General features: G+C 62.1%; 111 protein-coding genes and 1 pseudogene (2 of these 112 running past the window's edge). 80 read left to right on the top strand and 32 right to left on the bottom strand.

What is annotated here, in order from left to right:
- From KEM63_RS13600 to KEM63_RS13515, 18 genes are all read left to right on the top strand, one after another.
- Positions 1–44, top strand: the final stretch of a protein-coding gene (locus KEM63_RS13600) for a GNAT family N-acetyltransferase (protein ID WP_223652528.1). The gene continues 397 nt to the left of window position 1, outside the view; only the last 44 of its 441 coding nucleotides appear in the window; its start codon lies beyond the left edge, outside the window; it ends in the stop codon at positions 42–44.
- 129 nt (positions 45–173) lie between these two features.
- Complete coding sequence (locus tag KEM63_RS13595) at positions 174–554, top strand: phosphopantetheine adenylyltransferase (protein WP_223652526.1); 381 nt, start codon at positions 174–176, stop codon at positions 552–554.
- A 124-nt stretch (positions 555–678) separates the two neighbouring features.
- Positions 679–1,299: a GNAT family N-acetyltransferase gene (locus KEM63_RS13590; protein ID WP_223652524.1), complete on the top strand. Its 621-nt coding sequence runs from the start codon at positions 679–681 to the stop codon at positions 1,297–1,299.
- A gap of 49 nt (positions 1,300–1,348) precedes the next feature.
- Positions 1,349–2,041, top strand: coding sequence for an aspartate/glutamate racemase family protein (locus tag KEM63_RS13585; RefSeq protein WP_223652522.1), 693 nt, complete (start codon positions 1,349–1,351; stop codon positions 2,039–2,041).
- A gap of 149 nt (positions 2,042–2,190) precedes the next feature.
- Positions 2,191–3,015, top strand: a complete 825-nt coding sequence (locus KEM63_RS13580; protein WP_223652520.1) for an ion transporter — start codon at positions 2,191–2,193, stop codon at positions 3,013–3,015.
- Positions 3,016–3,088: 73 nt separating this feature from the next.
- Positions 3,089–3,700, top strand: a complete 612-nt coding sequence (locus KEM63_RS13575) for an FMN-binding negative transcriptional regulator (RefSeq protein ID WP_223652518.1) — start codon at positions 3,089–3,091, stop codon at positions 3,698–3,700.
- Positions 3,701–3,757: 57 nt separating this feature from the next.
- Positions 3,758–4,453, top strand: coding sequence for a hypothetical protein (locus KEM63_RS13570; RefSeq protein ID WP_223652516.1), 696 nt, complete (start codon positions 3,758–3,760; stop codon positions 4,451–4,453).
- A 133-nt stretch (positions 4,454–4,586) separates the two neighbouring features.
- Positions 4,587–4,973, top strand: coding sequence for a hypothetical protein (locus tag KEM63_RS13565; RefSeq protein WP_223652514.1), 387 nt, complete (start codon positions 4,587–4,589; stop codon positions 4,971–4,973).
- A gap of 107 nt (positions 4,974–5,080) precedes the next feature.
- Positions 5,081–5,860 carry a pseudouridine synthase gene (locus KEM63_RS13560; protein ID WP_223652512.1) on the top strand — a complete coding sequence of 260 codons (780 nt, stop codon included), beginning with the start codon at positions 5,081–5,083 and terminating at the stop codon, positions 5,858–5,860.
- Positions 5,861–5,928: 68 nt separating this feature from the next.
- Positions 5,929–6,834, top strand: coding sequence for a DNA ligase (locus KEM63_RS13555; RefSeq protein WP_223652510.1), 906 nt, complete (start codon positions 5,929–5,931; stop codon positions 6,832–6,834).
- The gene (locus KEM63_RS13550) at positions 6,806–7,126 is read left to right on the top strand and encodes a heavy metal-binding domain-containing protein (RefSeq protein WP_223652508.1); all 321 of its coding nucleotides are present in this window, start codon (positions 6,806–6,808) and stop codon (positions 7,124–7,126) included. Before KEM63_RS13555 ends, KEM63_RS13550 begins: the two co-directional genes overlap by 29 nt.
- Positions 7,127–7,131: 5 nt before the next feature.
- On the top strand, positions 7,132–7,569 hold the full coding sequence (locus tag KEM63_RS13545) for a hypothetical protein (protein ID WP_223652506.1): 438 nt from the start codon (positions 7,132–7,134) through the stop codon (positions 7,567–7,569).
- Positions 7,566–8,129: a GNAT family N-acetyltransferase gene (locus tag KEM63_RS13540; RefSeq protein ID WP_223652504.1), complete on the top strand. Its 564-nt coding sequence runs from the start codon at positions 7,566–7,568 to the stop codon at positions 8,127–8,129. Before KEM63_RS13545 ends, KEM63_RS13540 begins: the two co-directional genes overlap by 4 nt.
- Positions 8,113–8,322 (top strand): cysteine-rich CWC family protein, encoded by a 210-nt coding sequence (locus KEM63_RS13535; protein WP_223652502.1) that lies wholly within the window; start codon positions 8,113–8,115, stop codon positions 8,320–8,322. The genes KEM63_RS13540 and KEM63_RS13535 overlap by 17 nt, the downstream gene beginning before the upstream one ends.
- A 108-nt stretch (positions 8,323–8,430) precedes the next feature.
- Positions 8,431–9,051 carry a pyridoxamine 5'-phosphate oxidase family protein gene (locus KEM63_RS13530; protein WP_223652500.1) on the top strand — a complete coding sequence of 207 codons (621 nt, stop codon included), beginning with the start codon at positions 8,431–8,433 and terminating at the stop codon, positions 9,049–9,051.
- Positions 9,052–9,315: 264 nt separating this feature from the next.
- Entirely contained in the window at positions 9,316–9,753 is a 438-nt protein-coding gene (locus tag KEM63_RS13525) for a GFA family protein (protein ID WP_223652498.1), read from the top strand.
- 118 nt (positions 9,754–9,871) lie between these two features.
- The gene (locus KEM63_RS13520) at positions 9,872–10,003 is read left to right on the top strand and encodes an entericidin A/B family lipoprotein (protein WP_223652496.1); all 132 of its coding nucleotides are present in this window, start codon (positions 9,872–9,874) and stop codon (positions 10,001–10,003) included.
- Positions 10,004–10,142: 139 nt separating this feature from the next.
- Positions 10,143–10,463 (top strand): YqfO family protein, encoded by a 321-nt coding sequence (locus KEM63_RS13515; protein WP_223652493.1) that lies wholly within the window; start codon positions 10,143–10,145, stop codon positions 10,461–10,463.
- 33 nt (positions 10,464–10,496) lie between these two features.
- On the opposite strand, the gene KEM63_RS13510 is transcribed toward KEM63_RS13515, so the two are convergent.
- The 3 genes from KEM63_RS13510 to KEM63_RS13500 form a co-directional block, all read right to left on the bottom strand.
- Complete coding sequence (locus KEM63_RS13510) at positions 10,497–11,504, bottom strand: cytochrome-c peroxidase (RefSeq protein ID WP_279346723.1); 1,008 nt, start codon at positions 11,502–11,504, stop codon at positions 10,497–10,499.
- A gap of 99 nt (positions 11,505–11,603) precedes the next feature.
- Positions 11,604–12,089, bottom strand: coding sequence for a L,D-transpeptidase family protein (locus tag KEM63_RS13505; RefSeq protein WP_223652492.1), 486 nt, complete (start codon positions 12,087–12,089; stop codon positions 11,604–11,606).
- On the bottom strand, positions 12,086–12,643 hold the full coding sequence (locus tag KEM63_RS13500; protein WP_223652490.1) for an NUDIX hydrolase: 558 nt from the start codon (positions 12,641–12,643) through the stop codon (positions 12,086–12,088). Before KEM63_RS13500 ends, KEM63_RS13505 begins: the two co-directional genes overlap by 4 nt.
- 187 nt (positions 12,644–12,830) lie before the next feature.
- On the opposite strand from KEM63_RS13500, the gene KEM63_RS13495 reads away from it, so the two are divergent.
- From KEM63_RS13495 to KEM63_RS13475, 5 genes are read left to right on the top strand one after another with little or no spacing between them, the layout of a single operon-like run.
- Positions 12,831–13,433 carry an NUDIX hydrolase gene (locus tag KEM63_RS13495; RefSeq protein ID WP_223652487.1) on the top strand — a complete coding sequence of 201 codons (603 nt, stop codon included), beginning with the start codon at positions 12,831–12,833 and terminating at the stop codon, positions 13,431–13,433.
- A 2-nt stretch (positions 13,434–13,435) separates the two neighbouring features.
- Positions 13,436–13,960, top strand: coding sequence for a gamma carbonic anhydrase family protein (locus KEM63_RS13490; RefSeq protein ID WP_223652485.1), 525 nt, complete (start codon positions 13,436–13,438; stop codon positions 13,958–13,960).
- Positions 13,961–14,167, top strand: a complete 207-nt coding sequence (locus KEM63_RS13485; protein ID WP_223652483.1) for a DUF1289 domain-containing protein — start codon at positions 13,961–13,963, stop codon at positions 14,165–14,167.
- A gap of 4 nt (positions 14,168–14,171) precedes the next feature.
- Positions 14,172–15,353, top strand: a complete 1,182-nt coding sequence (gene purT, locus KEM63_RS13480) for a formate-dependent phosphoribosylglycinamide formyltransferase (protein WP_223652481.1) — start codon at positions 14,172–14,174, stop codon at positions 15,351–15,353.
- A gap of 53 nt (positions 15,354–15,406) precedes the next feature.
- Positions 15,407–16,078, top strand: a complete 672-nt coding sequence (locus KEM63_RS13475; RefSeq protein WP_223652480.1) for an SGNH/GDSL hydrolase family protein — start codon at positions 15,407–15,409, stop codon at positions 16,076–16,078.
- On the opposite strand, the gene KEM63_RS13470 is transcribed toward KEM63_RS13475, so the two are convergent.
- Entirely contained in the window at positions 16,066–17,358 is a 1,293-nt protein-coding gene (locus tag KEM63_RS13470; RefSeq protein WP_223652478.1) for an HlyC/CorC family transporter, read from the bottom strand. The genes KEM63_RS13475 and KEM63_RS13470 overlap by 13 nt on opposite strands.
- Before the next feature lie 34 nt (positions 17,359–17,392).
- The gene (locus KEM63_RS13465) at positions 17,393–18,193 is read right to left on the bottom strand and encodes a cytochrome C assembly family protein (RefSeq protein ID WP_223652476.1); all 801 of its coding nucleotides are present in this window, start codon (positions 18,191–18,193) and stop codon (positions 17,393–17,395) included.
- A gap of 153 nt (positions 18,194–18,346) precedes the next feature.
- Here KEM63_RS13465 and ffh point away from each other — a divergent pair, with 153 nt between their 5' ends.
- From ffh to KEM63_RS13410, 11 genes are all read left to right on the top strand, one after another.
- The gene (gene ffh, locus KEM63_RS13460) at positions 18,347–19,747 is read left to right on the top strand and encodes a signal recognition particle protein (RefSeq protein WP_223652472.1); all 1,401 of its coding nucleotides are present in this window, start codon (positions 18,347–18,349) and stop codon (positions 19,745–19,747) included.
- 159 nt (positions 19,748–19,906) lie between these two features.
- Positions 19,907–20,155: a 30S ribosomal protein S16 gene (gene rpsP / locus KEM63_RS13455; protein WP_223652471.1), complete on the top strand. Its 249-nt coding sequence runs from the start codon at positions 19,907–19,909 to the stop codon at positions 20,153–20,155.
- A 1-nt stretch (position 20,156) separates the two neighbouring features.
- Positions 20,157–20,699, top strand: coding sequence for a ribosome maturation factor RimM (gene rimM / locus KEM63_RS13450; RefSeq protein ID WP_223652470.1), 543 nt, complete (start codon positions 20,157–20,159; stop codon positions 20,697–20,699).
- A gap of 3 nt (positions 20,700–20,702) precedes the next feature.
- The gene (trmD, locus tag KEM63_RS13445; protein ID WP_223652468.1) at positions 20,703–21,452 is read left to right on the top strand and encodes a tRNA (guanosine(37)-N1)-methyltransferase TrmD; all 750 of its coding nucleotides are present in this window, start codon (positions 20,703–20,705) and stop codon (positions 21,450–21,452) included.
- Positions 21,453–21,484: 32 nt separating this feature from the next.
- The gene (rplS, locus tag KEM63_RS13440) at positions 21,485–21,832 is read left to right on the top strand and encodes a 50S ribosomal protein L19 (protein ID WP_223652466.1); all 348 of its coding nucleotides are present in this window, start codon (positions 21,485–21,487) and stop codon (positions 21,830–21,832) included.
- A gap of 271 nt (positions 21,833–22,103) precedes the next feature.
- Complete coding sequence (gene xerD / locus KEM63_RS13435) at positions 22,104–23,000, top strand: site-specific tyrosine recombinase XerD (protein WP_423747865.1); 897 nt, start codon at positions 22,104–22,106, stop codon at positions 22,998–23,000.
- A 45-nt stretch (positions 23,001–23,045) separates the two neighbouring features.
- Positions 23,046–23,774 carry a bifunctional protein-disulfide isomerase/oxidoreductase DsbC gene (dsbC, locus tag KEM63_RS13430; RefSeq protein WP_423747864.1) on the top strand — a complete coding sequence of 243 codons (729 nt, stop codon included), beginning with the start codon at positions 23,046–23,048 and terminating at the stop codon, positions 23,772–23,774.
- Between the two features lie 87 nt (positions 23,775–23,861).
- Positions 23,862–25,166 carry a homoserine dehydrogenase gene (locus KEM63_RS13425; protein WP_223652459.1) on the top strand — a complete coding sequence of 435 codons (1,305 nt, stop codon included), beginning with the start codon at positions 23,862–23,864 and terminating at the stop codon, positions 25,164–25,166.
- 97 nt (positions 25,167–25,263) lie between these two features.
- Positions 25,264–26,673, top strand: coding sequence for a threonine synthase (gene thrC, locus KEM63_RS13420; protein WP_223652457.1), 1,410 nt, complete (start codon positions 25,264–25,266; stop codon positions 26,671–26,673).
- A 149-nt stretch (positions 26,674–26,822) separates the two neighbouring features.
- Positions 26,823–27,407 (top strand): exopolysaccharide biosynthesis protein, encoded by a 585-nt coding sequence (locus KEM63_RS13415; RefSeq protein WP_223652456.1) that lies wholly within the window; start codon positions 26,823–26,825, stop codon positions 27,405–27,407.
- Positions 27,408–27,443: 36 nt separating this feature from the next.
- Positions 27,444–27,878, top strand: a complete 435-nt coding sequence (locus tag KEM63_RS13410) for a CopD family protein (RefSeq protein WP_223652454.1) — start codon at positions 27,444–27,446, stop codon at positions 27,876–27,878.
- 32 nt (positions 27,879–27,910) lie between these two features.
- On the opposite strand, the gene KEM63_RS13405 is transcribed toward KEM63_RS13410, so the two are convergent.
- Positions 27,911–28,390, bottom strand: a complete 480-nt coding sequence (locus KEM63_RS13405; RefSeq protein WP_223652452.1) for a DUF2231 domain-containing protein — start codon at positions 28,388–28,390, stop codon at positions 27,911–27,913.
- Positions 28,391–28,477: 87 nt separating this feature from the next.
- On the opposite strand from KEM63_RS13405, the gene coxB reads away from it, so the two are divergent.
- The 4 genes from coxB to KEM63_RS13385 are packed head-to-tail and all read left to right on the top strand — an operon-like array spanning position 28,478 to position 32,823.
- Positions 28,478–29,140 (top strand): cytochrome c oxidase subunit II, encoded by a 663-nt coding sequence (coxB, locus tag KEM63_RS13400; RefSeq protein WP_223652451.1) that lies wholly within the window; start codon positions 28,478–28,480, stop codon positions 29,138–29,140.
- Positions 29,133–31,646, top strand: a complete 2,514-nt coding sequence (gene ctaD, locus KEM63_RS13395; protein WP_223652449.1) for a cytochrome c oxidase subunit I — start codon at positions 29,133–29,135, stop codon at positions 31,644–31,646. Before coxB ends, ctaD begins: the two co-directional genes overlap by 8 nt.
- Positions 31,643–32,017: a hypothetical protein gene (locus KEM63_RS13390; protein ID WP_223652447.1), complete on the top strand. Its 375-nt coding sequence runs from the start codon at positions 31,643–31,645 to the stop codon at positions 32,015–32,017. Before ctaD ends, KEM63_RS13390 begins: the two co-directional genes overlap by 4 nt.
- Positions 32,008–32,823 (top strand): cytochrome c oxidase assembly protein, encoded by an 816-nt coding sequence (locus tag KEM63_RS13385; RefSeq protein WP_223652445.1) that lies wholly within the window; start codon positions 32,008–32,010, stop codon positions 32,821–32,823. Before KEM63_RS13390 ends, KEM63_RS13385 begins: the two co-directional genes overlap by 10 nt.
- Positions 32,824–32,836: 13 nt before the next feature.
- Here the strand turns inward: KEM63_RS13385 and KEM63_RS13380 are convergent, their stop codons facing one another.
- Positions 32,837–33,913: an endonuclease/exonuclease/phosphatase family protein gene (locus KEM63_RS13380; RefSeq protein ID WP_223652443.1), complete on the bottom strand. Its 1,077-nt coding sequence runs from the start codon at positions 33,911–33,913 to the stop codon at positions 32,837–32,839.
- Positions 33,914–34,151: 238 nt separating this feature from the next.
- Between KEM63_RS13380 and KEM63_RS13375 the strand changes: the two genes are divergently transcribed.
- From KEM63_RS13375 to KEM63_RS13360, 4 genes are all read left to right on the top strand, one after another.
- Positions 34,152–35,699, top strand: a complete 1,548-nt coding sequence (locus KEM63_RS13375; RefSeq protein WP_223652441.1) for a glucan biosynthesis protein G — start codon at positions 34,152–34,154, stop codon at positions 35,697–35,699.
- Between the two features lie 8 nt (positions 35,700–35,707).
- Positions 35,708–35,956 (top strand): hypothetical protein, encoded by a 249-nt coding sequence (locus tag KEM63_RS13370; protein WP_223652439.1) that lies wholly within the window; start codon positions 35,708–35,710, stop codon positions 35,954–35,956.
- Complete coding sequence (mdoH, locus tag KEM63_RS13365) at positions 35,956–38,064, top strand: glucans biosynthesis glucosyltransferase MdoH (RefSeq protein ID WP_223652437.1); 2,109 nt, start codon at positions 35,956–35,958, stop codon at positions 38,062–38,064. Before KEM63_RS13370 ends, mdoH begins: the two co-directional genes overlap by 1 nt.
- Positions 38,065–38,157: 93 nt before the next feature.
- Complete coding sequence (locus KEM63_RS13360) at positions 38,158–39,618, top strand: NAD-dependent succinate-semialdehyde dehydrogenase (protein ID WP_223652435.1); 1,461 nt, start codon at positions 38,158–38,160, stop codon at positions 39,616–39,618.
- 357 nt (positions 39,619–39,975) lie between these two features.
- Here the strand turns inward: KEM63_RS13360 and KEM63_RS13355 are convergent, their stop codons facing one another.
- Positions 39,976–41,172, bottom strand: coding sequence for a CaiB/BaiF CoA transferase family protein (locus tag KEM63_RS13355; protein ID WP_223652433.1), 1,197 nt, complete (start codon positions 41,170–41,172; stop codon positions 39,976–39,978).
- A gap of 124 nt (positions 41,173–41,296) precedes the next feature.
- Between KEM63_RS13355 and fdhD the strand changes: the two genes are divergently transcribed.
- A complete protein-coding gene (gene fdhD, locus KEM63_RS13350) occupies positions 41,297–42,133 on the top strand; it encodes a formate dehydrogenase accessory sulfurtransferase FdhD (RefSeq protein WP_223652431.1) in 837 nt (278 codons plus the stop codon).
- Positions 42,134–42,145: 12 nt separating this feature from the next.
- Here the strand turns inward: fdhD and KEM63_RS13345 are convergent, their stop codons facing one another.
- Together KEM63_RS13345 and KEM63_RS13340 are read right to left on the bottom strand one after the other, a co-directional pair.
- Positions 42,146–42,982: a DUF4142 domain-containing protein gene (locus tag KEM63_RS13345; RefSeq protein ID WP_223652429.1), complete on the bottom strand. Its 837-nt coding sequence runs from the start codon at positions 42,980–42,982 to the stop codon at positions 42,146–42,148.
- A 25-nt stretch (positions 42,983–43,007) separates the two neighbouring features.
- Positions 43,008–43,385 (bottom strand): Rho termination factor N-terminal domain-containing protein, encoded by a 378-nt coding sequence (locus tag KEM63_RS13340; protein ID WP_223652426.1) that lies wholly within the window; start codon positions 43,383–43,385, stop codon positions 43,008–43,010.
- 160 nt (positions 43,386–43,545) lie between these two features.
- Here KEM63_RS13340 and KEM63_RS13335 point away from each other — a divergent pair, with 160 nt between their 5' ends.
- On the top strand, positions 43,546–43,767 hold the full coding sequence (locus tag KEM63_RS13335) for a PLD nuclease N-terminal domain-containing protein (RefSeq protein WP_223652424.1): 222 nt from the start codon (positions 43,546–43,548) through the stop codon (positions 43,765–43,767).
- A gap of 44 nt (positions 43,768–43,811) precedes the next feature.
- Here the strand turns inward: KEM63_RS13335 and KEM63_RS13330 are convergent, their stop codons facing one another.
- From KEM63_RS13330 to KEM63_RS13315, 4 genes are all read right to left on the bottom strand, one after another.
- Complete coding sequence (locus KEM63_RS13330; RefSeq protein WP_223652421.1) at positions 43,812–44,093, bottom strand: hypothetical protein; 282 nt, start codon at positions 44,091–44,093, stop codon at positions 43,812–43,814.
- 344 nt (positions 44,094–44,437) lie between these two features.
- Entirely contained in the window at positions 44,438–44,701 is a 264-nt protein-coding gene (locus tag KEM63_RS13325) for a hypothetical protein (RefSeq protein ID WP_223652418.1), read from the bottom strand.
- A 42-nt stretch (positions 44,702–44,743) separates the two neighbouring features.
- Positions 44,744–45,907, bottom strand: a complete 1,164-nt coding sequence (locus KEM63_RS13320; RefSeq protein ID WP_223652416.1) for an alcohol dehydrogenase catalytic domain-containing protein — start codon at positions 45,905–45,907, stop codon at positions 44,744–44,746.
- Positions 45,908–45,978: 71 nt separating this feature from the next.
- On the bottom strand, positions 45,979–46,212 hold the full coding sequence (locus KEM63_RS13315) for a hypothetical protein (RefSeq protein WP_223652414.1): 234 nt from the start codon (positions 46,210–46,212) through the stop codon (positions 45,979–45,981).
- 161 nt (positions 46,213–46,373) lie between these two features.
- Here KEM63_RS13315 and KEM63_RS13310 point away from each other — a divergent pair, with 161 nt between their 5' ends.
- From KEM63_RS13310 to glgB, 7 genes and pseudogenes are all read left to right on the top strand, one after another.
- Positions 46,374–46,862, top strand: coding sequence for an MgtC/SapB family protein (locus KEM63_RS13310; protein ID WP_223652412.1), 489 nt, complete (start codon positions 46,374–46,376; stop codon positions 46,860–46,862).
- 71 nt (positions 46,863–46,933) lie between these two features.
- Entirely contained in the window at positions 46,934–47,860 is a 927-nt protein-coding gene (gene ku / locus KEM63_RS13305; protein ID WP_223652410.1) for a non-homologous end joining protein Ku, read from the top strand.
- Between the two features lie 30 nt (positions 47,861–47,890).
- A pseudogene (ligD, locus tag KEM63_RS13300) lies at positions 47,891–48,856 on the top strand (non-homologous end-joining DNA ligase); the annotation flags it as partial.
- 101 nt (positions 48,857–48,957) lie between these two features.
- Positions 48,958–49,812 carry an SDR family oxidoreductase gene (locus KEM63_RS13295; RefSeq protein ID WP_223652408.1) on the top strand — a complete coding sequence of 285 codons (855 nt, stop codon included), beginning with the start codon at positions 48,958–48,960 and terminating at the stop codon, positions 49,810–49,812.
- Between the two features lie 66 nt (positions 49,813–49,878).
- A complete protein-coding gene (locus KEM63_RS13290; RefSeq protein ID WP_223652407.1) occupies positions 49,879–51,885 on the top strand; it encodes an alpha-1,4-glucan--maltose-1-phosphate maltosyltransferase in 2,007 nt (668 codons plus the stop codon).
- A gap of 30 nt (positions 51,886–51,915) precedes the next feature.
- Positions 51,916–55,239: a maltose alpha-D-glucosyltransferase gene (treS, locus tag KEM63_RS13285; protein WP_223652406.1), complete on the top strand. Its 3,324-nt coding sequence runs from the start codon at positions 51,916–51,918 to the stop codon at positions 55,237–55,239.
- Positions 55,236–57,455, top strand: coding sequence for a 1,4-alpha-glucan branching protein GlgB (glgB, locus tag KEM63_RS13280; RefSeq protein ID WP_223652404.1), 2,220 nt, complete (start codon positions 55,236–55,238; stop codon positions 57,453–57,455). The genes treS and glgB overlap by 4 nt, the downstream gene beginning before the upstream one ends.
- Here the strand turns inward: glgB and KEM63_RS13275 are convergent.
- The 12 genes from KEM63_RS13275 to glgA all read right to left on the bottom strand — a co-directional run bounded on the left by KEM63_RS13275 (position 57,414) and on the right by glgA (position 74,378).
- Positions 57,414–58,436 (bottom strand): lysylphosphatidylglycerol synthase domain-containing protein, encoded by a 1,023-nt coding sequence (locus KEM63_RS13275; protein ID WP_223652402.1) that lies wholly within the window; start codon positions 58,434–58,436, stop codon positions 57,414–57,416. The genes glgB and KEM63_RS13275 overlap by 42 nt on opposite strands.
- Positions 58,436–59,668, bottom strand: a complete 1,233-nt coding sequence (gene clsB / locus KEM63_RS13270; RefSeq protein WP_223652400.1) for a cardiolipin synthase ClsB — start codon at positions 59,666–59,668, stop codon at positions 58,436–58,438. Before clsB ends, KEM63_RS13275 begins: the two co-directional genes overlap by 1 nt.
- Positions 59,665–60,444 carry an endonuclease/exonuclease/phosphatase family protein gene (locus tag KEM63_RS13265; protein ID WP_223655887.1) on the bottom strand — a complete coding sequence of 260 codons (780 nt, stop codon included), beginning with the start codon at positions 60,442–60,444 and terminating at the stop codon, positions 59,665–59,667. The genes clsB and KEM63_RS13265 overlap by 4 nt, the downstream gene beginning before the upstream one ends.
- Before the next feature lie 13 nt (positions 60,445–60,457).
- Positions 60,458–61,384: a DUF72 domain-containing protein gene (locus KEM63_RS13260; protein WP_223652397.1), complete on the bottom strand. Its 927-nt coding sequence runs from the start codon at positions 61,382–61,384 to the stop codon at positions 60,458–60,460.
- A gap of 7 nt (positions 61,385–61,391) precedes the next feature.
- A complete protein-coding gene (locus KEM63_RS13255; protein WP_223652395.1) occupies positions 61,392–62,666 on the bottom strand; it encodes a zinc-dependent alcohol dehydrogenase in 1,275 nt (424 codons plus the stop codon).
- Positions 62,667–62,834: 168 nt separating this feature from the next.
- A complete protein-coding gene (locus KEM63_RS13250; protein ID WP_223652393.1) occupies positions 62,835–63,593 on the bottom strand; it encodes a PIG-L deacetylase family protein in 759 nt (252 codons plus the stop codon).
- A 123-nt stretch (positions 63,594–63,716) separates the two neighbouring features.
- Positions 63,717–65,879 (bottom strand): glycogen debranching protein GlgX, encoded by a 2,163-nt coding sequence (gene glgX / locus KEM63_RS13245; RefSeq protein ID WP_223652392.1) that lies wholly within the window; start codon positions 65,877–65,879, stop codon positions 63,717–63,719.
- A 39-nt stretch (positions 65,880–65,918) separates the two neighbouring features.
- Complete coding sequence (locus tag KEM63_RS13240) at positions 65,919–66,197, bottom strand: DUF2934 domain-containing protein (RefSeq protein WP_223652390.1); 279 nt, start codon at positions 66,195–66,197, stop codon at positions 65,919–65,921.
- Positions 66,194–69,001: a malto-oligosyltrehalose synthase gene (locus KEM63_RS13235; RefSeq protein WP_223652388.1), complete on the bottom strand. Its 2,808-nt coding sequence runs from the start codon at positions 68,999–69,001 to the stop codon at positions 66,194–66,196. Before KEM63_RS13235 ends, KEM63_RS13240 begins: the two co-directional genes overlap by 4 nt.
- Positions 68,998–71,073 carry a 4-alpha-glucanotransferase gene (gene malQ / locus KEM63_RS13230; RefSeq protein WP_223652386.1) on the bottom strand — a complete coding sequence of 692 codons (2,076 nt, stop codon included), beginning with the start codon at positions 71,071–71,073 and terminating at the stop codon, positions 68,998–69,000. The genes KEM63_RS13235 and malQ overlap by 4 nt, the downstream gene beginning before the upstream one ends.
- On the bottom strand, positions 71,070–72,830 hold the full coding sequence (gene treZ / locus KEM63_RS13225; RefSeq protein ID WP_223652384.1) for a malto-oligosyltrehalose trehalohydrolase: 1,761 nt from the start codon (positions 72,828–72,830) through the stop codon (positions 71,070–71,072). Before treZ ends, malQ begins: the two co-directional genes overlap by 4 nt.
- Complete coding sequence (gene glgA, locus KEM63_RS13220) at positions 72,831–74,378, bottom strand: glycogen synthase GlgA (protein WP_223652382.1); 1,548 nt, start codon at positions 74,376–74,378, stop codon at positions 72,831–72,833. It lies immediately after the preceding gene.
- 282 nt (positions 74,379–74,660) lie between these two features.
- Between glgA and KEM63_RS13215 the strand changes: the two genes are divergently transcribed.
- Positions 74,661–75,143: a CinA family protein gene (locus tag KEM63_RS13215; protein WP_223652380.1), complete on the top strand. Its 483-nt coding sequence runs from the start codon at positions 74,661–74,663 to the stop codon at positions 75,141–75,143.
- Here KEM63_RS13215 and KEM63_RS13210 read toward each other — a convergent pair.
- Complete coding sequence (locus KEM63_RS13210; protein WP_223655886.1) at positions 75,140–76,255, bottom strand: mechanosensitive ion channel family protein; 1,116 nt, start codon at positions 76,253–76,255, stop codon at positions 75,140–75,142. The genes KEM63_RS13215 and KEM63_RS13210 overlap by 4 nt on opposite strands.
- 170 nt (positions 76,256–76,425) lie before the next feature.
- Here KEM63_RS13210 and KEM63_RS13205 point away from each other — a divergent pair, with 170 nt between their 5' ends.
- The 4 genes from KEM63_RS13205 (at position 76,426) to KEM63_RS13190 (ending at position 83,829) form a co-directional block, all read left to right on the top strand.
- On the top strand, positions 76,426–76,965 hold the full coding sequence (locus tag KEM63_RS13205; protein ID WP_223652373.1) for a YaeQ family protein: 540 nt from the start codon (positions 76,426–76,428) through the stop codon (positions 76,963–76,965).
- Complete coding sequence (gene recJ, locus KEM63_RS13200) at positions 76,965–78,683, top strand: single-stranded-DNA-specific exonuclease RecJ (protein ID WP_223652371.1); 1,719 nt, start codon at positions 76,965–76,967, stop codon at positions 78,681–78,683. Before KEM63_RS13205 ends, recJ begins: the two co-directional genes overlap by 1 nt.
- A gap of 99 nt (positions 78,684–78,782) precedes the next feature.
- Complete coding sequence (locus KEM63_RS13195; protein WP_223652369.1) at positions 78,783–81,479, top strand: cation-translocating P-type ATPase; 2,697 nt, start codon at positions 78,783–78,785, stop codon at positions 81,477–81,479.
- A gap of 121 nt (positions 81,480–81,600) precedes the next feature.
- The gene (locus tag KEM63_RS13190) at positions 81,601–83,829 is read left to right on the top strand and encodes a putative bifunctional diguanylate cyclase/phosphodiesterase (protein ID WP_223652368.1); all 2,229 of its coding nucleotides are present in this window, start codon (positions 81,601–81,603) and stop codon (positions 83,827–83,829) included.
- A gap of 27 nt (positions 83,830–83,856) precedes the next feature.
- Here the strand turns inward: KEM63_RS13190 and KEM63_RS13185 are convergent, their stop codons facing one another.
- On the bottom strand, positions 83,857–86,265 hold the full coding sequence (locus KEM63_RS13185) for a phosphoketolase family protein (protein ID WP_223652366.1): 2,409 nt from the start codon (positions 86,263–86,265) through the stop codon (positions 83,857–83,859).
- A gap of 144 nt (positions 86,266–86,409) precedes the next feature.
- Between KEM63_RS13185 and KEM63_RS13180 the strand changes: the two genes are divergently transcribed.
- The 7 genes from KEM63_RS13180 (at position 86,410) to KEM63_RS13150 (ending at position 93,233) form a co-directional block, all read left to right on the top strand.
- Positions 86,410–86,817 carry a hypothetical protein gene (locus KEM63_RS13180; RefSeq protein ID WP_223652364.1) on the top strand — a complete coding sequence of 136 codons (408 nt, stop codon included), beginning with the start codon at positions 86,410–86,412 and terminating at the stop codon, positions 86,815–86,817.
- A 92-nt stretch (positions 86,818–86,909) separates the two neighbouring features.
- Positions 86,910–88,005 (top strand): peptide chain release factor 2 gene (gene prfB / locus KEM63_RS13175; RefSeq protein WP_223652362.1). Its coding sequence is split into 2 segments (ribosomal slippage): positions 86,910–86,981 and positions 86,983–88,005, totalling 1,095 coding nucleotides; the frame shifts between segments, so codons are not numbered across the junction.
- Between the two features lie 82 nt (positions 88,006–88,087).
- Positions 88,088–89,590 (top strand): lysine--tRNA ligase, encoded by a 1,503-nt coding sequence (gene lysS, locus KEM63_RS13170; RefSeq protein ID WP_223652360.1) that lies wholly within the window; start codon positions 88,088–88,090, stop codon positions 89,588–89,590.
- A gap of 432 nt (positions 89,591–90,022) precedes the next feature.
- The gene (locus KEM63_RS13165; RefSeq protein ID WP_223652358.1) at positions 90,023–91,306 is read left to right on the top strand and encodes a flavohemoglobin expression-modulating QEGLA motif protein; all 1,284 of its coding nucleotides are present in this window, start codon (positions 90,023–90,025) and stop codon (positions 91,304–91,306) included.
- 11 nt (positions 91,307–91,317) lie between these two features.
- Positions 91,318–91,647 carry a PA3694 family proteiin gene (locus tag KEM63_RS13160; RefSeq protein ID WP_223652356.1) on the top strand — a complete coding sequence of 110 codons (330 nt, stop codon included), beginning with the start codon at positions 91,318–91,320 and terminating at the stop codon, positions 91,645–91,647.
- Positions 91,648–91,649: 2 nt separating this feature from the next.
- Positions 91,650–92,339, top strand: coding sequence for a uracil-DNA glycosylase (ung, locus tag KEM63_RS13155; protein WP_223652354.1), 690 nt, complete (start codon positions 91,650–91,652; stop codon positions 92,337–92,339).
- 78 nt (positions 92,340–92,417) lie between these two features.
- Positions 92,418–93,233: an enoyl-CoA hydratase gene (locus KEM63_RS13150; RefSeq protein WP_223652352.1), complete on the top strand. Its 816-nt coding sequence runs from the start codon at positions 92,418–92,420 to the stop codon at positions 93,231–93,233.
- Positions 93,234–93,273: 40 nt separating this feature from the next.
- On the opposite strand, the gene KEM63_RS13145 is transcribed toward KEM63_RS13150, so the two are convergent.
- Entirely contained in the window at positions 93,274–94,107 is an 834-nt protein-coding gene (locus tag KEM63_RS13145) for an HDOD domain-containing protein (RefSeq protein WP_223652350.1), read from the bottom strand.
- A gap of 18 nt (positions 94,108–94,125) precedes the next feature.
- A complete protein-coding gene (gene ygfZ, locus KEM63_RS13140; RefSeq protein ID WP_223652348.1) occupies positions 94,126–95,142 on the bottom strand; it encodes a CAF17-like 4Fe-4S cluster assembly/insertion protein YgfZ in 1,017 nt (338 codons plus the stop codon).
- Between the two features lie 125 nt (positions 95,143–95,267).
- On the opposite strand from ygfZ, the gene KEM63_RS13135 reads away from it, so the two are divergent.
- Complete coding sequence (locus tag KEM63_RS13135) at positions 95,268–95,522, top strand: FAD assembly factor SdhE (protein ID WP_223652346.1); 255 nt, start codon at positions 95,268–95,270, stop codon at positions 95,520–95,522.
- 7 nt (positions 95,523–95,529) lie between these two features.
- Positions 95,530–95,958: a hypothetical protein gene (locus KEM63_RS13130; protein ID WP_223652343.1), complete on the top strand. Its 429-nt coding sequence runs from the start codon at positions 95,530–95,532 to the stop codon at positions 95,956–95,958.
- Here the strand turns inward: KEM63_RS13130 and nadB are convergent.
- Complete coding sequence (nadB, locus tag KEM63_RS13125; RefSeq protein ID WP_223652342.1) at positions 95,927–97,543, bottom strand: L-aspartate oxidase; 1,617 nt, start codon at positions 97,541–97,543, stop codon at positions 95,927–95,929. The two genes, KEM63_RS13130 and nadB, sit on opposite strands and share 32 nt — an antisense overlap.
- A 261-nt stretch (positions 97,544–97,804) precedes the next feature.
- On the opposite strand from nadB, the gene rpoE reads away from it, so the two are divergent.
- The 13 genes from rpoE (at position 97,805) to acpS (ending at position 108,709) form a co-directional block, all read left to right on the top strand.
- Positions 97,805–98,380 carry an RNA polymerase sigma factor RpoE gene (gene rpoE, locus KEM63_RS13120; protein ID WP_093394585.1) on the top strand — a complete coding sequence of 192 codons (576 nt, stop codon included), beginning with the start codon at positions 97,805–97,807 and terminating at the stop codon, positions 98,378–98,380.
- Positions 98,381–98,438: 58 nt separating this feature from the next.
- Positions 98,439–99,041: a sigma-E factor negative regulatory protein gene (locus tag KEM63_RS13115; protein WP_223652340.1), complete on the top strand. Its 603-nt coding sequence runs from the start codon at positions 98,439–98,441 to the stop codon at positions 99,039–99,041.
- Positions 99,042–99,058: 17 nt separating this feature from the next.
- On the top strand, positions 99,059–100,012 hold the full coding sequence (locus KEM63_RS13110; protein ID WP_223652338.1) for a MucB/RseB C-terminal domain-containing protein: 954 nt from the start codon (positions 99,059–99,061) through the stop codon (positions 100,010–100,012).
- Entirely contained in the window at positions 100,012–100,473 is a 462-nt protein-coding gene (locus KEM63_RS13105) for a SoxR reducing system RseC family protein (RefSeq protein ID WP_223652335.1), read from the top strand. Before KEM63_RS13110 ends, KEM63_RS13105 begins: the two co-directional genes overlap by 1 nt.
- Positions 100,474–100,534: 61 nt before the next feature.
- Entirely contained in the window at positions 100,535–101,980 is a 1,446-nt protein-coding gene (locus KEM63_RS13100) for a DegQ family serine endoprotease (RefSeq protein ID WP_423747807.1), read from the top strand.
- A 213-nt stretch (positions 101,981–102,193) separates the two neighbouring features.
- Complete coding sequence (gene lepA / locus KEM63_RS13095) at positions 102,194–103,993, top strand: translation elongation factor 4 (RefSeq protein WP_223652333.1); 1,800 nt, start codon at positions 102,194–102,196, stop codon at positions 103,991–103,993.
- A gap of 14 nt (positions 103,994–104,007) precedes the next feature.
- Positions 104,008–104,886 (top strand): signal peptidase I, encoded by an 879-nt coding sequence (gene lepB / locus KEM63_RS13090; protein ID WP_223652331.1) that lies wholly within the window; start codon positions 104,008–104,010, stop codon positions 104,884–104,886.
- A gap of 52 nt (positions 104,887–104,938) precedes the next feature.
- Positions 104,939–105,316, top strand: coding sequence for a DUF4845 domain-containing protein (locus KEM63_RS13085; protein ID WP_223652329.1), 378 nt, complete (start codon positions 104,939–104,941; stop codon positions 105,314–105,316).
- On the top strand, positions 105,313–106,002 hold the full coding sequence (gene rnc / locus KEM63_RS13080) for a ribonuclease III (RefSeq protein ID WP_223652327.1): 690 nt from the start codon (positions 105,313–105,315) through the stop codon (positions 106,000–106,002). Before KEM63_RS13085 ends, rnc begins: the two co-directional genes overlap by 4 nt.
- A complete protein-coding gene (gene era / locus KEM63_RS13075; protein ID WP_223652326.1) occupies positions 105,995–106,894 on the top strand; it encodes a GTPase Era in 900 nt (299 codons plus the stop codon). The genes rnc and era overlap by 8 nt, the downstream gene beginning before the upstream one ends.
- Positions 106,894–107,592, top strand: coding sequence for a DNA repair protein RecO (gene recO / locus KEM63_RS13070; protein ID WP_223652324.1), 699 nt, complete (start codon positions 106,894–106,896; stop codon positions 107,590–107,592). Before era ends, recO begins: the two co-directional genes overlap by 1 nt.
- Complete coding sequence (pdxJ, locus tag KEM63_RS13065; RefSeq protein ID WP_223652322.1) at positions 107,589–108,332, top strand: pyridoxine 5'-phosphate synthase; 744 nt, start codon at positions 107,589–107,591, stop codon at positions 108,330–108,332. Before recO ends, pdxJ begins: the two co-directional genes overlap by 4 nt.
- Entirely contained in the window at positions 108,329–108,709 is a 381-nt protein-coding gene (gene acpS / locus KEM63_RS13060) for a holo-ACP synthase (RefSeq protein ID WP_223652321.1), read from the top strand. The genes pdxJ and acpS overlap by 4 nt, the downstream gene beginning before the upstream one ends.
- Here the strand turns inward: acpS and KEM63_RS13055 are convergent.
- Complete coding sequence (locus KEM63_RS13055; RefSeq protein WP_223655884.1) at positions 108,698–111,526, bottom strand: response regulator; 2,829 nt, start codon at positions 111,524–111,526, stop codon at positions 108,698–108,700. The genes acpS and KEM63_RS13055 overlap by 12 nt on opposite strands.
- Before the next feature lie 99 nt (positions 111,527–111,625).
- Here KEM63_RS13055 and cysM point away from each other — a divergent pair, with 99 nt between their 5' ends.
- Positions 111,626–112,528 carry a cysteine synthase CysM gene (gene cysM, locus KEM63_RS13050; RefSeq protein ID WP_223652319.1) on the top strand — a complete coding sequence of 301 codons (903 nt, stop codon included), beginning with the start codon at positions 111,626–111,628 and terminating at the stop codon, positions 112,526–112,528.
- A protein-coding gene (gene rlmD / locus KEM63_RS13045) for a 23S rRNA (uracil(1939)-C(5))-methyltransferase RlmD (RefSeq protein WP_223652317.1) crosses the window boundary here: on the top strand, positions 112,525–113,074 show its beginning. The gene runs 803 nt beyond the window's last position; only the first 550 of its 1,353 coding nucleotides appear in the window; the start codon lies at positions 112,525–112,527; its stop codon lies beyond the right edge, outside the window. The genes cysM and rlmD overlap by 4 nt, the downstream gene beginning before the upstream one ends.

Here is a 113,074-nt window from a genome sequence, read left to right as displayed (position 1 = left end):
ATGATAGTGCTACACATATCCATATGTCTTGGTCAGCGGCCTGATAACGCGAGCCGTGGCGACCCTTCTCTTACCGGCGCCGCAACCTGAATCACCGGCCAAGTCACTAGGGATGCTACCGGTCCGTCCGGCGGGTCAGCCCTTCTGCTTCACTTCGACAAGGACATCCCCTCATGCAGAAAACAATCACCGCGATGTTGTTGCTTGCCAGCTTAATCCATTTGCTACCGGTTTCGGGGGTGATTGGCGCCGAACGGTTGTCCTCGCTGTACGGCGTCGCGATCAACGACCCGAATCTTCAAATCCTGATGCGTCATCGGGCGGTTCTGTTTGGCTTGCTGGGTCTGTTTCTGGCCTATGCCGCGTTCGAGCCCGACTTGCAGCCTGTCGCCATTCTTGCGGGACTGGTCAGCGTGATCTCCTTTCTGCTTATCGCCTGGTCTGTCGGTGGATACAACGAGGCGATACGCAAGGTGTTCATCGCCGATCTCGTGGCATTGGTTGCGCTGTGCATCGCGGCCGGTCTCTTTTGGTTCACGCGTACGCCGCGTTAAGGCAATCTCACTAGAGAGATATCCCAGCAAGCGCGCACGGCTTTGCTTGCACGCTGAAGCGACTCTGCGCATTGCATTGTCAACTACCGCAACGTAGATACCTACCCACCCTCGGACGGCAACCATGGCCTTTATTGAACCCATCACCCTGGCCGCACGCGGCATACAGCTAGTACCGCTTGCGCTCGAACACGAATCCGGTTTGCGCGCCGCCGCTGCGGACGGGGAGCTTTGGAATCTGCGTGTGACATCGGTTCCAGAGCCCGGGCAAACGCGCGGCTATATCGACGCTGCGCTGAAAAGCCGGGCGGAGGGACACCGATTCGCCTTCGCTGTCGTTGATGAGGCGAGTGGAGAGGTGTTTGGCTCGACCAGTTACCACGACATTCTGCCGGAGGTGAAGCGAGTCGAAATCGGCTACACCTGGTACGCCAGACGAGCACAGCGTACGCACATCAATACCACCTGCAAGCTGCTGTTGCTGACGCACGCGTTCGATACGCTGGGCTGTAACGTCGTCGGCTGGCGGACCGACGTTTTCAACTTTGCCAGCCAGCGCGCGATCGAGCGGCTTGGGGCGCGAAAGGACGGCGTGATTCGCGGGAACGGCATGCGCCGCGACGGGACGATCCGGGACACGGTGATGTACAGCGTGCACAAGGGAGAGTGGCCCGAGGTGAGGGCGCATCTTGAATATAGGCTAAGCCGGTCCGGCGACCTCCCAGACGGAAATGTCGGCAGCTAGCAACCGTGGGGCCGCGCTTGGCGCAGGCCGCGGCGAAGGAGAGTAACGAATGAAAACGATCGGACTGATCGGCGGCATGAGCTGGGAATCGACACAGACGTACTACCAGTTGATCAACCAGATGGTTCGCGAGCGGTTGGGCGGCCTGCATTCGGCCAAGCTCGTTCTCTACAGCGTTGATTTCGCCGAGATCGAAGCGTTGCAGCACCGGGGAGACTGGGACGCGACAGCGAGAATCCTGGGGCAGGCCGCGACGTCGCTTCAGGCTGCTGGCGCTGATTTCCTGGTGTTGTGTACCAACACCATGCACAAGGTAGCGGAGCAGATCGAGCGGGCTGCGGGTGTGCCGTTGCTGCACATCGCCGACGCTACAGCCCAGGCGCTGAAAAACGATGGCGTCTCACAGGTAGGCCTGCTCGGTACGCGCTTTACGATGGAACAAGCGTTTTACCGGGAGCGACTCGAGCTCCAGGGGCTGGAGGTGCTCGTGCCGGATGAAGCCGAGCGCGAGACAGTCCACTCGATCATCTACCAGGAGTTGTGTCAGGGCATCATCGACGCCGGCTCGAAGGCGGCTTATCTTGATGTGGTGTCGTCCTTGTCGGCCCGTGGCGCGCAGGCGGTGATACTCGGGTGCACGGAAATCGGGCTGCTGATTGGAGACGAAGACACCACAGTGAAGCTCTATGACACCACCGCGATTCATGCCCGGCGGGCTGTCGAACTCGCCCTGGGCCGCTGAGCTGATCAGATCACAGTCCCTGAACTCGCAAACGGCATCGGACCGCTGCAGTCCGACCTTTCTTCAGGACATGCCACACTTACCCTCGAAAACGGCGACCCCGTCAGTCGAGGGTTGGAGCCGGGGTCCCACAGAAAGCGAGGTCGGGCATGAGCGAGGAAACAAAGCGCGACGATTCAAGCGCAGACGTCACCCACGAGGACGAGCTGACGCGTGAGCGTTACGAGTTGCTCCAGCGGTTGGAAGCATGGCTGGAGACACCGATGGTTGTTCTGGCCTTCGTGTGGCTGGTGTTGCTGGTGCTGGAACTGGTGCAGGGGCAGAGTTCGCTGTTCTCCGTTCTTGGCACCACCGTCTGGGTCATCTTCATTCTCGATTTCGCACTGAAACCGGTCCTGGCGACCGACAGAAGCGCGTACCTCAAGACCAACTGGCTGACGGCCGTCTCGCTGGTCATTCCCGCACTGCGCATGTTCCGCATCTTTCGTGCCGTCCGCGCGCTGCGACTGGCGACGACCGGACGCGGTCTGCGGCTGTTCCGAGTGGTCAGTTCGCTGAATCGGGGCATGAAGGCTCTGGGCGCGAGCCTGAGTCGGCGGGGCTTCGGCTATATCATTGCGCTTACCGTACTGGTCACTTTTGCGGGCGCTGCCGGCATGTACGCGCTGGAAAGTGAGGTGACCGACGGGCTGGATAGTTATGGCGAAGCACTGTGGTGGACTGCCATGATGATGACCACCCTGGGCTCGGAACACTGGCCGCAGACGGTCGAGGGGCGGGTGTTGTGCATATTTCTGGCGTTATATGCCTTCGGTGTATTCGGCTATGTCACGGCAGCACTGGCCACGTTCTTCGTCGGCCGCGATGCCGACAGCGCCGATGCGGAAGTGGCGGGCGCCAGGCAAATGACTGCCTTGCGAGACGAAGTGGCTGCGCTGCGCGAGGAGATTCGTGCGCTTTCACAACAGCGTTGATGTGACGACGATCATTGTGCCGTGTGATGCAGGGCCGTCACCGGGATACCTAACTCGCAGAGGAAGTACGCGAATGTACGTGCCAACCCACTTCAGCCAGGACGACACCGAAACGCTTCTGCGCTACGTCCGCGAGTACAGCTTCGGCCTGTTGGTCATCGCCGATGAGCAGGGTATCGAGGCGAACCACGTGCCGTTTCATCTGGGCGAAGCAGACGGTGCGCTGGGGGTGCTGCAGTGTCACCTCGCGCGGGCCAATCCGGTATGGAAGCGCCTGGTGCAGGGTGCAAAGGTGCTGGCCGTTTTTCAGGGGCCGGATGCGTACGTGACGCCGTCCTGGTACGCCACCAAAGCTGAGCATGGCCGGGTGGTGCCGACCTGGAACTATCTGGCGGTGCATGCCGAGGGGCAGGCCCGGGTGGTCGAGGATCACGACTGGTTAGGCCGGCATCTGCGCGCCTTGACCAACCAGCATGAAGCGCGCCAAGCACAACCGTGGCGCGTCGACGACGCCCCGCGGGACTACACTGACAAGCTGATCCGCGCGATCGTCGGCATCGAGATTCGTATCGACAGGCTCACCGGCAAGCTCAAGGCGAGCCAGAACCAGCCGGAGGCCAACCGTGCCGGCGTGAAAGCCGGACTGGCGCAGGACGGACACAGTGAGATGGCCGACCTGATCTGACTGGGCCTTTTCCTTCACCGAGGGACCGGTTCGTCGTCAATACACGGGGGGGCGCTGATGAAACGATGGAGCTTGCTCGGTTGGCTCGTTGTGCTGGTGACGGCGTGCGCAACACCCGCGCTCGGTCAGGCCAGGACGCTGGAAGAATTGAAAGCCGATATCGCTGCATTTGCGGGCGCCGCACGTGCGACTCTGTTGAGCGGATCCTCGCCGGTGCGAGTCGAAGAGCGGCTTATCGCCGGCTTCCAGCAGGACCCGGTGCGCCGCACGAATGTTGCTGGTGGCGGAGTGGTGTACTGGGGCTGGCAGGAAGGGCAGGCGTTCGTCCAGTCGGTCGCCGTTTACGATGCTCACGATAATTTGAAGTTGCTCGCTGCGGTAGACGATCTGCCGCGCGTGTACGACTCGCGTTCGAACCGTGGGGTGACCAGCCTCGATGAATATCAGGCTCTGCTGGACAGGCAGGCTCGCTGGGGCAGCCATCCGTCCGTCGCGCTGTTCGTTCAGGCGCCGGCCGATCTGCACGCGCATCTGCCACTGCTCAAACGCTGGAGCCAGGCCGCCTTGATGGGCTATTCGGTCGACTGTGCGGACGAGCGCGCGGCGGCGTCCTGCGCTTTCGTAGAGCAAGTGAGCCTGCCGACGCGTGCGTTCGATGTGCGTTGCCTGCAACGGGATGACGCCCAGCGCTGTCATATGGAGGTGCCGGACGTCCCGGCGCTTGACGTGCCGCTCTGCCGGTTTGTGCAATAACCCGCAACGACAGCAGTATCGCGAGGGGAGGCCCATTGCCTCACACCGGCTTTCGCTGTGCCCACGGTGGTTGCGTTGCTGTGCAGCGTTTGCGCTTCAACATGAATGACCACAGCCATCGCGAGGAACTGCAATGCTCAGCTATATCAACACGCTCTCGTCAACCGCCGCCATGTTGTCGCTGCTGACTCTGACGGCCGCGTCCTCGTTCAGCTACGCGCAGTCGCAGGACGAAATGAGTTCGGAGACATCCCTGGAGGTGGTCCAGTTCGCTGGTGCAATGCATGCTACCTCGCTGACCTGCGATGCGTATTCGGAGGAGAAGCTGCTGGAGTACAAGCGTGAGCAGCAAAAAAGGATGGAAGAGCAGGGGATGGACGAAGAGACCTTTGACGAAGCGTTCGCAGCCGGTCGCCGGCAGGCCGCGGAGCGCTGGAAAGGCTTGTCGACGCAGGAACAGGAGCAGGCCTGCAAGGAAATCGCTGAGCAGGCCTCGGACATGACGCCACCGTCCGAGTAGGGCGCGCTCCGTTTTGCAGTAGCCGCGGTGGCTGCAAGCAGGCAAGCTATGGAGCATACCGCGTCTCTGACGTGGTGGTGCTCACCCATTAGCGGAATTTCACTGTCGTGCTGTCCTGTTCGAACACCGCCTTTGAAGGCAATCCCCTGACCGAGATTTTCCGAGATGCGCATCTGCTGGCGGTGCACAAACCCGCCGGATTATTGCTGCATCGCAGTCCGATCGACCGTCACGAGACCGAATTCGCCCTGCAGCATGCCCGGGCGCTGAACGGGGGAGAGCATGTCTACCCGGTGCATCGGCTGGATCGTCCGACATCGGGGCTGCTGTTGTTCGCGCGTGATCCGGACACGGCCAGCTCGCTGGGCAAGGCGTTCATGGCCGGCGAGGTTCGCAAGACATATGTGGCGCTGGTACGCGGCTGGACCGAGGAAGCAGGGCTGATCGACCATCCGTTGCGCGAGCGCGCCATTGACAGGCGCTGCAAGGACGATCCGCAGCCGACCCGCGAAGCGCGCTCGCGCTATGCGAGGCTCGCCACCACCGAGATTCCGGTACAGATCGAAGGCTTTCCATCAAGCCGCTACAGTCTCGTCGAGCTGTGTCCCGACACCGGCCGCAAGCATCAGCTGCGCCGGCACATGCAGCACATCGCGCACCCGATTATTGGCGACACCAATTACGGCCGTACCCGTCACAATCACTATTTTGCCGAACGCTTCGGCTGCAGCCGGCTGATGCTGGCGGCCACCGCCATGCGCTTCGCGCATCCGTTCACCGGCCAGCCGATGACGCTTCATGCCGAGCCGGATGAGACCTTCCGTCAGGTACTGACGATTTTCAATGATGACGTTCAGTCCCTATGGCCTCGGACCGACCAGGTGTAGCGTCCGGGTTGCGTTGCCACATTTCTGCTGTTCTCTTCGCGTTTCATCAACCCCGACAAGGACGTCGAATGCGCCTGCTTCCTGCTCTGTTGCTTGCACTTCTACCTTTCTCGCTTCTCTGGGCCGATTCCGGCCGGCCCCATCAACCCATGCTTGCAAGTCTCTATCAGGGTGAAGCGTCGGTGTCGGAGTACTGGGTCAGCGAAAAGCTCGACGGGGTGCGCGGGCACTGGGATGGCACCAGACTGTGGACGCGCGGTGGCTATGCTATTGCGACACCGGAGTGGTTCACTGAAGCGTGGCCCGGCACGCCTATGGACGGCGAGCTATGGATTGGCCGCGGGCGCTTCGACGAAGTGAGCGGTATCGTGCGCAGTGCCGCTGCGCCCGATGAGGCCTGGCGCAGCGTCCGATTCATGGTGTTCGACCTCCCGGCGCACGGGGGTACGTTTGCTGAGCGTGTGCGAGTGATGAACGGGCTCAGTGGCAAGGCACATGAGAACCTGCGGCCGATTCGTCAGTACAAGGTCAACGACGCCGAGGAACTGGATAGGCGGCTTGCAGCGGTGGTCGCGGCTGGTGGTGAAGGACTGATGCTGCATCATCAGGCGGCACTCTACCGTTCCGGTCGGAGTGATGACCTGCTCAAGTACAAGCAATACGACGATGCCGAGGCGTGGGTCGTCGGATACACGGAAGGTAAGGGCAAGTACGCTGGCAAGGTCGGCGCGCTCATCGTTGAGGACGACGCGGGAAGGCGGTTTCGACTCGGTAGCGGTCTGACCGATGCCGACCGCGATGCGCCACCGGCTATTGGCAGTTGGGTCACCTACCGCTATAACGGTCTGACCTCGACCGGCTTGCCACGCTTTGCCCGATACATGCGCATTCGACACGAAGCGCCAGAGGTGCCAACGTCAGTTTCTACACTCAAGGGAGCACACCATGATCGTCTCGACCACACCCAGCATTGAAGGCCGCAAGATCACTCGCTATTGCGGCATCGTAGCCGGTGAAGCCATTCTCGGCGCGAACCTGTTCAAGGACCTGTTCGCCGGCATTCGCGACATGGTGGGCGGACGCTCGGCCACCTACGAGCGGGAGCTGACCCGGGCGCGCGACATTGCCCTGAAAGAGCTCGAGGAGAAAGCTGCCGAGGCCGGTGCCAACGCGGTGGTGGGCGTGGACATCGACTATGAGGTCCTCGGCGAGCGCAACGGGATGCTGATGGTGTCGGCCAGCGGCACGGCTGTGGTCATCGAATAAACCACATGTCAGGGATGATGATGCGCAAGTCATGGGTGTGGTTGGCCGCATGGGCCGTATTGATGGCTGGCTGTGGCGGCTCTGATGTGCGACGCAGCGACGCCGAGGCGCTTACTCGGGAGGTCGCGGTGCGCTTTGCCGAGGCGTTGGTGGCAGGCGAGTATGAACAGGCCGGCCAACTGCTAAGCAGCGAGGCTCAGCGCGACTACTCTGCCGCGCAGCTGCGCAACGACTACCGGGCAATGGTCGCCTATGGAAGCGGACCGGCGAAGGTTGACGGGGTTTTGCAGTTCATGGCGGATTGGCCCGCGCGTGAGGCACGGGATATTGGCTGGGCCTATGTGTCCATTTCAGGCGACGATTTTGCCGAGGCGATCTCAGTGGTCGTCGCCGAGCACGATGGACAACCTGTGGTCCGCGACATCGAGTGGGGCCGCCCGTGAGCGCTCCTGTAGGCGAAATAAGACTTCGACTGGCGGTCCAGGCCGATGTGCCGGCGATAGATCAATGCGTGCAGGCGGCCTACAGACACTTCGTCGCGCGCATCGGCCAGCCGCCAGGACCGATGCGCGATGACTATTCCATGCTTATCCATCATCGAACGGTCTATGTAGCGTCGGTCGGCATCGCGATCGCCGGGTTGCTTGTCCTGCAGCAGACCCGCGACGACTGTGTCCTCGAGAATGTCGCAGTCGATCCCGCCTGGCAGCGCCGAGGGATTGGCAAACTCCTGCTCGAGCATGCCGAGCGGTGCGCCACTGGCGCCGGATATGACACCATCTGCCTGTATACCAACGAGTTGATGGTGGAGAATCGCTATCTCTACTCGCGCATTGGTTACCGCGAGTTCGACAGGCGAATCGAGCAAGGTTTTTCGCGGGTTTACATGCGCAAGCATCTCGTCTGCGCAGCGCAGTCGACCGGATCGGGTCACCTGAATCGCGTGGGTGAGGGCGAGGCCGATCCTCTCTATGCAGGAGTGAAGGATGAACGCGTCCGATAGGCCCTTGGCGAATCATCGCTGCCCGCGCTGCGGAGCTGACAACGCTTGCCAGCCGGCCCGCAGCGGCAGCTTCGATACGGATTGCTGGTGCCGGCAGGTCTCGATCGACGAGGCGGTGCTGCAGGCGCTTCCGGAGGCGGACCGGGGCATCGCCTGCCTGTGTCGCCGTTGCGCCACGGCAGATAGTGCATGACGGTCGCGTCGGCGCGCATTGCCGCTGCCTGCTGGCGCCCCGGCTATATGTGCAGCGCGTTCCGGCGCGGGCTCTGGCGAGCCCGCAGGATCAGGAGGACATAGCAGCATGGAGCTTGATTCCGCAGCACTGGTGACCAGTGCAGAACAACTCGCAGCCTTGTACGCGGCGCCCAGCGAGCGCGCCCGGCTCAAGCAGATCGATCATATCGATCCGAATTGCCGTGCGTTCATCGAGGCGTCGCCGTTTTTCGCGCTGTCGACCTGCGGCCTATCAGGGGCTGATTGTTCACCGCGTGGCGATGCGGAGGGTTCGATCATCGTCGCGGATGAGCATACCCTGTTGATCGCGGATCGCCGCGGCAACAACCGGCTCGACAGCCTGCGCAACATTCTGGACAACCCCTCGGTGGGCATGCTGTTCCTGATCCCCGGTCTGAACGAGACATTGCGCGTCAATGGCCGTGCGCAGATCAGCCGCGATCCGGGCCTGCTGGCCAGGTTCGGCGTGACCGGCAAGCTGCCTGTCACGGTACTGGCGATCCGGGTTGATGAAGCATATATCCACTGTGGTCGCGCATTGGTGCGCGCCGGCCTCTGGGAATCCCGGACCCAACCGCCCGCCGTGCCGTCGATCGGCACGATGCTCGCGGCCCATACCCAGGGTAAGGTCGATGCGCAGGTGTATGACGAGCAAGTGGCTGCGCATCTGCATCAAACGCTGTACTGACAGAGCGCCACCCAAACCCTTCGCGGTCATGCCCGCTCCTACAGGGCGGTGGTGCGATGGTTTTTGTGTAGAAGCGCACCTGGGCGCGAAAGCGGAGCCCGACCTGTTCGCGGTCATGCCCGCTCCTACATCGGCGAGGAAGGCACTGGTTTGATGTAGGAGCGCACCTGGGCGCGAAAGCGGAGCCCGACTTGTTCGCGGTCATGCCTGCTCCTACAGAGAATAGGTGGGGCTAGGGACGGTTTGGAATCAGGGAGATAAAGCATGAACAGCATCACCGGGCGTTGCCTGTGCGAGGCCATCGTCTACCGTATCGAGGGTGACCTTGGGCCGGTATTCAACTGCCATTGTTCTAAATGCCGCCGTTGGCACGGCGCTGCGTTCCGTACCCGCGCTTCGATCAAACGTTCACAATTCAGCTGGCTCGCAGGCGAACATCTTCTGTCTCGTTACACGTCATCCGATACCGTGACCAAGACCTTCTGTTCGGTCTGCGGCTCGAATCTGGCGAGCTTCTACGCGGACCTTCCGGATATTGTCGGCATCGCACTGGGTGGGCTGGAAAGCGATCCCGGCCTGCGCCCGCTCGCGAATATCTTCGTCGGCTCGAAGGCACCCTGGTATGACATCTGTGACGGGCTGCCGCAGTTCGAGGGCTGGCCGACCTCGGAATCGGCGGTCCGCGCCACAGCAGAGGATTGAGCAGAGAGCCCGTCATCCCCCGGCGCATAACGCCTTCGCGCAATTTGCAGAGGGCATCGCGGAACTGTCAGCGCTTCGCTGCACTCATAAGCAACGAGTCCCCCAACTGGAGTTGATTATGAAGCTTGCGATGAAATCTATGCTGCTCAGCATGTTGTTCATGTTCGGTGTCGCCGGTTGTAACACGATGGACGGCGCAGGTCAGGATATCGAGCAAGGCGGTGAAGCGATCCAGCGCCAGGCGCAGTGATCGAAGCCTGACGAAGAAGCCGCCGAGCCTGACGCCAGGACGGCGGCTTCTTCGTTTCAGCTTCCTGTTCTCTCTTCCCTTCGCTCTCGAACGTCACGTTGTAGCAACCCGTTCTCTTCGGGCTGCCGGAGCCTTTGCAATGTACAAACTCTGTTTCTTCGTCCCCGAGTCGCATCTCGAGTCGGTGAAGCGCGCCGTGTTCGATGCCGGTGCCGGCAGGATGGGCGACTATGATTCCTGTTGCTGGCAGACCCTCGGACAGGGCCAGTTCCGTCCGCTGAAGGGCGCCGATCCGCACATCGGCAAGGTCGGCCAGCTGGAGTACGTCGAAGAGTATCGCGTCGAAACGTTGTGTCATGGGGACGTGGTGCGCGATGTCGTAACGGCGCTGCGCGAGGCACATCCCTATGAGGAGCCGGCCTTCGATGTCTGGGCGCTGACCCAGGAACTGATGATGTGAGCAGAAGGGCGTGCGGGGCACGCCCTTTGTCTGTCAGTTGGCGAAGGGAATCGGTTTTGGCGTATCGCCGGTCGATGGAGGCAGCTGCGGGATCGCGAATTCGGGCTGATCGCCAGTCAGGGTCTTGAGGAAGGCGGTCATGTTGTCGATGTCGCTCCTGGGCAGCTCGCGGCCGAGCTGAAGCCGTGCCATCAGATCCACCGCCTCTTCCAGTTTCCAGTGCGCGCCATCATGAAAGTAGGGGTAGGTCAGCTCCACGTTGCGCAGGGTCGGCACCTTGAAGGAGAAGCGATCGGCATCGTCGCCGGTGACCGCTACGCGTCCTTCCGCCGGGTTGTCGGTCACGTAGGGCCTGACCACACCCATGCGCTGAAACGAGGTGCCACCGACCGCCGCGCCGTTGTGGCAGGCGGTGCATCCTACTTCCTTGAAGGTCTTGTAGCCGGCGAGCTCCTGCTCGCTGAGGGCGTCATCATCCCCCTTCAGCCAGCGATCGAATCGGGAGTTCGGCGTCACCAGCGTTTCCTCGAATGCCGCGATGGCATTGGTCACGTGGCTCAGCGAGATCTCTTCAGTGCCGTAGATCTCCGAGAAATCTGCGCGGTACTGCGGGATGGAGCGCAGCACGTCGATGGCCACGGCATGCGTCAACGCCATTTCCTTTGGGTTGGATATGGGGCCGGCTGCCTGCTCCTCCAGCGTCTTGGCGCGACCGTCCCAGAACTGGGCCACGCTCATGCTCGAATTGAGCACGGTCGGCGAGTTGATCGGGCCTTCCTGCCAGTTGTGACCGATCGAGGTGGGCAGATTGTCGCTCCCGCCGGTGCTGAGGTTATGACAGGAGTTGCAGGAGATGAAACCGGACCGTGATAGCCGCGGATCGAAGAACAGCTTCTTGCCCAGCTCCACTTTCTCCGGCTCGGTGATCTGTGCAGGCTCGATGGGCTGAATCGGTTCGTTGGCGGCTCGGTCTGCCAGAGCCTGAGTCGCAGGCAGAAACAGCCCGGCGGCCAGCGCCAGCCGTATCAGTCTCTTTTTCATCGGTAGTCTCCTTGTCCACGGATCGTTGCGTGGCTCGCCGACCGCGCAATCTGATGGGACCAGTGTGGACCAGGGGAATGAGGGGGATGTTGATTCAGATCAAGGGCGTATCTCGACGGGGGTACCGTCTGGCACGAGCTTCCACAACTCGCGCATGTCGGCATTCTTCAATGCGATACAACCGTCGGTCCAGTCGAGCCCTTCGAAGAACCATTCCGGGTACTCCTCATCGATCGGGGTGCCGTGGATCATGATCATGCCACCGGGGTCGTCGCCGCGCTTCCATGCCCCCGTGAGGTCCTTGAGGTTCGGGTAGTCCAGATGCAGGCTCAGGTTGAAGCGCTCGCTCTCCTGGCGCCAGTCGATGGTATACAGGCCCTCAGGCGTGCGCTGATCGCCGGCCCGCTGTTTGTGGCCGGTCGGCTGCTTGCCGAGCGAAACGCGGTAGCTGCGGATGACCTCGCCCTCGCTGATGACCTCAAGACGCCGCTCGTACTTGTGCACCAGCACCTTGTCGACGAGCGGGCCGGCCGCAGCGGGAAACGCCAGCAGCAGACTCAGCAGCCAGACCGCCAGTCGGCTCATACGGCCTGGCGGGGCGCTCGCGCCGGGAAATTGATGTCGGTCATGCGTACCGGGTAGTCGCGCACCTGGCGATCGATGAAATACTGCTTCAGCGTCTTGCCGATCGTGGGGAAGGCCAACTCGTTCCAGGGCACCTCGTGCTCGTGGAACAGCCGCACCTCCAGGCTCTCTTCCCCCGCGGCAAAGTCCAGATCACTGAGTTCGGCGCGGAAGAACATATAGACCTGGTTGATATGCGGCAGGTTGAACAGCATGTACAGCTGTTGTGCCCGAACCCGTGCGCGCGCTTCTTCCCAGGTTTCCCGCAGGGCAGCCTGCTCGGTGGTTTCGCCGTTTTCCATGAAACCGGCCGGGAGCGTCCAGAAGCCGCGCCGTGGTTCGATGGCGCGGCGACAGAGCAGAACCTGCTGTTCGTGGACGGCCAGACAGCCGGCGACGATCCGCGGGTTCTGGTAATGGATGGTGTCGCAGTGTCCGCATACATAGCGAAGGCGATTGTCGCCGTCGGGGACACGTTCTTCGACGCTTTCGCCGCAATGACTGCAATAATTCATGCTGGTTCGGATCCCTGCGTGGCTGGCGGGTTCACTTTCGCCTTATCTTGCGGCGCAATTGCGGGCTCGGCAAGGGTGGCGGCGCGCTATAGGCTCATGCCTATGAATAGTCATTCATCGCTCGGGCGGTTATGGTCCGGTACCGATGATCGTGCCATGATTGGGAAAAATTTCGAGGGTGTGCTGCATGCTGGACCAGATGCGCACGCGGGTACTGGGACACACGCCGCGCGAGATCGAGGCGGCGGGCTTGCCGGAAGCCGGTGTTCTGATTCCGGTCACCTGCGTGAACGACGAACCGGAGATCATTCTGACGCTGCGCTCGCGGCGCCTGTCTACGCACTCCGGCGAAGTGTCTTTCCCGGGGGGACGGCGTGATCCGGGCGATGTGGATCTGCGCTACACCGCCTTGCGTGAGACCCATGAGGAGATCGGTCTGCCGCCGGAAGCGGTGGAGGTGATCGGTCCCATGGACAGCCTGGTGTCGCGTTTCGGCATCAAGGTAACCCCCTACGTCGGCATTGTGCCTGACATATTCGATCTGCAACCCAATCCCAGTGAAATCGAAGAGGTCTTCCGTGTTCCTGTGCGCTACTTCATCGGCGACCCGCGGGAAATGACCCACCGTATCGATTACCAGGGCCGCAGCTGGTACGTGCCCAGCTATCGCTTCGAAGGCTTCAAGATATGGGGCTTGACCGCGCTGATGCTGACCGAGCTGATGAACGTGGCATTCGACGCGCGCATCCCGCTGCACACCCCCTATGAATCCGATCACGAGAAGGAGTGAACATGAAGTACAGCCTTGGAGATGCGCGGGTTGAAATGGCCGCCGATGCCTGGATCGCCGACAGTGCCGTTGTGGTGGGCAAGGTGCGGCTGGAGGCGGGTGCCAGCGTCTGGTTCGGCGCGGTGATCCGCGGCGACAACGAACTCATCCTGATTGGCGAACACAGCAACGTACAGGATGGCGCGGTCATGCATACCGACCCCGGTTCTCCGTTGACGCTCGGCAAGGGCGTGACGGTCGGCCACAATGCCATGCTGCATGGGTGCACCGTGGGCGACTACAGCCTGATCGGCATCAACGCGGTGGTGCTCAACGGGGCGAAGATCGGCAAGCATTGCATCATCGGCGCGAATGCGCTGATACCCGAAGGCAAGGAAATTCCCGATGGTTCGCTGGTCATGGGCTCGCCCGGCAAGGTGGTGCGCGAACTCAACGACCAGCAGAAGAAGATGATCGAGGCGGGTGCCGCGCACTATGTTCACAATGCCCAGCGCTATCGTCGGGATCTGAAGCCGCAGGACGACTGAATGAGTACCCCAGCGGTGCGGTCGCCTTGCGTGGCCGTGTGCTGCCTGGACGATGATGACGTATGTACCGGCTGCCAGCGCACCGGCGACGAAATCGTCCGCTGGGGGCGCATGACCGATGACGAGCGCCGGCAGGTGCTGGCGCTGTGCGAGCAGCGCGCCCGCCGCCAGGGGCTGTGGATGTCCAACGAATCGAACGGAAACTGAGAACATGACTCCGATTGGCACGCCGTACTCACCTACGGCGACACGCGTGCTTCTGCTCGGCTCCGGCGAGCTGGGCAAAGAACTGGTGATCGAACTGCAACGGCTGGGCTGCGAGGTGATTGCAGTGGACCGCTATGACCACGCGCCGGCCATGCAGGTTGCCCACCGCAGCCACGTGATCAACATGCTCGACGGCCGTCTGCTGCGCGAGGTGATCGAAGCCGAGCAGCCGGATTATGTAGTGCCTGAGATCGAGGCCATCGCTACGGCAACGCTGCTTGAACTGGAACAGGAAGGCTACAACGTGGTGCCGACCGCGAATGCCGCGTGGCTGACCATGAACCGCGAAGGCATTCGTCAACTGGCGGCCGAGCAGCTCGGCCTGCCCACCTCTGCCTACCGGTTTGCCGATACCCTCGAGCAGTACCGTGACGCCGTCAGGGACATCGGCCTGCCTTGCGTGGTGAAACCGGTGATGAGCTCATCAGGCAAGGGACAGAGCCTGATCAGGTCCGACGCGGAGATCGATACAGCCTGGGAATATGCCCAGGCCGGCGGTCGGGCAGGTCAGGGCCGGGTAATCGTGGAAGGTTTTGTCGACTTCGATTACGAGATCACGCTGCTCACCGTGCGCCATGTGGGCGGGACCGACTTCTGCGCGCCGATCGGCCATCGTCAGGAAGGCGGGGACTATCAGGAATCCTGGCAGCCACAGCCCATGTCCGACGCGGCACTGGCCGAAGCCCAGCGGGTGGCGCTGGAGGTGACGGATGCGCTGGGTGGTCGCGGCCTGTTCGGCGTCGAGCTGTTCGTCAAGGGCGACCAGGTCTGGTTCAGTGAGGTGTCTCCCCGCCCGCATGACACCGGCATGGTGACCATGATCTCGCAGGACCTCTCCGAGTTTGCGCTGCATGCCCGAGCGATTCTCGGCTTGCCGATCCCGCAGATCCGGCAGCTGGGGGCATCGGCATCGGCGGTGATACTGGTCACTGGTCAATCCGCACAGGTCACCTTCGGCAACCTGCCCGCGGCGTTGGCCGAGCCTGATACCCAGTTGCGTCTGTTCGGCAAGCCGGACGTCGATGGTCAGCGGCGCATGGGTGTCGCTCTGGCCCGCGACGAGACCGTCGAGGCCGCCCGCGCCCGTGCCATGCGCGTCGCGCAGGCCGTCGAGATTACGCTCTGAGTCGGTGGTGGTATCTGGCGGCGCCTGCATTACCACTGCTGCTGCCTCAGGCAATGTGGGTGCGCCGCACTGCCTTGCGCCTGCCCGATGCAGCCGACCCCTGGCACGGCACAGTCGCCTGCGCGAAAGCGGTCGCGCAGGGAGAGCCCTTCCGTCTGCTGCTGGTCGGTGAGTCGACGGTTGCCGGGGTGGGCGTTGAGCGCCAGGCCGATGCGCTCAGCGGTCAGCTCGCGGTGCAGCTAGCCGTCCGCCTGAGCCGAACGGTCTGCTGGCAGGCATGCGGTCGCAACGGTGCCACGGCCGCCGAAACCCTTGCCGCCTCCCTCGAAATGCCTGACGCGCGGTGGGATGCGGTCGTCATCGTGCTGGGCGTGAATGATACGACGCATCTGACGCCGCGCTGGCGGTGGAGGCGGAGCATCAGGGAACTGGTACGACGTTTTTCCTGCTGCAGCGAGCAGGTGCTGTTGACCGCGGTGCCGCCACTAGGGTCGTTCACAGCGCTGCCGCAACCCCTGCGGGCCTGGCTCGGCCTGCGCGCCGGTCTGCTCGATCGGGATCTTCGCACAATTGCACAGGCGCAGGCTGCGGTGCACGTGCCGTTCGCTGCGGTGTTCGCCCCACACATGCTGGCGCGCGATGGTTATCACCCGTCCGCTGAGGGTTACCGTGCCTGGGCAGCCGGCGTCGCTGACCGTGTCGCCCCGGACGGTCAGGATGTCTGAGCGCGATCGGCGTGTCGTGCTTCGCTGGTCCGCGCCGAGACGCGCACGCTCTTGATCATGTTGTCCTTGGTCTGAAGAATTTCCAGGCGATACATGCCGATGGTCAGGCACACAGGACTTTCCGGAATGCTTTCCAGCTGTTCGGTAATCAAGCCGTTGAGCGTCTTGGGACCGTCTGCAGGCAGCTTCCACTGCAGCTGCTTGTTGATGTCGCGGATCGCGGCGCCGCCCTCGATGACGTAGCTGCCGTCTTCCTGCGGATGGATATCCTGACTCGGCAGCAACATGTCGGTGGTGAACTCGCCGACGATCTCCTCGAGGATGTCTTCCAGCGTCACCAGGCCAATCACGTCACCGTATTCGTCGACGACGATGGCAATGCGTCGCTTCTGTTTCTGGAAGTTGAACAGCTGCGTGTGCAGCGGCGTATTTTCCGGAACGAAATACGGCTCCCTGCATGCGTTGGCCAGCGCTTCCTTGGTCAGGTCCCCACGGCTGAGCAGCCGCGCGATGGAGCGCATGTGCACGATGCCCTTGATGTTGTTGATGTCGCCTTCATAGACCGGCAGCCGGGTGTGATGGGACGCGCGGAGCTGGTTGATGATCACCGGCATGTCGTCTTCCAGATCGATGCCGACCGCCTCGTTGCGCGGGACCATGATGTCGTCGACCGTCATCTTTTCCAGGTCGAGAATTCCCAACAGCATGCTCTGCCGGCTGCGGCTCATTCCGAGGCCGGCCTCGCGGACAACGGTCCGTAGCTCATCGGTGGTCAGTTGATCGGCACCTGTGTCGCTCGGGTTCACCCCGATCATGCGCAGCAGCAGGCTGCTGATGGCGCTGCACAGCCAGACGACGGGATACAGGAGCTTCTGCAGTACGGACAACACGACGCTGGCTGGGAACGCGATCAACTCCGGCCGCAGCGCCGCAAGTGTCTTGGGAGTGATTTCACCGAAGATGAGCACTACCACGGTCAGCACCACCGTGGCGATGGCGATGCCGGCATCGCCCCATACCTGCACGGCGATGACTGTCGCTATCGATGCGGCCAGGATATTCACTATGTTGTTGCCGACCAGAATAGTCCCCAGCAGCCGGTCGGGGCGCTCGAGCAATCTGGATGCGCGTCGCGCGCCCTTGTGTCCTTCCTTGGTGAGGTGTTTCAGCCGGTAGCGGTTCAAGCTCATCATGCTGGTTTCGGAGCTTGAGAAGAACGCCGAGAGAATTATGAGGATGAGCAGGACGATCAACAGAACGCCTGTGCTGGTGTCGTTCAAGGTGTTACCTCAAGGGACCGAAATAGGCGGAGTTTCACAGCGGAAGAACAAACTCGTGGACCAGTTTGCTGCCGAAGTAGGCCAGCATGAGCAGGAGGAAACCTGCCAGTGTCCAGCGGATCGCATTGCTGCCTCGCCAGCCTCTAAGGTAGCGGCCCCATAGCAGAATGCCAAACACCACCCAGGCCAGACAGGAGAGAAGGGTCTTGTGCGCCACGTCCTGGGCAAACATGTTGTCCAGGTAGACGAATCCGGAGATCAGGGCCAGCGTCAGTAGCGCCTCGCCGCAGGTCAGGAACTGGAATAAAAGCCGTTCCATCGTCTGCAGTGGCGGGAAGGTACGAATGAAGCGGGTCGGATGCTTGTGCTTGAGCTGGTAGTTCTGCACCGCGAGCAGCACGGCCTGGAATGCCGCTATGGTCAGGATCCCGTAAGCCAGAATCGACAGCAGGATGTGCGTCAGCAATCCTTCCTGGCCGGCGATGCGAATCGCGCCATGATCGGGCAGCAATGACGAGAGTACGGCGGTAACCGCCCCCAGCGGAAACAGGCCCAGCAGCAGCGATGCGGTGGGCGCGCGCAGGCTGGAAGCCAGGGTCAGCGCAATCACCAGCCAGGCGATCAGCGACGCGGCATTGAAGAACCCGAGCGATAGCCCGGGGCCCCTCGACAGCTCGACGTAAAGGCTGATCGCATGAATCAGAAGGGCGGCCAGTCCCAGGCCGCGCAGGAGATTGCCGTTCACCGCCAGGCGCTTGCCCATGCAGTGCATCTGATAATAAGCCGCGCCCAGGTAAAGGGCCGCTGCCAGCACGCTGGAAATCAGAGCGGTCATACGTCCTTGAGAAAGGTTATCAATAAAGGCGCAGTGTGGCATAAGCCGCGAAGCTGATAAAGCGCTTGCCTGTAATCTGCCGCGTTGCGGCGTTATACTTGCCGGCTTGTTGGCTTCCACCCGTCCGGGTACGCGAAGCAGAGGAGATGACCGATGTTTGAAAATCTTACCGATCGCCTGTCGCACAGCCTGCGCGGCGTCACCGGCCGGGCCAAGCTGACTGACGAGAACATCAAGGACACCCTGCGCGAAGTGCGCATGGCGCTGCTTGAGGCGGATGTTGCGCTGCCGGTGGTCAAGAGCTTCGTTGACCAGGTACGCGAGCGCGCCGTGGGTCAGGAGGTGTCGCGCAGTCTGTCCCCAGGCCAGGCCTTCGTGAAGATCATTCGCGCCGAGCTGGAAGCGGTGATGGGCGAGACTGTCGGGCTCAACCTGGCAGTATCGCCGCCTGCGGTCATCCTGATGGCCGGTCTGCAGGGTGCAGGTAAGACGACGTCCGTTGCCAAGCTGGCCAAGACGTTGCGAGAGCGCCAGAAGAAAAAGGTGATGGTAGTCAGCGCCGACGTCTATCGTCCGGCAGCGATCAAGCAGCTCGAGACCCTGGCCAAGGAAGTCGACGTTTCCTTCTTCCCGTCGGATGCCGGGCAGAAGCCGGTGGCGATTGTCGAAGCGGCGCTGCGTGAGGCGAAGAACCGCTTCATGGACGTGCTCATCGTCGATACCGCAGGCCGCCTGCATATCGACGCCGACATGATGGACGAGATTCGCGCGGTGCATGCCGCGGCGAAGCCGGCCGAAACGCTCTTCGTGGTCGACGCGATGACCGGTCAGGACGCTGCAACGACGGCGCAGGCGTTCAACGAGGCCCTGCCGCTCACCGGCGTGATCCTGACCAAGGTCGATGGCGACGCACGCGGCGGTGCTGCGTTGTCCGTGCGACACATCACTGGCAAGCCGATCAAGTTCCTCGGCATGGGCGAGAAGACCGACGCGCTGGAGGTGTTCCATCCGGATCGTGTTGCTTCGCGCATCCTGGGCATGGGCGATGTGCTCAGCCTGATCGAGCAGGCCGAACAGAAGCTCGACAAGGACAAGGCTGAAAAGCTGGCCAAGAAGCTCAAGAAGGGCAAGGGCTTTGACCTCGAGGACTTCCGTGACCAGCTGCAGCAGATGCGCGGCATGGGCGGTCTTGGTTCGCTGATGGACAAGCTGCCGATGATGGGCAAGATCAGCCCCTCCCAGATGGAAACGGCGCAGACCCAGGCGGAAAAGCAGTTCAAGCAGATGGAGGCCATCATCAACTCGATGACCCCCGGCGAGCGGCGTAACCCTGATATCATCAGCGGCTCGCGCAAGCGCCGGATCGCCGCCGGATCGGGTACCCAGATCCAGGATATCGGCCGTGTCATCAAGCAGCACAAGCAGATGCAGAAGATGATGAAGAAGGTCAGTGGCAAGGGTGGCATGGCCAAGCTGATGCGCGGCATGGGCGGCCTTGGCGGTGGCGGCGGTGGCGGAATGATGCCGCCGGGCGGCGGTATGCCGAAGTTCTGATTCGATGCCGGGGCGGGGCACTCGTCGCCCCGGCCCGGCGCTCTGCCGAAAAAACAGTTTTCATCAGTCGGGATATTCCGTAGAATACGCGACCTTTCGGGCTATAGGCCCGTGATGAATTATTTGAAGCGTGACTCAAACACAGGAAACGATGTTCACATGGTAACCATTCGTCTTGCTCGTGGTGGCTCCAAGAAGCGCCCCTTCTATCACCTGACCGTAGCCAACAGCCGTAACGCCCGTGATGGCCGTTTCGTCGAGCGCGTTGGCTTCTTCAACCCGGTCGCTGCGGGTGGTGAGATGCGCCTGTCGGTAAACCAGGAGCGCGTCAGCTACTGGCTGAGCCAGGGTGCACAGCCGTCTGACCGCGTTGCATCGCTGCTGAAGGAAGCTCAGGCCTCTGCCTGATATGGCCTCCTCGCCGGAACAGTCCGGATCGCCCATGCTGGTCCTGGGCAAGATCGTTTCGGTGCATGGCATTCGTGGGGCGGTGAAGGTGCTGTCGCATACCGACCCGCTGGATAACGTGCTGGACTATCCGCAATGGTCCCTTCGCCGGGGCGCGGAACAGCGTACGGTATCTGTCACCGGTGCTCGCGTGCAGGGTCGCGTCCTGATCGTTCAGCTCAAGGGCGTGGACGACCGCAATCAGGCCGAGGATCTGGTGAATTTCGAGATCTGCGTGGCGCACGACGCTCTGCCCGATCTCGAAGACGGCGAGTTTTACTGGTATCAGCTCGAAGGCCTGCGGGTCGAGACGCTGGAAGGTCAATTGCTGGGTCGCATCGACCATATGCTCGAGACCGGTTCGAACGACGTGATGGTCGTCAAGCCCTGCGAGGGGAGTGTCGACACGCGTGAGCGGTTGTTGCCCTACCTGCCGGATCTGTATGTGAAGCACATCGATCTGCAGGCCGGCCTGATGCAGGTCGATTGGGATCCGGAGTTCTGACCGGTGTGGGCCGGTGTAGTAACGCTGTTTCCGGAGATGTTCTCGGCTCTGACCGAATACGGCGTAACAGGCCGTGCCGTGAGCCGCGAACAGATGACGGTGGTTTTCAGCAACCCGCGTGATCATGCCCATGATCGGCATCGCACGGTGGATGACCGGCCCTTCGGTGGCGGTCCCGGCATGCTGATGAAGGTTGAGCCACTGCTCGAAGCAATCGAAGCGATTCGCGAGCAGGCGCCCGCGCCGCCACGGGTGATTTACCTGTCACCGCAGGGCCGCCCGCTGACGCAGCAGCGTGCTCGGGAGCTGTCGCAGCTGGAAAGCATCGTCCTGCTGTGTGGTCGGTACGAAGGTATCGACGAGCGCATCATCGACATGTGTGTCGATGAGGAAATTTCCATCGGGGACTATGTTCTGTCCGGTGGTGAACTGGGAGCCATGGTGCTCCTTGATTCGGTAGCCCGGCTGATTCCCGGGGTTCTGGGTCACGCCGATTCGGCGGCAGAGGATTCGTTTACGGAAGGGTGGCTGGATTGTCCGCATTACACCCGGCCGGAAGAGTTTGCGGGGCGGCGCGTACCGGAGGTGCTGCTCAGTGGTAATCATGCACTGATCCGGCGCTGGCGTCTCAAGCAGTCCCTTGGCAGAACCTGGCAACGCCGGCCGGAACTGCTGGAGGACCTGACATTGAGCAAAGAACAGCAACAGCTGTTGGCGGAATTCATTCGCGAACAGGCAACCGATAACCATTGAAGCAAGTCCGGCGGCTTGAGCAGGAGTTAGAAATGTCCAACATTATTGCCCAGATTGAAGCGGAACAGATGAGCAAGGAAGTCCCCCAGTTCGCCCCGGGAGACACCGTCATCGTCCAGGTAAAGGTCAAGGAAGGCGAGCGTTCGCGTCTGCAGGCTTTCGAAGGCGTGGTTATCGGTAAGCGTAACCGTGGTCTGAACTCGGCTTTCACCGTTCGCAAGATCTCCAGCGGTGTGGGTGTAGAGCGTACCTTCCAGACCTACTCGCCGCTGATCGACAGCATCAGCGTCAAGCGTCGCGGTGACGTGCGCAAGGCCAAGCTGTACTACCTGCGCGAACTGTCCGGCAAGGCAGCACGTATCAAGGAAAAGCTGGGCTGATCACCGCCCGCTACGAAAAAGCAGCCTCCGGGCTGCTTTTTTTTTATGCCTGGGGGCCTGGCTTGGATGCCACCCCTTCGCGGTCATGCCCGCTCCTACGGAGCGCTTGAGTTGTAGGCGCGCACCTGGGCGCGAACGCGGAAACGCTACCAGCACGGAGCTCAGCTTTAACCGACGAGCATGCAAGTGGCTTGCGTGGTTGCGACAGCGCTTGTACGTTCGTCTTTTCCCCCGCGAGATATCGATGACAGCCAGCCCCGACGCCCCTTCCGTGCCCGAATCCGAGACGCGACTGATCGCCGCCTACCTCGATAGCCTGTGGCTTGAGCGGGGACTGGCGCGGCAAAGCCTTGAGGCGTACCGCACGGACCTCGAAACGCTCGCGGTCTGGGCGGCCGGGAGGCGCTTGTCTTTGCTCAAGCTTGGTCGCGCCAACGTGATGGAACACCTGGCCTGGCGAATTGGCGACGGCTACAAGGCACGTTCCACTGCACGTTTTCTATCCTGTATACGCGGGTTCTATCGTCATGCGCTGCGCCAGAATCTGATCGCCGAAGACCCGACACTCGATGTCGCCATGCCCAAGCTGGGCAGGCCATTGCCCAAGTCACTGAGTGAGGCGGACGTCGAGGCGCTGCTGGGTGCGCCTGATGTCGAGGATACGCTGGGCCTGCGCGACCGCTGCATGCTAGAAGTGCTGTATGCCTGCGGTCTGCGGGTCAGCGAGCTGGTCGGGCTGCGGCTGGATCAGGTGAATCTGCGCCAGGGAGTGGTCCGGGTTACCGGCAAGGGCGACAAGGAGCGCTTGGTCCCGCTGGGTGAGGAGGCGCTGGTCTGGCTCGACCGTTATGCGCGGGAGGCTCGCCCGGTTCTGCTTGCCGGCCAGCCCAGCGACGTGCTGTTTCCCAGCCGCCAGGCACGGCAGATGACGCGTCAGACCTTCTGGCACCGTATCAAGCTGCATGCTCAGCAGGCCGGCATTCGCAGCGAGCTGTCGCCGCACACGCTGCGCCATGCCTTCGCAACGCATCTGCTCAATCACGGTGCCGACCTGAGGGTGGTGCAGATGCTGCTCGGACATAGCGATCTGTCGACGACACAGATATACACGCACATCGCCCGGCACCGTCTGCGCGACCTGCACGCGAGCCATCATCCACGTGGGTGAGGCGCAGGTTTCATGCTAAGCTTGCGCGTCTTCAGGAGGAACCGAATCATGCTGTTCAAACGCTTAGCAGGCTGCGCTCTGGCGCTGGCCGCCATGAACGCTTCGGCAGACCCCGAGCAAGCTATCCAGCAGACGCTCGATCGGTTGCAGTTTCCCGCCAAGGTGTCCGCTGTCAGTCAGACGCCGATCGCCGGGCTGTACCAGGTCGAACTGGAAAATGGCCGCGTGCTGTATGCCAGCGACGATGGCAAGTACATGATGCAGGGCTCGCTGTTCGACGTGTCGACCGAGCAGCCGCGCAACCTGACCGCTGCCGCTGAAGCCGAGGCGCGCGGAACCAAACAGGCGATAGACGCGATTCCACAGGAAGAGCTGGTCATTTTTGCGCCGGACAAGCCGAAGACCCATGTGACGGTATTCACGGACGTCGACTGCGGCTATTGCCGCAAGCTGCATAGCGAGATCGAGGAGCTCAACGAGTTGGGTATCGAGGTGCGCTATGCGGCCTTTCCGCGCTCGGGGATGGGCAACCCGGTTGCCGACACGATGCAGTCGATCTGGTGTGCCGACGACAAGCAGACTGCCATGACCCGCGCCAAGCAGGGCAAGTCGGTCAAGTCTGCCAAGTGCGATGATCCGGTGGCTAAGCAGTTCGAGCTCGGCCAGAAGCTCGGTGTACAGGGTACGCCGGCGATCTTCCTGGCCAACGGCATCATGCTGCCGGGGTACAAGCCGGCCGAGGTACTTGCTGCCGAAGCCATGGCGTACGAATAATCGCCGAATCCGGCGACATAAAACGCCCCGGCGCAAGCGGAACCGCCGGTGGCGAGACTAACAGCAACGAAACGAGTGGGGGCTAGGTTGAAACCGGTCAAAGTTGGAATATGTGGGTTGGGCACCGTAGGCGGTGGCACGTTCAATGTCCTGCAGCGCAACGCCGCTGAAATTGCCCGCCGCGCCGGGCGCGGCATTGAGGTTGCGCAGATTGCCGCACGCCATGTCAACCCAACCTGCGACCTGGGTTCAACGGTTGTCACCGATGACGTGTTCGAAGTGGTCAACAACCCCGAAATCGACATCATCGTCGAGCTGATCGGTGGCTCCGGGGTGGCCAAGGACGTGGTGATGCAGGCGATCGCCAACGGCAAGTATGTGGTGACCGCGAACAAGGCACTGATCGCCGTACATGGCAACGAGATCTTCCGCGCTGCGGTGGAGAAGGGCGTAGTGGTCGCCTTCGAGGCGTCCGTTGCCGGCGGTATCCCGATCATCAAGGCGTTGCGCGAAGGCCTGGCTGCCAACCAGATCGACTGGGTCGCCGGCATCATCAACGGCACCGGTAATTTCATCCTCACCGAGATGCGCGAGAAGGGCCGGACCTTCGAAGACGTACTCGCCGAGGCGCAGGCGCTGGGCTATGCCGAGGCCGATCCGACCTTCGACGTGGAAGGTACCGACGCGGCGCACAAGCTAACCATTCTGGCGTCCATTGCCTTCGGCATCCCCCTGCAGTTCGACCGCGCCTACACCGAGGGCATCACCCGCCTGACCACCGCGGATGTGAATTATGCTGAAGCCTTTGGCTACCGTATCAAGCATCTGGGTATCGCGCGGCGCACCGACAACGGCGTCGAGCTGCGCGTGCACCCGACGCTGATTCCCGCAGACCGGCTGATCGCCAACGTCAATGGCGTGATGAATGCGGTCATGGTCAATGGCGACGCCGTTGGCTCGACCCTGTACTACGGAGCCGGCGCCGGCGCCGAGCCCACGGCGTCAGCAGTTGTCGCTGACATTATTGATGTCGTCCGCACGCTGACCACCGACCCGAACAACCGTGTTCCGCATCTGGCATTCCAGGCGGACCTGTTGTCGGATCTGCCGGTGTTGCCGGTGGAAGAGGTCGAGACCGCCTACTATCTGCGTCTGCAGGCCCAGGACCGCCCGGGTGTGCTGGCCAAGGTCGCGACCATCCTGTCCGAGCGCGGGATCAACATCGAATCGATCATCCAGAAGGAAGTCGAGGAACAGGATGGACTGGTGCCGATCATTCTCATGACCCATCGCGTGCTCGAGAAGCACATGAACGATGCCATCGCCGCACTCGAAGCCCTGGATCACATCGCCGGTCCGGTCATGCGGATCCGGGTGGAACAACTGAACTAACTCAGCGGCAAGCGCCACGCTGCACGCGGCAAGCTCCACCCGGACAGCTTGCCGCTTGTGGCTCGCAGCTTGCGGCTCAAACCGAAGGTTTGACGACATGCGCTATATCAGTACTCGCGGCCAGGCACCGGCCCTTAATTTCGAAGACGTGCTGCTGGCTGGTCTGGCAACCGATGGTGGGTTGTACGTACCGGAGAATCTGCCGCGCTTCACCCAGGAGGAGATCGCGTCTTGGGCCGGCTTGCCCTATCACGAGCTGGCCTTCCACGTGATGCGTCCCTTCGTTTCCGGCAGCATTCCGGATGCCGATTTCAAACAGATTCTTGCCGACACCTACGCGGTGTTCGAGCACAAGGCGGTTGCACCGCTGCGTCAGCTCGGGGCAAATGAGTGGGTGCTGGAACTGTTCCACGGCCCGACCCTGGCCTTCAAGGACTTCGCCCTGCAGCTCCTGGGCCGGCTGCTCGACTATTTTCTGATCAAGCGCGGCGAGCGGGTTGTGATCATGGGCGCCACCTCGGGAGATACCGGCTCGGCTGCCATCGAAGGCTGCCGCCGCTGCGAGAACGTGGACATCTTCATTCTCCATCCGCACCAGCGGGTCTCGGAGGTGCAGCGTCGCCAGATGACCACCATCCTGGGTGACAACATCCACAACATTGCGATCGAAGGCAACTTCGATGACTGCCAGGAGATGGTCAAGGCCAGCTTTGCCGATCAGGGCTTCCTCAAGGGCACCCGTCTGGTAGCAGTCAACTCGATCAACTGGGCGCGCATCATGGCGCAGATCGTCTACTACTTCCATGCAGCGCTGCAGTTGGGTGCTCCGGCGCGGTCAATGGCGTTCTCCGTGCCGACCGGCAACTTCGGCGACATCTTCGCCGGCTATCTGGCGCGCAACATGGGTCTGCCGATCAGTCAGCTGATCGTTGCGACCAATCGCAACGACATCCTGCATCGCTTCATGAGCGGCAACCAGTACGACAAGGACACCTTGCACGCTTCGCTGTCGCCGTCGATGGACATCATGGTGTCGTCCAACTTCGAGCGTCTGCTGTTCGACCTGCATGGTCGCAACGGTCCGGCGGTAGCCCAGCTCATGGCGGACTTCCGCGAGACCGGCAAGCTATCGGTGGAAAGCGAGCGCTGGACCGAAGCGCGCCGTCTGTTCGATTCGCTGGCAGTTGATGACCAGGCGACCTGCGACACCATCGCCAAGGTCTATGCCGAGTGCGGTGAGTTGCTCGATCCGCACACGGCCATTGGCGTGCGTGCCGCGCGCGAATGCCGTCGCTCCATGAGCCTGCCGATGATCACGCTGGGCACGGCGCACCCGGTCAAGTTTCCGGAAGCGGTGCTCCGCTCGGCCGTTGACGAGAAACCCGAACTGCCGGTGCACCTGGCGGATCTGTTCGAGCGCGACGAACGTTGCACCGTCTTGCCAAACCACCTGCGTGACGTGCAGCAGTTCGTCGCCGCACATGGCAATCGCGGCAAGCCGCTCTGATACTGCGCGGTACGCCCTCCGAGCCCGGCACCTGCCGGGCTTTTTTATGCCCGTTGAACAGGGTGCGTCGGAGAACTTCCCGGAACCACACGCCTCCAAGCCCCTAGAGACCGCCTCAAGGGGGCGCCGGATCAGCCAAGGGACGTTCGATGAACCAGCCGTTACACAACCTCGAAGAACTGCTCGACCGCATCGGTCAGCTGGCGCATGACAACCAGGAAGTGTCGATCGGTATGGTGGTCGAGTCGATTGGAAGCCGGTCCTTCGGCCCGCTGTTGATGCTGATCGGTATTACGCTGTTTTCCCCGTTGAGCGGCGTGCCCGGGATGTCGTTCTTCATGGCGTCGTTCGTGTTGCTCGTTGCGGGACAAATGCTGCTGGGCCGAAAGCAGTTCTGGTTGCCGCATTTCATCCTCGACCGCTCGGTCGAACACGGCAAGCTGGAAAAGGCGCTGAGCTGGCTCAGCAAGCCGGCCCGGGGCATAGACAAGGTGCTCAAGCCACGGCTGACCTTCCTCGTACACAACGGCGCCAGTTACGGGGTAGCCGCGGTGTGCGTGGTCATCGGCCTGTGCATGCCGTTCATGGAGTTGGTGCCTTTTTCGTCGTCGGCGGCAGGCCTGGCATTACTGGCTCTGGGGCTGGCGTTGGTGGTGCACGATGGGCTGCTGGTGCTGCTGGCGCTTTTGGTCTTTGGCGCAACTTTCACGTTCGTCGTTGTCAACATACTGTGATTCGCCCATCCCAGCTGTAAGAGGAAACCCCGCCGGATGCTCTGGTTCCTGGTGCCGCACATCGCTGCCATGCTGATCTGGACGGCATCGCTTTTCTATCTCCCGACGCTGATCATAGGCAGCATTACTCATAAGAGCCTGGTGTACGAACCGAGGGATCGATTCGACTCCATCCCGCGTTTCATGTTTACCCACATCGCTACGCCGGCCGCACTGGTGGCGATCATCGCCGGCACCTGGGTGTTCATCGTCAACCAGACCGTCGATACGTGGCTGATCGCCAAGCTGACGCTGGTTGCCGCCTTGGCGGTCTGTCACACCCTGGTGGGGTTGATGATTCTGAGATCGGAGACCGATAACGGCAAATCAGTCGTCGGCTGGTGCCGTTTTCTGATGTTGGTGGTCGCGCTGCTGATGTGCGCGATCTTCTGGCTGGTGCTCGCCAAGCCGGACATGGAGCAGCTGCTGTGACCGGCTGGGGGCATGCTGGGCGCGCCCGCGTGTTACAGCTCCGCGCGGCGCTCCTTGATCTTTTCCTGGGACACGCCAATGGCGTGGTCGTAGACCAGTTGCCCGCCGAGCATGCTGGTGATGGAGATCATCACGCCGTTGAGCAGCGACAGGTAAACGCCCCAGGGCAGCACGTCAGGACCGCCCTCGACGATACGCAGCAGCCAGTTCAGGGTCGCCAGCGACAACAGCGTGACGGCCATGATGGCATGGCACCAGGCGGTTACCAGCCGGCGAATTTCCGGCACGCTGATCAGGTCCATCAGGCCCACGCCGCCCGATATCAGTCCACCGACCGCGCCGATGCCCGCCAGCCAGACGCTGGCCCGGGCCCAGAATTCGTCCAGCGTGAAGACGTACGCCAGATCGGTGCAGAGCACGCCGATCATGGCTGCCACCGGAAAATGGATCAGCATCGGGTGGATAGGGTGGCCCATTATGGACATCTTGCTCTTGATCGTGCCTCGGATCATCGTACGCCTCGTCGTGTCTGGGCGCGCCTGCGCGCTCCGGTAACTCTAGCAAAACGCCTGGGCGGCATTTCGTTGATGGCTTGCTGCATGCTTCTGACAGCGTGTGGCGGCGCTTATTCCACACTCGATCCTGCCGGTCCCCAGGCGACGGGCGCAGCATGGCTCTGGTGGGGCATGTTTGGCTTCTTCACCCTGGTTTATGTCGGCGTGATCATCCTCTGGTTCCTCGGCATGAGGCGCGATCCCGGTAAGATCTCCGACGAGGAAGCGCAGCGGGTCCAGAACCGCTGGATCCTCTGGGGCGGCCTGGTCCTGCCCAGCGTCAGTGTCACCGCGGTTCTGGCGTTTGGACTACCGGTCGGCCGCGTCATGTTGCCGTTGCCGCCAGAATCGGGCGAGGCGGTCGCGGTGCATGTCAACGCCAGGCAGTGGTCATGGGAGGCCACTTATCCGGGGACCGACCACACCCTCGAAGATTACATGCTGATCCCCGTGGGGGTTCCGATAGATGTTCATCTGAGCAGTCGCGACGTCGTTCATTCGTTCTGGGTTCCGCGGCTCGCCGGGAAGATGGATGCGATCCCGGGACACGTCAACACCCTGCGCATCCAGGCGGACAAGCCCGGCCGGTATCGCGGTCACTGTGCCGAGTTCTGCGGCACCGATCACACCCACATGAAATTCGTCGTCGAAGCAGTGCCGCAGGAGGAGTTCGACAACTGGCTAGAGGACGGGCAGACCGATGACTGACACACCACAGCATTCAGACCGGCGCGAAGAATTCGATCGGGTCTGGGGCAACCTGCCCGGCTGGGGCCAGCTGGCAGCGGTGAACCACACTACCATCGGCCTGCGTTTCATCGTCACCGGTACGGTGTTCTTCCTGATTGGTGGCCTGCTGGCGATGCTGATCCGTACGCAGCTGGCGCTGCCGGATCAGGAGATTCTCAGTGCGAATGCGTACAACCAGGTATTCACCATGCATGGCACGGTGATGATGTTCCTGTTCGCCATCCCGATCCTGGAAGGCGGCGCGATGTACCTGATTCCCAAGCTGATCGGCGCCCGGGATCTGGTGTTTCCTCGACTGAGCGCGCTGGGCTACTACTGCTACCTGTTCGGCGGCATCATCGTGGTGTCGAGCATGTTGCTGAACATGGCACCAGCGGTCGGCTGGTTCATGTATACCCCCCTGAGCAGCAGTGAATACTCGCCGGGGAGGGGGCCGGACTTCTGGCTGCTGGGCATCACCTTCGTGGAGATTTCTGCCATCAGCGCGGGGGTCGAGCTGGTCGTATCGATCCTGCGCACACGCACCAACGGCATGTCGTTGCGGCAGATGCCGATCTTCTGCTGGTACATCCTGGCGATGGCGCTGATGATCATTTTCGGCTTTCCGCCGCTGATCCTCGGCTCCATCCTGCTCGAACTGGAACGCGCGGCTGATCTGGTGTTCTTCAAGGTCGCCGGTGGCGGTGACCCTCTGCTCTGGCAGCATCTGTTCTGGCTGTTCGGTCACCCGGAGGTATACATCATCTTCCTGCCGGCGGCGGGCATCGTCTCCACGCTGCTGCCGGTCTTCGCCCAGCGCACACTGGTCGGGTATCGCTGGATCGTGCTGGCGATCATCATCACCGGCTTCATCAGCTTCGGGCTATGGGTACACCACATGTTCACGGTGGGTATTCCCAAGCTCGGACTGGCGTTCTTCTCGGTCGCCAGCATGATCGTGGCGATCCCTACCGGCATCCAGATATTTGCCTGGATTGCCACGCTCTGGACCGGGAAGGTGGTGTTCAAGCTGCCGATGCTCTGGATCATCGGCTTTCTGCTGATTTTCGTTTGCGGTGGCCTCACTGGCGTGATGCTCGCGCTGGTGCCGTTCGACTGGCAGGTCCACGACACGCATTTCGTGGTCGCGCACATGCATTATGTGCTGGTCGGCGGGATGCTGTTTCCGCTGATCGCCGGGTTCTACTACTGGCTGCCTCACGTGTCCGGGCGCATGCCGTCAGAGATCCTCGGCCGCTGGGGCTTCTGGCTGGTATTCATCGGCTTCAATCTGACCTTTCTGATCATGCACCTCACCGGCCTGTTCGGCATGCCTCGCAGGGTCTACACCTACGAGGCCGGGCTGGGCTGGGAGTGGATGAACATGGTCTCCTCCATCGGCGGCTTCATCATGGCGATGGGCGTAGCGGTGATCATCGTGGATATCGCGCTGCACTTCCGCTTCGGCCGCAAGGCCGAGCAGAACCCGTGGAACGCCGACAGCCTGGAATGGGCGGTGGAGATGCCGGTGACCACCTACAACTTCGCTAGCCTGCCGGAGATTACGTCGCGCCATCCGCTCTGGGAAAATCCCGATTTGCCGAAAACCATCGCCAATGGCGAGCACGGCCTACCGGAGATCGGCCATGGCCGCCGCGAGTTGTACGGCTCCGATGCGGTCACCGGCGAGATCCGGGAAGTAATCCACCTGCCGACCAACTCCTGGATTCCGCTGCAGGCGGCATCAATGATCGGTGTGGTTTGCCTCGGCCTGCTGACCAAGTACTACTGGGTGGCGCTGGCCGGTGCGGTGCTGGCATTGCTGTGCCTGGTTCGCTGGAGCTGGCATAACGGGGCCCATCCGGTCGCCGCCCCGAAAACCCCGGACTGGGAACACACCGATCCTCCGCTGCATTCGCGAACATTCAGCGGGCCCGGCCTCTGGGGCGTGCTGGTTACCATGCTGGCCAACGGAACGCTGTTCGCCTCACTGCTGTTCGGCTGGTTCTACCTGTGGACCTCCGCACCGCTCTGGACTACCCCGGCAGAGGGACCGCTCAGTCTGATCTCGCTGGTAGGCAGTGGCGTGCTATTGACACTGGGAGCCGGCGTGTTCGGCTGGGCTGTGAACCGTCTGCGCAAGGGTAACGATGCCTCGCTGGGACTGCTGTTCTGGTTGGCCGCCGCGCTGGGCGTAGCGCATTTTGCCTGGCTTCTGTACGAAGCGATCCGTGCGCCGCTGACCCCCACGACCCTGGCACACGATTCGGTGCTCAGTGTGATGCTCTGGTACCTGTTGCTGCATGGTGGACTGTCGACGCTGGCCACCATACTGCAGGCACTCAGGGTACGGTTCGGCTACGTTGATCGCACGCTGCCGTACGAGCCGGTCGTAGTATTACCGATCTGGGTTTACAGCGTCTGGGTCTACTGGGTGAGTTTTGCCGCCTTCATCCTGCTGCCGATGACCTGGAGCGGCACATGATCGGACGCCTGATGCGCAAGATTATGCTGCATCCGTTGCACCCGTTGCAGCTGGTGTTCGGTCTGCTGGTATGGAGTGGCTGGTTCGTACTGGTGTACGGTGGTACGGGCGTCATTTGTGCCGTGGCACCGCCGCCGGTTGATGCAGACATGAAAACCTGGGTCAACGCGCTGGTGCTGGTTCTGGGCGCGTTGGTCGGGGCCTTTCTGCTGTTCAACGCGTGGCGCTGCTGGAAGGCGACGCCAGACTATGACGTAGGCAAGCCCGACAAGCGGTTTCTGGGAAGGGTGGCCGGCGGCGTATATCTGGTCGCTGCGATTGCCTCGTTCGGGCTGGCACTGCCAGCGTTGTTTCTGCCGCCATGCGTATGACTCACGCGGGCGCGTCGCTGGCCGGGGCACTGCTGATGCTGGCTGCGCCGCTGGCATCAGCGCACAGTCCCTTCACCGCAACCACTGACGATCAACTTCCAGCCTGGCTCAGCGCGGCGTTATTGCTGGGCTTGTGGGCCTGCTACCTCTACGGCTGCGCACGGGTCCGGCCTGGCATCGCTGCGGTACTGCTGTTTCACCTGGGAATGGCCCTGGCGGGACTGGCTGTTCTCGGCCCGCTGGACGAGTGGGCGGAAACGAGTACGTCCGCCCACATGACCCAGCACATGCTGTTCATGGTGATCATCCCGCCGCTGTTCGTACTCAGCCGTCCACTGCCGCAGCTGTCGGCCGGCGGTGCCAGGCGACTCTCGGTCGTATGGGATCCATTGTTGCGGTTGACCCAGCGCCCGATGCTGCTCGCCTACCTGCATGGCTTCATTGTCTGGTTCTGGCACATGCCGAAATTCTATATGTTGGCGGTCGAGCATCCCTGGTGGCATGCGGTGGAGCATCTGCTGTTCATCCTCAGCGCCGGGTTGTTCTGGTGGGCGGTATTGCGCGGGGCGCGCTCGGTGGCGCCCTGGGCACTCCTGGCACTGCTGTTTACGCTGATGCACACGGGGTTTCTTGGTGCGCTGCTCACATTCGCACGCGAGCCGCTGTATGGCGAGGCGCGCAGTCTGGAAGATCAGCAGTTGGCCGGGCTGATCATGTGGGTCCTCGGCGCGGTGCCCTACCTGGCCGCGGCGGGCTGGCTGGGCTGGCGCTGGTTGTCGATGATGCAGCGAAAGCTGGGATGGTAGGGCAGCCGGCGTTCTAGTGCGGGTCTTCGCCGTTCGCGGCGCGATCCTTCGCTTCATCGATGACCTCGTCGGCAGTTTCCTGCTGTTCCTCTTCAGCTTCAGGCTTCTCCACCTCGTCCTTGTGCTCCGGGCTGTAGCAAAGCGTGGCAAGGATCGGGAAGTGGTCGGAGCCGTATTTGTTCAGGCGCTCGATGCCACCCAGCGAGAAGTGTTCGCTGGCGAAGATGTGATCCAGCGGCCAGCGCAGCGCCCAGTGGTCTGCATTGTAGGTGCTGAACATGCCGCGCCCGCGGCGCGGATCGAGCATGCCGCTGACCTCGGCGAACAGGCGCGTGGTGCGCGACCAGGCCACATCATTGAGATCACCGATCAGCAGGGTCGGGCCGCCGCGCTCGCGTATGCGCTTGCCAACCAACAGCAGTTCGGCATCGCGCCACAGTGACTCGTCGCTCTCCTGCGGCGCCGGCGGCCGAGGGTGCACCGCGTGCAAGGCCACGGTGGCTCCGTTTCGCAGGTGCAGCGTACCGTGAACGGACGGAATGTCGTCTTGTATCAGGTACGACACCTCGACGTCGGTCAGTTTCATGCGCGAATACAGGTGCATCCCATACAGGTTGTCCAGCGGTATCTTCACCGAGTAGGGCCATTCCTCGCCCAGCGCTTCGTCCAGTCGGTCTCCCCACCACTGATCACTCTCCAGGGTCAGGATCACGTCAGGTTTGCGAAAAATGATCTGCTTGGTGAGTCCGGCGAAATTGCGGTTGGGTGTCAGCACATTGGCGATAAGAATGGTTACGCAGCGGCTGTCCTCACTGGACTCGGCTGCCGGCATCTGCACTTCCCAGGCCGGTGTCCAGGGCAGGATGTAGCGAATCTGCACGACCATCACGACCAGGCACATGGCGATCGTCAGCCATTTCAGCGGTGCATCCGCAGAGGCCGCGCCGAGCAAGGCGAGGAACGCCACTCCGGCGATCTGTACACGGGGAAACTCGCAGGCGCGTATCCACCAGTCATGGACCCGCACCTGCGACAGGAAGGTGGCGGCGAACACTATCAGCGCAACTATGAATGTGACAATGCCGAGCATGGCTCGGGCCTCCAGGGAAAGAATTCAACGTTTGGAAAGCCGCTGGCCATGTGAGTTCAGTTCGATATCCGAATACCGGCAGGGCGGTCGGATCGCGCGTCTTTTGCCGGGGACTGAACTGCCGGAACCCGCCGATGGCCATGCAGGGAACCGAAGCGGGGTGCAATAGCCTAAGCATTCAGGCTTGCCCCCGCGCAACCGTTCCCGCAACGTGCGTCACCCGCAAGGAGCTTCAAGCATGTCATCCCGGATCACCGCCTTCGCCGTCCCGCTGCTGGGTTTGGCGTCATTCGCCAGCCAGGCGGAGCCTTTCGATTTCGAAACCGTCATCACTCGGGCCCGGGATCTTGCTGGCAGCGCCTACTCCGCGCCTACGCCGGTGCCGCGGTTCATGCGCGAGCTGAGCTATAACGACTACCAGGGCATCCGCTTCCGGACCGGGGAAAGCCTCTGGCATGACAGCGATTCGATGTTCAAGGTGATGATGGTGCCGCCGGGCCTGTTTTACACCCATCCGGTGAAGATCAATATTGTCGAGGAGGGTGATGCGCAACCCCTGGCGTTCGACAAGAGTCAGTTCGATTACCCCAACCCGGAAATCGAGCGGCTGGTGCCAGCCGACCTGGGCTACGCCGGTCTGAAAGTGACCTTCCCCTTCGAAGGGCCGGACGTGATGAACCAGTTCCTGGTATTTGCCGGGGCGAGCTATTTTCGCGCGGTCGGCAAGGAAAACAATTTTGGTATATCGGGGCGTGGTATTGCGGTGGATACCGGGCTGCCCAGTGGGGAAGAGTTTCCCGCCTTCGTCGAATTCTGGCTCGAGGAGCCCAAGCCCGGTGACGACACCCTGCGACTGTACGGGCTGCTCGATGGCAAGAGCGTGACAGGTGCCTATCAGTTCACGGTGAAGCCGGGCGAGGCCACCGAAATGGACGTGCGCAGCGTGATCTTCCCGCGCCGTCCCGTTCAGTTGCTCGGTCTCGCGCCATTGACCAGCATGTTCTATTACGGTGAAAACACCCTCAAGCCGGAAGGTGAGTGGCGCCCCGAGGTGCATGACTCCGATGGGCTGCTGATTCATAACGGCGCAAGCGATGAATGGCTGTGGCGTCCGCTGCGCAATCCCCAGGCCCTGAATATCGACTACTTCGCCACCGACAACGTGCGCGGATTCGGCCTGCTGCAACGGGATGCCGATTTCGACAGCTATATGGACGCCGAAGCCGACTATCACTCACGGCCAAGCGCCTGGATCGAGCCGGAGGGCGACTGGGGACGTGGTCAGGTCGTACTGGTGCAGCTACCGACGCCCGATGAGACCAACGACAACATCGTTTCCTTCTGGCGCACCGACGGCGAGATCCGCCCGGAGCAATCGCTGCACTTCAACTATAAGGTGCGCTTTGGAGACCAGCATATCGCCAGCGAGCCCCTGGCCAGGACGGTCGACAGCTACCTGGGAGATGGCGGCAGGGTGGGCGGCGGAGCGGAGAAAGGTGCGGTGCGTGTCATTGTCGACTTCGTCGATGGTCCGCTCGAGGATCGTGAGGCCGGAGCGCCGGTGGTGGCGGAGGTATCCGGTCTGAATGACACCGAGGTGCTCGAGCATTTCGTCGAATATGTCGAACCGCTGGATCGGTGGCGTCTGTCGATCCTCGCACGCCCCGCTCAGGAAAAGCCATTCGGACTGAGAGCCTTCCTCCGCGAGGGCGAGGAGACGCTCAGCGAAACCTGGACCTACGAACTGCCGCCGGGTACCGACATTCTCGGCGTGGTCAACCGTTGAGGCCGGCCATGCCTGCAGTACATGCCGAAGATCTGGTAGCCCGGGTGCTGGCCTACCTGGCCTGGTCCGGAGTACGGCTCACTGACGAAATCGAGCGCGAAGCCCTGCTGGTGATCGCCGATGTGCTGGGCACCGGCGATGATGCATTTCAAAGTTGCCTGCAGCGCCTGGCACCGCGCCTGGAGATTCCACGTGCGGCGCGCCCCCAGCCAGCCCCGCCGATGCTCCGCGGTAGTCTCGGCTACGGAGAGCGCTGATGGTCACGCGTCCGTCCGGGGCTACCAGCCGAAAAATGCCCCGTGCCAGGTCGCGCTGGCGACTGGCTGCGCTGATTCGCCGCCTGCTGCTGCTGGTGATCGTGCTGACCCAGACCGCCGCCGCCACCTGGCTGATGCTGTCGGTCCTGCCCTACCATGGCGGGAACGGCCTGGAAGTGGCCATGACGGCGATCTTCGCGGTGCTGTTTCTGTGGATATCGCTGGGCTTCTGGATTGGCGTATTCGGCTTCTGGTTCCGCCGTATCGGCGACCGGCACGCGCTGCTCAGCCAGCAGAGCGCCGAGACACTGGGCCAGACGCCACTGCGGCGCACCGCGATCCTCCTGCCGATCTATCACGAGCCCATCGATCGAACCCTTGGCGGCCTGCGCTCGGTCTATCGGAGTCTCGAGCGGACCGGGGCGCTGGAGCATTTCGACTTTTTCATTCTCTCGGACAGCCGCGACCCCGACGTCTGGCTGCGCGAGCAGACCGCCTGGGCTGAGCTGTGTGAAGAGCTGGGCGCGGAAGGCCGGCTGTTCTATCGACGGCGCACGCTGAACCTGAACTACAAGAGCGGCAACATCGGCGACTTCCTGCGTCGCTGGGGCCGCCACTACGAATACATGACCGTGCTCGATGCCGACAGCCTGATGGGCGGCGGCGCGCTGGTACGCATGGTCCAGCTGATGGAACGCCACCAGCAGGTGGGCATACTGCAGACCAGTCCCTCGCTGATCAACGGCCGATCCCTGTTCGCACGGGTCCAGCAATTTGCCAATCAGCTTTACGGCCCGCTGTTCACCACCGGACTGGCCTCGGTGCAGCTCGGCGAAGCCGCATTCTGGGGGCACAACGCCATTCTGCGCATCGAGCCCTTCATGCGTCATTGCGGTCTGCGCAAGTTGCGGGGATGGGGGTTGTTTCGCGGGCCTATCACCAGTCACGATTTTGTCGAGGCAGCGTACATGGGTCGGGCAGGTCACGAGGTGTGGCTTGAGCCAGGGCTTGCGGAAAGTTACGAGGAATCACCGCCGACGCTGGTCGACGAGCTGACCCGGGACCGACGCTGGGCGAAGGGCAACATGCAGCATCTGTGGCTGCTGTTCGCCGGACGCAGGCTGCGCATGGCGCATCGGTTCGCCATGCTCAACGGCATCATGTCCTACCTGGCTTCGCCACTGTGGCTGATCTTCCTGATTCTCACCACCATCGAAACCGCTCGCCTGGTGCTGCTGCCGATCGAGTACTTTCCTGATCCGCACCAGCTTTACCCGCAGTGGCCCGAGTGGCGACCGCAGCGAGCGATCGTGCTGGTCAGTGTGACGTTCTCGCTGCTGTTCTTTCCCAAGCTGCTGGCCGCGCTGGACGCCATGCTTGAACGTCGCACTCGGTTATACGGTGGCGGCGCGCGGCTGATCGGCAGCGTGCTGCTGGAAATGCTCATCTCGGCGCTGCTGGCGCCCATCCGCATGCTCACCCAGGCGCGTTACGTGGTCGAGGCGTTGTTCAACTTCACGCTGAAATGGGCCGGGCAGAATCGCACCGCTGAAGTGCGCTGGGGGAGGGCGATCGTCAACCAGGCGCTCGGGACGCTGCTCGCCCTGGGATGGGCCTTGTTTGCCCTGTGGCTGGATCCGATGTTCTTTCTCTGGTCGCTGCCCGTCGCACTGCCATTGATCTTCGCTGCGCCGATCTTCGTCATGCTTAGCGGCGCCGGCCTCGGCGACTGGCTCCGCAAGCGCCGTTGGCTGGCAGTCCCGGAAGAAATAGACGGCTCTCCGCTGATCGACGATCTCCAGACCGGGCGGCCTCTGGACCGACTGGACGACGAATATCCGGCCTTCTGTGAAGCGGTGCTCAACCCGCGCGTCAACCTGCTGCACGCATCGCTCGCCCGCGACTGCCGACGGGGCCCCCGCCGCGAACGGCTCGAGCAGCTCTGTCATGACTGCCTGGAGAAGGGACCAAAGGCCATTTCACGGGTAGATCAGAGCCGTCTTGCGAAGGATTCGACCTCTCTCATGTGGCTGCACGAGCGCGCCTGGAACGCACCGCCATCCTCTCCGTGGGGGCGTTTGATCCGAACCCGAATAAACCTCGGCTGATGTTGTCCATTGGGAAATCGAGGCTCTGCCAGACGGTCTGATCCGACGCTGGAAGAGCCGCTACCCCTTGTACGGACCCAGACAGGAGGCTCCATGTCACTCTCTCGCCTGAATTCCCCACGGCTGTTCCGCCAGCAATGCTACGTCAATGGAGAGTGGATTGACGCTCGCGGGGGAGCGACCATCCCCGTCGACAATCCTGCTAACGGCGAGGTCATCGGTACGGTGCCGTTATTGTCCGACGAGGAGATCACCGCCACCATCGACGCCGCGCAGAAAGCCTTTGTTCAATGGCGGGCGCGTACCGCGCAGGAGCGGGCCGATCTGCTGCTTCGCTGGTATGACCTGCTGATCGAACACAAGGACGACATTGCCGTGCTCATGACGCTCGAGCAGGGCAAGCCGCTGGCCGAGTCACGTGGTGAGGTGGACTATGCTGCCTCCTTCGTCCGCTGGTACGCCGAGGAGGCCCGGCGCATGTACGGGGAAACCATCCCAGGCGCCAAACCGGGCCAGCACATTGTCGTAGTCCGCGAGCCTGTCGGGGTCACCGCGGCCATCACTCCGTGGAACTTCCCTGCCGCGATGATCACGCGCAAGGCTGGCGCGGCCCTGGCGGCTGGCTGCTCCATGATCGTCAAGCCGGCCAATGCCACGCCTTACACTGCCCTGGCTATGGCTCTTCTGGCCGAGGAAGCGGGTATACCCGCCGGCGTGTTCAACGTCGTTACGGGCAAGTCGAGTGCGATCGGCAAGGTGTTCACCAGCAGTCCGTTGGTGCGCAAGTTGAGCTTTACCGGATCCACCGAGGTGGGCAGGGAGCTGATGGCGCAGGCCGCCGAACACATTCAGAAGATTTCGCTGGAGCTGGGCGGCAATGCTCCCTTCATCGTGTTCGACGACGCCGATATCGAGAAGGCGGTCGCCGGTGCGATGGCGAGCAAGTTTCGCAATACCGGGCAGACCTGTGTCTGCGTCAACCGCTTTCTGGTGCAGTCAGGCATCCATAACCGTTTCGTCTCCGCGCTGGCTCAGGCAATGGCTGATCTGAAGGTGGGCGATGGCTTCGAGGAAGGGGTCAACCAGTCTGCCCTGATCAACCACGATGCCGTGCAGAAGGTGAATGCTCACTACCGCGACGCGATCGAGAAGGGCGCAATACGGGTCAGCGGACCGGAACCGACCACAGACAACGGCAACTTCGTGCATCCTCTGCTGCTGACCGATATAAGCGCCGACATGCAGCTGTGCGAGGAGGAAACCTTCGGACCGCTGGCTGCGGTCATTCGCTTCGACACCGAAGAGCAGGCGCTGCAGATTGCCAACGATACGCCCTATGGTCTGGCCGCCTATTTCTACACGCGTGACGTCCATCGTGTCTGGCGCGTGGCGCATGCTCTGGACGCGGGCATCATCGGTATCAACGAGGGCGCCATCTCCAACGCCGCCGCCCCCTTCGGAGGCGTGAAGGAATCGGGGCTGGGCCGCGAAGGCTCACGCCATGGGCTCGATGAATATACGGAAATCAAGTACCTGTGCATGGGCGGTGAATGAGGGGCGTTCAGCCTGAAGCGAAGCGGATGCAAATCCGAGCAAATTTTTTGCAATAAGTGATGTCCAACGAGGCAACGGAGCTGATTGACCGCACCAAGGGGGAGCAGGTCCGTTTTGAGGGTCGCCGAGGCGGTCCGTATCCAATAACGCAGAGAGGTCGTTACCATGAATAATATCGTCTACATCGTTGGCGCAGTCGTCATTGTCCTCGCTATCTTGTCGTTCCTGGGCTTTCGTTGATCAGCCAGCACGGCGGCGCGTAAGCGCCTTCGGTACGCGGTCGCGTCGTGACAGCTCCTGCACGGCGCCGCCCGCTTGATCGCTGCTTGACCCTCCTGTTCTGCCCCGCTGCATTCCTCAGATCGCGCCCGCACTGCGCAGCGCCTCGATCTGATCTGTTGTAAACCCCAGCTCGCCCAGAATCGCCGCTGTATGCTCGCCCAATGCGGGACCGCTCCAGCGCATGCTGCCGGGTGTATCGGACAGCTTCGGTACGATTCCCGGCAAAGTGAACGGTTTGCCGTCGGGCAGGGCGCCCTGAAGGAACATGTCCCGGGCCAGATACTGCGGATCACGGAACATGTCTTCCACCGAGAAAATGTTGCTCGCCGGGACGTCGGCGGCCGAGAGAATGTCAAGCACCTCGCGCAGGGTCCGGGAAGCCGCCCAGGCGTCGATCACCCCATAGAGCTCGTCGCGTCTGGCGTCGCGCCCGGCGTTGTCTGCCAGGTCGGGGTCCTCGGCGAGATCATCGCGGCCGATGGCACGCATGAAGCGCCTGAAGATGGCGTCGCCGTTGGCCCCGATCTGCACCGACTTGCCGTCGGCGCAGGTATGAATGGATGATGGGGTTATCCCAGGCATGATATTGCCGCTACGCTCGCGTACGAAGCCGAGTACTTCGAACTCCGGCACCATGCTTTCCATCATCGCGAAAACAGCTTCGTAGAGCGCGACGTCGACGATCTGCCCCTGGCCCCCGTTTACCTCCCGGTGACGTAGCGCCATCAGCGCACCGATGACCCCCCACAGCGCAGCGATCGAGTCGCCGATGGAAATGCCGGTACGCACCGGAGGCCGGTCCTCGAACCCGGTTATGTAGCGTAGCCCGCCCATCGACTCGCCCACCGCGCCGAAGCCGGGTTGATCGCGCATCGGACCAGTCTGACCGAAGCCGGACAGGCGCACGATCACCAGGCCCGGGTTAAGCGCTCGCAGCCTGACCGGATCGATGCCCAGCTTCTCCAGCGTGCCCGGCCGGAAGTTCTCGATCAGGATATCCGCGTCAGCCAGCAACCGTTCGAGAATGGCAACGCCGTCCTCATGCTTGAGGTTGAGCGTCAGCGAACGCTTGTTGCGCGCCTGCACGAACCACCACAGAGACGTGCCTTCATACAGCTTGCGCCATTTGCGCAGTGGGTCGCCGCCGTCCGGCGACTCGACCTTGATTACCTCGGCGCCGAATTCGGCGCAGATACGCGCGGCGAACGGGCCGGCGATAAGCGTACCGAGCTCGACGACTTTCAGACCGGACAATGGTTGGGCGGCGGGCATGCAGAACTCCGTTGGCTGGCTTGGCTTGCGACGATACCAGCACACACACAGCTTGTCGCAATGTGCGAAGAACTTCACCGGCAGGCCATCGTCAGACTCTCATAGCCCATCGCAGGAGAGTTCCATGCCCGCCGATTTTGTTTCTGCCACGCCGGTGCGCCGCGCGGTCGAAGTTGAGGTGGTGTCGCTGAAGGATCACGCCCTCACCGCTCGACGCGACCGGGTCGCCGTGGAGCAGGCACTGGAGATCCGCGTCGCAGGCGCTGATCCGGTGATCACCATGCGCACGCCGGGAAACGACCTGGAACTGGCGGCTGGACTGCTACTCAGCGAGGGGCTGGTGCGCAACCCGGCGGACTTTCACACGCTCACGCAGCTGGTGGACCAGCCCGACATCGTCCAGGTGGTCCTGTCCGGCGAGGGCGGTGAGCAGGGTCGGGTCCTGCAGCGTTCGTCGCTGTCGAACAGCGCCTGCGGAGTATGCGGCAAGAGCAAGTTGAATCTGGAGTCGATGAGCGGGCTGCCGCGCCTGTCAGAGGGAGAACCGGTCAGCGCCGAGCTGCTGGCAGCGCTGCCGGCTCGGTTGCGCGAGCATCAGGCCGTCTTCGATCGTACTGGAGGGCTGCATGCGGCCGCACTGTTCACCCTGGACGGGACACTCCTGGCGCTGCGCGAGGACGTTGGCCGACATAACGCGATGGACAAGCTCAACGGCTGGGCATTGTTCGAAGGCAAGCTACCGCTGACCGACCGCATCGTGGTGTTGAGCGGCCGGGCCAGTTTCGAACTGATTCAGAAATGCGTCATGTCGCGTGCGGCTGTCGTATGCGCCATTTCTGCTCCCAGCAGCTATGCGGTGGATCTGGCGGAACAGACAGGCATCACACTGGTGGGTTTCCTGCGCGAAGGGCGCTTCAATATCTACTCCCATCCGGAGCGGATACTGAGCGCTGTCGCCTAGGTGACCTGAAGGTCAACGATCGCCGCCGGTGTGCCCGGGCAGGTTGCGCGAGGCCTGGTCTGCCGGACCCTTGTCAGGGCTCCCCGGAATGCTGGTGGGGCTGTCGGCAGCCCCGCCCTGGGTGCTACCGGTCGAACTGCCTGCGGCGCTGTTGGGCGGCATGCCACCACCCGGGTTGGGTCCGCTGCTGTTGTGAGTGGTACCACCAATATCGCTGCTGGCATAGCTGTTGGCCGTGCCGGCGGCGACATCCTTCTCTGCAGTGGCGCCGGTAGCGCTGGCCGAGCCAGCCGCTGCGCCGCTGCGCTGCGCGCTCGCGCCGGAAGACTGCTTGCCTTGCTCGCTGTCGTTCTGGATATCTTTGGCCATGGTCAAATGCTGCTCCAGTTTTGGACGGGTTTTGATTGCGAAGTTGCTGACCTCGAAGTCATCGAAATCAGCCGCCCGTCGATACAGCGACAGGGCGTGTTCGTGACTGGCTATCTGAAGTTTTATGTAGGACTGGTCGAATGCCGCCGACTCGCGGAGGTTGAGCAGCATTTCCTCGGTCTTGCTGAGCAGGTCCGCTTCCTCGGCCACTTCGTAGCCCTTGTTGCGGGCGATCTGTCGCAGTTCACGGCTGATCGTGGTGTGCTCCTCGATCATCTGCTGTGCGAACTTGCGGACCGCTTCCGATTCGCCTTTCTTCAAAGCAAGCCGAGCGGCTTCGATCTCGCCTATTCCCTTGGCTGATGCCGCGTCGATAAAGCGCGCAGGACCGAAATATTTTCGATCCGCCATGACGCGGTAGGCTGCGGCAGCAGCCCCCAGGGTAACCAGGCCCATGGCCAACATACGAACCTTGCTCATGAAATCCTCCTCGTGAATGGATGTATCAGGACGCCTTTTTCAAGGCGTCGACCAGTTCCTGCTTGCGCATGCTCGAACGGCCACGGATGTCCTTGGCCCTTGCCTTGCGCATCAACTCGTCTTTCGTTTCGGATTCCAGTGAGCGGTCCGACCGGGGTTCGCCGCGGCGCGTCTTGACCGCCCGGTGGGCAGACTGGCTGGCGTCGCGATGCTTGGCCGATTCGCTTTTTTTCTGGCCGGAGCCGCCGGTGCGATTACCACCACCGGACTGCTTGTTGACGGTCGCCCAGGCTCGCGCTTCGGCTTCCCTGGCTGGTACGCCTTTCTCTTCGTAGCTTTCTTCGATGTGCTCGGCCTTGCGTTGCTGCTTGTCGGTGTATTTCTCTTTGCTTCCACGGGGCATGGCAATCACCTCCGGTTTACTGGCTGTCTGTGAATAACGACTGGCGATAGTGCGGCTAGTTCAGCCATACGGATGAATGGCTGGGGCATTTGCGGGGCACCCGGAACTCTGCTGCAGGAAGGGAGACATAACTGCTAGACACGTTGAAAAGGGCTAGACGATGGAACCTGTATTCCTGATTGCCATTGCCGGCTTGCTGATCATCTGCATCGACCTCTGGCTGATCACCAGCATTTCCAAAAGTGGCAAGAGCCAGCAGGCGAAAGTAGGGTGGGCACTGGTGGTGGTGCTGCTACCGGTAATCGGCTGGATTCTCTGGGGGCGCTTCGGCCCGAGGGGCATGGCTCAGGTCCCGGAGTCACCGGAACACAGCAAGGGCTGACGTCAGACTGTGCCCGGTTCCGCGGGCATTCCGAGCAAGGCAGGTCAGGCCTTCTGATGGAAATCTTCGGCGGGCGTCTGCATGGGTCCGCTGATCGTCAGCGTCGCCTCCAGCTCATCCAGAAGACTCAGGCCCAGGCGCTCGACGGCGTCGGTGTTGTAATACTCCACCGGCTTGATGCCCACCACGGTCAACCGTTCTTCACGACAACACAGCTGTACGGTAAGGGTGCCGTCTGATTCGATGTTGCAGTGGTTGGTAGCGATCTTCATGGTCGCGTCGAGGATGCGCTGCACATCTTCGGCATTTAGCGACGATTTCCTCATGCTCAATCCTGTCAAACGTTCATGGGCTGCGAAACAGCCTGAATGAGCCGCCAATAGCTGTAGTGCTTATTGTGGCAACTAAGCATGACAAACGACCGGAGGTAATCTCGGACTTGCTGCTGACAAACAGTACCGGTGGGGCCGCAAGAGCGGCCACTGGTAGTTCCTAAGTGATAGCAGCGAGATCGATTGTAAGCAAGTCAATGGCCGTTAAACAGCGATTTCGCCCGCGATCGCCGAGTGAGCCCTGATGACATCTATGGATGTTTAAAAAGCGGGGCCGAGCCATCCCGCGCGCGCGTTGCGGTCTTCGGCCAGACCAGGGACGTCGCACGTGCCCCGGCTCAACCGCGCGTCTTACCTGGCGCACAGAGCATGTTGGCGAACGGTACAGGAAGGAATTGTGATGCCGTGCCTAGTCGCGATCGGGTCGGGCGGGTGGTGATGGCGTACATCGTGGGGCGCTCGGATCGCGTCTCAGCCTCGCAATCTTCTAGACCGTTCGTCGCATAGTGCCTGCGCGCGATTCTCAGCATTCCCCAGAGCAGGGCGGCTGCCAGCAACAGCCAGCAGGAAATCAATAAAAGAACATAGCTTTCGGGGCTCATATACGCCTCCTTTTTGCGTTTACGGCGTTGTCGTTCATTACTTCAGGGCCGCAATATGACCTTGCGACATTCCTCCTGCTTCTTGTCAAAAATCAGATACCCGGCCGCAGCCTCCTCTAGAGACATGCGATGACTGATGATGTTCTCCGGCTGCAAACTGCCCTGTTCGAGATGCTTGACCAGTTCGTCCAGGTAGGGGTGAACATGGGCCTGACCCATGGTCAGCGTGACACCCTTGTCGAAGGCTTCGGTCAATGCAACGTTCGACGTCGCGCCCCAGTAGGCGCCGGTGATGTTCACCTGACCCCCGCGGCGTACGGCAGCGATACACTGGCGCAGCGCGATGCTGCTGCCTGGATCGAACTTGATTCGATTCAGTACGGTTTCCAGCGTGCTGCCCCGTGCCTCGAAACCGACCGCATCGATGACGACATCGGCACCGCGCCTTTCAGGGCTGTGCTCGATAATCGCCTGCTCAGGGGCATCTACTTCATCGAAGTTGATCGCAATGGCATCGAAGTGTTGACGGGCAAAGGCGAGGCGGTAGGCATGATGGTCAACCATCAGCAGCTGCTCGGCACCGAGCAGGCGTGCGCAGGCGGCGATGAGCAGGCCAAGGGGGCCGGCCCCGAAAATTGCCACGCTCTGGCCAGGACCAACTCCAGCCTGGATCACAGCCTGATAGGCGGCAGCCAGGCTGCTGCCGAGAAAGACCGCCTGCTCGTCGCTCAGCGTGTCCGGGAGCGACCGCGGGCCGACGTTGGCCCTGGGCACGCGAACGTATTCGGCATGGCCACCGGCGACCAGACCATGGGCATGGCCAAAGCCGAACAGAGCTGCCCCGGGGCGCAGATCGGTCTCGCGTAATGCCTTGGGGGATACGGCTGTTACGTCACAGGCTGCATGCTGATTGCGCTTGCAGAAAAAGCATTCGCCGCAGGCAATCACTGCAGGCACCACCACCCGTTCGCCCTTGCGTACTCGAGTGACGTCCGCCCCGACCTCCGCCACTTCGCCGATGAATTCCTGACCCGGAATGTCTCCGAGTTTCATCGGCAGACCTCGTCCGCGGTACAGATGCAGGTCGGCCCCGCAGATGCCGGCAGCGGTCACTCTGACGATGATGTCGTCGGCATGCTGAATGGTCGGATCGTCTACTGTTTCGATGCGAACGTCGTGGTTGCCGTGGTAGGTCAGCGCGCGCATTCCTGCTCCTTCATGTTCTGCTCCCTGCCCGGCCGACAGTGAGTGTCGCCGGGGACGGCCGGAATCGCTTTTTACAGGTCCGAATGCTGCAGGTTATGCCCGGGGTCATTGCTCTCACCCTTGGGCTTCTGAATCTGGGTGATGCGTACGTCGGTAATATGCTGGTCATTCGCAGTAGGGTTATGCGTGCGGATGTACTGGCGAGCCTGTTCGTCGGTGAGGCTGTCTTCGTCGAGTTCCAGCTCCATGGAGCGCGGGTCGTTATCCAGGATGTATCCGACAAGAAAAACGTGTTTCTTCGACATGAACGGTCTCCGGGTGCTGCAGCGTGTAGCTGTATAGACCCCTGTTCCCCGCTGTTTAGTTCCGTCCATCCCGCACCGGCGGCCCCGGCAGGCAGCGGTGATGGCAAACTCTTTCTGGCACCCGTGGTCTCACGGCTCATGTGCGCAAGCAAGGAGCAAAGATGAGTAACTGGGAACTGATCCTGGCCACGACCCTTAACGAATTCAGCGACCTGAGCGATCTCGAGGAGGCGACGCGGGTCACGCTGCGGTTGCTGTTCGCGGCGATGCTGGGAGGCATTCTGGGTTTTGAGCGGGAGCAGCAGGGCAAGGCCGCGGGGTTGCGGACACACATGCTCGTTTGCCTGGGTTCATGCCTGTTCGTCGTGGCTGCCGACTTGTCCGGGGGTATGGACGATGCGATGAGCCGTGTGGTCCAGGGGGTCATTCAGGGTATCGGCTTTCTTTGCGCGGGCACCATCATAAAGGGTGAGCATCTGAGTAATGTCCGCGGCCTTACTACGGCAGCAGGCATCTGGTTTACTGCGGCGATAGGCGTCGCCGTGGGGTTGGGCAAGGAGGCTACCGCTCTGGTCAGTACCGGCCTTGCGCTGATCGTATTGCACGTTCTTCCCCTGGTATTTCAGCGCACCGACAAGAGCGACCACTGAGCAGGCCTGGCGGAAACTTTTCAGGTGACGCCCGTGTCATCCGTAGACAGTTCTCAACAGGGTGAACGACGATGCCACGGTCGATATGGAAGGGCGCAATCAGTTTTGGTCTGGTGCATATACCGGTGGGATTGGTGTCGGCCACTTCCTCTCAGGGTGTGAACTTCGACTGGCTGGACAAGCGCAGCATGGACCCTGTGGGGTACAAGCGCATCAACAAGGCTACGGGCAAGGAAATCGACCGGGACAACATCGTCAAGGGCGTCGAATACGAACGCGGTCAGTACGTGGTGCTCAGCGACGACGAGATTCGCACCGCACATCCGAAGGCCACTCAGACCATCGACATCTTTGCCTTCGTCGAAAGCCGTGAGATACCGCTGCCCAACATCGAAAAACCCTATTTCCTCAGCCCGGACAAGCGCGGCGAGAAGGTCTATGCCCTCCTGCGCGAAACGCTGGTCCGAACCGGCAAGGTGGCGCTGGCCAATGTCGTCGTACGTACCCGCCAGCAGCTCGCAGCGTTGATGCCCCTCGACGACGCGCTGATGCTGGTCATGCTGCGCTGGCCTTCGGAGGTGCGAGGCATTGATTATCTTGATCTCACCGATGCCGTGAAGGACGTGAAACTGTCCAAGGGCGAGCTCGACATGGCCACCCGCCTGGTGGATGACATGACCACCTCGTGGCAGCCGGAGGAATACCGCGACTCGTTTCAGGAGCGCATCATGGAGCTGGTCGAGGAGAAGGCCGAAAAGGGCGAGATCGAATCCGTCGACAAGGACGAGACGTCGCCGGACGAGCGTCGAGCCTCCAACGTCACCGACCTCACCGAACTGCTCAAGCGCAGCCTGGCCGGCAAGGCGCCCGCCAAGGGCGGCAAGTCCGGCGGCTCGGCAGCTGGATCGAAGCCTGCGGCCAAGACCAGCGCAAAGTCGACCGGCAAATCTGCGGAGAAACCCGCCGCCAGTCCACGCAAGAAGGTTTCCGGCGGCTGATGCGCGGGCGCGTCCCCAATGGCCGATAAGTCCGCGGCGACACCGCGCAGCCGAGGCGGGCGAAGCACAGGCGAGCGTTCCTCCGGACGCATCGACGTGGCCGATGTATCGGTATCCAGTCCGGAGCGGGTCATCGATTCGCAAAGCGGGTTGCACAAGATCGATCTCGCCCGATTCTATTGTCGCGTCGCGGACTGGATCCTGCCCGGTCTGGATAACCGTCCGGTATCGCTGTTGCGCGCTCCGGAAGGCATAGAGGGCGAGCAGTTCTTCCAGAAGCACGCTGGACGACTGGCCATCCCCGACATCAAGCACCTCGATCAATCACTCGATCCAGACCATGCGCCATTGATGGAAATAGATACCCAGAAGGCGCTGGTGGGTGCTGTGCAGATGGGGGCGGTCGAGTTTCATACCTGGGGCGCGACCACCGATCGCATCGAGCGTCCCGACCATATCGTTTTCGACCTCGACCCGGACCCTGCGTTGCCATGGACACGCATGCTCGAGGCCACCGGGCTTCTGCTGGAGATTCTCGATCAGTTGAAGCTCGATGCCTATCTCAAGACCAGTGGTGGCAAGGGCCTGCACATTGTCGTGCCGCTTGGGCGCTTCCATGACTGGGAATACGTCAAGTCGTTTTCACGGTGCGTGTCCGAATACGCCTGTCAGCGTCAACCAGATCGGCTAACCGCCACCATGGGCCCGAAGAACCGGGTCGGCAAGATCTTCATCGACTATCTGCGTAATCAGCGTGGCGCCAGTACGGTCGCTGCGTATTCGGTGCGTGCCCGCCCGGGCTTGCCGGTCTCCGTGCCGATTCGCCGCGATGAGCTCGAGCATCTGCAGGGCGCCGCCCAATGGACTGTCGCCAACCTTGGCGAACGGCTCGACGGACTGCAGCGTGATCCGTGGGCCGGGTACGCCAATCGCCAGCGCATCACAGGGAGCATGTGGGCCACCCTCGGTGGCGCCCCGCCCGATGGTGCCGGCTGATATCCCCCGCCAAGGCTCAGCGCAAGCGGTCCGATACGCTGGAACCAATGTTTCGACAGCTCTGTCACACCCAGCACACACTCTGTTTAACGGAGGCGAGCATGTCCGACCAGACGTTACCACCCCAGCACCAGGAGCAGCGCCCAGGACGGGAGTACAGGATGGATCCGGAACCGGTTTACTACCGTGACAGCTACCGCCCCGCAGGCAAACTGACCGGCAAGGTCGCAGTGATCACCGGCGCCGACAGTGGAATCGGCCGTTCCATCGCAGTTCATTTCGCCCGGGAAGGGGCCATCGTCGTGATGGTCTATCTCGAAGAGCACGCCGATGCCGAGGAAACCCGTCGGCTGGTGGAAGCCTGCGGTACCGAGATGCTGTATTTCGCCGGTGACATCATCGACGAAGACCTGTGCAAGCACGTGGTCGACGAGACGCTGCGCAAGTGGGGCAGGATCGACATTCTGGTCAATAACGCCGCCGAGCAGCATCCGCAGAAGCAGTTCGAAGACATCACCGCAGATCAGTGGGAGCACACCTTTCGCACCAATATCTTCGGCATGTTTCAGCTGACTCAAAAGGTGCTGCCGCACCTCAATGAAGGCGCGAGCATCATCAACACCACCTCGGTGACCGCGTACAAGGGTAATCCGATGTTGATCGACTACTCGTCTACCAAGGGCGCAATCGTCGGCTTCACCCGCTCGCTGTCGATCAATCTTGCCTCGCGAGGTATCCGCGTCAATGGCGTCGCACCCGGTCCTATCTGGACGCCGCTGATTCCCTCGACATTTACCGAGGATCAGGTCTCGTCCTTCGGCAGCAACACCCCTATGGGTCGGCCCGGCCAGCCGGCGGAGGTCGCCCCGGCCTACGTCTATCTGGCCAGTGAGGACTCCAGCTATATGAGCGGGCAGGTCCTGCACGTCAACGGCGGCAGCGTCATCAACGGTTGAGCGCACAGGCCGGCAGTTGCCGGCCTTCGCTTTTGCAGGTCAACGAATACCGAGGAACTGAAGGTCATGTCCGAGCCAACCCGAGCGGTTTCATTTCACGCCTCGCCCGATGGACTGTCGATCGAACAGGCTGTGGCATTGCCGCGCCTGGCCATCGAGTCCGTGGCACCCGTCGTCGAAAACGGCCGCTTCGCGGCCAAGGCTACGGCCGGCCGCGCCGTCACGGTCAGTGCGGTCGTGTTTTCCGACGGGCACGACAAGCTCGCCGGCAATCTTCTGTGGCGCAGCGTTGACGCCGAACAGTGGCAATCATGCCCCTTGGAGAGCCTGGGGCATGATCGCTGGAGCGCCGAGTTCGTGCCGGAGGAAGCCGGGCGGATGGTGTTTGCCATAGAAGCCTGGCTCGATGTGTTCGCCACCTACTGCGACGAGCTGGAGAAGAAGTTCGGCGCCGGTGTCCCGGTGGAGCTGGAGTTGCAGGAAGGCGAAGGGCTGCTGCGTCAGGCATTGGACAACGCCTCGCCTGAGAATCGCTCGAGACTGGAAGAGGCGCTGCATCGGCTCGGCAGCGGCAGCAGTCTGGACGAGCGGGTGTATGCCATCCTTGATCTCGAGGTACGGCGCATCGTGCGCGCCGGCGAAGGCCACCCCCATGTGGTGCGCAGTGACTGGTATCCGCTGGATGTCGAGCGGGTACAGGCCGAGTTTGCCAGCTGGTACGAACTCTTTCCGCGCTCGGTAACCGACGACCCGGAGCGCCATGGCACCTTCCGTGACGTCATGGAGCGTCTGCCCGATATCGCTGCGATGGGATTCGACGTCCTTTACTTTCCGCCGATCCACCCTATCGGTCGAGCGCACCGCAAGGGCCGCAACAATTCGCTGGTGGCCACCGAGAATGATCCGGGAAGTCCCTACGCCATCGGCAGCCACGAGGGTGGCCACGATGCCATCCATCCGCAGCTGGGCAGCTTTGATGATTTCCGGGAGCTGGTCAGTGCGGCGCGCACGCACAAGCTGGAAATCGCCCTGGACTTTGCCGTGCAGTGTTCGCCGGATCATCCGTGGCTGCAGGAACACCCGGGCTGGTTCAGCTGGCGGCCAGACGGCAGCATTCGTCACGCGGAAAATCCGCCGAAAAAGTACGAAGACATCGTCAATGTCGAGTTCTACGCCGACGAGGCCGTGCCCGACCTGTGGCTGGCGCTGCGCGACGTGGTGCGAGGCTGGGTGGAGCTCGGTGTGTCGCTGTTCCGCGTGGATAACCCGCACACCAAGCCGATGCCGTTCTGGGAATGGCTGATTGCCGATATCCGCCGAGAGCATCCCGATACCATCTTCCTTTCCGAAGCCTTTACGCGTCCTTCGATGATGGCGCGGCTGGGCAAGCTGGGCTTCAGCCAGAGCTATACCTATTTCACCTGGCGCAACACCAAGCATGAGTTGTCCGAGTTCTACACGCAGCTGAACGAGGAGCCGTGGCGAGACTGCTATCGGCCGAACTTCTTCGTCAACACGCCAGACATCAACCCGTACTTCCTGCAGCACTCCGGCCGCGCCGGGTTTCTCATCCGCGCGGCGCTGGCGACCATGGGCGCCGGGTCCTGGGGCATGTATTCAGGTTTCGAGATCTGCGAGGCAGCGCCCGTGCCAGGCAAGGAAGAGTACCTGGACTCGGAGAAGTACGAGATCCGCCCTCGGGACTATTACGCGCCCGGGAACATCGTGGCGGAAATCACCCAGCTCAACCGCATCCGCCGGCAGAATCCTGCGCTGCAGACGCATCTGGGCTTCAAGGCGTACACCGCCTGGAACGACAACATCTTCTATTTCGGCAAGCGCACCGACGATTTGCAGAATTTCATTCTCGTGGCCATCAGTCTGGACCCATGGAACGCCCAGGAAGCGCATTTCGATCTGCCGCTCTGGGAGCTTGGTCTGCCCGATGATGCTGCCACCCAGGGCGAAGACCTGATGACCGGCCACACCTGGACGTGGTACGGAAAGACCCAGTTCATGCGCATTGAGCCCTGGAATCTGCCGTTCGGTATCTGGCGCATTCGCACCCAATAATTGCCGCTTGAGCGGCTGAGGCACTTCAATATGGCGAAGACTAAAAAGAGCAGGAGCGCGGCGTTCATCGATGATCCGCTGTGGTACAAGGATGCGGTCATCTATCAGGTGCACGTCAAATCGTTCTTCGACTCGAACAACGATGGCATCGGCGATTTCGCCGGTCTTATCCAGAAGCTCGACTACATTGCCGGGCTCGGCGTGAACACCATCTGGCTGCTGCCATTCTTCCCGTCCCCCCGACGCGACGACGGTTACGACATTGCCGATTACCGCAACGTGCACCCGGATTACGGCAAGATGGCCGACGCCAAGCGCTTCATTGCCGAGGCGCACAAGCGCGGTCTGCGGGTGATCTGCGAACTGGTCATCAACCATACCTCGGATCAGCATCCTTGGTTCCAGCGCGCCCGGCGCGCCAAGCCCGGTTCGGCAGCACGCAACTTCTACGTCTGGTCGGACAGCGACGAGGCCTACAGCGGCACGCGGATCATCTTCCTGGATACCGAGAAGTCCAACTGGACCTGGGACCCGGTTGCCGGCCAGTACTACTGGCACCGTTTCTATTCGCATCAGCCGGATCTGAACTTCGACAATCCGCAGGTCATGAAAGAAGTACTGTCGGTCATGCGCTTCTGGCTTGATCTGGGTATCGATGGCCTGCGGCTGGATGCGATTCCGTATCTTATCGAACGCGAAGGCACCAACAACGAGAACCTCCCCGAGACCCACGACGTGCTCAAGGCCATTCGTGCGGAGCTCGACCGGGTCTACCCGGACCGCATGTTGCTGGCCGAAGCCAACCAGTGGCCCGAAGACACGCAGCTGTATTTCGGCGGGGACGAGAATGGTCTGGGCAACGAATGCCACATGGCCTTTCACTTTCCGCTGATGCCGCGCATGTACATGGCCATCGCCCAGGAAGACCGCTTTCCGATCACCGATATCCTGCGGCAGACGCCGGAAATTCCTGCCAACTGTCAGTGGGCCATCTTCCTGCGCAACCACGACGAGCTGACGCTCGAAATGGTGACCGACAAGGAACGCGATTATCTGTGGAATTACTACGCATCCGACCGCCGCGCGCGCATCAATCTGGGCATTCGTCGGCGTCTGGCGCCTCTGGTAGAGCGTGACCGCCGACGCATCGAGCTGCTCAACAGTCTGCTGCTGTCGATGCCCGGCACGCCGACGCTGTACTACGGCGACGAGCTGGGCATGGGCGACAACATATTCCTGGGTGACCGCGATGGCGTGCGCACGCCGATGCAATGGTCGCAGGATCGCAACGGCGGCTTCTCGCGCGCCGACCCGGCCAGCCTGGTATTGCCGCCGATCCAGGACCCGCTCTACGGCTATCAGACCATCAACGTCGAAGCGGCCGAGAAGGACCCGCATTCGCTGCTGAACTGGACGCGTCGCATGCTGACGGTGCGCAAGCAGTTCAAGGCGTTTGGTCGCGGCACGCTGAAAATGCTGGCGCCGGCCAACCGGCGCATACTTGCCTATGTACGTGAATTCACCGATGAGGACGGCCGGACCGACAGCATCCTCTGCGTTGCCAACGTGTCACGCGCGGCGCAGGCGGTGGAGCTCGACATGTCCAACTACGTCGGCAAGGTACCCGTGGAAATGGTCGGCGGCAGCGCCTTTCCGCCCATTGGCTCGTTGAGCTACCTGCTGACGCTGCCTCCCTATGGCTTCTACTGGTTCTATCTGGCCGAGGAAGAGCGGATGCCCAGCTGGCACCTGGAGCCGCCCCAGCGGATGCCCGAGATGGCCACGCTAGTCATCAAGCGCCGCCTTGCCGAGATCCTCGATGGCGAGTGCAGCAAGGTGCTGCAGCGCGAGACCCTCGCTGCGTGGTTGCCCAAACGTCGCTGGTTCGGCGGGCACGACCAGGCCAAGGCACGGGTGCTCTACGGCATTCCCTTCGACGACGATTCGCATCAGTGTCTGCTGGGCGAGGTCGAGGTTCAGACCCCGGCCGGCACCGCGCTGTACCAGCTGCCGTTCGGGCTGGTCGAGGAAGACAATGCCAGCGTGCTGTCCGAACAGCTGGCCATGGCGCGCGTGCGTCGGGGACCGCGGGTTGGCTTTTTGACCGACGCCTTCGCGGTGGAAAGTTTCGTACGCAATGTCGTCCGCCACATGCAGGGTGACAAGGATCTGTCAGGTCCGTCCGGGACGCTGCAGTTCCGCGCCTTCTCCGGGCTGGCCGATATCGAATTGAGTGATGAGCCGGACATTACCTATCTGTCCGCAGAACAGTCGAACAGCTCGGTCATCGTCGGCGGCAGCATGGTACTCAAACTCATCCGCCATGTGCGTCCGGGAATCCATCCGGAGCTGGAGATGAGCAGCTTTCTCACCGAGCACGGCTTCGCCTTCTGTGCACAGATGCTCGGTCAGATGACCCGTGTGGCCGAAGACGGCGAACCGCATGCCTTGATGGTGCTGCAGCGCTTCGTCAACAATCAGGGGGACGCCTGGGAGTGGACGCAGTCGACGCTGGAGCGTGCCATCCGCGACCAGCTGGCGGGCGGCATGTCTCAGCTTGAAAACCAGTTCACCGCGCTATCCGAACTCGAGGACTTCTCCACGCAACTGGGGATGCGCCTGGGCGAGATGCACACGGTACTGGCCAGTGACACGAGCAACGCCGACTTCGCGCCGCAGCAGACCGACGAGCAGCAGGCCAGCGCGTGGAGCGAGAGTATTCGCGCGCAGGTCGGGCAGGCCCTGGATGCGCTGGCAAAGCCGGACAGCGAGTTCGATGAAGACACCGCTGAGCTGGCCAAGGTGTTGCTGGATCGACGTGACGCGCTGCTCGGTGCACTCGACGGGCTTGCACGCAAGGTGATCGGCGGTCTGCGAATCCGCGTTCACGGTGACCTGCACCTCGGTCAGGTGCTGGTAGTGCAGGGCGATGCCTATCTCATCGACTTCGAAGGCGAACCTTCCCGACCGTTGGACGAGCGGCGGGCGCTGCACAGTCCCTTCAAGGATGTCACCGGCGTATTGCGCTCTTTCGACTACGCTGTGGCAATGGGCCTGCGCAATGCGCAGAGCACGGATACCACTCAGGAAGCCGATACCATCCGCATGCAGACCGTGCATGCCTACCGCGAAGGTGCAACCCGTGCCTTCATGGACGCATACAAGCAGGCCGCAAACGTACCGCATCAATGGCAGTCCGACGAGGGTGAACAGGCAGCATTGATGTTGTTCAGTCTCGAGAAGGCGGCATACGAAATACTCTACGAGGCCGAACACCGCCCGACCTGGCTCAGCGTTCCGCTGCGTGGGCTGGCGGAGTTGGCCGAGCAACTGCTTGAGGGGACCTTGCAATGACGGCTGGCCAGACTATCGAACACGACAGGCTGCGTATCGCAGCAGTGGATGCGCAGGCGCTTGTGCGCGCCGAGCATACCGATCCCTACTCAGTCCTCGGGCCCCATGGGGACGGCGAAGGGCTGATCATCCGCACCTACCAACCCAACGCGCTGCGGGTAGAGCTCATCAGCGCCGAGACTGGTGAAAGCCTCGGCGAGATGGACCAGCCGCAGATCCCCGGCCTGTTCGTGGCGTATCTACCGGTAAAGCAGAAATACCGCTTCCGGATTCGCTGGGCCAGCGGCGTACAGGAAACCGAAGACCCCTACAGCTTCGGGATGTTGCTGGGCGAAATGGACCTGTATCTGTTCGCAGAGGGTAATCATCGAGAACTGGGTCAATGTCTCGGCGCACAGCTGATGACTGTCGACGGCGTGCCTGGTGTGCGGTTTGCCGTGTGGGCGCCGAACGCGCGGCGCGTATCCGTCGTCGGCAGTTTCAACGGCTGGGACGGACGCCGTCATCCCATGCGCCTGAGACATCCCGCCGGTGTCTGGGAGCTGTTCATCCCGCGCCTGCAAGCTGGCGAAGTGTACAAATACGAGATTCTCGGCCAGCACGGCATCCTGCCGTTGCGTGCCGATCCGTTCGCGCTGCGCACCCAGGCCCCGCCTGAGACCGGCTCGGTCGTCGCCGACCCGTTGAATTACGCCTGGTCTGACCAGGAGTGGATGGACAAGCGCGAGCAGCGCCACGCCCACAACGCACCGCTGTCGATCTACGAACTGCACGTCGGCTCCTGGCAGAAGGACGGTGGCGCCGAAGGGCGTACCCTGAGCTGGCACGAGCTCGGCGAGCGCCTGATTCCTTACATCAAGGACCTGGGCTTTACCCACATCGAGCTGATGCCGATCATGGAGCATCCATTCGGGGGGTCCTGGGGCTACCAGTTGCTGTCCCAGTTTGCTCCCAGCGCGCGATACGGCAGTCCGCAGGATTTTGCGGCGTTCATCGATGCCTGTCACCGCGCCGAAATTGGCGTCATCCTCGACTGGGTACCTGCGCACTTTCCTACCGATGAACATGGTCTGGCCCGCTTCGACGGCACCGCGCTGTTCGAATACGAGCATCCGTTCGAGGGGTTCCACCAGGATTGGGACACGTACATCTACAATCTCGGGCGTACCGAAGTGCATGGTTACATGCTCGCTTCGGGGCTGCACTGGTTGAGGCATTTCCACGTGGACGGCCTGCGCGTGGACGCCGTCGCGTCGATGCTGTACCGGGATTATTCGCGCAAACACGATGAGTGGATCCCCAATCGCTTCGGCGGCCGGGAAAACCTGGAGGCCATCGACTTCCTGCGTCATCTCAACGATGTGGTCGCCATCGAAGCGCCGGGCGCGCTGGTGATTGCCGAAGAGTCCACGGCTTGGCCGGGTGTGAGCCAGCCCACCCGCGAGGGCGGGCTCGGGTTTTCCTACAAGTGGAACATGGGCTGGATGCACGACAGTCTCAAGTACATCGCCGAAGATCCGGTCAATCGACGCTATCACCACAATCTGGTGACCTTCGGCCTGCAGTATGCGTTCTCGGAACAGTTCGTACTGCCCATTTCGCATGACGAGGTGGTGCACGGCAAACGCTCACTGCTGGACAAGATGCCGGGCGATCGCTGGCAGAAGTTCGCCAACCTTCGCCTGTACCTGAGCTTCATGTGGACCCACCCGGGCAAGAAGCTGTTGTTCATGGGATGCGAGATCGGCGCTTGGCGCGAGTGGAATCATGACGCCGAGCTGGATTGGTATCTGCTGCGTTACGGCGAGCATCAGGGCGTACAAACGCTGGTCAAGGACCTGAACAATCTGTATCGCACCGAGCCCGCCCTGCATCAGTGGGATGGCCGCGAGGACGGGTTCAAGTGGTTGATCGGCGATGACAGCGGCAACAGCGTATTTGCCTGGCTGCGTTCTGGGGAGGATGGTGTGCCGGTGCTCGTGGTACACAACTGTACCCCGGTCCCGCGCGATGACTATCGCGTGGGCGTCCCGATGGGTGGCGTGTGGTCCGTGTTGCTCAACAGCGATGCCGAACGCTACTCAGGGTCCAACGCTGGAAGTCAGTCCGAGGTTACTGCAGAGGACGTGGTGGGCCATGGGGAAGCCCAGTCACTGTCACTCAGCCTGCCTCCGCTAGGCACGCTCGTTCTGCGCCCCGACGCGCGCAGCCTCTGAATCTGCCGCACGGTCCTGGTCCGGCATGATGTCCTCATGCTGGTCCCGGGCCACCTTCTCCATGACGAAGTACGCCACGGTCGCCAGGCTCAGTGGCAGCAGGAAGTAGATTGCCCGGTAGCCGATCAGCGCGGCGAGCAGGGCGCCTGTCGGAATCTTGTGCTGAAGCATCGAAACAAATACCGCTTCCAGCACACCCAGCCCACCCGGAATATGCGTGACGACGCCGGCGATGCTGCTCACCAGCAGAATGGCCAATACGGACGGGTAGAAGGCTTCGTCGGGCAACAGCAGATAGATGATCGCGGCCATCAGGGACCAGTTCACCATTCCGTTGATGACCTGTAACAGCGCAAAGCGCAGCGACGGCAGCACGATCTCCTGACCTCGAATAGTCCAGCTGCGTTTCCTGGAGAACTGACACGCTGCCAGATACCCCAGGGCAACAGCAACCAGTGCGAAGCCGATTAGCTGCAGGGCAGTCGCACCGATGGCCCAGTTCTCCGGCAGATCGACCAGGCGCAACGAGAACACGGTTCCCGCCAGCAGCATGTAGCCGACCCAGTTGGCCAGCAGCGCGATGGAAAAGATTCTCGTGACCGTGGCTGCGTCCAGCCCCATGCGGGTGTACAGCCGGTAACGCAAAGCCATACCGCCTACCCAGGCGCCCAGATTCAGGTTGAACGCGTAGCATACGAAGGCCACGCCCATGGTCTTCGGTACGCTTAGTTTGTGCCCGGTGTAATGCCGGCCCAGCAGATCGTAACAGGCGAAGGTCATGTAGCTGACGGCAGCGATGCCGACGCCGGCGGCCAGTATCCATGGGTCATAGGCACGCAACGATTTCCAGACTTCCTGCCAGTCCACATCGCGCAACATGTAGACCAGCAGGGCGGGGACGCCGATGAAGAAGATCAGCGACAGGACCGGCTTGAGCCGTCGTATCCAGTGGTTGGGTTTGTCGGCGCCGGTTTTGGTCATCAGGTCTTCTCGTTACTGCAGGGGATTTCGCCCGTCTCTTGCAGCTGCTCCACGGCTTCCTCAGTCGTGAGCGGCTGCAGTTTGGGGGTGTGGGCGGGTAGCATGCCGGCCAGGGCCGGGAAGCGGCGGATGAAGTGAAAGCTCAGCGAAATCAGCGGTGCCCGCCACCAGAACCCGCGCAAGGCAATCTTCTGCGTGACCGCCTGGCACTGCGCCTCGGAGAGTTCCATCAGGTGGTCGTACAGCTGCTGGTTGAGTGCCGGATCCCGGATGAACAGGTTTGCTTCCAGATTCAGTGACAGGCTGAGCGGATCGAGATTGCTTGAACCGACGGTGCACCATTCGCGGTCCGCCAGTGCAACCTTGCCGTGCAGGGGGCGCTGACAATATTCGCGGATGGTGACGCCGTCGCGTAGAAGGTAGTTGTACAGCAGATGCGAGCAGGCGCTCACCCAGGCCTTGTCCGGCTGACCCTGCAATATCAACGTGACTTTCACGCCGCGTCGCGCCGCGTTACGCAGCTCACGCAAAATCCGGTAGCCGGGGAAGAAGTAGGCATTGGCGACCACCAGCCGGTAATTGGCCGAGCGGATGGCCTTGAGGTAGTGCTCTTCGATGTCCGTGTGATGCTGCTCGTTGTCGCGAATGGCGAGCAGCATCCGTACTGCGCCAACATGCCGCGTTACCGGCTTGACGGCGGGCAGGTCGCTACCCACCGCCGGGCTTCGCCGGACCAGATCCAGAGCGGCACGATGCAGATCGGCAACGATCGGGCCGCGGACCTTCACCGAATAATCCTGCTTGGCCATCGCTCCATAGTCGGTCATGTGGTCGGCGCCGAAGTTGATTCCGCCTATGAACCCGATCTCGCCGTCAATGACCACGATCTTGCGGTGCAGCCGACGGAACAGGTTGGTACGCATGCCAAGCACCCTGGGTGCCGGATCGAACATGTGCATGCGGATGCCGGCCTTGGCCATTTCGGTGATGAATTCGCTGTTGAGCTCGGCGGTACCGTACCCGTCTACCGTCAGGTCGATCTGTACGCCTCGCGCTGCCGCTTCAAGCAACGCCGCCTTGAGCGCGCGTCCCACCCGGTCATCGAAAATGATGAAGGTCTCGAGGAGGATTTCCTTTTCGGCTGAGCGAATGCACTCGAAGACGCTGGGGAAGAACCCCTCGCCATTGATGAGCAATTCGACTTCATTGCCTTCCTGCCATTGGAAGTTCATAAGCACACCTCGACTACAAGCGGCGCGTGGTCGGACAGATGCGACCAAGGTCGGCGCGAAAGCACCTGGGCCCCACGGGTCGTCGCGTTTCGAACGTAGATTCGGTCGAGGCAGAGTAGGGGCCATCGTGCGGGGAAGCTTTTTGCCGGAGCGCCGTGGCTGCTGACGAAGGCTTCGACGAGGCCGCAGCGATTGAGAATCGCATCGGCACGCTTGCGCCAGTCATTGAAGTCCCCCGCTACGATCACGGGCGCTTCCGGTGGTAATGAGTCCACCAGTTCGCATAAAAGTTCCAGCTGCTCGCGGCGGTGCGACTCCTGCAGTCCAAGGTGTACACAGACGGCATGGACCTCGTCATGGCCGGGCACGGCCAGTACCGAATGGAGCAGCCCGCGCTCTTCGGTCCCGCTGACCGATACGTCGCGATTGTCATAGCGCAGGATGGGGAATTTCGAGAGCAGTGCGTTGCCGTGGTCGCCATGCGGGTAGACCGCGTTGCGGCCGTAGGCGAAATCCGGCCACATGGTGTCAGCCAGGTATTCGTACTGCGGCGTGTCGGGCCAGTCACCGTAGCGCAGCGCGTGTTGGTGATGCTCGCCGTGTACTTCCTGAAGGAACACCATGTCAGCGCCGTGCGTGCTCACCGCTTCGCGCAGCTCCGGCAGAATGAAGCGGCGATTGAAGAAGGTGAAACCCTTGTGCACGTTGACCGTCATGACGCGCAACGAGGTCACCGGCGTGGCGAGGTGTATGTCCTTCTGGTCCAGCTGACTCATCCGATTCACTGCGTTACTCCTCGCGATCCTCTTCCTCGTAAGGCACGCCTGGGGTGGTCCTGAGACCCTTGTCCAGACCCAGCTTGCCCAGCAGCGTGCGGGCGTCATAGGGCGCGCGTACCTTCACGTCGTTGTCGAAATAGCAGAACACGTCTCGCTGCCTGGCAGCAGGGGCCTTGCTGTCGGCTATGAGGCGGGCGTCCTCAAGTTGCTGTCCCTTGCTCCAGGTGCGGATCCGCTCCTTCCAGCGCTCAAGCGCCTGGTCGTCATACCCGCTGGTGTACAGCTCCTTGTCGCCATGCAGCCGCAGGTAGACAAAGTCGCTGGTGAGATCCTCCGCGTAGGGCCACTTGCCTGCGGTGTCCGCCACGACCAGCGCCACATCATGCCGGCGTAGCAGTTCGACGAAGCCTTCGGTGACGAAGGTATCGCTACGGACTTCCAGCGCGTGGCGAAGCTTCCGACCTTTTTGCGCGTCGAGGTAGCCGGGCTTTTTCAGCCGCTCCGCGCAGTCGCCGGCGAGCTTTACCGCCTGGTCGGTGTCGCATGGTAGTCGGGAGAGAAAGTCGTCGAACAGCTCGTGGTCGTAGCGGAAATTGGCGGGGAACTGCCATAGGATCGGGCCGAGTTTCGGGCCCATGCTCATGAAACCGGAGGCGAAGAAGTTGGCCAGCGGTTCATGGATGTCCCTGAGCCGGCGGGTGTGCGTGACGTAGCGAGGCCCCTTGATGCTGAAGACAAAATCCTCAGGCGTCTCGGCGGCCCAGCGCTGGTAGCGCTCCGGGGTCTGCAGCGAGTAGAACGACCCATTGATCTCGATGCTGCTCACTGCCCGTGAGGCAAATTCGAGCTCACGCCGCTGGACCAGCCCATCGGGATAGAAATCGCCACGCCACGGCTTGTAGCGCCATCCGGAGATGCCGATTCGCACGTCAGGCATGAGCGACTCAGCTCTTGGGTCGGGTCATCGACGGCGGATCACTGGCAGGAAAGGACTCGTCAATCGCCTCATCAAGCTCATTGCTTGTCGCACGCGCCGCTTCCGACTGTTGCTCTTGCGGAGCGCCTGCGCCAGGTTTGAGTTCGACCTTGATCCAGCCGGTATCGCGTCGATCGAAGGCTTCGAAGGCCTCGATCACACCGCTCATCGGCTTGACCTGCGTCAGCACGCGGGTCGGATCAATGCGCCCGCTGACCACCAGTTCGATCAACTTGGGAATGTATTTGCGGTGATGACAGTTACCCATGTTTATCGTCAGGTTCTTGTTCATGGCCGCCCCGATGGGGAACGTCTTGGAGTCAGCTGAGTAGACGCCGATAATCGACAGTGTGCCGGCCTTGGCCAGCGCCTCCACTGCCCACTCCAGGGCCTGACTGGGAGCGTCACCGGGTTGCCATGGCTTGCCGGATGACGCCTTCTGCGCATGGCCATGGCCATGCGGGCATTCGGCATCTACGCCGACTGCGTCAATGGCGCGGTCCACGCCGATCTCACCGGTCAGGCGCTTGATGGCGTCGACCGGATCCTCTTCGTCGAAGTTGATGGTCTCCGCGCCCTGTCGGCGCGCCATGTCGAGCCTGTCCGGGAAGCGGTCGATGGCGAAGACGCGCGCAGCGCCCATCAGTTTGGCGCTGGCGATCGCGAACTGCCCAACAGGCCCACAACCAAACACGGCGACACTGTCTCCGGGGGTGATCTCTGCCGATTCGGCTCCGAAGTACCCGGTGGGGAAGATGTCCGATAACAGAATTGCCTGGTCATCGCTGATCTCGTCCGGCAACTTGACCAGGCCGATGTTGGCGTGGGGTATGCGCGCCTTCTCGGCCTGCAGTCCATCGAACGAGCCGGTGAAGGTCGGGCCGCCATAGAAGGCAGTTCCCGCTGTCTTGCCATTGGGGTTGGCGGTGTCGCATTGAGCGTAGTACCCGGCCCGGCAGTAGGAGCAGTTGCCGCAGGCAATCGTGGAGGGCACGACCACCCGGTCCCCGATCTGCAGGTTGCGCACATCCGAACCGAGCTCTTCGACGATGCCCACGCCTTCGTGACCGAGGATGGTCCCGGCCTTCATGCCGCCAACGGTGCCGCGCACGAAATGCAGATCGGTACCGCAGATGGCGCTGGCGGTCACGCGGATGATCGCATCGGTGGGCGATTGCAGGGTGGGTTCCGGAACATCGTCCAGGCGGATATCCCCTACGTCATGGAATACGACTGCCTTCATACACTGTGTCCTCGCATCGTGCTTCGGTTGGAAGTTGCTGCGTGCTCTAGAAATGGACTTTTGCTAGCAGAGCCGGTTCAACTTTTATGCAGCGGCGTAGGGTGGAAGAAAATCGAACATGGGCCGCTGCGGCGATGACCACGCGGGTTGTCGCATCGCAGGCATGGATCAGAGAAATACGACTTCGAAGGCCTGTTGCAGACGTTCAAGCGTCGCGGGATTCAGCGGCGGGGTCTGGCCGCTGGAGGGGTCAGGCGTCAGCTGGCTGGCGAAGGCCTGGATGGCGTGGCGCTTGCGCGCCTGCGTCCAGCGATCAAGATGCACCTTGTGTGCCCGCTCCCATGGAAGACGGGGATCCTCGGGACTGGCCCAGTTCCACGCCCAGATCGGTACCTCGTAGACGGCCGCGCCGATCTCCATGCCAACCGAGAGTGCTGCATCCGCCACGGCTTGGTGATCGACATGACCGTCACCGCGCCAGGGCGTGAACACCACATCGGTAGGCCGCAGGTAGGTGCGCAGGAAGCTTTTCAGGTCGTCCAGGCGGTCGGCCACGTGATTGTCAGGGAATCCGCCGTGAATCCACTGCAGCCCGTTCATGTAGAGCCCAAGGCGCCGCAGCGCCTCGGCGCTTTCCTGCGGGCGGATGATGCCGAGCCGTTCACTGGTCCAGAGGGTCGATTCGGGGTGGCTGGCGCTGCCATTGGTGACCGAAATGAGCATGAGGTTGCGTTTGAGCCGTGCGAGCAGCTGCAGAATGCCGCCGCTCCCAAGAATCTCGTCGTCCGGATGTGGCGCCAGAACCACGGCCCGCGCATGCGATGGCACCAGCTCGTCGCAGCTCACCGCCGGCAAGGATGCCAGACGCGCCGAACTTTTCCAGGCGTGCAGGGGTGTGCCGCTGTGGCCGATATCTTCGAACTTCATTCGCTCCCAACTCCCTAGGATCTCACCATCGGCCGACTGCGCTCCTGACCGACTACGTGACGGGGGAGCCGTATGGCTCCCCCGCCGGGTACTCAGGTTGGCGAACCAGCGGATGAAGGAGCGCTAGTTCGAGTCCTGATGTTCTAGTTCAAACAACAACAGAGATCGGCTGGTTACCGCGAATTCATCGCCGAACGCGTGGCGCCCGAGTGAACCGGCTTCGGGTCGATTGGTATCGATCAGACAGACCCAGCCTGAGCCTTGGGCAACTTCCGGGAGGATAAAGTTCACGATGTCATCATGCGAATTGATGATAAGCAGCAGGGTCGCATCCGCACCGCTACGGCGGATGCCCGTGGGCTGCGCGCGGCCGTCAAGCATCATGCCCATACAGCGGGCATTGTCGTCATGCCACTGCGACTCGGTCATCTCCTCACCGCCAGGGGTAAGCCAGGTTACATCCTTGACGCCCAGTTCCTCGTTGTAATGACCAATGAGGAACCGGCCACGACGGAGGATCGGGTAAGCGCGGCGCAGGGCAATCAGGCGCCGCGTGAATTCGAGCAGGCTGTGCGCCTCCTCATCCAGATCCCAACCGATCCAGGCGATGTCGTTATCCTGGCAGTAGACGTTGTTGTTGCCGTGCTGGGTACGGCCAAACTCGTCGCCAGCCAGCAGCATGGGCGTGCCCTGGGAGAAGAACAGCGTCGCCAGCATGTTGCGCATCTGGCGCATCCGCAGTTCGCGAATCTCCTGATCATCAGTAGGGCCTTCTGCACCGTGATTCCAGGAGATGTTGTGGTCACTGCCATCGTTGTTGTCTTCACCATTGGCCTCGTTGTGCTTCTCGTTGTACGAGACCGTATCGCGCAGGGTGAAACCATCGTGGGCGGTAATGAAGTTGACCGAGGCGAAGGGACGCCGACCGCGCTGGTTGAAGTGATCTCCAGAGGCGGTCAGGCGGCTTGCCAGCTCGGGCAGCTGCCCGTCATCGCCGCGCCAGAAGCCGCGAACGTTGTCACGGAACCGGTCGTTCCATTCCGCCCAGCCGGGCGGGAAGCCACCCACCTGGTATCCGCCCGGACCGCAGTCCCAGGGTTCGGCAATCAGCTTCACCTTGCTGAGGATCGGGTCCTGGCGACAGGCGACGAGGAACCCGTGGCGTTCGTCGAAGCCATCTGCGTAACGCCCAAGAATGGTTGCCAGGTCGAAGCGGAAGCCGTCGACACCCATCTCGGACGCCCAGTAGCGCAGCGAGTCCGTGACCATCTGTAGTACGCAGGGATGGCCCATGTCCAGCGTATTGCCAGTGCCGGAATCGTTGATGTAGTAGCGCTTGTTGTCCGGCATCAGCCGGTAGTAGCTGCTGTTGTCGATGCCGCGCATTGAGAGGGTCGGCCCCATCTCGTTGCCCTCGGCGGTGTGGTTGTACACCACATCGAGCAGGACCTCGAGGCCGGCATGGTGCAGATGCGCGACCATTTCCTTGAACTCGTTGATATTGCCGCTGGATAGATAGGCCGGGTGGGGCGCGAAGAAGGCGATGCTGTTGTAGCCCCAGTAGTTCGACAGCCCCTTGTCCTGCAGATGTGGCTCGTTGACGAAGGCGTGGATCGGCAGCAGCTCGACGCTCGACACACCCAGCGAACGGATATGGTGCAGCAGCGAGCCATTTTTCAAGCCGGCGAAGGTACCGCGGAGCCGGTCAGGGACGGCCGGGTGCAGCATGCTGATGCCCTTGATGTGCGTCTCATAGACGACAGTCTTGTCCCAGGGAATACGTTGCCAGTTGCGTTCGCCCCATGTGAAAGCGGGGTCGACAACCTTGGCCTTGGGCACGAAGGGCGCGCTGTCGCGCCGGTCGAAGCTCAAATCCGCGTCCGGGTGGCCGATCGTATAGCCAAACAGGGCCTCATCGAAGATCAGTTCGCCCACCAACTGCTTTGCGTAGGGGTCGATGAGCAACTTGTTGGGGTTGAAGCGATGCCCGGCCTTCGGATCGTAGGGGCCGTACACACGGTACCCGTAGACCATGCCGGGGTGTGCGTCGGGCAGGTAGCCATGCCAGATCTCATCCGTGTACTCAGGCAGCTCGATACGTTCCAGTTCCTGCTCGCCCTTGCTGTCGAACAGGCACAGTTCGACCTTGGTGGCATGCGCGGAGAAGATCGCGAAATTGACGCCCAACCCGTCCCATGTGGCGCCGAGCGGAAAGGGATTGCCTTCAGAAACACGCGAGCGCTGAGTAACCTCAGGCGCCGAGGAAGGGGTTTGCTGCCTGCTCATTGATAGAACCTCGTTCGTCCCGGCGGCGCCGGGAACCGTTCAGACTTTCGGGGTCTTGCTCGTGCTTCGCGGAGCGCGGGGCTTTTTCAGCACCGCGGGCTTCTCGGCGTCGCTTTTAGCCACGTCAGCATCAGGTGCTGCCTTGGGCTTGCTTACGCGTCGAGCGCGTGGAGCGGGCTTCGACGGTGTTTCGCTCTGCTCGGATTCGGCAAGCTTGCGCGCCATTTCCCAATGACGTGCCTCCTGCCCTTCGGGCTTTCCTTCCGACTCCCAGATCTGGTAAGCGAGCTGCCGCACGCGATCCTGGTTGATAGTCATACGCTTGACTCCTTGCAATGGGGGGTGGAACACAACAGGTTGACTGGAAACTCGGCGAGTACCTTTCCTACCGCAATACAGCCGTCCACCGGATTGATCGAATTCAAGGACAGGGCGCAGGTCAGCGGGTTGTCCTGCATCGGCGATGGCAGCCGGACGCGGGTGTCGCCCCAACGCTCTGTAGGCACGAGCGGCACCGGGCTGTCACCGAGCAGGGTGCTGACCGTGCGTGGCACTACTGTCACAAGATAGTCGCCCTCATAACGACGCGCGAATGCGACCACGCGGTCGGCATGCTCACCTTCGACGTCCAGCGGGACATAGGCACCATGACGAAACAGCTGCGGCTGCGCTGCACGGATAGCCAGTATGCGATGGATCAACCATTGCTTGATCCGCCCGTCGCGCCATGTGCCAAGCAGCTCGTCGATCGCCGGTGTCTGCTGCAGGGCGGCGACCCGGGCAGCGAAATCCACCGGGCGGCGGTTGTCCGGATCGACCAGGTTGAAGTCCCAGAACTCGCAGCCCTGATACAGATCCGGTACCCCCGGCACGGTCAGGCGCAGCATGGTCTGTACCAGCCCATTGAGCGCCCCCGCCGGTGCGATGGAGTGGACCGCCAGCGCGATCTCCCGACGCAGTTCGCTGCCCTCGGCTGCGGTCAGCAACCGGGTCAGGAAGTCGCGGCAGGCCTGCTCGTAGGTTTCATTCGGCGAGCTCCAGCTGCTGATCAGCTTGGCCTCGCGCAGCGCCTTTTCTTGCCAGCCAAGCAGCCGTTCGAGATACGCCTGGATGCCGTCGGCATCGTCGGCATCGTCGACATCGAGGGTCGGCGACCAGCTGCCAAGCAGTGACTGATAAAGAATGGCCTCGTCGCCCGGGGTCGGTGCGGGCGCGCCGTCCAGCTCACCACGTAGCGGTGCGGCGAGTCCCTGCCAGATCTGCAGCTTCTCTGCCAGCCAGGCGGCCCGCTCGCTCAGCACAGCCAGGCGTGCCCGCGTGTCTTCGCCGCGCTTGTTGTCGTGCGTGGCGGTCGTCAGCATCGAGTCGGGAAAGGTCTGCGCCCGGTTCTGGCATTCCTCGTGGAAGGTCGCTGCATCGGCGCCGAGGTGTTGCGGATCGAAGCCGACGTCGTAGCGCGAGAGCAGCACGCCGGCGCGATAGCACGCTGTGTCCTCCACCGCCTTTGCCGCCGCGGGGGAGGTGAGCTGCTGAAACCGCACCAGGACCTTGTTGCGCAAACTCCGCTCGTGTCCCGGCGGGAGCCGGCGCAGCGGTTCGCCGCCCAGCCAGTGATCAAGCTGGTCAAGCACCGGCCATTCCGCTTCCGGCAGCATGCGTCGCGCGCCTTCCTTTGCCATATCGAAGAAGCGCTGGTCATCCGCCGAGCGACCTGTCGCACCGGCGTAGGTGCGGTAGACCGGAAAATGCGCGACCAGCTCGGTCAGCACCCGGCGGATCTGCCCCAGGGTCAGGTCGCGGGTGTCGATGTGAAAGCGGGCTATCTGCAACAACCCCTGCGCGACGGACTCGAGGTCGCCGGCGAGGGAGCCGGCCAGTACCAGCTTGCGGGCCTCGTATACCTCTTCGAGGAAATCGGCCGGGCGTCCGCTGAGCGAATTCCACAGCGTTTCCAGCTGCTCGCGACCGCCGACGTCGTGCTGCAGCAGCGAGACCTGGTTCATGAACTCGTAACCCGTGGTGCCGTCGACGCCCCAGCCGGTCGGCAGGGCTTCGCCTTCACCGATGATCTTTTCGACATAAATGGGAAAGTGCCCGCTGCCCTGCGCCCCGCGCAAGCTGTCGACGCGACGGCGCAGCCGTCTGCAGTAGGCCCTCGGGTTGGCCAGACCGTCCACGTGATCGATACGCAGGCCGTCGATGCTGCCGTTTTCCACCAGCTCGAACACCTTGGCGTGCGTTGCCTCGAACACATCCGGCAGTTCGACACGCAGCCCACCCAGTTCGTTGATATCGAAAAACCGCCGCCAGTTGATGTCATCGGCCGCGGTGCGCCAGCTTGCCAGTCGGTAATACTGACGCTCCAGCAGAGCGTGCAATGCCTTGCGGCCGCTGGCTTCGGTCGGCTCATAGTGGGACAGGGCCTGTTCGATGGCTCCCTGCAACGACTCGCGACTGACGACCTCGGCCAGCTCCTTGCGCAACGCGCGTGCAGTGCTCCAGGCACCGGCCGAGTGATCCAGCAACTGAAATTTCTCGGCCATTGTGCTCAGCGCTTCGTTGCCACTGGCGCGCAGCACTCCGGGATAGCTTGGCGGGAACAGCGGAAAGCGATGGTCATAATGCGCAGCGAAGAACTGTCCCTGCTCGGCGTCGAAATGCAGCTTCAGCTCACCGCTGGAGAGCACTTCGCCATAGTCGGTGCGCAGGAATGGCACCAACAGCTGGTCGTGCATGAACGGGTCGAGGGACTGCCACTGTATGTCGAAGAAGTGGGCATACGGGCTCATCGGCCCCCACTCGAGGACATCCAGCCACCAGGGATTGCCGCTGCCGCCGACGGCCATGTGATTGGAGACGATGTCGAGGATCAGCCCCATGTTGTGCTTGCGCAATTCGCTGACCAGCCGCTCCAGGGCAGGCTCACCGCCCAGCTCGGGATTGATGCGCGTCGGATCGAGGACGTCGTAGCCATGCATGGAGCCGGGCCGTGCTGTGAGCAGAGGCGAAGCGTAGACATGGCTGATACCCAGCCTGGCAAAGTAATCGACCAGCGGTACCGCGTCGTCGAGCGTGAAATCTTTATGAAACTGCAGCCGGATGGTCGCCCGTAAATCGGTCATGTTGCCTTGTTCCGCGTCGCTTGACGTGCCTTGCCCAGTCGTTTCAGACGGGCCGTGATTGCCGCGTCCCTGAGCATGTCGCCAGCTTCCATCGGCCAGCGACGGCGCCAGTTGGGGTGCTCGTCGCCTGGCCCGGGAAGGTTCGGCTGTTCCATGCTACCCATGACATCCTCCAGCGGCAGAAGTGCCAGCGGAGCGGGGGTGCTGCCGAGCAATTCGATACAGGCTTCCAGTCTGGCGTCGTCATCGGCCTGCTCGGCGTCGAGAAATCCTTCCCTGGTGAGTAGTTGGTCGAGCGCGGATTTTTCCTCCGCGCGTAGCGCCCGGTCGTCATCGGACTGCTCCGCGGAGCGATGCCCCGCACCAAGCCGGGCTTCGATGTCTCGGCAATTGAGCCAACCCTTGATGCTCGGCAGATCATGGGTGGTGGTGGTCGCCAGCGCATCGGCTGGCCAGCGTGCCGGCGGAATGAACTGACCGTCGTCCTGCTCGAACAACAGCACCCGCATACCCAGCAGATTGCGCCGCGCGAGGTCTTCGCGCAGCCCTTCCGGCACCGTCCCCAGATCCTCGCCGATGATCAGTGCCTGGTTGCGCCAGGCTTCCAGAGCGATGAGTCGCAACAGATCCTCGAACGGAAAGTCCAGATACGCCCCGGCGTCGGAGGGCGCCCCCTCGGGAATGACCCAGAGGCGCTTGAGCCCCATCACATGATCGATACGAATGCCGCCGGCGTGGACCATGTTGGCGCGCAGCATTTCGATAAAGGCGCGGTAGCCGTTTTCGCGCAGGCCCTGCGGCGAGAACGCGGAGATGCCCCAGCTCTGGCCATTGCTGTTTAGAATGTCCGGTGGGGCACCGACTGTTACCTGCGGCAGAAATTCGCTCTGGCGCGTCCAGGTCTGGCTCCCGGCTCCGTGCGCTCCGACCGCCAGATCGGCGATCAGCCCGATCTTCATTCCGGCATTCACGGCGCTGCGCTGCGCCTGTTCCAGACAGCGAGCCATCAGCCACTGTGCGAAGAAGTGGAAGTCGATCTCCTGCTGATGTTCGCGAGCGAAGCGCTGCACGGCGATACCGTGCGGGTCGCGGTATTCAGCGGACCATTGACGCCAGTCCCCCGGCTCGCCGTTCTCCAGCATATGTGCATGCAGCACTTCAAAGCGGCAGTGCTGCTCCAGCGCTTCGCCGCCCTCCTCGATGAACTGGCGCAGGTCACGCAGGGATTCGCTGTTGGAGTCGCGCAGATTGGCGTGCAGCTGGCGCAGCAGGCGCAGACGGGCGGCGGAGGCAGCCGGCCAGTCGATCAGTTCCAGTCGCTCCAGCCGCTGCATTTCCTGCTGCAGTCCACACTGCTCGATCGCCTCGCTGACCGCCTGCCGGCCCAGCACCTGTTCGGGTGCCGAATGCAGGATATTGAAGAACATGCGACTCGACGGCGAGTAGGGGCTGTAGTTGTGCAGGTCCGCGCTGAACATTGCATGCAGCGGACTGATCGCGATGGCATCGGCGCCATGGCGCGCGACGTCGCTGCTCAATGTGGCCAGCGCCGCGGTATCGCCCAGCCCACCGTCGCCGTGACGGCTCAGCGAGTAGACCTGCGCGGTGATTCCCCAGATGCGTGCCTGTTCGCTGTCGGTCAGCTCGCTGACACTGGGGCACGCCGGCGGTGCAACCGCCACTGTGGTTTCCTGGCCGGCGATCCGCAGGTGGTGATAGCCGCAGGTGTCGATTGCTGGCAGGCAGCTAGTGTCATCCAGGGCGCCGTCCAGCGCCTCGCCACTTTCCAGCGTGAGCTGATAGGGCTCGCCCGCTTTGAAACGGCTGGCGAAACACAGCGGCCGGCCCTGGTCGTGAGGTATCAACGGGTACAGCGTTGGATTGTTGCGCTGCTGCTCGATTCGATTGAGGCTCTGACGGATGTCCTGCTCGGTCGCTGCGTGGTGGCCGAGCGCTTCGAGCAACGCGCGCTGGTTTTCCGGGCTGACGCGTTGCGCCTTGCCGAAGGCGTCTGTCCAGTCGATGCTCAGACCGGCAGCCTGGGTAAGTTGCTCCAATAGCGCATCGTTCATCCGCGGGCCTCCAGCAGCGCGAGCACGCTGCGGGGTGACAGCATCCCGGTGTCGGGGTCGACCCGGCTGAGGTACAGCGGCTCGGCCCCCTCGGGCATCGGGTCGGACGTCACGAACGCCTCGCTGAGGTTCACGTCAATACGCAATATGCGGCCGTCGGCAAGCTGCCAGCGCGCCGACACGGCGTTGTCGGCGAGGACTTTCACACCTTCGGAACGCACCTCGGCTAGCCGCGGGATGATCTGCTCGCGGCGCAGTTGCAGAAGCTCTCGATACAGGGTGCGCCAGGGTTCGAACTCCGGCTGCCCGACCGAACCGGCGTAATCCGGGCGCGAGCTGGTGAACGTCTGGACCGCGTTCGGATCCGGCACCGTGGCGCCGCCCGGCCTGTCGGCGAACACCGCGAATTCCGAGAATTCGCGTTGGCGGCCTTCACGTACCGCCTGGGCGAGCTCTTCATTGTGATCGGTGAAATACAGGAACGGTTGCCGTGAGCCCCATTCCTCGCCCATGAACAGCAGGGGCACCATGGGCGACAGCAGCATTAGCACGGTGGCCGCACGCAGCGCGTCGGCGTCGGCCAGCGTTATCAGGCGCTCGCCGAAGGCGCGGTTGCCGATCTGGTCATGGTTCTGCAGGAACAGCACAAAGGCGGAGGGCGGCAGATGACCGCTGGCCTCACCTCGCGCATGGCCGCGACGATTGCTATCGCCCTGGTAGATGAACCCTTCGCCGAGGCAGCGGGCCATCTTCAAGGTCGGCTCGCCGGAGAAGTCCGCGTAATAGCCCTCATCCTCGCCGGTGAGAAGGTGGTGCAGTACATTGTGCCCATCGTCATTCCACTGGGCGTCGAAGCCGCGCTCAAGCAGGCTGGCGCTGTTGTCCTCGTTCTCCAGTACCAGATGCACGTGCCGCTCCGGACCAGCCGCTTCGCGTACGCGGCGCGCGAGCTCGATCAGAAAGTCCTTTTCGCTGATGGCGTGCACCGCGTCCAGGCGCAGGCCGTCGATACGGTAATCCATGATCCACATCAGCGCGTTTTCGCAGAAATAATCCCGGACCTCGGCGCGCCGGAAGTCGATCGACGGCCCCCACGGGGTCTGGATGTCATCGCGGAAGAAGGTTTCAGCGTAGGCGTGCAGGTAGTTGCCGTCCGGACCGAAGTGGTTGTAGACCACGTCGACATACACCATCAGTCCGTGCGCGTGGGCCTTGTCGACCAGTCGCTTGAGGTCATCCGGTGAGCCATACGAGCATTCCGGAGCAAACGGCAGGACCCCGTCATAGCCCCAGTTCCGCGCCCCAGGGAACTCCCCTAGAGGCATCAGCTCGATGGCGGTGATGCCCAGCTCCTTGAGGTATGGCAGGTACGATTCGACGCCAGAGAAGCCGCCCAGCAGGCCGGCATGCAGTTCGTAGATGATCGTTTCGTGCCACGGGCGGCCCTTCCAGCCTTGCGTAGTCCATTCAAACGCGGCGTGATCGACCACCTTGCTGAAGCCGTGTACATCACCGATCTGCGCGCGAGAGGCGGGGTCCGGCACGCGCAGCTGGCCGTCGATGAGAAAGCGATAGCCGGTGCCGGCCGGGCAGGGCACTTCCGCGCTGAACCAGCCGTCGGTGCCGGGTTGGAGGTTGCTGATGTTGCCAGTGTCCAGTTCGACGGATACTTCGCGGGCATCCGGTGCCCAGAGCGCGAAGCGGGTAGTGCGAGGGTCAAGCAGATGGGCTCCGTGCCTGGGCAGCTGTTGTGGCATTCATCGTCTCCCGACTTCACGTGCCAGCGCCGCTGGCAGCTTGTCATGCAGTAATCTTTTGTAGAGTTCGTCGTAGGGCTGCACCGACTCCTGCCAGTACAGCGGCGATCCCATGGCCTTGCGACGCATGGCATTAAGCAGTTCGGGGTGGCGATGCACGTTGACTGCGCGCAGCACCGCCTCGAGGTAACTCGCTTCTGTCGGCTCGCTGAACAGAAAGCCGGTTACCCCGTCCTCGATCGAATCGGCCAGGCCGCCAGTACGCCGGGCAATGGGTAGCGAGCCGAAGCGCTGCGCGTACATCTGGCTCAGGCCGCAGGGCTCGAAGCGCGAAGGCATGAGCAGGAAATCGCTGCCGGCGAACATGCGCCGTGCGTCCGTTTCGTTGAAGCCGACGTTCACACCGATGCGCCCAGGGTGGCGTCGGGCCAGTTGACGCATGGCTTCCTCGAGCTTGGGTTCGCCGCGGCCGATCACCGCCATGCGTCCGCCGGCCTCAACCAGCCGATCGGCAATGGCGATCGTCAGGTCGATGCCCTTCTGATGCACGAGGCGGGAGACTACGGCGAATAGAGGGCCGTCATCCGGTTCAAGGCCGAAGGTCTTCTCGACGTAGGCCGCATGTTCGCGCTTGCCTTCCCACTCGCCTTCACGGAAGCCACACAGCAGATGCGGGTCGTTGGCCGGGTCCCAGGTATGGTCTATCCCGTTGGGGATGCCGCTGAGCTGACCGTCCTCCGCCCGCTTGCGCAGGAGGCCGTCGAGGCCGCAGCCGTGTTCCGCCTGGGTGATTTCGCGAGCGTAGGTGCGGCTCACGGCGGTGATGTGATCTGCGCAGGTCAGGCCCGCCTTGAGAAAGGAGATCTGACCATAATATTCATACCCTTCCGGGGTGAAATGCTCGGCAGGCAGTCCCAGTTCCGGAAGACAGTTCGGGTCGAACAGCCCCTGGTAGCAGAGATTGTGCACGGTCATGACCGAAGGGGTCCGCAAGCCGCGCCAGGCCATGAATGCCGGCGCCAGTGAAGACGGCCAGTCATTGGCATGCACCAGCTCCGGACACCAGCTGATCGACGCGTTGCCGGCAGCGATCTCGGCTGCGGTCAGTCCCAGGCGGGCGAAGCGGATGTGGTTGTCGGGCCAGTCACGGCCCTGACTATCGCCATACGGGGTGCCATCGCGCTCGTACAACTCGGGGCTGATCACGATGTAAACGATTAGACCGTCATCCAGGTCCATCCGGCCTATACGGCACGGCGGCAGCGCGGCGTGACCATGCACCGAGCCGACGATGCGAATCGGAATACCGCTGTCCATCACCTCGCGGTAACCGGGCACCAGAAGCCGTATGTCGTGATGCTCACCCAGCGCACGGGGCAAGGCTGACGAGACGTCACCCAATCCTCCGACCTTCACCAGATCGGTGAACTCGGGCGTGACGAACAATACTTTTTTCTTTTCCGTCTGCAGACTTTCGACATGGAGTCGAGGTCGAGACGCAATTGCGCCCAGCTCTTCGGTTTGCGCTGTCGCCACCACTTTACCCATAGCATCCTCCGCCAAACTTACACCTCGCCAACAGCAATCGACCTCGATCGAGGGCACCCCATGCACTCGAGCCAGACCGGTGCTGAGCACTGGGACTGGCGTCTTGAAGCGGGCGTCTAGGACAGGGAGAGCTGATGCTGCGAATTAATATTCGCTTACTTTCCAGACGGCCCGGCGCGTCGAAAGTTCCAGCGCCAGTCGCCCTTGGAGCTGTCTTTCCAGACCGGAACTTTGGTCCTTCGCGCCATCTCTGAATCTGCAAAGAGGGCAGAGGTAAATTCAATGGTCCGTATAGAAGATGTAGTCGGTTTTTTGATTAACCGCCAGATTTCCGTCACCACTGCCGAATCCTGTACGGCAGGACTGATGGCAGCGATGTTGGGTGATGTGTCCGGGGTGGGGCCGGCCTTCGAGCGGGGGTATGTGGTCTATCTGCCGGAGGCCAAGAACGACCTGCTTAACGTCAGTTACAAGACGATCGACGAGTTTGGCCTGTGCAGTGAAGAGGTAGCGCGGGAGATGGCCATCGGCGCGCTGCGCCATAGCGGCTCCAGCATGGCGCTATCGAACACCGGTGCTGCCGAGGCCGATAACGAGCTTGACGGCGTGGTGTGCTTCGGTTGCGCCGCGATCATCAACGGCCGGGAAAGGGTCATCAGCGAAACCCGGCACTTCGAAGGGAGTCGCAACGAGGTCCGCCGGGCAGCGGCCCGTTACGGGTTGTTGCAACTTCCCCGCTGGCATCGCCAGATGCTCGACTTTTAGACCGGCGGTTGCAGGTCAGTGAAGCGTCCTTCGCTGGTGTGCTGCGCTGCGTCCGAAGGTTGCGCGCGGGTTTCCAGGTTGGCGCGCAGACGCGGTAGCGACCCTGGATGATGGTGATTGATGAAGGCGAGCAGGTTCTCTCGCAGATAACAGCGCAAGTCCCAGTTGCGAGAGGAATCCCCGGAACTGGCCAGCACGCGCAGCTGCATGGCTCGCTCGTTACAGTCGGTCACCTGCAGCACGCATACCTCACCGTCCCATAATCCCGGCTCCTCCGCGCATAGGCGTTCCAGCTCGCGGCGCAGGGGCTCCAGCGGCAGGGAATAATCCACCCAGAAGAACACCGAGCCAAGCAGCGATGCGCTGTGGCGTGTCCAGTTCTGAAACGGGTTCTCGATGAAGTAGGTCAGCGGTACGACCAGCCGCCGGCTGTCCCAGATGCGCACCACGACGTAGGTACCGGTTATTTCCTCGATCCGCCCCCACTCGTTCTCGACGATCACCACGTCATCCAGGCGGATCGGCTGGGTGATGGCTATCTGCAGCCCTGCAATGAGATTGCCCAATACCGGCCGCGCCGCAAAGCCGACCGCCAGGCCGGCGAGACCTGCCGAGGCCAGCAGGCTGGCTCCGAACTGTCTGGCGCCGGGGAAGGTCATGAGCATGCTCGACACGCCGAAGATGATCACCAGCACGCACAGCGTCCTGACCAGGACGCGCGTCTGCGTCTGGATGCGCCGGGCCCGCAGGTTGTCACTGATGTCCACCGGATTGAGCAGCACTATGACCTGCTGCACCGCGCTCACCGCGCGAAGGCCCAGCCAGGTAAGCGTGGCGATGATCAGCAGTACCGTGACGTGGCGTAGCAACCCGATGAACGGGATGTCGTCGGAAGAGCCGGTCCACACCACCTGCAGGGCCAGCAGGGGTACCAGCAGCCCGATGGGCGCGCTGGTCTTCTTGGTAAGCTCTCGCGGAAACAGGAACGGTCGGGTCAGACGCCGCAGCAGTTTCAGCCCCAGGCGGGCGAGCACACCGAACAGCAGCACGGCGATGGACGCCGCAATCAGTACGCGCAGGATCGGATTTTCCAGGTTGGAGAGCCACTCCATGGACATGCGGACCTCTTCGAATGCCGGGCAAGCTCAGTGGACCGCGTTGCCCCGACGAGGGTTCACCGGCGAGGCCATTGGTCCGCTCTGATAGATCGCACTGCGGCGGCGCTGGGGTGGTTCGGGCGGCTGCGGTACACTGTGCCGCCCTGCCAAGCGAGACGTGGAACATGGCGCTGCAAGCGACCCCGTACAAGGTTAACCTCGAGCTGTCGGATACCGATCGCAACGTCTACGAGACGCTGCGCATGACCGTGGCGCGCCATCCTTCCGAGACCGAGCCGCGGATGACCGCGCGCATCCTCGCCTACGCACTGTGGTATCAGGAGCGGCTTGCTTTCGGTCGCGGCCTCTCCGATGTCGACGAGCCCGCGCTATGGCACAAGAGTCTGGACGACCGGATCGTGAACTGGATCGAGGTAGGCCAGCCCGACGCAGACCGCCTGACCTGGTGCTCGCGGCGGGCCGAGCAGGTCTCGCTGCTGGTCTATGGCAACGCCCGAGCCTGGAGCAGCAAGGTGCTGCCTGCCGTGGCCGGCCTGAACAATGTACATATCGCCGCGCTGCCGCAGGAGGCGCACGAGGCACTGTCGCTCGACTTGCCGCGCAGTATCAACTGGGGTGTGATGATCACTGACGGCGTGCTCTATGTGAGCGATGCCGAGCAGCAACATGAGTTGCCACTGGAGTGGCTGCAGGGCGAGCGTTGATGCGAATCGAGTCGCGAACACTGCCCGATGCGCTGCCCGAACTGGGTGCCATTGCTCCGCTGTTGAGACGGTTGTATGCAGCTCGAGGGGTGTGTTCCGAGCAGGAATTGAACCGCGGCGTCAAGGCACTGTTGCCGTTCGATCGCCTCAAGGGCATGCATCAGGCGGTAGCGGTGCTGCAGGAGGCGGTCACCCATAGGCAACCGATCATCATCGTTGGCGATTTCGACGCAGACGGTGCGACGGCCAGCTGTGTCGCCGTGCTCGGCCTGCGGGCGCTGGGCGCGGGGCGGGTCGACTATCTGGTGCCCAATCGTTTTGAATACGGTTATGGTCTCACCCCCGAGATCGTCGAGGTAGCACTGCAGCGTCAACCACAGGTGCTGGTGACAGTCGATAACGGCATTTCCAGCGTCGACGGCGTCGCTGCGGCGCGGGCGGCTGGATTGAAGGTGGTGGTCACCGATCACCACCTTCCGGGGACACAGCTCCCCGAGGCTGACGCCATCGTCAATCCCAGCCAGCCGGGTTGCGAATTTCCGAGCAAGGCGATCGCCGGGGTCGGGGTCATCTTCTATGTAATGCTGGCGCTTCGGGCTTCGCTGCGAGAGGCGGGCTGGTTCGGCCCGTCTCGCCCCGAGCCGAATCTGGCGGAGCTGCTCGATCTGGTGGCACTCGGCACCGTGGCCGACGTGGTGCCGCTGGATGCCAACAACCGGATACTGGTGCACCAAGGCCTCTGCCGGATCCGCAGCGGGCGTTGCCGTCCCGGCATCCGTGCGCTGCTGGACGTCGCTCGCCGGCCAGCCGAGCGGCTGGTATCCACCGATCTCGGGTTCATCATCGGCCCGCGTCTGAATGCAGCGGGTCGTCTCGACGACATGAGCCTGGGCATAGAGTGTCTGCTCACCGAAAACGAGAGCCTGGCCCGTGACATGGCCGCCGAGCTGGATGGGCTCAACCGCGATCGCAAGGCCATCGAGCGCGACATGCAGCAGCAGGCGCTGGCCTTGCTGGAACGCCCTGGTGTGGATGAGTCGGCGCTGCCGTTCGGACTGTGCCTGTTTCAGCCCGACTGGCACCAGGGCGTGATCGGCATCCTGGCCTCGCGGCTGAAGGAGCGCTACCACCGCCCGGTGATCGCTTTTGCCGAAGCAGGGCCGGGTGAGCTCAAGGGGTCTGCCCGTTCAGTCGCCGGGTTGCACATCCGCGACGCGCTCGACGCTGTAGCGGCGCGCCATCCTGGTTTGATCAGCAAGTTCGGCGGGCATGCCATGGCGGCCGGACTGTCTTTGCCTGCGGCACATTTCGAGCAGTTTTCGCAGGCGTTTGACGCCGAGGTCAGACGACAGCTGTGTGCCGAGGATCTGACCGGACGCCTGCTTTCCGACGGCGAGCTGTGCGCCGACGAGTTCACTCTTGAACTGGCCGCGCAACTGCGCGAGGCGGGCCCCTGGGGGCAGCATTTTCCGGAGCCGGGCTTCCACGGCGAGTTTTCGCTGATCCAGCAGCGTCTGGTGGGCGATCGGCATCTAAAAATGGTGCTGCAGCCCGCTGGCTGCGCTCAGCTGCTTGATGCCATCGCCTTTCATATTGATCCGGCGCAATGGCCCAATCCTTCCGTCAGGCAGGTTCTGGCCGCCTATACCCTGGACATCAACGAGTACCGCGGCAAGCAAAGCCTCCAGTTGATGGTCAAGCACCTGCAGCCTGTCTGAGTCACCCGCTTTTCTCGCTTCCGCTTGACCTGTGCCAATGCACGGAGGTCCGGGCCCGGCTTCAATGGGTACATTCGAGGAAGCGACGGGAGACACATCATGACCGATGAAACGCGCGAGCCGGCGTGGCATGCCCGGCCCGCCCCGGCTGTACGCGACGAGCTGGACGTGCCACCGCACGGGCTGAGCGGCGCAGAGGTGGCCGAGCGGCTGGCGCGGTACGGTGCCAATCGCCTGGCACCCCCACGTCCGCGAACGGTGTGGCAGCGGCTCAAGGCGCAGCTGAGCAATGTGCTGATCTATGTCCTGCTCAGCGCCGCACTGGTCACCGCGCTGCTCGGTCACTGGCTGGACACCGCGGTGATTCTAGCGGTAGTGCTGCTGCAAACCGTTGTTGGTTTCGTTCAGGAAGGCCGAGCCGAGCAGGCGCTGGCTGCCATCGGTCACATGCTGGCGCCACGGGCGCTGGTGCTGCGCGATGGCCAACGCCGCAACGTCGACGCCAGCGAGCTGGTCCCCGGCGATGTGCTGCTGCTCGAGCCGGGGGAGCGCATTGCCGCAGATGTGCGGTTCGACGAGGTTCACGGCCTCAGCGTCGATGAAGCGGTACTGACCGGGGAGTCCTTGCCGGTCGAGAAAAGCATCGAGCCGCAGCCTGCCGACGCCGCGCTGGCCGAACGTCGCTGCATCGGCTATTCGGGCACCCTGGTAACCGCCGGCACGGCGCGCGGTGTGGTCATTGCCACCGGACAGCAGACCGAGATCGGCCGCATTTCCGGTTTGCTGCACGGCGTCACGACCTTGCAGACCCCTCTGCTGGCCCAGATCAATCGCTTTGCACGCTATCTGTCGCTGATCATTGTCCTGGCCGGCGTGCTCGTCTTCGTGGCGGGCTGGCAATTCGGGGGTCGCCCTCTCGACGAGCTGTTCATGGCCGTGGTTGCCCTTACCGTGGCGGCGATTCCCGAAGGGCTGCCGGCGATACTGACCATCACGCTGGCCATCGGAGTGCGGCGCATGGCTGCACGCCATGCCGTGGTCCGTCGCATGCCGGTGATCGAGACGCTTGGCTCGGTATCGGTCATCTGTACCGACAAGACCGGCACCCTGACACGCAACGAGATGATGGTCGCCTCGGTGGTACTGGCCCGGCAACCGTTTGCAGTCTCCGGCGAGGGCTACGATGCCGCCGGGATGGTCGAGCCCGGTCCGGCCGGCGCGCCGCCGGACACCCTGCTGGCGCACCTGGCCCAGGCTGCGACGCTGTGCAACGACTCGCGGATCGAGCGCAGCAGCGATGGCATAGCGGTGGTCGGCGATCCGATGGAGGCTGCGCTGACTGTGCTCGGACAGAAAATCGGCCTGGACCCTCATTCCTATTCGATCCAGTGGCCGCGCCGGGATGAAGTCCCGTTCGATGCGGACAAGCGCTACATGGCCACCCTCAACCATGACCATCATGGACACAGCGCGCTGCTGGTCAAGGGAGCGCCTGAGCGGGTGCTGGCCTTGTGCGAATCGGAGCTGGACGCCCAGGGGCAGTCTCAACCGCTCGATCAGCAGGCCTGGCAGGACAGGATCGACGACCTTGCTGCGCAGGGCCTGCGGGTGCTCGCCTTCGCACGCTCGGAAGCGGCAGCGTCACAGCTCGATATCAACGAGGACCGCCTCGCCGACGGGCTGTCGCTGATCGGCGTGGTCGGCCTGCTGGACCCGCCGCGACAGGAGGCCATGGAAGCCATCGCCGAGTGCCGCCGTGCCGGCATACGGGTGAAGATGATTACCGGTGACCATGCCATGACCGCGCGCGCCATCGCGGCGAGACTGGGCCTGACGACCGGTGACCGGGTGGCGACGGGCAAGGATCTGGACATTCTCGATGATCAGCAACTGCTCCAGGTTGCCAACGAGGTGGACGTTTTCGCGCGGACCAGCCCGGAGCACAAGCTGCGGCTGGTGCAGGCGCTACAGGCTTCCCACGGCGTCGTCGCGATGACCGGAGACGGCGTGAATGACGCGCCCGCACTCAAACGGGCGGATGTGGGTATTGCCATGGGGCGCAAGGGTTCGGAAGCGGCGCGGGAGGCCGCGGATATCGTCCTGCTGGATGACAACTTCGCCAGTATCGCAGCTGCAGTCAGCGAAGGCCGAACCGTCTATGCCAATTTGAAAAAGGCCATCAGCTTTCTCTTGCCGATCAACGGAGGCGAGGCGGCGAGCCTGATCGTAGCGCTGCTGCTCGGCCTGACGCTGCCGATCACCGCCTTGCAGATTCTCTGGGTGAATCTGGTGAGCTCGGTGGTGCTGGCGATGGGGCTGGCATTCGAGCCCGCTGAGCCCGATGTCATGCGCAAGCCACCGCGCCCGCCAGGCGAGGCGCTACTTGACGCGTTTCTGGTCTGGCGCATCGTGCTGGTCGCCCTGCTGTTTCTCGGCGGAATATTTGCCAGCTTTCAGTGGGCGATCGGCCAAGGCTATACCGAAGAGCAGGCGCGTACCCTGGCAGTCAACACACTGGTCGCGATGGAGGTGTTCTATCTGTTCGCCGTGCGCTTCCTCAACGCACCGTCCCTGACCCTGCGCGGGGTGCTTGGCACCCCGGCGGTCTGGGTGGTGCTGGTGGCCATTGTGCTGCTGCAATCTGCGCTGACCTACATGCCGGCGCTTCAGGCGCTGTTCGGTACCGCGCCATTGGGCGTGTGGCCGCTGGTCCTGGCGCCCGTGTCCGGCTGCGTAGTGCTATTGGTGCTGGAACTGGAAAAGCGTGTTCGACGTAATGGGAGTGATTTCCATTGACGCCATACAGCGCTTTCGGTTGATATAGCGGGTCAAGACACAAATGCATACTGTGTCACACTTGCGCAGCTCGGGCCGACAAGGCAGGGAGCCATCGCTACGTTGCGTCTAGGAGTCGGTGGTGAAGGACCTGAAGAAGCGTCTGGAAGACATGCAGAGCAGTGTCGGCCTGAATCTGGCCGACGTTCAGCAGCGCCTGCGCCTGCTGCTGCTGGACGATTCGGCCACAGCCAGTCTCACGGAGCAGGTCGACGCGCTGGACAGCCTGCATGCAGACGTCGTCGACGCGCTGCACGACCATCTGCTGCAATTTCCCGAGCTGTCTCCTCAGTTGCAGCGGCCGGGCATGCTGCAACGCCTCAAGGACCAGCAGCTGCGGTACTACCGGCAACTGGTGCGTGGCCCCTACGATCTGCAGTATGCCCGCCTGCGTCTGCTCGTCGGACTCACGCACGAGCGTGAGCAGATCGAGCAAAAGTGGTATCTGGGTGCGTATCACTTCTACCTGGACTACATGCACGCAGGGTTGCGGCGGCGCTGGCCGCACGACCGGGATCTTGCCGACCGCCTGTTCGCGAGCCTGCTGAAAATCGTCTTTTTTGATCTGACCCTCGCTGTCGATACCTACTCTGCGGCAAGCGAGCTGGCGCTGGAAGACAGCCGCGCCCGCTATGCCCGCGCGGTGGAAGGCGCCCATGACGGAATATGGGAATGGAACGTCGCCGAGGATGAACTGGACATTTCCGAGCGCTGGTTGCGCATCCTGGGCCTGACCGGATCGCAGGCGCCCGGGACGCTGGCGCAATGGGCCGCGATGATGCCGGACGTGCATCGGACCGCGTTCAATGTGGCAATTCGCGCCCACCTGGCCGGCTACAAGCCCTATCTCAACATCGAATGCCAGATGCGCGATGTCGACGGCGAACTGACCTGGGTGCTGATCCGGGGGGTCGTGTCCGAAGATAAATACGGTGTCCGCCGGCTCGCGGGCTCGCTATCGGATATCAACCTGCGCAAGAGTGCAGAGCAGGACCTGGCGCACGCTACCTTCCACGATCCCCTGACCGGTCTGCCCAATCGACAGCGCATGAACCAGTTATTGCTTCAGGCGCTGCAGCGTCAGGCCAAGCCAGGCGCGAGGCATGCGTCGGTCCTGTTCGTCGATCTGGACCGCTTCAAGCTGATCAATGAAAGTCTCGGCCACCAGACCGGCGACAAGGTACTGGTCGAGTCGGCGAAGCGCATCGCGCGCTGCCTGCGCCCGGGCGATCACCTCTGCCGCTTTGGCGGTGACGAGTTTGTCGTGCTGCTCGACGACCTGGCCCAGGGCGGCGACGCGGAAATCGTCGCACGGCGCATCATGCAGGAGTTGCATGTGCCAATGCTCATTGGCGAGCACCGCCTGGTCATGACCGCGAGCATCGGCGTTGCGCCGCTCAAGGGGAACGGAATGGAGCAGGATGCGCTGCGCGAAGCGGACCTGGCGCTGTACCGGGCGAAGGCGTATGGCAAGTCGCAGCTGGCGCTCTACAGCGAAACGCTGCAGGAAGAGGTTCACCATCGTCTGACGCTGGAAAACGCGCTGAGCGAAGCCCTGGCGCGCGACCAGTTTCAGCTCTATTACCAGCCTATTGTCCGCGTCGAAAACGGCGTCACCCGGGTGATCGGCGTCGAGGCTCTGCTGCGCTGGTGGCAGGACGGCATGATGATCTCACCGGATGAGTTCATACCGGTACTGGAAGAATCAGGGCAGATCGTCGAGGTCGGAGAATGGGTGTTGCGCCAGGCCTGTCGTCAGGTAAAGGCCTGGCATGACAGCGGCCTGCCGGGCTTGCGCTGTTCGGTCAATCTCTCCAGTCGCCAGCTTCACGAAGGGGGGTTTGCCGCCCGGGTCGCCGCGGTGCTGAAGGAAACCGGTTTTCCGGCCAGCAGCCTGGTGCTGGAGATCACCGAAAGCCTGCTGATGCAGGACGTCCCCGACACGCTTGCCACCTTGCGGGAGCTGGAGAGCCTGGGGATTCGCATCGCGCTGGACGACTTCGGCACCGGGTTCTCTTCACTTGGCTATCTGCACCGCTATCCGCTGCACATCATCAAGGTCGACAAGAGCTTCATTACCCGCGCTCCGGACGACGCGCGACTCGGTGCGATCAGCCGTGCCATCATCGGACTCGGCCGGGGGTTGAGCATGGATGTGATCGCCGAGGGCATCGAAACGCCGGAGCAGATGCGCTTCCTTCATGATGAAGGGTGTCATTACATCCAGGGCTACTGGTTCAGTCGCCCGCTGTGCGCCGAGCAGATACGCCCGGTGCTGGTCAGTCTCTCCGGCGTCGACGAGACGGCCTGACTCGTCTCGTCCAGGTCCTCTGGCGAGTCAGGCGAGCAGGTGAGGATTCCCGGCGCCGCTGACCGCTGCCAGTTCAACGTCTTCCAGCCAGAGCGCGGGTTCGGTATTGCTCACCTGTGCAGCGGCTAAGACCACATGCGCCCAGCTGCAGCGATTGGCGAAGAGCATCCCTGCCTCATCGAGGGTGCCGCCACGGTTGATATAGCCCAGCACACGACTGCGCCGCGGATCGGGCAGCAGATTCATCAGGTGCCCGCGCAGTACCTCCGGGCGCATGTGCGTCAACAGAATTCGCCGGGTGAGCGCCGCGGGAAACAGTTCCTCCGTCAACGCGCCCGGCGCGGCATATTCGGCCTCATGTTCATCGCGCGGCTCGGCAAAACGCCCTGGCTCCTGCAGATACACCAGGCGCCAGCTGCCCCCGCGATCCGCCAGGCGCTGCGCTGCGCGCAGCATCTCGCCGAGCTGATAGGCGCCGTTGGCAATCAGTAGGAAGGGCTCGCCGGCACCCTCGTGAGTAGCCAGCGTCAGGGCGCCCTGATCGGCCAGCAGGCGTGCCTGATCGGGACTCAGTCGCATCGGTTGATCGCGCTTGGCAATGACCATGCAGCTCAGCCGTCCGCGCTCGCGGTACACGCCAGGCAGTACGGCAAGCGTGCTGTTGTAATCCGCGGGAAACAGTACGCGCATCACATCGTGTGCCTCGCCGAGCAGGGCCTCGCAGAAGGTGGTGTCCTGATGTGATTGTTCGTTCTTGCCGTTCTCCCATGTGTGGGAGGTAGCGATGACCGGAAAGCCCAGCCAGCGAGCAGGGCGGCCAACCTCTTTCTGATGGCGTGCGAAGATCAATTCCTGACGCACGGCTCCAAGCATCTTGACGCAAAAGGCTTCATAGCTGGCAACCAGGTTGAGGCCGGCCTTGTTGGCCAGGCACGCCGAGACCACAGCCTCTTCGTTCAACGCAGTGATGACCTTGCCGTCGACTGCCTCCAGATCGCTTTCCGGTTCGGCCACGCGGTGCCTCAAGGCCTTCAGAACACCGCCGAGTTTGTTGCTGGCAAGCTCGTCGGGGTTGCCGACGCGGGCCCGGAGTTCGGGATTGGTGCGCGTCAGCTCGGTGAAGAAACGATCGACGGCAAGCATCGCAGAAGTGGTTTCGTCGGACCATTCCACGCCCGGGATGAATGGCTCGTCCGGATCGCGACGTGCAAGCGCATGGTCGCGCTCCAGTGGCCTGGACTGCCGTTCGTGTGCGGTCAGTCGTTCACGCGCCAGCTCGAGCGACTCCGGCGCGACCCACAGCTTGCCGGCATGCTCGTTGAACAAATCGCGAGCGGCTTCATCGTGCCTTGGGTTGCCGGGCAAGGGCAGGTTGTGTGCGGCGTTCTGGCCGGCGCCATAAAAGCCGAAACCCTTGGTCGTCTCGGCAATCGCGTAAGGAATCGGCAGGGGATAGTTGAGAATGCCTGTGTGGTACTCCTGGACCCGCCGGGCGAGCCGTTGCTCCATCTCGTAGAGCGTGCAGACGAACGCCGCCGGGTCTCGGCCGTCGAAGCGAATCGGGTCGAAGCCGCAACGCGTCAGGTGATCAACGAAGCCATCGAGACCACGCACGGTACCGAGTTCGGTGCGCTGCTCGATCCGCCGGCCGTTGGCGATCATCACCGGCAGCGCGGCGCCACAATCTTCGGCGCGCCACCAGCGCGGAATCCAGTCACTGCCGCGTTGCTCTTCAGCCGCACCATCGGATAGGAACGCCACCAGTGTTTCACCGGGTAGCGGCATATGCGCATATTGGAGTTCTGCAAACCCGAGGTAACCGCCCTCGATGATGCCTCCGGCGGTGTGCGGGTTCACATGGCTGCCAAGCGGCGCGGCCGGTTTGCCATTCGGAGCCTGCACGTAACCGTAGAAGTCGCGCAGTAACTGAGTAAGCCCCTCAGCGCCTGCGTAGCGCTCGGCCTGCTCGGGATGCAGGTTGCCAGTGAGCACATTCAACGCGTCGATCGCCGCAACGCAATGGCCCTGGCCCATCAACCAGCTGCGGGTGGTGCCGGTAAGATTGTTCAACGCCAGGTAGGCTGCATAGCCGGGGACCATGTTCAGCGCACCGCCGGTATGCCCCTCGGGACGAGACTTGAAGTCCTGTGCAGCCAGTGGACTGCCGTCCATGTGCATACGTTTGGCGTAGGTCATGTGTGCGACCAGCCAGAGGCCGGCACTGGTCAGGTGATCAAGCGCGGCTAGCTGCTCATAGACACTCGCCAGATCCGGCTGCGACCCGGCCTGTACAAGATGGTGCGCCAGGCGGTAGACGGCAGCCTGGGTCATGGCGGTATGCTCGATCACGCCGTAGCCGCGGCGCCAGTCGGCGAAGGCGGGGCACTCGCTGGCGTGTTGATCGAGCGTGGGCTGGTCGGGTAGCAGCTGGGTCACGGCAGGCTCCTGTTCGGGTTCGGCAATGGATCTTCAGTCTAGACGCTCGGTCCGGTTTGGCGGCTGACCTGGATCAATGACATCGAATCGAACGCTGGCGCGTCCACTGCTATAGTATTGCCAGCTTTCACAAGGAGGTTTCCCATGCGTTGGTTACTTGCGTTCATTGCCGGCTTTCTTGCCGTCCTGTGTTTCCACCAGCCAGCGCTGGGATTGCTGAATGCTGCCGGGGTCGTGCCGTTTGCGCCGTTCTCGCTGGCTCCTACCAAGCCGCTGGGCGTCCCGTCGGTCTTCTCCGGGGCCTTTTTCGGCGGGCTCTGGGCGCTGGCGCTGATGCTTTTTCTCGATCGAACGGGGCGTAGCTGGGTGTGGCTCAAGGCAGCGCTGTTCGGTGGCATCGCGCTGACCGTGGTGGCACTGCTCATCGTCTTCCCGCTCAAGGGGATCGGTCTGGAGCTGGACAAGTTGCCGGCCCGCTTCCTCATCGGCTTCATTCTCAATGCCTGCTGGGGTCTGGGAACCATCGTATTCCTTCGAGCGTTCGGGCGATGAGGTAGCCTTCCGCGCTGGCGGCGCTGGCGGCGCTGCACGGCGCGCGCGATTTCCGCTACAATGGCGGCTTTTTCCCGACGGGACTTGTCACCATGGAAATCAATCCGATCCTTAATACCATCAAGGACCTGCGCGGCCGTACGGATACGATCAGGGGGTATCTTTGACTACGATCACAAACGTGATCGCCTGACTGAAGTCGAGCGCGAGCTCGAAGATCCCAGTGTCTGGAACGACCCCGAACGCGCGCAGAACCTGGGCCGCGAGCGGGCGCAACTCGCGCAGATCGTCGAAACCCTCGACGAGATGTCGGGTGGTCTTGCTGACGCCTCCGAATTGCTGGAAATGGCCAATGAAGAGGACGACGAGTCCGCAGTCGCAGACATCGTCACCGAGCTCAATCGCCTGCAGCAGTCCCTGGAAAAGCTCGAGTTCCGCCGCATGTTCAGCGGCGAGATGGACCCCAACAACTGCTACCTCGACATCCAGGCCGGCTCCGGCGGCACCGAGGCCCAGGACTGGGCCAACATGCTGCTGCGCATGTACCTGCGCTGGGCCGACAAGCATGGCTTCGAGACCGAAATCGTCGAACTGTCCGAAGGCGAAGTCGCCGGCATCAAGAGTGCCACCGTCCACGTCAAGGGCGAATATGTCTTCGGCTGGCTGCGCACCGAGATTGGCGTGCACCGCCTGGTTCGCAAGAGCCCCTATGACTCGGGTAACCGTCGCCATACCTCGTTCTCGGCGGTTTTCGCCTCGCCCGAGATCGATGACGATATCGAGATCGACATCAACCCGGCCGATTTGCGCGTGGATACATATCGCTCTTCCGGCGCCGGCGGCCAGCACGTAAACACTACCGATTCTGCGATCCGGATCACCCACGTGCCGACCAATACTGTGGTCAGTTGCCAGAACCAGCGCTCCCAGCATGCCAACCGTGACACGGCCATGAAGATGCTGCGCGCCAAGCTCTACGAGATGGAAATTCAGAAGCGCAATGCGGCGGCGCAGGCACTGGAGGATACCAAGTCGGATATCGGCTGGGGCCACCAGATTCGTTCCTACGTGCTCGACCAGTCGCGCATCAAGGATCTTCGCACTGGCATCGAGCGCAGTGATTGCGACAAGGTACTCGACGGCGATCTGGACGAATACATCGAGGCCAGCCTGAAGCAGGGTCTGTAACCCTGCGCAGGTGAACGCGCCTCTGGCGGCGAGTCGTCGCCCTGGCAAGAACTCATTGAATTGAACCTGGAATCAACCTGAAATGACCGACCAGCCGCAAGACCAGCATGCCCTGCAAGAGGAAGAGAACAGTCTGATCGCCCTGCGCAAGGAAAAGCTTGCCGCGCAGCGCGCCAAGGGCAGCGTCTTCCCCAATCGATTCCGTCGTGACAGCTACGCTGGCCGACTGCAGAAGCAGTATGCGGACAAGAGCAAGGAAGAGCTTGAATCGGCTGCGATCCCGGTCAAGGTCGCGGGGCGGATCATGCTCAATCGTGGCGCCTTCATGGTGCTGCAGGACATGTCCGGGCGGATTCAGGTTTATGTCGACCGCAAAGGCCTGCCGGCCGAGACGCTCGAGCAGATCAAGACCTGGGACATGGGCGACATCATTTCGGCCGAAGGCACGCTGGCGCGCTCCGGCAAGGGTGATCTGTACGTGCACATGACTGCAGTCGAGCTGCTGACCAAGTCGCTGCGGCCACTGCCGGACAAGTTTCACGGCCTGACCGACACCGAACAGCGCTATCGTCAGCGCTACGTCGACCTCATCGTCAACGAAGACACGCGCAACACCTTCCAGGTGCGCTCGAAGATCATCAGCCACATCCGCCGCTTTCTAGCAGAGCGCGACTTCCTTGAAGTCGAAACGCCGATGTTGCAGACCATCCCTGGCGGTGCGGCGGCCAAGCCGTTCGAGACGCATCACAATGCACTCGATCTGCCGATGTTTCTGCGCATTGCTCCGGAGTTGTACCTCAAGCGTCTGGTCGTCGGCGGCTTCGAGCGCGTGTTCGAGATCAACCGCAACTTCCGTAATGAAGGCGTCTCGACCCGGCACAACCCTGAGTTCACGATGCTCGAGTTCTACCAGGCGTACGCTGATTACGAAGACAACATGGACCTGACCGAGGAGCTGTTCCGCGAGCTGGCCATGGCGGTTCTGGGCACCACTGATGTGCCCTATCAGGGCAAGGTGTTCCACTTCGGCGAACCGTTCGCGCGTCTGTCGGTATTCGACTCGATCCTCAAGTACAGCCCGGAAATTACCGCCGCCGATCTGCAGGATCTGGACAAGGCCCGTGCCATCGCCAAGAAGGCCGGCGCCGATGTGAAAGGGTTCGAAGGCCTGGGCAAACTGCAGGTGATGATCTTTGAAGAGCTGGTCGAGCACAAACTTGAGCAGCCCACGTTCATCACGCGTTATCCGTTCGAAGTGTCGCCGCTGGCGCGTCGCAGCGACGATGACCCGAGTGTGACCGATCGCTTCGAGCTGTTCATTGGCGGACGCGAGATCGCCAACGCTTATTCGGAGCTCAATGACGCCGAAGATCAGGCCGAGCGGTTCCACGCGCAGGTGGCCGACAAGGACGCCGGTGACGACGAAGCGATGCACTACGACGCCGACTTCGTCCGTGCTCTGGAGTACGGTATGCCGCCGACGGCGGGGGAGGGCATCGGGATTGACCGTCTGGTGATGCTGTTGACCGATTCGCCGTCTATCCGTGACGTGATCCTGTTCCCGCATATGCGGCCGGAGCAGTAAACCGGGTAATGGGATTATTGTTCAGAGCGGGGAAGCTCTACCGTTCGGTTTCGGTGTGCAGCGTGCCTGGGTATGGCCTGTGACGGACACGCTACTAGCCATCCATGGGGCTCGACGGTGGCCATCCATGGCCACCGACGGTCCGCCACAGGCCACACCCAGACTCGCCAAGCATGCTGCGAGTGGCTAGAGCTCCGGCGAACGTTGTGCGGTTCGCCCAGTAGAGACACCGGTTTTCGTTTTCGTAGCGCACAGGGCAGTTGCGGCGCCGGGTACTGACCCTGGCGGACCGTCGATAGCCATGGATGGCTATCGCCGAGCCTACAGGGACGTACTTGTGGCGTGTCCGCGAGGGTCGGTATCCGGCAAAGCCAGCCACCAGACTCGAGCGCGCCGAGTTTGTACCACAACGTTCACAACCGGGGTTACTCAATGGCAGTCAAGCAAAGCGAGCAATACCAACTGGTGATCCGCAGCCTGTCCGACCGGCTGGTGGATGCCCAGGCGCCGATCCGTATTCTTGATGCGATCAAATGGGACGATAACGTTCGCGAGGAATTTTTCCGCAAGCGCTGCAAGAGCCTGCCGGATGTGAACCCGAACTATTACGCGACGCGCCCGTTGGGTTTCGATCCAACCGAGCGGCGTGAAGTGCTGCAGGACATCGAGCGCGATATCACCCGGCAGTTAGGCACCTTCAATCCTGTTGGGCAGATCATGCGTCGCATGTGCCGCGAGTACCGGATGGTCATTCGCATGGTCGAGGCGCGAGGCAAGCCGGACTTCGGCCTGATTTCGCAGGAGCTGTACGGTTCCGCATCGGACGCTTTCCATGCTGGAGATCCGACGCTCACCGACCTGGGCATGATGCTCAGCGAGTCGCTGACCAACATCGGTACTGATCTGGGCCGCGAACCCAAGACCATTGCAGCCCCGGAAGCGGTGGCGATTCTGCAGGAACGCATGGATCAGGCGTTTCCGGACGACCGTGCGGTGCGCGTCTTCGAATCCGACGGCATCGTCGCCGACGCGGCTGCCGGCGCCGACTATATCAAGATCCGCAGCGACGCCATGTTCAATCAGCGCGACCTCAAGCTTCTGGCGGTGCATGAGGGGATGGTGCATGTCGCGACCAGTCTCAACGGCCAGCACCAGCCGATCTGTACCTTTCTGGCCAAGGGGCCGCCGTCGTCCACGGTCACCCAGGAAGGTCTGGCGATCCTGATGGAAGTGATCACCTTCGCTTCCTATCCGGCACGCCTGCGTAAACTGACCGACCGTACACGTGCCATTCAGCTGGCGGAATCCGGCGGCAACTTCCTGGACATCTTCCAGTTTTATCGTGATGAGGGTTACACCAAGGACGACAGCTACAACAATGCCAGCCGGGTGTTCCGTGGGTCGAGTCCGGAGGGTCTGCCCTTCACCAAGGACCTGGCTTACCTCAAGGGCTTCATTCTGACCTACAACTACATTCAGCTGGCGGTGCGCAAAGGCAAGCTCAACCAGATTCCGCTGCTGTTCTGTGGCAAGACCACGCTGGAGGACATGCGGACGTTGGGACAACTGGTTGACGAAGGTCTGGTCGTGCCCCCGCGCTATCTCCCTGAGCCGTTTGCAGACCTCAATGCGCTGAGCGCCTGGATGTGTTTTTCCGGATTTCTCAACAACCTCAGCCTCGAACGTATCGAAGCTGACTATGCCAACATTCTGTGAGCGGAGCGGGTATGAGCGACAAAGCGGAAGTGAACAAGCTCCCCCTGATACTGACTGCCATGGGGACGGTGCTCTTTACCGTGGGGGTGTTGCACCTGTACGGCTATCTGAATTTTGCGCGTGAGCAGGACAGCCGCCTGGTTGCCGAATTCAGTCTGGTTACCGTGGGCTCGGACGAGGCCGGGCAGTTGCGCAGCCGCGCCGCGAATCAGGTTGCCGAGTGCGTGGACGGCGTGCTGGTCCTGCACGATGCACGCCATAACGGGCTCTCGGGGTTGCTGGTCGATCAGCGTCAGCGTGTCGTGCGCTGCAATGCTCAATCCGTTCCGGTTGTGCAGTAGCCATGGCGGCTCGCGACGTACGGCTTGAACCGGGCTGGAAACAGGCGCTCGCCGAAGAGTTCGACCAGCCTTACATGCAACAGCTGCGAGCGTTTCTGCTGGAGCAGAAGACGGCGGGCAAGCAGGTTTATCCCCCCGGCCCCTTGATCTTCAATGCATTGAACAGCACTCCGCTGGACGACGTGAAAGTGGTCATCATCGGCCAGGACCCGTATCACGGTCCGGGGCAGGCCCATGGGCTGTGTTTTTCAGTTCCCCCCGGCGTTCCTGCGCCACCTTCGCTGCAGAACATCTTCAAGGAGCTGCAGCGCGATCTCGCCCTTCCCATTCCGCGCCACGGTTGCCTGCAGAGCTGGGCCGAGCAGGGCGTTCTGCTGCTCAATGCGGTGTTGACCGTGGAACACAGCCAGGCCGGTTCCCATGCCAATCGCGGCTGGGAGCGCTTCACGTCGCGCATCATCGATGTGCTCAACGCCCGGTGTGAGCACCTGGTGTTCATGCTCTGGGGCAGCTACGCACAGAAGAAGGGGCAGCAGATCAATGCAGACAGGCATCTGGTGCTCAAGTCGGTTCATCCGTCGCCGTTGTCGGCGCACCGCGGTTTCATTGGCAATGGTCACTTCTCGCAAGCCAACGAGTATCTGCGCCGCCATGGCAGACCGGCGGTAGACTGGGAGCTTCCGGCGCTCTGAGTTAACGCCGCTCCGCTGCTGACGATTCCCGCAGGTTGGCTTAATCTGTGATGAACGTCGACCCACACGGAGGCTGCCATGGAACATGCACTCACGCCCTACACCGCTCTGGTTCCGCGTACCGACAAGCTGGTTGTCCAGAAGGTCGGCCACACCGCGCTGGTGACGATCGATAACCCCCCTGCCAATACCTGGGACACTGACACCCTGCATGGTCTGGTCGAGCTGATCGATCACCTGAATCAGGATTCCGACATTTACGCGCTGGTCATCACAGGCCGCGGGCATCGCTTCTTTTCCGCCGGCGCGGACCTGCGGATGTTTGCCGAAGGCGACAAGTCACAGGCGAGGATGATATCGCGGCTCTTCGGACAGGCATTTGAAGCGCTGCGCGATTTCTCGGGCGTGTCGATTGCCGCGATCAACGGCTATGCGCTCGGCGGCGGCCTGGAATGCGCGCTGGCCTGTGACATTCGTATCGCCGAGCGTGAGGCCCACCTGGGATTGCCCGAGGCGAGCGTCGGGCTCCTGCCGTGCGCGGGTGGCACGCAGGCACTGGCGTGGCTGGTGGGTGAGGGTTGGGCCAAGCGCATGATCCTCTGCGGTGAACGGATCGATGGCGTGAAGGCCGAGCGCATTGGTCTGGTGGAAGACGTGGTCGAGCAGGGGCAGGCGTTACCCGCAGCACTACGGCTGGCTGCGCAGGTGAGTCGGCAGAGCCCGCGGGCGGTCGGCTATTCCAAGCACCTGATCCAGGCGGCCCGCGCCCGACCGATCAATACGGCGCTGACTGAAGAGCGTGAAAGGTTTGTGGATCTGTTTGATCTGGAGGACACCACTGAAGGCGTGAACGCCTTCCTGCAGAAACGCCCACCTCAGTGGCGCAACCGCTAGATAGAAAAAAGCGGCAGTTCGGCGCTGCCGCTTCATCGTTTCAGCCGAGCAACTGCATCGCGGCTTCCATTTCTGCCGAGAGATCCTCGTCTTCTTCATCCTCGTACGGATTCAATCCCAGCTTGGCGAAGGCCGGTACCTGTGCGCAGTCGATGCTGGCGCAGGGGTGATCGGTACCTGCGACGCTCTGCAGCACCGCCACCTGCACGATATCGGCATAATCCACTTCAGCGGAGTTGCGCTTGAAGTCCAGATGCTGGGTCGGCACATGGCGCAGTGGCAGCGGAAAGTCCCATGCCTGAAGAATGCGGTCACCGAGAATCGGATGAATGCGCTCTATGACCAGATCGAGACTTTTCTCATCGCCCAGCAGCTCTTCGTTCTCTTCGGCATAGCTGAGGATCGGCAGTACCCCGATCAGGTGTACGAGCCCGCCGAGTGTCGCCTGGTCAGGCTTCAGCTTCGTGTAATGGCGACACAAAACGTGACTGATGCCGGCGACCTCGGTGCTACGCGACCACACCTGACGCATTTTCGCATCGATGAAATCGGTGGTTGCCTGGAACATTTGCGCCATCGCCAGGCCGGTAGCCAGGTTGGCGGTGTAGGTGATGCCCATACGGTTCACGGCCATTCCCAGATCGGTGATTTCCTGCCGGGTACGCAGCAAAGGGCTGTTGACGACCTTGATCAAACGGGCGCTGAGCGCGGCGTCGGTGCTGATCTCACGAACCAGATGGGGAATGCTGACATCCGGGTCTTCCGCTGCTTCGCGCACACGCAGGGCGACTTCCGGAAGCGTGGGCAGAACCAGCTGATCCCGGTCGATGGCTTCCATCAGCTGTTCTTGTACGCGTTGGGCCAGATCTGTCATTGAGGTTTCCCTTGCTCGTTATTCCTTGTCGGCCTCACCGGCCTCCAGCTGCGCATCGTACGGCAATCCGCCCAGGCTCAGTAGTGGCCCATCGCTATTGCCGACAACCAGTGTCGTCAATTGTGCCGCATCCTTCTGTAGAACAGCCAGTGATTCCACGCCGCTTTCGCTCCGAGCGGCCATAACTATCTCCCCAACGGTCTGGCCTGTTGCACGATCAACAACCACCGTGCCCGGCGGCGGCGCTGTGTCGCCGGCCAGGAGCGTTCGGTACATGCGTCGCTTGAGTTTCCCCAGATACTGCATGCGCGCAACGATTTCCTGGCCGGTGTAGCAGCCCTTGCGAAAGCTCACGCCGCCCAGCTGCTGCAGATTGAGCATCTGCGGTATGAAGGTTTCGTAGGTTTCCGGATACACCTGGCCAATGCCTGCCCGGATAAGCCAGAGCGTCCAGGCCTGACTGGCAAGGGCCGTTGTAGTGCTGGTCAGGTGCTCGATGGTGGAGGAGGCCTGGTCTGGCCTGAGCCATATTTCTGCAGCATCGTCAGCGATCCGAATGACCAGACTCTGCTCGCTTTGCGCAACGCTGTTGCGAGAGGCGGGGCAGGGTAGATCGCTCTCGCCGAGCACACGTTCGAGACGCGAACCATGGATTCCCAGTCTCAGCCATTCTGCGGTGACGTCCTGGAGCTGCGTCTTGAAAAACACTGCATACTTTTTCAGTTCCGCGATCTGTCTTTCCAGTAGTTCGGCATGCAGCACCAGCAGAAAGCTGTCCTCGGCGAGACGCGTCAGGCGAAAGCTGGACTGCATACGGCCCTTCGGATTGCAACGTGCGCCCAGCGTGCTCTGGCCTGCCTGCAGCGTATTGACGTCGCAGGTCACCTGACCTTGCAGAAACCGCGCCGTGTCCGGCCCTGTCAGCGCGATCACGGCTTCGTGATCGAGCAGGCACAGTGCCGTGTCGACCCCTTGCGCTGGAAGCGGCGCCGTAAATGTTGCTGCAAGGGAGGAGGAGACGCTGGTCTGGGGCATGGGTAGTTGTCCTGAATTGGGCTGTTACATCATAGGTCTGGCCGACCCTGCTTGTCAGCGTTGGCTTGAGGCTATACTGATGTTTGTGCATCATGCCCAGCTTTCAACCGCTGATGGAGAAGTCGATGTCGGCCGAAGTAGAGTACAAGCGCCTGTACTGGCATAGTCGACGCGGCATGCTGGAGCTCGACGTCCTGCTCCTGCCCTTTCTGGAGGAGGTCTATCTGGACCTCGAAGCCGATGACAAGCTACGTTATCGAAAGCTGCTGGAGTGTGAAGACCAGGATATGTTCGTCTGGTTCATGCAGCGAGGTGAACCGGATGATCCGGATCTCAAACGCATCGTGAGGATGATATTGGATCGTGTCCAGCCCAGGTGATTTTCTCGTGTTGAAGCGCCAACCTTCCCGTTTGCTCGGTGGGTTGATCGTGATGATCTCCGTTCTGGCCATCGCGGGGCTGTACCGCAGTGGTCTCCACGGCGTCCAGGTAGCGCTGTGCATGACGCTGGTGCTGATCTACTGCTGGTGGGTCTGGCCGCGGCAGGTGAGCCTGAGTCATGCTGCGTCGATCATCGGGCTGCGCTTTGACAGTCAGGGTTGGCACGTCCTAAGACGCGATGGCAGTGAGGCGGGAGCGAGCCTGCAGGGGGACACCTTCGTCAGCGCTTTCCTGACGGTCGTCCGCCTGCGCGAACCCGGCCGCTGGTTGCCTGTCTCGGTCATCCTGCCGGCTGACGCGGCTTCGGAAGACTCGCTTCGCCGTCTGCGTCTGCGTCTGCGCTTCAGTCGCCAGCGCTGGGCGGCTGCAGAATAGTATCGACGGGTTCGTCCGCCTGCGCGGGGTAGTCGAGCGTGTAGTGCAATCCTCGGCTCTCCTTGCGCAGCATGGCTGAACGGATGATCAGATCCGCCACCACTGCCAGGTTGCGCAGCTCCAGCAAATCCCGGGTCACCGTATAGTTGCTGTAGAACTCGTGAATCTCCGCCAGCAGCATATCGACCCTGTGCTTGGCGCGCTGCAATCGCTTGGTTGTGCGTACGATGCCCACATAGTCCCACATGAAACGCCGCAGCTCGTCCCAGTTGTGCGAGATGATGACATCCTCGTCCGAGTCGGTGACGCGGCTTTCATCCCATGCCGGCAGGTCTGCCGAGCTTTGCGCCTGGTCGAGGTTCGCCAGAATGTCCCGGCTGGCTGCGCGACCGTACACGATGCACTCGAGCAGCGAGTTGCTGGCCATCCGGTTGGCGCCGTGCAGTCCGGTGAAACTGGTTTCCCCGATCGCATAAAGCCCCGGCACATCGGTGTGGCCGTTCTCGTCGACCATCACGCCGCCACAGGTGTAGTGCGCCGCCGGGACGACCGGTATTGCCTCGCGGGTAATATCCATCCCGAACTGCAGGCAACGTTCGTACACCGTCGGGAAATGGCTGCGAATAAAGTCTGCCGGCTTGTGGGTGATGTCGAGATACACGCAGTCGAGGCCCAGGCGTTTCATCTCATGATCGATGGCTCGGGCCACGATGTCCCTCGGCGCAAGCTCCGCACGCTGGTCGAAGCGGGGCATGAAGCGAGTGCCGTCAGGAAGCTTGAGCACTGCACCTTCGCCGCGCAGCGCCTCGGTTACCAGAAAGCTCTTGGCCTTCGGGTGGTACAGACAGGTGGGATGGAACTGATTGAATTCCATGTTGGCCACCCGGCAACCCGCGCGCCAGGCCATGGCGATGCCATCACCCGATGCGCTGTCCGGGTTGCTGGTGTACAGATAAACCTTGCTCGCCCCACCCGTGGCGAGTACGGTGAACCGCGCAGCGAAGGTTTCAACGCTGCCGGTCTGCCGGTTCAACACATACGCGCCCAGACAGCGATTGTCGCCATCCAGCCCTAGTTTGGAGCGAGTAATGAGGTCTACGGCCACCCGGTCCTGCAGCAATTCGATGTTCGAATGCTCCTGAGCTCGACGCAGCAATGTGTTGAAGATCGCAGCGCCAGTAGCATCCGCGGCATGGATGATTCGACGGTGGCTATGGCCACCTTCGCGGGTCAGATGGAAGTCGTCTGTTTCGCTGCCGTCTTCGCGTCGTTCTCGCGTGAACGGCACGCCCTGGCCGACCAGCCAGCCGATGGCGTCGCGGCTGTCGCCGACGATCTGGCGCACAGCCTCTTCATGGCACAGCCCGGCCCCGGCCACGAGCGTGTCCTGCACATGGGCATCGACGGTATCGCTGTCGTCAAGCACGGCGGCAACACCACCCTGGGCCCAGAAGGTCGAGCCTTCGGAGAGCTGGCCCTTGCTCAGCACAGCCACGCGCAGATCGCTGGCCAGATGCAGGGCGAGGGTAAGGCCTGCCGCTCCGCTGCCGATAACCAGTACGTCGTAATTCAGTTTCGCCGTCATATGATTCCGCAAGTTCGATGCGCGGGCCGTTCGGGCTCGGCGCGAGGGGTAGTATATAGAAGCCGAGTTGGCGACAATACCGTCCGCTTTGCCTGGACGCGGTTGGGCAGGATGACGGCAACAAGAATGACACGCTGCGGGAACTTTTCTGCAACGCTTCGCTCTCATTGCTGAACCTGATAAGGGGAGAACTTTTGGCTACATTGCAGGTCTATAATTTCAAGGCATGGGTGTTGCCTCTACGCCACGGAGAGCGGAGGTATGGCTGAACAGACGGACCAGCAGTTGGTCGAACGGGTTCAAAAAGGCGACAAACGTGCATTTGATTTGCTGGTTCTGAAATACCAGCACAAGATTCTGGCTCTGGTAACGCGTTTCGTTCATGACAATCACGAGGCGCAGGACGTAGCCCAAGAAGCATTCATCAAGGCATACCGTGCCTTGGCGAACTTTCGCGGTGATAGCGCGTTCTATACGTGGCTCTACCGCATCGCGATCAACACGGCGAAGAACTATCTGGTTGCGCGCGGACGCCGTCCGCCGGATTCGGACATCGCTGCGGAAGATGCGGAGTATTACGAAGGTGACAGTGCTCTAAAGGATATCCATTCGCCCGAGCGCGACATGTTGCGCGATGAAATCGAGCAGGTGGTGAACCGAACGCTGCAATTGTTGCCTGATGATTTGAGAACAGCGCTGACCTTGCGCGAATTCGAAGGTCTGAGCTACGAGGATATTGCTTCGGTGATGGAATGTCCGGTCGGGACCGTCAGGTCACGGATTTTCCGAGCACGTGAAGCGATCGACAAAGCCCTCAAACCGTTGCTCGAAGCGTGAGCAGGCTTAAAGGGTTAATCGCACCAAGCCCCCTGGGGTCTTTAGCAGAGGTACACCAATGAGAAGCGAATCCTTGCAGGAGTCTATCTCCGCGCTCATGGACGGCGAAGCCGAGCAGTTGGAAATCCGGCGCGTGCTCCAGGCCACCGATCAGGACCCTGCGGTTCGTGGGACCTGGGATCGGTATCAGCTCGCCAGAGCTGTTATGCACAAGGAACCCTGGCAGCCGAAGGTTGACCTGTCCGCGGGTATCGCTGCGGCCCTGGCCAACGAGCCGGCACCACGTGCTTCGGCCAAGTTCTCTGCTGCCTGGCATACTCTGGGCAAGGTCGCAGTCGCCGCGTCGGTCACTGTTGCCGTGCTCGTCGGTGTGCGCATGGTCAACCAGGGACCCGTACCGGGTGAGTCACCGGCTCTGGCCGAGCGTTCAGCTCCGGCAGCGATCGAGCAGGCGCAGGCGCCGGCTGTGGCGCCGCAGCCAGGCACGGCCGTGCTCGCGGGCTTCCAGTCTTCCGCTGACGCTCAAGCTACTCCGGCTGCACCTGCATGGCAGGAACAGCGCATCGGTGAGTATCTGCGCAAGCATGCCGAGAACGGTGCTCAATCACCCGCTCCGCAACTGGTGCCGCAAGCTCGTGCTGCGAGCCTGGACGACCAGTAACCGGAGGGCGACTAACGGTGCCAGGAAACAGGGAAGCACTGCGCTGGGCTGGTTTGGCATGCTGCCTGGTACCTTTTACGGTATCGGCGGACGAAGCGCAGGACTGGTTGGAGAAGATGACCGAGGCGTCGGGGGAGCTCAGCTTCCACGGCGCCTTCGTGTATGAGCGCTCTGGTAGCTTCACTACCCATCAGATATGGCGTAGTGCGAGTGACGGCGCCGTCACCGAGCGCCTGATTCAATCCGATGGTCCGATACAGGAGTGGTTGCGTCGCGATGGTCGTCTGGTCTGCTCCAGCACCGCTGGTACAGGTCTCAATCCGCACGAAGCGTCACAGCCTGTTGACGAGCTCAAACTGCTGGCCGACTCCTACAACACCAGTGTGGTCGGTTCTACCCGCGTCTCGGCCAGACCGGTCACCGTATTGACGGTCACTCCGCACGATGCGCACCGTTACGCGTACGAACTCTACGTTGATTCCAAAACCGGCCTGTTGCTCAAGTCGCTGATGATCGACGATCGGGGTACCTTGCTCGAACGCTTCCAGTTCGCTGCGGTAGAAATCGGGGAAATGTCACCCGAGCAGCTCGAGACGATAACTGAATGTCCTGCGGTCCAGCCGGCTCCGGCGCGTATAGCCGCAACGGACGACCAGTGGCGCCCGGCCTGGTTGCCTCAGGGTTTCAAGGTAAGATCCGAGTCTGCAGAGCAGCTTGATGACATGCCTTCAGTATCTCTTAGTCGCACCTATACAGACGGGCTTACCCGCTTCAGCCTGTTCATCGAAGAACTCGGTGAAGCGCGTCGCGCCGAAGATGTTCGCGCGCAGCTTGGTCCTACCGTAGCGATCAGCCGAAGGTTGGCCATGCCGAATGGGACCTACCTGGCCACGTTGGTGGGCGAGATTCCGGCCGCTACAGCTGAGCGTATCGTAGCCTCGCTGCTGCCCATGCAAGGTGATGTGCAGTAATGATCGAAGAACAGGGCAGGGTTCTGGGCGTGGAATCGGGCGCCGTATGGGTCGAGACGGTAAGGCGCAGCACCTGCGGCAGCTGCCAGGCGCGTGCGGGCTGCGGTCAGGCCCTGCTGAGCAAGCTCGGCTCCGGCTCCAAGCCCGGATTCGTGCGGGTGCTCTCGGACAGCTTCCACGAGGTTGGTGACGAGGTCATCATTGGCATACCGAAGCATGCCGTGGTGGTGGGCTCGATGTGGGTATATCTGGCTCCGCTCGGTGTACTCTTCCTCTTCGCCCTCGTTGCACAGGCCCTCGGGTTCGCCGAGCCGGCAATCATCGCTGCATCGACTATCGGGCTCGTTGCAGGGCTCGCACTGGTCCGCTGGCACGCCCGCCGGCATGCGGCAGACCCGCATTTCCAGCCGCGGCTGCTGCGTACGCTTACCAGTAATGTCGCCTTTCCGACAGGCGGTTGATCGACAGTCCGAATTGTCTGACAATCCGTCGAGTTTCTTTTGCCATATGGGGGTAGTTCCTGTGTCCACGTATCCCGTGCATAGCTGGTTCGTTGCGCTTGTCGGCGCAGTTCTGCTGTCGTGGCAGACCGCTGCCACCGCGCGAAGCCTGCCCGATTTCACCGAACTGGTCGAAGAGGCTTCGCCGGCGGTGGTCAACATCAGTACTCGGCAGAATGCCGATCCGCGTGCGGCCGGCATGCAGGGCGGGCCGGGCATGCAGCCTGGCATGCCGGATCTCGAAGGGCTGCCGCCGATCTTTCGCGAATTCTTCGAGCGCGGATTTCCCCAGGGCCAGGCTCCCCAGCGACAGGCCCAGTCACTGGGCTCGGGCTTCATCATCTCCGCTGATGGTTACGTTCTGACCAACAATCACGTGGTGGCCGGTGCCGATGAGATATTCGTACGCCTCACTGACCGTCGTGAATTGTCTGCCGAGCTCATAGGTGCCGATCCGCGTTCCGATCTGGCGTTGCTGAAAATCGAGGCAGGCGAGGATCTCCCCGTGGTACGGATGGGCCGCTCTGCTGACCTGAAAGCCGGCGAGTGGGTGGTTGCGATCGGCTCGCCCTTTGGCTTCGATCATTCCGTCACCGCTGGCATCGTCAGCGCCAAGGGGCGTGCGCTGCCCAACGAAAGTTATGTCCCGTTCATCCAGACCGATGTAGCGATCAACCCGGGTAACTCCGGCGGTCCGCTGTTCAATCTCGATGGTGAGGTGGTAGGTATCAATTCGCAGATTTTTACGCGTTCCGGCGGGTTCATGGGTCTGTCGTTCTCGATTCCGGTTGATGTCGCCATGGACGTGGTCGAGCAGCTCAAGCGCGATGGCACGGTTCGCCGCGGCTGGCTTGGTGTGGTGATTCAGGAAGTAAACAAGGATCTGGCCGAATCCTTCGGTTTGCCGAAGCCGGCCGGTGCACTGGTCGCTCAGGTCATGCCGGGTGGACCCGGTGATGAAGGCGGTCTGCAGGTGGGTGACGTCATCCTGTCATTCAATGACGAGGAGATCGTCATGTCATCCGACCTCCCGCATGCAGTCGGGCGCGTCCGTCCGGGCGAGACGGCGACCGTCACCGTGATGCGCGACAAGGAGCGGCAGAAGCTGGAAATGAAGATCGGAGCGTTGCCGGAGGAAGATCAGGCGGCTATGCCGGGCAGTCAGCCCCAGTCGGGTTCCTCTGCTGCGGATAACCGGTTGGGTGTAGTCGTACGTGATCTGACTGCCGAGCAGAAACAGAATCTGGACGTGCAGGAAGGCGTCATGGTAGCTGAGGTCCGTCAGGGCCCGGGAGCCATGGTCGGCTTGCGGCCGGGTGACGTCATTACCAATCTGGACAACGAGCGCATCGACACCGTCAAGACGTTCCAGCAGGTGGTGAAGGATCTACCGTCGAATCGCTCGATCTCGATGCGCGTGGTGCGCCAGGGTCGGGCCAGTTACATCACCTTCCGTCTCGGTCAGTAAGACCGCAGATGTTGCACACGGCGCCCCCGCGAGTTGCTCGTCGGGGCGCCGTTTTCATTGGTGTTCCGCGTTCCCTTGACTCGTCGGGTTGGCCGTTTCCGCCCGGCCTGGCGATAGCAAGGCCTGATGCAATCGGGTACACTCGCGGGCTGTTTTCGGGGAAGCTCCCCGCCATCGCCATGCCTGGCACCCCTTGTCTGGAAGATCCTTGCTGTGAGTGACCTGAGTCTCATCCGAAACTTTTCGATCATTGCCCATATCGACCACGGCAAGTCCACGCTGGCTGATCGCTTCATCCAGATCTGTGGCGGCCTGACCGAGCGGGAAATGGCCGAACAGGTTCTCGATTCCATGGATCTCGAGCGCGAGCGTGGCATCACTATCAAGGCGCACAGCGTCACGCTGTATTACACCGCGCGCGATGGCAAGACCTACCAGCTGAACTTCATCGATACGCCCGGCCATGTCGATTTCCATTACGAAGTCAGCCGCTCGTTGGCCGCGTGTGAAGGCGCACTGCTGGTGGTCGACGCGGCCCAGGGCGTCGAGGCGCAGTCCGTCGCCAACTGTTACACGGCTATCGAGCAAGGCCTGGAAGTGATGCCGGTGTTGAACAAGATCGACCTGCCGCAGGCCGAGCCGGAACGTGTGATGGCAGAGATCGAAAGCGTGATCGGCATCGATGCGACCGATGCGGTCGCGTGCAGTGCCAAAAGCGGCCTCGGCGTTGAAGATGTCCTGGAGAGGCTGATCAAGACGATTCCTTCGCCGGTAGGTGAAATCGAAGCCCCGCTGCAGGCGCTGATCATCGACTCGTGGTTCGACAACTACCTTGGCGTCGTGTCGCTGGTCAGGGTCAAGCACGGTCGTATCAAGAAGGGCGACAAGGTTCTGGTGAAATCGACCGGCAAGGTCCATCAGGTTGACAGCGTCGGCGTGTTCAATCCGAAGCACAGCGAGACCGTTGATCTGAAGGCCGGTGAAGTAGGCTTCATTATTGCCGGCATCAAGGATATTCAGGGCGCTCCGGTAGGCGATACGCTGACGCTGTCCAACACTCCCGATGTAGCGATGTTGCCCGGTTTCCAGAAGGTCAAGCCGCAGGTCTACGCCGGTCTGTTCCCTGTAAGCTCGGATGATTTCGAGGATTTTCGCGAGGCATTGCAGAAGCTCACGCTCAACGATGCGTCGCTGCACTTCGAGCCGGAAAGCTCGGAAGCGCTGGGCTTCGGTTTCCGTTGCGGCTTCCTCGGGATGCTGCATATGGAGATCATTCAGGAGCGGCTCGAGCGCGAGTACGATCTGGATCTCATCACGACGGCGCCGACAGTAGTCTTCGAAGTGGTGAAGAAGGACGGCGAGGTCAGCTACGTGGATAACCCATCACGGCTCCCCGATCCGTCGATGATCGAGGAGATGCGCGAGCCGATCGTACGCGCCAATATCCTCGTACCCCAGGATCATCTGGGCGCGGTCATCACGCTGTGCGTGGAAAAACGTGGTGTACAGCACGACATGGTGTTTCTCGGCACTCAGGTTCAGGTTATCTATGATCTGCCGATGAACGAGGTAGTGCTCGATTTCTTCGATCGACTCAAGTCGGTCAGCCGCGGGTACGCCTCGCTCGACTACAGCTTCGATCGTTTCCAGCCAGCCAAGCTGGTTCGGCTGGATATCCTGATCAATGCCGAGAAGGTCGATGCGCTGGCGCTGATCGTCCATCGCGACAACGCGCCCTATCGGGGCCGCCAGTTGGTCGAGAAGATGAGCGAACTGATTCCCCGTCAGATGTTCGACGTGGCAATCCAGGCGGCTATCGGCGGCCAGATCATTGCCCGCTCGACAGTCAAGGCACTGCGCAAGAACGTGCTTGCCAAGTGCTATGGCGGCGATGCCAGCCGGAAGAAGAAGCTTCTCGAGAAGCAGAAGGCGGGCAAGAAGCGGATGAAGCAGGTCGGAAGCGTGGAGATTCCACAGGAAGCATTCCTGGCGGTGCTCAAGGTCGATAACTAGGACGGTGCAGCCAGATGCATATCAACTTTCCCCTGATTCTGGTGATCGCCGTCGCGGTTGCCGGGCTGTTGGCGCTGATCGATCTGGTCTGGCTGGCGCCCCGTCGTCGGCGCGTGATAGCAGCCTATCAGGCTCAGGTTTCCACGCCTGATCCGCAGACCCTGGAACGGCTGGACAAGGAGCCGTTGCTGGTCGAGTACGGCAAATCGTTCTTCCCGGTGCTCGCGGTGGTCCTGATCCTGCGCTCGTTTCTCGTCGAGCCGTTTCAGATCCCGTCCGGATCGATGAAACCCACCCTCGAGGTTGGTGATTTCATCCTGGTGAACAAGTTTGCCTACGGTATCCGTCTCCCGGTAGTCGACACCAAGGTACTCGACATCGGTGATCCGCAGCGCGGCGATGTCATGGTGTTCCGCTATCCCAACGAGCCGCGCATCAACTACATCAAGCGTGTGATCGGTCTGCCGGGGGATCACGTCCGCTACGCCGACAAGCAGCTGTTCGTCAATGGCGAACGGGTCGAGCGTGATCTCGTACGTACCGAACCGGATGATGAAGTACCGCCGGGCCATCCGCTCCAGGCCCTGGCAAAGGTCGACATCTACGAAGAGTATCTTGCCGACGCCACCCATCAGATTCGCCACAAGCGTCTGTCTCAGCCGGCGCGGCCGCAGGAGTGGGTTGTGCCCGAGGGCCATTACTTCATGATCGGCGACAACCGCGACAATTCCAACGACAGCCGTTACTGGCAGTCGGATCAGATGCCGCGGGAGTTGTGGGGAATGGTTCCGGACACTTATATTGTCGGCAAGGCCTTCGCCGTCTGGATGCACTGGCCGGAACCCAAGCTGAGCAACCTGCCGAGTTTCTCGAGTATCGCCCTGATTCACTGATCGGGCCGGTGGCAGCAGGAATTACACCAACAACGGATGTCACGAGGTACCCATGCGCCACTCCCAGAAGGGCATGTCTTTTTTCGGCTGGCTGGCCGTCATCACACTGATCGTCTTCGCGCTTGTTGTCGCGATGAAGGTCATTCCGATCTACATGGATCACTTCGCCCTGCGCAAGATCGTGCTCGCGCCCAACGAAGACCCGACAGTGAAGATCAATTCCCTGCGCGAGTATCAGTCGTATATCAGCAAGGGCATGAATATCAACGGCATCCGCGACATCAAGGCCGATGAGGCGGTAAAGCTGACATCAAGTGGCACCGACACCTACACTGCAGTCATTCAGTACGAGGTACGCACGCCGCTGCTCCAGACCGTGGATCTGCTGATCCATTTCGATGAAACCCATATCGTCAGACCCATCAAGTGAGTAACAAGCTAGACCGACTGGAACGCAAGATTGGCTACACCTTCAAGGACCAGGAGCTGCTGATCCTGGCCCTGACCCACCGCAGTCTGGGTGGGCGCAACAACGAGCGCCTCGAGTTCCTCGGCGACTCCATCCTCAACTTCGTCGCCGCGGAGGCGTTGTTCGAACGCTTTCCGCAGGCCCGTGAAGGTCAGCTCTCGCGCCTGCGCGCGCGCCTGGTCAAGGGTGTCACCCTGGCCGAGCTGGCAAAGGGTTTCGAACTCGGTGACTACCTTCGGCTTGGGTCCGGCGAGCTCAAGAGCGGTGGCTTCCGCCGCGAATCGATTCTGGCCGATGCCACAGAAGCCATCATCGGTGCGATCTACCTTGATGCCGGTATGGATGTGGCGCGCGAACGCACGCTGTTCTGGCTGCAGGAGCATATCGCGACGCTGACCCTTGTGGACAACAACAAGGATCCGAAAACCCGCCTGCAGGAATATCTGCAATCGCGTCAATGTGAACTCCCTCGCTATGAAGTGATCGACAGCAGTGGTGAAGCACACTGCCGCGTTTTCCGCGTGGAGTGTCAAATAGCACCGCTCGCCGAGCGCACCTTCGGGGTCGGGAGCAGCCGGCGCTTCGCCGAACAGGAAGCGGCTCAGCAGGCACTTATCGCGCTAGGGGTAGAGAAAGACGATGAATGAACACACACGTTGCGGTTATGTAGCCATCGTCGGTCGACCGAACGTCGGCAAATCGACCCTGCTCAATCACATCCTCGGCCAGAAGCTCGCGATCACCTCGCGCAAGCCGCAGACCACCCGCCATACCATGCTCGGCATCAAGACCGAGGAGGGTGTCCAGGCGATCTATGTTGATACCCCTGGTCTGCACAAGGACAACGAGAAGGCGCTGAACCGCTTCATGAACAAGAGTGCCAGCCAGGCACTGCGCGACGTGGACGTTGTCTTGTTCGTGGTCGACCGCATGCGCTGGACCGACGAAGACGAGCTGGTGCTCGAGCGCGTTCGCCACGTCAACTGTCCGGTCATACTGGTGGTCAACAAGGTTGATCGCATGGAAGACAAGCGACAGATGCTGCCGCACCTGGAATGGCTCACCGAGCAGCTTCCGGAAGCCGAAGTGGTGCCGGTATCGGCCCTGCACGGACAGAACATCGCCGAGCTGGAGAAGGTCATTGCCCAGCGGCTGCCTGAAAGCGAGCATTTCTATCCCGACGATCAGATCACCGACCGCAGTTCGCGTTTTCTGGCTGCCGAACTGGTGCGGGAAAAGGTCATGCGCCAGCTCGGCGCCGAGGTGCCTTATCAGGTGACGGTCGAGATCGAACAGTTCAAGCAGGAGGGCAAGATCCTGCACATCCATGCATTGATTCTCGTCGAGCGTGACGGCCAGAAGAAGATCATCATCGGGGACGGCGGAGACCGCATGAAGAAGATCGGCCAGGAAGCCCGGCTGGACATGCAGAAGCTGTTCGGCAGCAAGGTCATGCTCAACCTGTGGGTGAAGGTCAAGCGAGGCTGGTCCGATGACGAGCGTGCGCTCAGTTCGCTGGGCTACCGTTTCGATCAGTAATGCGCCCGCTCAGTCCGGCCTACGTACTGCATAGCCGGCCCTATCGGGACACCAGCGCACTGGTCGATCTGCTGACGCTGCACGAAGGCATGCAACGGGTGGTCTGGCGCGGGGCGCGGGGGTCGCGCAAGAGCAGCGGTCCACAACCGTTCGTGCCGATGATGGTTGCTCTGGCCGGGCGCGGCGAGCTCAAGACCCTTGCCTCGGCCGAAACCGCCGGTAGCTACGTTCTGCTGCAGGGCAATCAACTGTTCAGCGGCCTGTATCTCAACGAGCTGATGGTCCGCTTGTTGCGCCAGGCCGATCCACAGCCGCTTCTGTTTGCCGCCTATCAGAGCGCCCTCGAGGCGCTTGGCGGTTCGGCCGCTGTCGAGCCGGTTCTGCGCCGTTTCGAGTGGCAGTTGCTCGACGTCCTCGGCTATGGTTTCAGCTTGACTGTAGATGCAATGGGTCAACCGATCGAACCCCAGGCGCGCTACGTCTGGCAGGCTGATCAGGGCCTGTTGCGGATCGAGATGCCGCCCGGTGCCGGCTTTTCCGGAACGGCCCTGCTTAACGTAGCGGCCGATGACTGGGATGACCCTGCCACATTGCGCACGGCCAAGTTGCTGATGCGCCAGGCGCTCAGCGTCCATCTCGGCGATAAGCCGCTCATGAGCCGACAGTTGTTTTCTTCAGCCAAAGGAGTCCAGTCGTGACCCATCCCTCGCGTATTCTGCTTGGCGTCAACATCGACCACATCGCAACCCTGCGTCAGGCCCGCGGCACCCGCTATCCCGACCCGGTTCAGGCTGCAATCGAAGCCGAGCAGGCCGGTGCCGACGGGATAACCGTGCATCTGCGTGAGGATCGCCGGCATATTCAGGAGCGCGACGTCCGTTTGCTCGCGCAGGTGCTGCAGACGCGCATGAACCTCGAAATGGCCGTTACCGACGAAATGCTCGCGTTCGCAGGCGAGATTCGTCCGGCGCACGTCTGCCTGGTGCCTGAGCGACGCGAGGAACTGACCACCGAAGGCGGGCTGGATGTCGCGGGCAACCAGGCTCGAGTTCAAGAGGCGGTCGAGGACCTGGCTACGCAGGGTGCAGAGGTTTCCCTGTTCATCGACGCCGATCCCAGACAGATCGAGGCCGCGGCCCGCGTGGGTGCGCCGGTCATCGAGTTGCATACCGGACATTACGCCGATTCTGTCGGCGCCGAGCAGGCCGATGCGCTCAAGCGCATTCGCGAGGGGGCGGCCTACGCCCTGAAGCTCGGTCTGGTAGTCAACGCCGGACATGGCCTGCATTATCACAACGTCGAACCCATAGCGGCGATCCCCGGTATTCATGAACTGAACATCGGCCATGCGATCATCGCGCGGGCCCTGTTCAGCGGGCTGGCCGGCGCTGTGCGCGAGATGCGCGAGCTGATGCTTGCAGCTGCTGCCTCACGATGATCCGCGGGATTGGTACCGATCTGGTGCTGGTGAGCCGGATCGAGGCTGTGCTGGGCCGGCAGGGGGAACGCTTTGCGCGGCGAATTCTCACTGATGCCGAACTGGAGCGCTTTCGCCAGCATGGCCAGCCGGCGCGGTATCTGGCCAAGCGCTTCGCGGCCAAGGAAGCAATTCTCAAGGCGCTCGGCACGGGCCTGGCGAAAGGCCTGTCCTGGCATGATCTGCAGATAGACAACGACGCGGACGGCGCGCCGCACGTGCTGGTGACCGGTGCGGCACTGCAGTTGATGGAACAACGCGGAGGCGGCCGCATGTTGCTGTCATTGAGTGACGAACGCGAGCAGGCGCTAGCGTTCGTGGTGTGGTCAGCTGGGTAAGGCAGCGTAGCTGCGCTGCAGACGGTCGATCGCCTGCAGCACCTCTGATACAGCGGCCTCGCTGTCGCGATTCTGCTTGATCAGGTTTTCGGCCTCATTGCAGCAGTTGCGCAGCTCGGGTACCCCACAGTAACGGGTGGCGCCGTGCAGGCGATGCACCGCCTCAAGCAGAGCGCGGCGGTCGCCGGAAGCCTGCGCCTGCTCGATCTGCTGGCGCTCGCGCGGTAGTCCGGCGATGAGCATCGCGAGCATGTCAGCAGCAAGATCCGCCTTGCCCGCTGCCAGTCGCAGACCTTCCTGACGATCAAGTATGGCCAGGGCCGGTGGCGGACTCTTCGCTCTCTCCGGATTCCCCGGCGCTGGCGCGACGAGCTCAGGCGGCTGTTCCAGGGCAGGGGCGCTGTCGCTCAGCGGATCAAGCGTGACGCCTGTCCACTTCTGTACGCAGTGACGAAGCTGCTCCGGATTGATCGGTTTGCTCATGTAGTCGTTCATTCCACACTTGAGCAACTGACGCCGCTCTCCGGCCAGAGCGTGAGCGGTCAGGGCCACGATAGGCACCGCCGGGCAGTCTGCAGCGTCCTCGCGTTGACGCAGTTCGGCGGTCGTCTGCCGTCCATCCATGCCGGGCATCTGCACATCCATGAAGACCATATCGACCTTTTCCTGCGCGAGCAGCTCGAGGGCATCCTCACCGCTGGTGGCCGTCAGAACTTCAGCGCCCATGTCCGAAAGCAGGGCTTCGACCAGTTTCAGATTGGCCAGGTTGTCATCCACGCACAACACCCGGACCATCGGCTCACCGCTGCTTTCGCGCGCTGGAGCAGGCGCAGCGGTACTGGGCCTGAGCAGGTGCAGCGCGGCGCGGAACAACTTGCGCGTACAGATCGGTTTCGACAGCACCTGGCAGCTTGCGCGGGGCAGCGCGTCAAGCATCGGATAATGCTCGGTGGTGTCCGTGAACAGCAGGGTCTTGCACAACTCTCGGTCTGACCAGCGCCGGACCATGTCGAAAATATCCTCGGCTGGCGAGTCGGCGTGGCGCGTGCTGAGCAGTACCAGATCGAAGCTTTCCGCTCGTCCGTTACCGGAACCGAGCAGTGACTCATGCAGCGCCTGGGCGGATTCGAAGGTACGCACGCTGAATCCCAGATCCTCAAGACTGTGCAGCACCGCCTGGCGACTGAGCATCTGCGGCTCGACCAGCGCCGCGTGCAGGCCGTCCAGAGGCTTGCGCGGCAGGTCGTCGCGCGCCTGACTGGATTTGCCCAGCCGCAGCGTCAGCCAGAACTCCGAGCCGTGGCCGGGCTCGCTGTGCAGACCTATCTCGCCCTGCATCTGCTCGACCAGTCGCTTGGAAATCACCAGTCCCAGACCGGTCCCTCCGCTCTGACGCGACAGCGAGTTGTCCGCCTGGCTGAACGCCTGGAACAGCGACTTCTGCTGGGCCGGGGTCAGGCCGATGCCGGTATCGGTCACACTGATGCGCAGCAGCGCGTGAGCCTCATCCTCCTGCTCGACCATGACCCGCACGCTGACCGATCCGTGATTGGTGAACTTGATCGCGTTGCTCATCAGGTTGGCGAGAATCTGCTTCAGGCGCAGCGGGTCGCCGCTCAGGCCCAGCGGGGTGTCGCGGTAGATGATGCTGACCAGCTCCAGACCCTTCTGATGCGCCGCTGGCGCGAGCATCGTGAGCGTGTCCTGAATCAGGTCCCGCAGGTTGAACGGCAGATTGTCGAGCACCAGCTTGCCGGCTTCGATCTTCGAGAAATCCAGAATCTCGTTGATGATCGCCAGCAGGTTGTCGGCGGACTTTTCAATGGTGCCGAGGTACTCCTGCTGGCGATTGCTCAGGTCGGTTCGCTGCAGCAGGTTGCTGAAACCGAGGATGCCGTTGAGCGGGGTGCGCAGCTCGTGGCTCATGTTGGCGAGAAACTCGGACTTGATGCGGCTGGCTTCCTGGGCGGTCTTGCGCGCCAGATCCAGTTCGATGTTCTGAATCTCGATGGTCTCGAGCGTCTGGCGCAGGTCTTCGGTGGCCTGGTCGATGTTCTGTTGCAGCTCACCCTGTGCGCTCTGCAGGGTCTGGGCCATGGTGTTGATGCCCTCGGCCAGCTCGTTGAGTTCCCTGCTGCCCTGGGGCGACAGGCGCTGGTCGAGTTGGCCCTCGCTGAGCTTGCCGATGGCAAGGTTGATCTGTCTGACCGGGTCGGTGATGCGTCGCCCCATCAGCGTGACCATGGCGCCGGTAACGATCAGCCCGGCAATGATCAGCAGCAGCGTACTGAGAATGGTCTGATAACGCAGGATCCACAGATTCCCGTGGCTGAGCTCCACTTCCAGCCAGCCGAGCAGGGCGTCTGTCTCGACACCGCTCGCCTCGCGTTCATCCAGCAGATCGGCAGTGGCCAGCAGCGGCAGCATGAATCGACTGCTGCGCGGCCCGGACTGCACCTGCAGCCCTGTGCCCGCGCCGAGCTGGCCCTGCAACGTGCGTTCGGCCTGATGCATTTTCGGCCCGCTGTGCTCGAGGCGGCGCATGTCCTGGTTGTACAGGCTGACGGCGCGCACGTCGCTATGGTTGAGCACTTCGGAAATCAGCGGCCGCAGGCGCGCAGGCCGTTCGTCGAGCATCGCGCCGGCTGCCTGTCGCTGCAGGTACTCGACGGTCATCAGTCCGCGCTCGAGCAGCTGTTCGTCGAGCATCCGCAAATGCTGCCAGCTGAAGTAACCGCCCAGGGCGATCGCCAGCAAGCCGGAGGGCAGCAGCGTCATCAACAGCAGCCGGGTCTTGATGCCAATGTCGTTCATTATCTATATCCGTTTCACCGATGCCGGTATCATAGGCCGCCTGACCCAAAAGCACAGCCTTCCGAGCGCAATGGCGCGTCCGATTTTTCCGAGGTGCCTTCGATGTCCATCGACTATCCAACCATCGCCGATTGCATTGGCAACACCCCGCTGGTGCGTCTGCAGCGCCTTCCGGGAGAGACCAGCAACACCATTCTGGTCAAGCTTGAAGGCAATAATCCGGCCGGATCGGTCAAGGATCGTCCTGCGTTGTCGATGATCGAGCGCGCCGAGCAGCGCGGCGAAATCAGCCCCGGTGATACGCTGATCGAAGCCACATCGGGGAATACCGGCATCGCTCTGGCCATGGCTGCGGCGATCAAGGGTTACAAGATGATGCTGATCATGCCCGACAACATGAGCGCCGAGCGCAAGGCGGCCATGTCAGCCTATGGCGCCGAGCTGGTGCTGGTCAGCCGCGAATCCGGCATGGAAGGCGCGCGGGATCTGGCGCTGAGCATGCAGCACGAAGGCCGTGGCAAGGTGCTTGACCAGTTCGCCAGTCGCGACAATCCGGAGGCGCATTATACCGGCACCGGCCCGGAGATATGGCGCGACACCCGCGGCACCGTTACCCACTTCGTCAGCTCCATGGGTACCACCGGCACCATCATGGGCACCTCGCGCTTTCTCAAGGAAAAGAATCCTGCCATTCAGATCGTCGGCCTGCAGCCAATGGAAGGCGCGGCGATCCCCGGCATCCGTCGTTGGCCCGAGGCCTACCTGCCGAGCATTTTCGATGCGAGCCGGGTCGACCGGGTGATCGACATGAACCAACCCGAGGCCGAGACCATCATGCGTCGGCTGGCCCGTGAAGAGGGCATATTCGCCGGCGTCTCGTCCGGGGGGGCCGTCGCTGCTGCGCTGCGGCTGTCTGCTGAGGTGGAAAACGCGGTTATCGTTGCCATCGTCTGCGACCGCGGCGACCGCTACCTGTCCACCGGGGTGTTCGACGCACAATCATGAACAGGACTCGAGGGCGGCCGCGGCGCAGTAGCGACGCGCCGGCGGCAGTGGGTCAGCGTATCGAGCTGACGCTGCAGCGGCTGACACATGACGGCCGCGGCATTGGCTCCTGGCAGGGCCGCACGGTGTTCGTCGAAGGCGGCCTGCCAGGAGAACTGGTCACCGCCCGTGTCGTCCGGGCGCGCAGCAAGCTGATCGAGGCGCGGCTCGACACGCTCAGGCAGCCTGCGCCCGAACGGGTAGAGCCGCGCTGCCGGCATGCGGATCTGTGCGGGGGCTGCAATCAGCAGCATATAGCCCACGACCTGCAGATCACCATCAAACAGCAGACTCTGGCCCAGCAGCTGCAACACTTCGCCGGGTTGCAGCCCGAGCGCTGGATGCCACCGCTGCTGGGCCCGGCCTATGGATATCGCCAGCGCACGCGCCTGGCGATGCGCTGGGATGCCAGGTCCGGGCGGCTGGAGGTTGGCTACCGGCAGCGAGCGAGCAGTGACCTGGTCGAGATCAGCGAGTGCCCGATTCTCGCAGCGCCGCTGGAAGCCC

Origin of the sequence: Halopseudomonas nanhaiensis (genome assembly GCF_020025155.1) — a bacterium.
Lineage (GTDB): Bacteria > Pseudomonadota > Gammaproteobacteria > Pseudomonadales > Pseudomonadaceae > Halopseudomonas > Halopseudomonas nanhaiensis.
Note: the sequence above shows the minus strand (reverse complement) of the source record. Positions and strands in the feature narration are given on the sequence as shown.

What these genes read in the sequence shown, in the direction of transcription:
- KEM63_RS13595 (WP_223652526.1), top strand. Translation starts at nt 174, where the DNA reads ATGCAGAAAACAATCACCGCGATGTTGTTGCTTGCCAGCTTAATCCAT.
- KEM63_RS13590 (WP_223652524.1), top strand. Translation starts at nt 679, where the DNA reads ATGGCCTTTATTGAACCCATCACCCTGGCCGCACGCGGCATACAGCTA.
- KEM63_RS13585 (WP_223652522.1), top strand. Translation starts at nt 1,349, where the DNA reads ATGAAAACGATCGGACTGATCGGCGGCATGAGCTGGGAATCGACACAG.
- KEM63_RS13580 (WP_223652520.1), top strand. Translation starts at nt 2,191, where the DNA reads ATGAGCGAGGAAACAAAGCGCGACGATTCAAGCGCAGACGTCACCCAC.
- KEM63_RS13575 (WP_223652518.1), top strand. Translation starts at nt 3,089, where the DNA reads ATGTACGTGCCAACCCACTTCAGCCAGGACGACACCGAAACGCTTCTG.
- KEM63_RS13570 (WP_223652516.1), top strand. Translation starts at nt 3,758, where the DNA reads ATGAAACGATGGAGCTTGCTCGGTTGGCTCGTTGTGCTGGTGACGGCG.
- KEM63_RS13565 (WP_223652514.1), top strand. Translation starts at nt 4,587, where the DNA reads ATGCTCAGCTATATCAACACGCTCTCGTCAACCGCCGCCATGTTGTCG.
- KEM63_RS13555 (WP_223652510.1), top strand. Translation starts at nt 5,929, where the DNA reads ATGCGCCTGCTTCCTGCTCTGTTGCTTGCACTTCTACCTTTCTCGCTT.
- KEM63_RS13550 (WP_223652508.1), top strand. Translation starts at nt 6,806, where the DNA reads ATGATCGTCTCGACCACACCCAGCATTGAAGGCCGCAAGATCACTCGC.
- KEM63_RS13545 (WP_223652506.1), top strand. Translation starts at nt 7,132, where the DNA reads ATGTCAGGGATGATGATGCGCAAGTCATGGGTGTGGTTGGCCGCATGG.
- KEM63_RS13535 (WP_223652502.1), top strand. Translation starts at nt 8,113, where the DNA reads ATGAACGCGTCCGATAGGCCCTTGGCGAATCATCGCTGCCCGCGCTGC.
- KEM63_RS13530 (WP_223652500.1), top strand. Translation starts at nt 8,431, where the DNA reads ATGGAGCTTGATTCCGCAGCACTGGTGACCAGTGCAGAACAACTCGCA.
- KEM63_RS13525 (WP_223652498.1), top strand. Translation starts at nt 9,316, where the DNA reads ATGAACAGCATCACCGGGCGTTGCCTGTGCGAGGCCATCGTCTACCGT.
- KEM63_RS13520 (WP_223652496.1), top strand. Translation starts at nt 9,872, where the DNA reads ATGAAGCTTGCGATGAAATCTATGCTGCTCAGCATGTTGTTCATGTTC.
- KEM63_RS13515 (WP_223652493.1), top strand. Translation starts at nt 10,143, where the DNA reads ATGTACAAACTCTGTTTCTTCGTCCCCGAGTCGCATCTCGAGTCGGTG.
- KEM63_RS13510 (WP_279346723.1), bottom strand. Translation starts at nt 11,504, where the DNA reads ATGAAAAAGAGACTGATACGGCTGGCGCTGGCCGCCGGGCTGTTTCTG.
- KEM63_RS13505 (WP_223652492.1), bottom strand. Translation starts at nt 12,089, where the DNA reads ATGAGCCGACTGGCGGTCTGGCTGCTGAGTCTGCTGCTGGCGTTTCCC.
- KEM63_RS13500 (WP_223652490.1), bottom strand. Translation starts at nt 12,643, where the DNA reads ATGAATTATTGCAGTCATTGCGGCGAAAGCGTCGAAGAACGTGTCCCC.
- KEM63_RS13495 (WP_223652487.1), top strand. Translation starts at nt 12,831, where the DNA reads ATGCTGGACCAGATGCGCACGCGGGTACTGGGACACACGCCGCGCGAG.
- KEM63_RS13490 (WP_223652485.1), top strand. Translation starts at nt 13,436, where the DNA reads ATGAAGTACAGCCTTGGAGATGCGCGGGTTGAAATGGCCGCCGATGCC.
- KEM63_RS13485 (WP_223652483.1), top strand. Translation starts at nt 13,961, where the DNA reads ATGAGTACCCCAGCGGTGCGGTCGCCTTGCGTGGCCGTGTGCTGCCTG.
- purT (WP_223652481.1), top strand. Translation starts at nt 14,172, where the DNA reads ATGACTCCGATTGGCACGCCGTACTCACCTACGGCGACACGCGTGCTT.
- KEM63_RS13475 (WP_223652480.1), top strand. Translation starts at nt 15,407, where the DNA reads ATGTGGGTGCGCCGCACTGCCTTGCGCCTGCCCGATGCAGCCGACCCC.
- KEM63_RS13465 (WP_223652476.1), bottom strand. Translation starts at nt 18,193, where the DNA reads ATGACCGCTCTGATTTCCAGCGTGCTGGCAGCGGCCCTTTACCTGGGC.
- ffh (WP_223652472.1), top strand. Translation starts at nt 18,347, where the DNA reads ATGTTTGAAAATCTTACCGATCGCCTGTCGCACAGCCTGCGCGGCGTC.
- rpsP (WP_223652471.1), top strand. Translation starts at nt 19,907, where the DNA reads ATGGTAACCATTCGTCTTGCTCGTGGTGGCTCCAAGAAGCGCCCCTTC.
- rimM (WP_223652470.1), top strand. Translation starts at nt 20,157, where the DNA reads ATGGCCTCCTCGCCGGAACAGTCCGGATCGCCCATGCTGGTCCTGGGC.
- rplS (WP_223652466.1), top strand. Translation starts at nt 21,485, where the DNA reads ATGTCCAACATTATTGCCCAGATTGAAGCGGAACAGATGAGCAAGGAA.
- thrC (WP_223652457.1), top strand. Translation starts at nt 25,264, where the DNA reads ATGCGCTATATCAGTACTCGCGGCCAGGCACCGGCCCTTAATTTCGAA.
- KEM63_RS13415 (WP_223652456.1), top strand. Translation starts at nt 26,823, where the DNA reads ATGAACCAGCCGTTACACAACCTCGAAGAACTGCTCGACCGCATCGGT.
- KEM63_RS13410 (WP_223652454.1), top strand. Translation starts at nt 27,444, where the DNA reads ATGCTCTGGTTCCTGGTGCCGCACATCGCTGCCATGCTGATCTGGACG.
- KEM63_RS13405 (WP_223652452.1), bottom strand. Translation starts at nt 28,390, where the DNA reads ATGATCCGAGGCACGATCAAGAGCAAGATGTCCATAATGGGCCACCCT.
- coxB (WP_223652451.1), top strand. Translation starts at nt 28,478, where the DNA reads ATGCTTCTGACAGCGTGTGGCGGCGCTTATTCCACACTCGATCCTGCC.
- ctaD (WP_223652449.1), top strand. Translation starts at nt 29,133, where the DNA reads ATGACTGACACACCACAGCATTCAGACCGGCGCGAAGAATTCGATCGG.
- KEM63_RS13390 (WP_223652447.1), top strand. Translation starts at nt 31,643, where the DNA reads ATGATCGGACGCCTGATGCGCAAGATTATGCTGCATCCGTTGCACCCG.
- KEM63_RS13385 (WP_223652445.1), top strand. Translation starts at nt 32,008, where the DNA reads ATGCGTATGACTCACGCGGGCGCGTCGCTGGCCGGGGCACTGCTGATG.
- KEM63_RS13380 (WP_223652443.1), bottom strand. Translation starts at nt 33,913, where the DNA reads ATGCTCGGCATTGTCACATTCATAGTTGCGCTGATAGTGTTCGCCGCC.
- KEM63_RS13375 (WP_223652441.1), top strand. Translation starts at nt 34,152, where the DNA reads ATGTCATCCCGGATCACCGCCTTCGCCGTCCCGCTGCTGGGTTTGGCG.
- KEM63_RS13370 (WP_223652439.1), top strand. Translation starts at nt 35,708, where the DNA reads ATGCCTGCAGTACATGCCGAAGATCTGGTAGCCCGGGTGCTGGCCTAC.
- mdoH (WP_223652437.1), top strand. Translation starts at nt 35,956, where the DNA reads ATGGTCACGCGTCCGTCCGGGGCTACCAGCCGAAAAATGCCCCGTGCC.
- KEM63_RS13360 (WP_223652435.1), top strand. Translation starts at nt 38,158, where the DNA reads ATGTCACTCTCTCGCCTGAATTCCCCACGGCTGTTCCGCCAGCAATGC.
- KEM63_RS13355 (WP_223652433.1), bottom strand. Translation starts at nt 41,172, where the DNA reads ATGCCCGCCGCCCAACCATTGTCCGGTCTGAAAGTCGTCGAGCTCGGT.
- fdhD (WP_223652431.1), top strand. Translation starts at nt 41,297, where the DNA reads ATGCCCGCCGATTTTGTTTCTGCCACGCCGGTGCGCCGCGCGGTCGAA.
- KEM63_RS13345 (WP_223652429.1), bottom strand. Translation starts at nt 42,982, where the DNA reads ATGAGCAAGGTTCGTATGTTGGCCATGGGCCTGGTTACCCTGGGGGCT.
- KEM63_RS13340 (WP_223652426.1), bottom strand. Translation starts at nt 43,385, where the DNA reads ATGCCCCGTGGAAGCAAAGAGAAATACACCGACAAGCAGCAACGCAAG.
- KEM63_RS13335 (WP_223652424.1), top strand. Translation starts at nt 43,546, where the DNA reads ATGGAACCTGTATTCCTGATTGCCATTGCCGGCTTGCTGATCATCTGC.
- KEM63_RS13330 (WP_223652421.1), bottom strand. Translation starts at nt 44,093, where the DNA reads ATGAGGAAATCGTCGCTAAATGCCGAAGATGTGCAGCGCATCCTCGAC.
- KEM63_RS13325 (WP_223652418.1), bottom strand. Translation starts at nt 44,701, where the DNA reads ATGAGCCCCGAAAGCTATGTTCTTTTATTGATTTCCTGCTGGCTGTTG.
- KEM63_RS13320 (WP_223652416.1), bottom strand. Translation starts at nt 45,907, where the DNA reads ATGCGCGCGCTGACCTACCACGGCAACCACGACGTTCGCATCGAAACA.
- KEM63_RS13315 (WP_223652414.1), bottom strand. Translation starts at nt 46,212, where the DNA reads ATGTCGAAGAAACACGTTTTTCTTGTCGGATACATCCTGGATAACGAC.
- KEM63_RS13310 (WP_223652412.1), top strand. Translation starts at nt 46,374, where the DNA reads ATGAGTAACTGGGAACTGATCCTGGCCACGACCCTTAACGAATTCAGC.
- ku (WP_223652410.1), top strand. Translation starts at nt 46,934, where the DNA reads ATGCCACGGTCGATATGGAAGGGCGCAATCAGTTTTGGTCTGGTGCAT.
- KEM63_RS13295 (WP_223652408.1), top strand. Translation starts at nt 48,958, where the DNA reads ATGTCCGACCAGACGTTACCACCCCAGCACCAGGAGCAGCGCCCAGGA.
- KEM63_RS13290 (WP_223652407.1), top strand. Translation starts at nt 49,879, where the DNA reads ATGTCCGAGCCAACCCGAGCGGTTTCATTTCACGCCTCGCCCGATGGA.
- treS (WP_223652406.1), top strand. Translation starts at nt 51,916, where the DNA reads ATGGCGAAGACTAAAAAGAGCAGGAGCGCGGCGTTCATCGATGATCCG.
- glgB (WP_223652404.1), top strand. Translation starts at nt 55,236, where the DNA reads ATGACGGCTGGCCAGACTATCGAACACGACAGGCTGCGTATCGCAGCA.
- KEM63_RS13275 (WP_223652402.1), bottom strand. Translation starts at nt 58,436, where the DNA reads ATGACCAAAACCGGCGCCGACAAACCCAACCACTGGATACGACGGCTC.
- clsB (WP_223652400.1), bottom strand. Translation starts at nt 59,668, where the DNA reads ATGAACTTCCAATGGCAGGAAGGCAATGAAGTCGAATTGCTCATCAAT.
- KEM63_RS13265 (WP_223655887.1), bottom strand. Translation starts at nt 60,444, where the DNA reads ATGAGTCAGCTGGACCAGAAGGACATACACCTCGCCACGCCGGTGACC.
- KEM63_RS13260 (WP_223652397.1), bottom strand. Translation starts at nt 61,384, where the DNA reads ATGCCTGACGTGCGAATCGGCATCTCCGGATGGCGCTACAAGCCGTGG.
- KEM63_RS13255 (WP_223652395.1), bottom strand. Translation starts at nt 62,666, where the DNA reads ATGAAGGCAGTCGTATTCCATGACGTAGGGGATATCCGCCTGGACGAT.
- KEM63_RS13250 (WP_223652393.1), bottom strand. Translation starts at nt 63,593, where the DNA reads ATGAAGTTCGAAGATATCGGCCACAGCGGCACACCCCTGCACGCCTGG.
- glgX (WP_223652392.1), bottom strand. Translation starts at nt 65,879, where the DNA reads ATGAGCAGGCAGCAAACCCCTTCCTCGGCGCCTGAGGTTACTCAGCGC.
- KEM63_RS13240 (WP_223652390.1), bottom strand. Translation starts at nt 66,197, where the DNA reads ATGACTATCAACCAGGATCGCGTGCGGCAGCTCGCTTACCAGATCTGG.
- KEM63_RS13235 (WP_223652388.1), bottom strand. Translation starts at nt 69,001, where the DNA reads ATGACCGATTTACGGGCGACCATCCGGCTGCAGTTTCATAAAGATTTC.
- malQ (WP_223652386.1), bottom strand. Translation starts at nt 71,073, where the DNA reads ATGAACGATGCGCTATTGGAGCAACTTACCCAGGCTGCCGGTCTGAGC.
- treZ (WP_223652384.1), bottom strand. Translation starts at nt 72,830, where the DNA reads ATGCCACAACAGCTGCCCAGGCACGGAGCCCATCTGCTTGACCCTCGC.
- glgA (WP_223652382.1), bottom strand. Translation starts at nt 74,378, where the DNA reads ATGGGTAAAGTGGTGGCGACAGCGCAAACCGAAGAGCTGGGCGCAATT.
- KEM63_RS13215 (WP_223652380.1), top strand. Translation starts at nt 74,661, where the DNA reads ATGGTCCGTATAGAAGATGTAGTCGGTTTTTTGATTAACCGCCAGATT.
- KEM63_RS13210 (WP_223655886.1), bottom strand. Translation starts at nt 76,255, where the DNA reads ATGGAGTGGCTCTCCAACCTGGAAAATCCGATCCTGCGCGTACTGATT.
- KEM63_RS13205 (WP_223652373.1), top strand. Translation starts at nt 76,426, where the DNA reads ATGGCGCTGCAAGCGACCCCGTACAAGGTTAACCTCGAGCTGTCGGAT.
- recJ (WP_223652371.1), top strand. Translation starts at nt 76,965, where the DNA reads ATGCGAATCGAGTCGCGAACACTGCCCGATGCGCTGCCCGAACTGGGT.
- KEM63_RS13195 (WP_223652369.1), top strand. Translation starts at nt 78,783, where the DNA reads ATGACCGATGAAACGCGCGAGCCGGCGTGGCATGCCCGGCCCGCCCCG.
- KEM63_RS13180 (WP_223652364.1), top strand. Translation starts at nt 86,410, where the DNA reads ATGCGTTGGTTACTTGCGTTCATTGCCGGCTTTCTTGCCGTCCTGTGT.
- lysS (WP_223652360.1), top strand. Translation starts at nt 88,088, where the DNA reads ATGACCGACCAGCCGCAAGACCAGCATGCCCTGCAAGAGGAAGAGAAC.
- KEM63_RS13165 (WP_223652358.1), top strand. Translation starts at nt 90,023, where the DNA reads ATGGCAGTCAAGCAAAGCGAGCAATACCAACTGGTGATCCGCAGCCTG.
- KEM63_RS13160 (WP_223652356.1), top strand. Translation starts at nt 91,318, where the DNA reads ATGAGCGACAAAGCGGAAGTGAACAAGCTCCCCCTGATACTGACTGCC.
- ung (WP_223652354.1), top strand. Translation starts at nt 91,650, where the DNA reads ATGGCGGCTCGCGACGTACGGCTTGAACCGGGCTGGAAACAGGCGCTC.
- KEM63_RS13150 (WP_223652352.1), top strand. Translation starts at nt 92,418, where the DNA reads ATGGAACATGCACTCACGCCCTACACCGCTCTGGTTCCGCGTACCGAC.
- KEM63_RS13145 (WP_223652350.1), bottom strand. Translation starts at nt 94,107, where the DNA reads ATGACAGATCTGGCCCAACGCGTACAAGAACAGCTGATGGAAGCCATC.
- ygfZ (WP_223652348.1), bottom strand. Translation starts at nt 95,142, where the DNA reads ATGCCCCAGACCAGCGTCTCCTCCTCCCTTGCAGCAACATTTACGGCG.
- KEM63_RS13135 (WP_223652346.1), top strand. Translation starts at nt 95,268, where the DNA reads ATGTCGGCCGAAGTAGAGTACAAGCGCCTGTACTGGCATAGTCGACGC.
- nadB (WP_223652342.1), bottom strand. Translation starts at nt 97,543, where the DNA reads ATGACGGCGAAACTGAATTACGACGTACTGGTTATCGGCAGCGGAGCG.
- rpoE (WP_093394585.1), top strand. Translation starts at nt 97,805, where the DNA reads ATGGCTGAACAGACGGACCAGCAGTTGGTCGAACGGGTTCAAAAAGGC.
- KEM63_RS13115 (WP_223652340.1), top strand. Translation starts at nt 98,439, where the DNA reads ATGAGAAGCGAATCCTTGCAGGAGTCTATCTCCGCGCTCATGGACGGC.
- KEM63_RS13105 (WP_223652335.1), top strand. Translation starts at nt 100,012, where the DNA reads ATGATCGAAGAACAGGGCAGGGTTCTGGGCGTGGAATCGGGCGCCGTA.
- lepB (WP_223652331.1), top strand. Translation starts at nt 104,008, where the DNA reads ATGCATATCAACTTTCCCCTGATTCTGGTGATCGCCGTCGCGGTTGCC.
- KEM63_RS13085 (WP_223652329.1), top strand. Translation starts at nt 104,939, where the DNA reads ATGCGCCACTCCCAGAAGGGCATGTCTTTTTTCGGCTGGCTGGCCGTC.
- era (WP_223652326.1), top strand. Translation starts at nt 105,995, where the DNA reads ATGAATGAACACACACGTTGCGGTTATGTAGCCATCGTCGGTCGACCG.
- recO (WP_223652324.1), top strand. Translation starts at nt 106,894, where the DNA reads ATGCGCCCGCTCAGTCCGGCCTACGTACTGCATAGCCGGCCCTATCGG.
- acpS (WP_223652321.1), top strand. Translation starts at nt 108,329, where the DNA reads ATGATCCGCGGGATTGGTACCGATCTGGTGCTGGTGAGCCGGATCGAG.
- cysM (WP_223652319.1), top strand. Translation starts at nt 111,626, where the DNA reads ATGTCCATCGACTATCCAACCATCGCCGATTGCATTGGCAACACCCCG.